Genomic DNA, 112,592 nt, shown 5'->3' on the forward strand with positions numbered 1-112,592 from the left:
CTCCGGCGGCGCCCACGGCGTGTGCGAGAAATGGCCGATCCTCAGGTCCGGGCGCAGTTCGCGCAGCATGCCCGGGACCAGCGTCAGGTGGTAGTCCTGGATCACCGCCGTGGCGCCTTCGGCCGCCTCCTGGGCCAGCGCCTCGGCGAAGGCCCGGTTGTACGTCTCGTAGGACTCCCACTGGCGGCGGAACTCCGCGTCGAAGACCGGCTCCAGCGGGGTCTGGTAGAGCATGTGGTGCACGAACCACAGCACGGAGTTGGCGACGCCGTTGTACGCGTCCGCGTGGACGTCCGCCGGGATGTCCAGCATGCGCACGCCGGGCTCGCCCGCGCCGCGGCGCACCGCCTCGCGGTCGCCGTCCGAGAGGGCCGAGCACACCCACAGCGCGTCCGCGTCGGAGCCGATCGCGGAGAGTCCGGAGACGAGGCCCCCGCCGCCGCGTTTCGCGTGCAGCGAGCCGTCCTCGCGTACTTCGTACGAGACCGGGCCGCGGTTGGACGCGACCAGCACCTGAGCAGCCTGCGTGGAAGCCATAAGCCTCAACCTAGCCCAGCCGGGAAACGCTCAAACGTACGGTGCGGCCGCGTGGCCGGTCGTATACGCCGGCCCTCACGCGACCTTCCGCGCGGCGTACTCCGCGATCTCCACCATGGGGGGCCGCTCCTCGGTGTCGACCGAGAACGTGCGCGGCTCGAAGCCCTCCTCGCCGCGCTCGAACTGGGTCAGGGCCGGGCGGATCAGGTGGCCGCGGGCCAGCCGGAGCTGGGCCGTGCGGTAGATCGCGGCGGACATCCGGCCCAGGGCCTGGCCGTCCTGGTGGCGGTGCCTGCGCACGCCGACGTCGACCTGCGCCAGCGCGTCGAGGCCCACCAGGTGCAGGGCGTCGACCAGCATGCCCAGCTCCACGCCGTAGCCGACGGGGAAGGGCAGCTGTTCGAGGAGGCCGCGGCGGGCCGCGTACTCGCCGCCGAGGGGCTGGACGAAGCCCGCGAGCTGGGGCCAGTGCATGTTGAGCAGGGGGCGGGCCATCAGTTCCGTGACCCGGCCGCCCTGGCCGGCCGCCGAGCCGAGCGGGCGGTCGTACATCGCCTTGACCAGGTCCACGTCCGGGTCCGTGAGCAGCGGGCCCACGATGCCCGAGACGAAGTCGGAGGAGAAGTCCTTCAGGTCGGCGTCGACGAAGCAGACGATGTCCCCGCGCGTGACCAGCAGCGAGCGCCACAGCACCTCGCCCTTGCCGGGGACGGCCGGGAGGCGGGGCAGGATCTCGTCGCGGTGCACCACCGTCGCGCCGGCGGCGGCCGCCACCTCGGAGGTGCGGTCGGTGGAGCCCGAGTCGACGACGACTATCTCGTCCACGAGGGGCACCTGGCGCATCAGGTCGTGGCGGACGACCGCGACGATGTCGCCGACCGTCTCCTCCTCGTTCAGGGCGGGCAGGACGACGCTGACCGACTGCCCCGTGGCGCGCTTCGCGGCCAGGAGCTGGTGCAGCGGGCGATCGTTCACAGACCAGGAGCGTGCAGTCAGCCAGCGCTCGACTTCTTCCAGCACGGTCGGTGGCTCCTCTGCGTTCTCTCGGCGAGGCGGTGTGATCCATCTCGCGGTTCGGACGACTATCTCAACTGTCCTGGCCGTCGGTTACAGTCTTGAACAACGCGGATGACCATCGCATGTCGGGGGTCCCGACCCGTCGGCCGCGTGATCAACAACCACATACAGCTCATCCAGAGGGGCAGAGGGAAACGGCCCGATGAAGCCCCGGCAACCCTCCAGCCGGTCTCGTAGATCATTGTCGATCGCTCCGCGAGGCTCCCGGCTAGGGAAGGTGCCAAATCCGTCTCACGGCGAAATGCGTCGTGAGGAAGATGAGGAGAAAGGGCCTCGCCTCACATGGCTGTGCAGACTGTTGCAAGCACCACGAATTCCGTCGACCTGGGCCCTGCCGCGGCGCTTTCCTGCCGGGAGTGCGGCCACCGCGTGCCCCTCGGCCCGGTCTTCGCGTGCGAGGAGTGTTTCGGCCCGCTGGAGATCGCCTACGACTTCTCGGCGTACGACACCGAGGAACTCCGCGCGCGCATCACGGCGGGGCCCGCGAACATCTGGCGCTACGCGCCGCTGCTGCCCGTCCCCGCCGATGTGGCGGACAAGCCGAACATCAACCCCGGCTGGACCAAGCTGGTCAAGGCCGACAACCTCGCCCGCGAGCTGGGCGTCGACGCCGGCAAGCTGTTCGTCAAGGACGACTCGGGCAACCCGACGCACTCCTTCAAGGACCGCGTCGTCGCGCAGGCCCTGGAGGCCGCCCGCGCCTTCGGCTTCACGACGCTGAGCTGCTCCTCCACCGGCAACCTCGCCGGTGCCGTCGGCGCCGCCGCCGCCCGCGCCGGCTTCCGCTCCTGCGTGTTCATCCCGCACGACCTGGAGCAGGGCAAGATCGTCATGGCCGCGGTCTACGGCGGCGAGCTCGTCGGCATCGAGGGCAACTACGACGACGTGAACCGCTTCTGCTCCGAGCTGATCGGCGACCCGGCCGGCGAGGGCTGGGGCTTCGTCAACGTCAACCTGCGGCCGTACTACGCGGAGGGTTCCAAGACCCTCGCCTACGAGATCTGCGAGCAGCTCGGGTGGGAGCTGCCCGACCAGCTCGTCGTGCCCATCGCCTCCGGCTCCCAGCTCACGAAGATCGACAAGGGTCTCAAGGAGCTGATCGAGCTCGGCCTCGTGGCGGACAAGCCGTACAAGATCTTCGGCGCGCAGGCCGAGGGCTGCTCGCCGGTGTCCGCCGCCTTCAAGGCCGGCCACGACGTCGTCCGCCCGCAGAAGCCGAACACCATCGCCAAGTCGCTGGCCATCGGCAACCCGGCCGACGGGCCCTACGTCCTCGACATCGCGCGGCGCACCGGCGGTGCCGTGGAGGACGTCACCGACGAGCAGGTCGTCGACGCGATCAAGCTGCTGGCGCGCACGGAGGGCATCTTCGCGGAGACCGCCGGTGGCGTGACCGTGGGTGTCACCCGCAAGCTGATCGAGAACGGCGTCCTGGACCCGACGCTGACGACCGTCGTGCTGAACACCGGCGACGGCCTCAAGACCCTCGACGCGGTGGCCGGCACCGGCCTCACCGCCACCATCCGCCCGAACCTGGACTCCTTCCGAGAGGCTGGCCTCGCATGAGCGTGACCGTTCGCATCCCCACCATCCTGCGCACCTACACCGGCGGGCAGGCCGAGGTCGCCGCCGAGGGCGCCACGCTCGGCGAGGTCATCGCCGACCTGGAGAAGAACCACACGGGCATCGCCGCCCGCGTCCTGGACGACCAGGGCAAGCTGCGCCGCTTCGTCAACGTGTACGTCAACGACGACGACGTCCGCTTCGAGCAGGGCCTGGACACCGCGACGCCCGACGGCGCCGGCGTCTCCATCATCCCGGCGGTCGCCGGCGGCTGCTGAGCCCCCGATCACCGACCGTTCGTCTGATTGCCCCCTCCGTGAGAGAAACGGAGGGGGCAATTCTGCATGGTTGAGCACGGTAGAGTTGGGGAACCGGATGCGATCCCTATGCCACGCGCATATGAGCCCCGGTTCCGCATGCGACGAGAAGTAGCCAAAGTGTGTGGCTGCTTTGCGACTTTCGCGCCTTTTGTGGGGCCCGACTTGCCCTGAATTCGGGCGAATTCTCACTACATTCCGGACCGTGTCCGTCCAGATTTCTCGTCCGATTGACCTGTTGCAGACGGCAGTTGGACAGATACATTCGGCCGCGGTCGACGCGTTCCGGCGCACACCCCCACCGTGGCGGGTGAGGTCTGACCCGGATCCGCGAAGTGTGGATCTGTGCAAGGGCCAGTAATAGGGGAGTTAGGCATGGCTCAGGGCACCGTCAAGTGGTTCAACGCGGAGAAGGGGTACGGCTTCATCGCGGTCGACGGTGGTGCGGATGTTTTCGTCCACTACAGCGCGATCCAGATGGACGGCTACCGCACCCTGGAAGAGGGCCAGCGGGTCGAGTTCGAGATCTCGCAGGGTCAGAAGGGCCCGCAGGCCGACATGGTCCGCGTCTCTGCCTGAACGCGCGCGACCACCGCACACCGGTCTTCACGCGAAGGGTCCGTACCTCCGGGTACGGGCCCTTCGTCGTGCCCGGAGACCCGGCGGGCGCCGTTCGCGCGCGGCTGAGCGCCCCTCGGATCAGGGGTAGGCGCTTGCACTCGGCAGGGGCGAGTGCTAATCATTGCGTTAGCACTCTGAAGGTGAGAGTGACAACGTAAGGACCGGGTCGGTGAGGCCCGCAGGCCGGGTGGGGAAGGAACCACGAGGCCGGCGAGCCGTCCGTCGCGGGCGCGGGCGCGGTCCGAAGTAATCACCCCCAGTCCTGGAGGGACCACTTCACATGGCCAAGATCATCGCGTTCGACGAGGAGGCGCGGCGCGGCCTCGAGCGCGGCATGAACCAGCTCGCGGACGCCGTCAAGGTGACGCTCGGCCCCAAGGGTCGCAACGTCGTCCTCGAGAAGAAGTGGGGCGCCCCCACGATCACCAACGATGGTGTGTCCATCGCCAAGGAGATCGAACTCGAGGACCCGTACGAGAAGATCGGCGCCGAGCTGGTCAAGGAAGTCGCCAAGAAGACGGACGACGTCGCCGGTGACGGTACGACCACCGCGACCGTCCTCGCCCAGGCCCTGGTCAAGGAAGGCCTGCGCAACGTCGCGGCCGGTGCCAACCCGATGGCCCTGAAGCGCGGTATCGAGAAGGCCGTCGAGGCCGTCTCCGCCGCCCTGCTGGAGCAGGCGAAGGACGTCGAGACCAAGGAGCAGATCGCCTCCACGGCCTCCATCTCCGCCGCCGACACCCAGATCGGCGAGCTCATCGCCGAGGCCATGGACAAGGTCGGCAAGGAAGGCGTCATCACCGTCGAGGAGTCCCAGACCTTCGGTCTGGAGCTGGAGCTCACCGAGGGTATGCGCTTCGACAAGGGCTACATCTCGGCGTACTTCGCCACCGACATGGAGCGTATGGAGGCCGTCCTCGACGACCCGTACATCCTGATCGCCAACTCGAAGATCAGCAACGTCAAGGACCTGCTGCCGCTCCTCGAGAAGGTCATGCAGTCCGGCAAGCCGCTGCTGATCATCGCCGAGGACGTCGAGGGCGAGGCCCTGTCGACCCTGGTCGTCAACAAGATCCGCGGCACCTTCAAGTCCGTCGCCGTCAAGGCCCCGGGCTTCGGCGACCGCCGCAAGGCCATGCTCGGCGACATCGCCATCCTCACGGGCGGCGAGGTCATCTCCGAGGAGGTCGGCCTCAAGCTGGAGAACGCCACCCTCGACCTGCTGGGCAAGGCCCGCAAGGTGGTCATCACCAAGGACGAGACCACCATCGTCGACGGTTCGGGCTCGGCCGACCAGGTCCAGGGCCGCGTGAACCAGATCCGCGCCGAGATCGAGAACAGCGACTCGGACTACGACCGCGAGAAGCTGCAGGAGCGCCTGGCGAAGCTCGCCGGCGGTGTCGCGGTCATCAAGGCCGGTGCCGCCACCGAGGTGGAGCTCAAGGAGCGCAAGCACCGCATCGAGGACGCCGTGCGCAACGCCAAGGCGGCCGTCGAGGAGGGCATCGTCGCCGGTGGTGGCGTGGCCCTGCTGCAGGCCTCCCAGGTCTTCGAGAAGCTGGAGCTCGAGGGTGACGAGGCGACCGGCGCCAACGCCGTGAAGCTCGCCCTGGAGGCCCCGCTGAAGCAGATCGCCGTCAACGGCGGTCTCGAGGGCGGCGTCGTCGTCGAGAAGGTGCGCAACCTGACCGTGGGTCACGGCCTGAACGCCGCGACCGGCGAGTACGTCGACATGATCGCCGAGGGCATCATCGACCCGGCGAAGGTGACGCGCTCCGCGCTGCAGAACGCCGCGTCGATCGCCGCGCTGTTCCTCACCACCGAGGCCGTCATCGCCGACAAGCCGGAGAAGGCCGCCGCGCCCGCCGGTGGCGGCATGCCGGGCGGTGACATGGACTTCTGATCCCTTCGAGGATCGGACCCGTCCGTCAGGACCGAGGGCGGCACTCCCCGCACAGGGGGGTGCCGCCCTCGGGCGTGTGCGGGATCACAGCGCCGAGCGGCCGCGCGGGTGGAATGCCGTGTCCCGTACGGCGGTTGAGGGCTGTGACGCACTTTTATGCGCGTGCACATACCAGCTGGTCAACCATTGTTCCCCGAGGAGCCCCCATGGCCGCCCCCGCCACCGAGACCGCCGCCTCCCGCGCGGCCGAGATCCTCTCCCGCCCGGTCGCCGTCAACGGCATGACCGTCCCGAACCGCATCGCCATGGCACCCATGACCCGCATGTTCTCCCCGGGCGGCGTGCCCGGCGAGGACGTCGCCTCGTACTACGGCCGCCGCGCCGCCGCCGGTGTCGGCCTCGTCGTCACCGAGGGCACCTACGTCGGCCACGAGTCCGCCGGGCAGAGCGACCGCGTCCCGCGGTTCCACGGCGAGGAGCAGCTCGCGGGCTGGGCGAAGGTCGCCGAGGCGGTGCACGCGGGCGGCGGCCGGATCGTGCCGCAGCTGTGGCACATCGGCATGGTCCGCGAGCAGGGCCAGCAGCCGTTCCCGGACGCCCCGCCCGTCGGCCCCTCGGGGCTGCGCATCGGCGCGGACGAGCCCACCGGCAAGGCGATGACGCGGGCCGACCTGGACGCCGTCATCGGCGCGTTCGCGCGGGCCGCAGCCGACGCCGAGCGCATCGGCTTCGACGGCGTCGAACTGCACGGCGCCCACGGCTACCTCATCGACCAGTTCCTGTGGGCGGGCACCAACCGCCGCACCGACGCGTACGGCGGCGACCCGGTGTCGCGTACGAGGTTCGCCGCGGAGATCGTGGCCGCCGTCCGCGAGGCCGTGTCGCCCGAGTTCCCGGTCCTGTTCCGCTACTCGCAGTGGAAGCAGGAGGCCTACGACGCCCGTCTCGCCGAGACGCCCGAGGAACTGGAGGCGATCCTCGCGCCGCTCGCCGCGGCCGGCGTCGACGCCTTCCACGCCTCCACGCGCCGCTACTGGGAGCCCGAGTTCGACGGCTCGGACCTCAACCTGGCCGGCTGGACGAAGAAGCTCACCGGCAAGCCCGCCATCACGGTCGGCTCGGTCGGCCTGAACGGCGACTTCATCAAGGCCTTCCAGGGCGAGGGCTCCGAGGTCGGCGCCCTCGACGACCTCCTCGACCGGCTGGAGCGCGACGAGTTCGACCTGGTGGCCGTCGGCCGCGCCCTGCTCCAGGACCCGCTGTGGGCCCGCAAGGTCCTCGACGGCCGCGTGGACGAGCTGGCGCCCTACGACCCGGCGGCGCTCAAGACGCTCAGCTGACGGGGCAGGCGCGCGGCCGGCCGGGCAGGTGTGCGCCGGCGGACTCGATTGGGTAAAGGTCGGCCTCGGCGGTCATGTCGCCCGCTCAACCTTTGCATAGGCTAAAGGTGGGGGGAGGGGCGTCCGGACGGCGGGCGCTCCTCCAGTGACGCGACGCCGCTGGAGCAGGACATGACCGACGAGAAGCCACCGCGGACGCTGACGGTGCTGTCCGGCATGCCGGTCGCGGTCATGGCCCTCGTCGCGGTCGTGGACGTCGTCGCCGGACCGGGCGTGGGCCTGCTGCCCCTTGTGTCGCTGGGGCCCGCCTTCGCCGGACTGGTCGGCGGCTGGCGCCGTACCGCGCTGATCGGCGCGGCGGCGCTGCTGCTGTGCGCCGGGCTCGCCCGCTACAACGGGCAGCTCGGCGAGAGCCGCGGCTTCGCCGCCCTCGGATCGGTCGCGGGCGTGACGGCCGCGGGCATCGTCGCGGCCGTGACGCGCTCCCGCCGGGAGGCCGAGCTGGCCGGCGTCCGCTCCATCGCGGAGGTTGCCCAGCGCGTCCTGCTGCGCCCCGTACCGCTGACCGCGGGCCCGCTCCAGGCGGCCGTCTCGTACACGTCGGCGGTCGCGGAGGCCCGCATCGGCGGCGATCTGTACGAGGTGGTCTCCTCGCCGCACGGCGTCCGCGTCATCGTCGGCGACGTCCAGGGCAAAGGGCTGGCCGCGGTCGAGACGGCCGCCGTGGTGCTGGGCGCCTTCCGGGAGGCCGCCCACGACGAGCCCGACCTGGTGGGCGTCGGCGAGCGCCTGGAGCGCAGCGTGGCCAGAGGGCTGGACGGCGAGAAGTTCGTCACCGCCGTCCTCGCCGAGATCGGCACCGACCACCAGGTCCTGCTGCTGAACTACGGCCACCCGGTCCCGATGCTCGTACGCCGCGACGGAAGTGCCGACTTCCCGCAACCGCCCGCCTACGCGCTGCCGCTCGGTCTCGGCGCCCACGGCGGCGGGAGCCCCGAGCCCTACCGGGTGGACTTCGCGCCCGGCGAGCAACTGCTGCTCTACACCGACGGCGTCACCGAGGCCCGCGACGAGAACGGCCGGTTCTACCCCCTCGTGGACCGCGCGCCCCTGCTGAAGGAGCCCGACGCGCACCGCGCGCTGGAGGCGCTGCGTGAAGATCTGATGCAGCATGCCGCGGGGCCGCCCCACGACGACGCCGCGATGCTGCTCCTGCGCTACCACGGCCATGCGGGAGGGCCCGGGGGAACAGCGGGGACGGAGGACGGCCGTGGGGAGGGATGACCGCGTGCACGGCGTGCGTGAGCGGGGATTCCGGCGCGGTACAACGGACGCATGCCGGAGCGTGAGATGCCCGATGACGGGGCCATGGACGATGTCGACGCGGTGACCCGTGCGGTCCTGACCGCCTCGCGGCTGCTGGTGGCGGTCTCGGCCCGGTCGCTCGCCGCCGTCGAGGAACGGGTGACCCTGCCGCAGTTCCGGATGCTCGTGGTGCTGTCCACGCGCGGCGCCACCAAGCTGGTCACCCTCGCCGAGCTGCTCCAGGTCGCCCCGTCCACCGCGATGCGCATGGTCGACCGGCTGATCGCGGCCGGGCTCGCCGACCGGCAGCCCAACCCCGACAACCGCCGCGAGACCCTGCTCCGGCTCACCGACGAGGGGCGGCGCACGGTCGAGGACGTCACCGCTCGGCGTCGCGCGGAGATCGCCGCCGTCGTGGAACGGCTCGCGCCGAAGCAGCGGGCCGCGCTCATCGGGGCGCTCACCGCCTTCAACGAGGCGGGCGGCGAACCCCTCGCGAGGGCCCTGGACGCCTCGGAACCGCATCCGCTGGGCTGGGTGGTCGACACCGGGACCGTCCGCGACGCCTGAGGACACGGGCACGCGCTCCTGTCCCGGAGCCGCCGTTGCCGGAACCCGGCAAGGTGGGCCGTGGGTGTATGTGCGGCCGCGGGTAGTGCCGATCGCGCCGCGGGCGGCCAGGATGCGGGACGGACGACGGCCGGACGGCCGTGGCACGAACGACCGAACGACGCCGGAGGTGAAGGATGCGCACACGCCGACCGCGCCCGCACCGGACCCCTCCCGGGCCGGGGCTGATGGCGCACCTGCGCTCCTCGGTGTGGGGCCCGGCGGAGTTCGTCGGCCTGCCGCCGTGGTGGCTCGTCGGCGAGGGGCTCCTGGCCGGACTGCTCGGGGCGGCGGCCGTCGTCGGCGCGGCGGTCGTGGGTGCCTGGTACGGCATCCCCGGACTCGCGAACGGCGAGGCGGGTCTGCTGTTCGCCGTCGCCCTCGCCGTCTACCTCGGCGCGGTGCGCGCCGGGACGGCGCTGGTCGGCACCGCCGCCGTCCTCGGCGTGTGCCTGGCGCTCCAGGCGCCGTCGGCCGCGGGCGGCCTGGTCCTAGAGCAGCGCGGGCGCGTGGCTCCCGTGGTCGTGACGTCGGTCGAGGGGGTGCCGGCGGCCGACCCGGGCCCCGGCGGCGGGCGTTACCTCTGCTCGGTGGCGCACCGGGACGGCGTGCCGCTGGAGGCCCGTATCCGGCGGGGCTGCGGCCGGGCCACCCGGCCCGGCGACACGCTCACCGTCGTCTACGACCCGAAGGGCTGGGTGCCGCCGCGCGGTGTGGTCGCGGGGAGCGGCATCGCGGATCCGGTGCGTGACCTGGGCGGCTGGGTCGTCGCCCTGGTCGGCGCCTGCGTGCTCGCCGTCGTCCGCTCCTACCGGCTGTCGGTGACCGGGCAGCCGCCCGAGGTATTGCATACAGTATCCAAAGCTGGCTAGTGTCTGCGCATGACGACATACGGCGACGACGCGACGGTGCGGCAGATCCTCACGGCCGCCGGAGACACCTGGGCCGTGGTGGGCCTGTCCGACAACCCCGAACGGGCCGCGTACCGCGTGGCCGAGAAACTGCGGCGCCTCGGCAAGAAGGTGGTGCCGGTGCATCCGAAGGCCGAGACGGTCCACGGCGAGCAGGGCTACGCCTCCCTCGCGGAGATCCCGTTCCCGGTGGACGTGGTGGACGTGTTCGTCAACTCCGCCCTCGCCGGAGCCGTCGCCGACCAGGCGGTCGCGATCGGCGCCAAGGCGGTCTGGTTCCAGCTGGACGTCATCGACGAGGCCGCCTACGACAGGACGCGCGAGGCCGGCCTGCTCATGGTGATGGACCGCTCCCCGGGACGGGAGATACCCCGGCTCGGCCTGGGCTGACGCCGGACCGGGCGGCGTGGGCCGTGTCCGTGGCCGTGTCCGTGTCCTACAGGTTCCCCATCGGTTCGGTGTCGACCCGCACCGGTGTGCCCCACACCCGCAGGACCTCGTAGTCGGTGAACTCGTGGACCAGCCGGTACGCCATCGCCGAGCGCGGCGCGCGCAGTTGGGCGGCGATGTACGCCTCGGCCTCGCGCCGGTCCCGGCGGGGCGTGCCGCACAGCTGCCACTCCCGCCCGTTCCACAGCTCCGGCAGCCAGCGCTGCTGGGGCTGCGGCCGGTCCCCGCGCACGCCGTAGCGGGACGGCGCGGGCTCCGCGGGCCGGGCCTGCGGGGCGCCGCCGCCGTACTCGGCCCGGCGGGCCGCCCTGCGCCGTGTCTCGCACAGCAGGCACAGGTCGGCGGCGGCCTTGTCGACGGGCCCGTTCGGGTGCTCGGGGCAGCGGGTGGTGGGCGCGCCGCCCGTGACGGTCTCGTCGAGCAGGTCCAGCGCCCGCCGCAGGTCGGCCTTGACCTCGTGCAGCTTGGCGTCGGGCGTGTCGGCGGTCAGCGCCTCGCCGTGCTCCCCGAGCAGTCGGAGGGCACGGCCCAGGGCGGTGAGCTGGGCGTGGTTCATGGCGGGTCGGCTACGTCCTCGGGCTGGCGGTCGTCTTCGTCGTCCGCGCGGTGGGCGCGGGACACCAGACTCCGCGCATCGGGCGCTTTTGTCGATCCGGTGCCGCCGCGCGGCCCCACGTCAGCGCGGTGCGCGTGCCAGGGCGGCCCGCAGCCGGCCGTCGGACTCCGCCAGCAGACGGGCCGCCGTCGCGGCGTCCGTGCCGGTGAGGATCGTCAGGATGGCGTTCTTCACCTCGCCGTCGGTGGCCGCGAGGGCCGCCTCGATCTCGTCGTCCGGGGCACCCGTCGCCAGCGCGACGATGCGGCGGGAGCGGGCGCGCAGCTTGTCGTTGGAGGCGCGGACGTCGACCATCAGGTTCCCGTACGTCTTGCCCAGCCGGATCATCGTGATCGTCGAGATCATGTTGAGGACCAGCTTCTGCGACGTGCCGGCCTTCAGCCGCGTGGAGCCGGTGATCAGCTCGGGGCCGACGACGATCTCGATGCCGTGCTCGGCGGCGGCCGCCAGCGCGCTGCCCGGGTTGCAGGACAGGCCGACGGTCAGGGCGCCCAGCGCGCGGGCGTGCTCCACGGCGCCGACGGCGTACGGGGTGCGGCCGGACGCGGAGACGCCGACCACCGTGTCGTCGGCGGTCAGGCCCACCCCGTCCAGGTCGGCCCGCGCGAGCTCCTTGGAGTCCTCCGCGCCCTCCACGGACGTCACCATGGCCTCGGGGCCGCCCGCGATCAGGCCGACGACCTGCGCCGGGTCGGTGTTGAAGGTCGGCGGGCACTCGGAGGCGTCGAGCACGCCCAGCCGGCCGGCGGTGCCCGCGCCCGCGTAGACCAGCCGGCCGCCCTTCGCCATCCGCTCGGCCACGGCGTCGATCGCGGCGGCGATCTGCGGCAGCCGGTCGGCGACCGCCCGGGGCACGGTGGCGTCCTCGCCGTTCATCAGCCGCGCGATGTCGAGGGTGGGCAACTGGTCGATGTCGGCCAGCTCCGGGCGGAACGCCTCGGTCGGCAGAGTCTCCAACTGGGCTCTGAGATCGTGGTTGTCGGACATGGAGGTCATGAGCGGCGGCTCTCTCGTGTCTCTTGGGCGTACGGCTGGCTGAGGGGACCTGCGTCGCGTCGCGCGGCAGGCGCCACTGTGCGGGGCGGGGGTCTAGCGCTGCGGCCCCCCGCGCGGACGGTGGCGGTGGGCCAGGGCCTCGTACGACGCCGACAGGGCGGGCGCCGCCGACTCGTACGTCCGCTGCGCCACCCCGACGAACAGGCAGTCCACCACGAGCAGCTGGCTGGTCCGGGACGACATGGCCGCCGGGCGCAGCTCGCTCTCCCGGGCCGTGGACGTGGTGAGGACGTGGTCCGCGTACTGGGTGACGGCGCCGTCGGGCCGGCCGGTGATCGCGATCGTCGTCGCGCCGTGCTCGAAGGCGACCCGCAGCGGCTCGATGACGTCGCTCGTCGAGCCGGAGTGCGTGATCGCGATGGCCACGTCGCCGGAGCGCAGCTGCACGGCGTTGGTGACGGCGAGGTGCGGGTCGCTGTGCGCGTGCGCGATCAGCCCTATCCGCAGGAGCTTCTGCGTGAGGTCCTGGGCGACCAGGCCGGAGGCGCCCACCCCGTACACGTCGGTGCGGCGGGCCGCGGCCAGGGCGGCGACGGCCGCGCCGAGCTGCACGGTGTCGAGACCGGCCGCCGTGTCGGCGAGGGTCTGCTGTTCGTCGTAGGCGAGTTTGGCGACGACGTCGGCGATCGGGTCGTCCACCGCGATGTCCGTCGTGATCGCCGGTGCCCTGCCGGACTGCTGCTGGGCGGCGAGTCCGGCGAGGGCCAGGCGCAGGTCGCGGTAGCCGGGGTAGCCGAGCAGGCGCGCGGTGCGGACGACCGTGGCCTCGCTGGTGCCGGTGAGCTGGGCGAGGCCGGTGACCGTGAGCGCGGCGCAGCCGGCCGGGTCGCTCGCGACGGCCTCCGCGACGCGCTGCATGGAGCGGGTCATCGACGGCGCGAGCGTGCGAACCTTGGCGGCGAGGGCGGCGGGCGCGGGAGGGTTGGCACCGGAACCGCCGGGGCCGCCGCGCTCCGTTGCGAAAATTTCCTTCACATGCTGGGTCACCACTGAAAGATATTTTCGGTTCGGCGGTCCGGTCAAGAGTGCGCACAATGGGTGCTATGAACCCCACCGGCGACCCCACCGGCAACCTCATCGGCCCTTTGGAGCAGGCGCTGCACGCCGCGCGCGCCCTGGTGCTCGCCGACCTGATCGCGCGTGAGGTCGCGGAGGCGGACGTGGTGTCGCTGGTCGAGGAGTCGGTGGCGCAGCGGCGCTGGTGGGTCGAGCAGTGGCCGGAGGGCTCCGCCTACCTGGCCGGGCTGGTCGCGCAGGACGTGCAGGACGCGCTGCTCGACCGGTACGGCCGCTGGCCGCTGTGCCCGGTGTGCGGCTCCGGCGACCCGCACGCCCTCGACGTCGAACCCGAGCTGGGCCCCGACCCGCACTGGGTGTGCCACAAGGCCGGCGTGAAGGTCGCCGCCGTGGGCGCGCTGGGCTCCGCGGCCGGCGGGGCGCCGTCCTCGTGACGGTCTACATCGACCCGCCGACCTGGCCCGGACACGGCCGGATGTGGTCCCACCTGGTCAGCGACGTGTCGTTCGACGAACTGCACGCCTTCGCCGAGCGGCTGGGCGTCCCGCGCCGCGCCTTCGAGCGGGACCACTACGACATCCCCTCGCACCGGTACGCGGACGCGGTGGCCGCGGGCGCGGTCGAGGTCAGCAGCCGGGACGTGGTGCGGCTGCTGACGGGAGCGGGGCTGCGCAGGCCGAAGGGGCGGGCCTGAGGACCTCGGGGCCGCCGAAGGCGCCTGAGGACGCGGGGCCCGGGAGGGCTCAGCCCCGCAGCTCGTACGTGACGTTCTCGTCGTCCTGCGCCACCCGCTGGAAGCCGGCGCGTTCCAGCACCCGCTGCGAGGGCTGGTTGCCGAGGGCCACGCGGGCGGTGACCACCCGCACCGCGTCCTGGGCGAGCGCCCACGCCGACAGGGTGCGCAGCGCCTCCGTGGCGTAGCCGTGGCCGCGCGCGGGCTCCACGAGGTCGTAGCCGACCTCGACGCGGCCCGACTCGTCCGGCACGCCGTGGAAGCCGAGGGCGCCGAGCGCCGCGTCGTCCTCGTGCCGCACCAGCGCGTACATGCCCCACTCCGGCCGGTGCGTGCCCGCCTCGTACTGCTTGCACACCACCAGCTCGGCCCCGGTCCGCGTGCCCTCGGCCGGGCTGCCGCCGAGCCAGTCGAAACCGCCGTCGCCTCCGGCGGCGAGGTCGGCGGCGGAGGCGGGCGTGACGCCCTCCAGGGCGAGCCGGTCGGCGGGCAGGACGAGGTTGTTGTACCAGCGCCACTCGGTGACCGGCTCCCGGCCGGGCAGGCCGGCGCGGCCGGTCGCCCACAGCAGGGTGCGCCAGGCGTCGGGCCCGGGCCGGACGTGCGGGAAGATCCGCCGGAGCACGAACTCGCTCAGCCCGGCGGGAGGTTCGTACGCCAGCCCCAGGCCCTGGGCGATGTCGTGCGTGTGCAGCAGCACCTCGGCGACGCCCATCGCGGCGAAGCCCTCGCGGTTCGCGCTGCGGAACGGGTACGGGTGGAAGCCGCGCGCCTTGCGCGGGGCGCTGCGCACGGCGGCGGCCAGCAGGGCGCCCGTGGTCTCCAGGACGTCCAGGAGGCCCGCGTTGTCGGTGCCCTCGTCCGGGGTGAGCGCGAAGGGCACGTACGCGTTCCGCGCGCGGCTCGCGAGCTGCCCGGCGTACGCGATCAGGTCGTCGGCGACGTGGACGACCGTGCGGTGGCAGTCCCACTCCAGTGGTCCGGCCGGTACGGCCGCCCAGTCCCGTTCCGTCTCCGTCCGCAGCAGCGCCACCGTGCTCGCGACGGCCTGCTCCACCTGTTCCCCGCCCGTGTCTCGCATGCCGGGCAGGCTACGGGCCGGCGTGCGTCAGGGCGACAGCATTTCCAGCTCGGCGGCGAGGTTGTAGCGCGCGGTCGCCTCCCACTTCTCCCGGCCGTGCGGGGTGTGGAACAGGCGGGGCAGGGCGAGGAGTTGGCGCAGGACCGCGGAGCGGCCCGCGCGGAAGGCGTCGTTCGGCACGAAGTGGTACTCCTCGCGGACGGCGGCCGTGTAGGCGGCGTACGCGGACGGCGGCGACGCCAGGACCGCCAGGTCGGCGTCGCACAGCACCTGTCCGTCGCGGTCGTCGTCCGCCGGGTCGTGATGGGTGGTCAGCCGGACCAGCCGGGCCACCTCGGCGGTCCTCGCGGCGGACACGCCGGCCTCGGGCAGGGCGCGCTCGGCGAGCCGGGCCGACCGTTCCTCGTTCTCGGAGCGGTCGGGCAGGTACACGGCGTCGTGGAACCACGCCGCGAGCCGCACCACGTCGGGGTCGTCGGCGTACGCCTCCAGCGTGTCGACGTGGTCCAGGACGGCGGTGAGGTGCGTGAGCGTGTGATAGCGGCGCTGCGGCTCCTGCCAGCGGCCGAGCAGGTTCTCGGCGTACGGCGCCGGGTCGGGGTACGGCGCCCGCTCCAGTCGTTCGGCGGGACCGCGGGCCCCTTCCAGGGCGCGGACGAAACGGTCGCGGAGGGCGTCGAGGTCGGCCATGGGGTCATTGTCCCGCTGTGACGCCGGGGTGATCCGCACGGCAGCCCCCAGGGGCTGCCGTTTGGATCAGCCTGGCTGCGAGGTGCCGCGCCTCTTGCCGACCCGAGCGGGGTCTGGTGCGTGCAGCTGCAAGGCGGAGGAGGGCGTCGACGCGGAGCGTCGGCAACCGACGACAACGCCGCAGATGTGCGTGCCAGACCCCGCGACGCCGGGGTGATCCAAACGACAGCCCCTAGCGTGGGTGGCATGACTTCTGCTGACGTGCACGACGTACGGGATCCGGAGCTGCCCGGGAGGCTTCTGGCCATCGAGCGCGACGCGTTGATCCCGCTGCTGCGGTCGCTGTCCGACGCGGACTTCGAGCTGGCCTGTGCCGCGTGTCCCGGCTGGAGCGTGCGGGACGTGCTGGCGCACTGCTCGGCCGCGCTGACGCGGGTGGTGGAGAGCCGGTTCGAGGCCGGCGTGTTCTCGCCGGAGTCCAACGACCGGGACGTCGCCGAGCGGGCTGACTGGACCAACGCCCAGGTCGTCGACGAGCTGGAGCGCGGCATGACCCGGGCCGGGGCGGCGATCGCCGAGGCGGGCGGCTCGCTCGACGGCGTCGCGCTGGGCGAGTGGGTGCACGCCGGTGACGTACGGGAGGCGCTCGGGGTGCCGGGGGCGTACGCCGGGGCGGGGCTGCCGTACGCGCTGGAGTTGCTGGCCCGGCTCACCCGGGAGCGGGGGCATCTCGCGCTCCACGCCGACCTGGACGACCGGGACGAGCCGCTGCTGCTGGGCGAGGTGAGCGGGGAGCGTCCGCCGGCCCGCTTCATCGGGGACGCCCCGACGCTGGTCCGGCTGTACGCGGGGCGGTCGGCGGACGGCGCCGCGTACGAACTGGCCGGGGCGGAGCCGGCGCGGCTGAACGTCTTCGGCGGGTGACCGGCGCGGGTGACCGGCGGGTGACGGCCGCTGCGGCACCGGGGGAGGCGATCCCGGGACGGGACCGGACGGCGTAGTCTTAGATTGGACTAGACCTCCTGTAGCCGCCCGACCGAATGGGGTGCCATGAGCAAGCGTGCAGTCCTGGAGGTGATCGCCCTCGACGTCGAGGACGCGGTCGCCGCCCAGGCCGGAGGCGCGGACCGCCTCGAGCTGATCACCGACATCGCGGCGGACGGGCTCACCCCGGCGACCGCGACCGTCGCCGCGATCCGCGCCGCCGTCGGCATCCCGCTGCGGGTGATGCTGCGGCTCGCGGACGGCTTCGCGGCGGGCGACGTAGAACGGCTCGTGGCGCTCGCCGGGGAACTGCGCGAGGCGGGGGCGGAGGAGTTCGTCCTCGGCTTCCTCTCCCCGGACGGCGACGTGGACCTGTCGGCGGTGGAGCGGCTCGCCGGGGCGCTGGGCGACTGCCGGTGGACGTTCCACCGGGCCATCGACCGCGCCGCCGACCGGGACGCGCTGCGCAAGCAGCTCGCGGATCTGCCGGGCCTCGACACGTACCTCACGGCGGGCTCGCCCGCCGGCGTCGACGACGGACTGCCCACGCTGCTCGCCGAGGCGGGGCGGCGCGGGGAGCCGGGGTACGAGCAGCAGCTCCTGGTGGGCGGCGGACTGCGGCTCGACCACGTGCCGGGCCTGCTGGCCGCGGGCATCGACGGCTTCCACATCGGCGGCGCGGCCCGCCCCGGCGGCTGGACCGGCCCGGTCTCGGCGGCCGCCGTGGCCGAGTGGCGCCGGGCCCTGGACGCGCCGCGACCGGCCACGCCGGCCGGGGTGTGAGCGGGCGCCGTCGAGTCCCGGGGGCGGCCCGGCCCGGGCGCGCGGCGCCCCGAGCGGAGCCCGACACGTCCCGCGGGCCCCGGCCGACCCGCCACGCGCCCCGCCCCGTCGCCCCGGGCCGAGCGTCACGCGCTCGCCGCCGGTCACCCGGGCCGAGCGTCACGCGCCTCGCCCGTCGCCCCGGGCCGAGCGTCACGCGCTCGCCGCCGGTCACCCGGGCCGAGCGTCACGCGCCTCGCCTGTCGCCCCGGGCCGAGCGCCACGCGCCCGCCCCTGGTCACCCGGGCTGAGCGCCACGCGCCCGCCGCCGGTCACCCGGGCCGGCGGGCGCCGGGGGTCGGTCCCGTCAGCCCAACTGCGGCGCCAACTGCGGTGGCAGCGGCGTCCGGTGGGTCACGATCAGGCCCGACACCGCCCGGGTCAGCGTCACGTACAGGCGGCGCAGGCCCGTGGGCTCGTCGGGTTCGCCCGTGACCACGGCCCGCGGCTCGTCCAGGACGACGTAGTCGTACTCCAGGCCCTTCGCCAGTGACGCCGGGACGAGGGTCAGGCGGACGTCCGGGGTCGTCTCCTCGCCCGGCGACAGGTACGGCACGCCCGCCGCGGTGAGGGCCGCGGCGAGGGCCGGGACGTGGGCGTCGGCGGCGATCAGGCCCGTCGAGCCCTCGTGCCGCAGCAACTCCTCGCAGGCGGCGACCGTCTCGGCCTCGTCCGTGATCGCGCGGATCTCGAAGAAGCCCGGGTTCTCACGGATCGACGCGACCGGCGCCAGGCCCGGCGCGATGTGCGGCAGCAGGCGGGAGGCGTACGCGATGACGTCCGTCGGGACGCGGAAACCCGCCGTCAGCTCCTCGACCACGGCGTCGTCCTTGCCCAGGTGCGTCAGCGCCTCCCGCCAACTCCGCGTCGCCCAGGGCGTGGTGCCCTGCGCGAGGTCGCCGAGGACCGTCGCCGAGCCGGTGGAGCAGCGGCGGCCGACCGCCCGGTACTGCATGGGCGACAGGTCCTGCGCCTCGTCCAGGACGACGTGCCCGAGGGAGTGCGTGCGCTGGATCAGGTCGGTCGCCTCGTCGATGAGGACCGCGTCCGCCGGCGACCACTTCGCGGACTTCACCGACCGCACCGGCCGCGCCCACAGGATCGCCTTCTGCTCCTCGGCCGTCAGGACGCCGTCCGCGTGCTCGGCGAGGAAGTCCGCGTCCGTCAGCAGCCGCAGCACGAGCTTCGCCGGGTCCACGGCCGGCCAGATGGCCTTCACGGCCGCCTTCACCGCGCTGTTCCGGGCCACCGCGTCCTGCACCCGGTCGTCCGGCGCCTCACCGGCCCGCTCCATCTGCACCAGCACGGCGTGCGCGATGCGCTGCGGCAGGGCGTCGCGGGCGGCGCCGTAGCGCATGTCACGGTCCAGCAACTGGCGTACCAGGCCCTCCAGTTCGTACGCGGGCACCCGCCAGCGGCGCGAACCGCGCACCACGACGACCGGCTCGCCGGGCATGCTCACGTGGGAGTACAGCGCCCGGCGCAGCACCCGCGCCATCCGCGCGTCGCCCTTGATCACCGCGGCGGTCGCGTCGTCCGTTCCGCGCACCTCCACATGGGCCACGAGGTCGTCCACGGTCGCCTGCTGCACCGTCAACTCGCCCAGTGCGGGCAGGACTTGCTCGATGTAGTGCAGGAAGGACCGGTTCGGCCCGATGACCAGGGTGCCGGTGCGGGCGAGCCGCTCGCGGTGCGCGTAGAGCAGATACGCCACCCGGTGCAGGCCGACGGCCGTCTTCCCGGTGCCGGGCCCGCCCTGCACGCAGACCGAGCCGGCGAGACCCGCGCGCACGATCTCGTCCTGCTCGGGCTGGATCGTCGCGACGATGTCCCGCATCGGACCGACACGCGGCCGCTCGATCTCCTGCTGGAGCAGCTTGCTGCTGGTGGCCGCCTCGGCCGGGTCCGACAGGTGCTCGTCCTCGTACGCCGTGAGGTCGCCGCCGGTGTACCCGAAGCGGCGGCGCAGCGCGATGTCCAGGGGGTCCTTCTTGGACGCCCGGTAGAACGGCTGCGACACCGGCGCACGCCAGTCGATGACCATCGGGTCGCCGTCGGCGTCGTGCACATGCCGCCGCCCGATGTAGAACCTCTCTCCCTCCGCCCCCTCGGCCCGCTCGGCGCCCGGTGCGTGCAGGTAGTCGAGGCGGCCGAAGAACAGCGGGGTGTCGCTGAGATCGGCCAGGGCCTTGATGCGTTCCTCGATCTGGCGCTCCAGGATCTGCGCGTTGACCCAGTTCGCGGTGACGTCGCGGATGTCGAGCGACTCGACGTCGGCACGCATGGCGCGCAGGGCGGCACGGGACGCGGCGAGGTGCGCGCGCTCGCGGGAGAGGGGATCGTCGTCGACGGGCGTGGACAAGGGGGTGCCTCCGGGAGACCTGCGGGATGACGTCGCTGCGGGCTGCGCGGCAGCCGGTGGGATGCCGGCCGGTTTCCGTCCGGGCGGCGGCGCTCCGCGAGGGGAGGCGGGCAAGAGCGGAGATTGTAGGTGAGCGGGGCGGGCCGGGGCGAATGGTTTTCCACCCCCTAGGGGACGCGGCCCCCGTCCACTCCGGGTCGGCGTCCCTCCCCGGGGGTACGGCGGGCCCCCGCAGGTTAGGTCCATGGGCCGATGCCCGTCCCCGCCGGCGGAATCCACCATGGAGACATGAGCGCAGCAACCGTCACCCAGTTTCCCGGAGCCCCCCGCACCTCCGGCGCCACGGCGCTGCGGGGCAGCCACCACCACCGCCTCGGCGACGCGCTGCGAGCCGTCAAGGTCTTCGCGGAGGCGGCCTTCGGCGTCGTGATCCTCGGCGAGTACGGCGAGGAGGCGGGCGTCCGCCGGAGATGAGCCACTAGGGTCGCCGGGTGGCCCGCCGATCACCCTCCGCGCCCGCCCGCCGATCGACCTCCGCGTCCGCCGTCCTCCTCCTGGCCGTCTCCGTCACCGCCTTCGCCGTCCTGTGCGTCGCCCAGCGGGCACCCATGGCCGATGTGCTCGTCTACCGGGCCGAGGGCCGGGCCGTCGCCCGCGGCGGGGACCTGTACGGCTTCACCGTCACCGAGTGGCGGCTGCCCGCCACCTATCCGCCGTTCGCGGCGCTGCTGTTCGTCCCCACCACCTGGCTTCCGGTCCCCGTCCTCAAGGCGGTCTTCCTCGCCGGGAACGTGCTCCTGACCGCCTGCCTGGTCCGGCTGTCCGCGCGCTTCGCGGGCCGGGCGCTGCCCCTCCCGGCACTGTGCGCCGCCACGGCCGTCGCCCTGTGGCTCGAACCCGTCTTCCAGACGGCCCTCTTCGGCCAGATCAACCTGGCCCTCGCCTGCCTCGTCCTGTGGGACCTCACCCGGCCCGGCGGCGCCCGCCTCAAGGGCGCGGCCATCGGCGTCGCGGCCGGCGTCAAGCTCACCCCGGCCGTCTTCGTCGCCTACCTGCTGCTGCGCCGCAGATACCGGGAGGCGGCCACGGCCACCGCCGCCTTCGCGGCGACGGTCGTCCTCGGCGCCCTCGTCCTGCCCGCCGCCGCCCTCGACTTCTGGACCCGCCGCCTCTACGAGACCGGCCGCGTCGGCAAGGCGTGGATCGTGGACAACCAGTCCCTCCAGGGACTGACCGCCCGCCTCCTGGCCGACCCGGCACCCGGCGCCGCCTGGGCCGTCCCGGCGCTGGCGGTCGCGGTCCTCGGCCTCTGGCTGGCCCACCGCGCCGGGGACGACCGCCGGGCCGTCCTCCTCACGGCGTTCACGGCCCTGCTGGTGTCCCCGATCAGCTGGTCCCACCACTGGGTGTGGTGCGTGCCGCTGGTGGCCGTCCTGTGGGCGGAGGGCCGCACCGCACTGGCCGCCGCCACCGCGGTCCTCTTCACGGCGCGCACGATGTGGCTGCTGCCGCACGAGGGCGACCTCGACCTGCGCCTGCCGTGGTGGCAGCAGCCCCTCGCCTCGCCGTACCCCCTGCTCGGCCTGGCCCTGCTCGCGCTGTGGGCCGCTCAGCTCCCCGCGAGGAGCTCGTCCGCGTCGACGATCCGGTACGCGTAGCCCTGCTCCGCCAGGAAGCGCTGCCGGTGGGCGGCGAAGTCCTGGTCGAGGGTGTCGCGGGCGACGACGGAGTAGAAGTGCGCCTGGTGCCCGTCCGCCTTCGGCCGCAGCACCCGCCCGAGCCGCTGCGCCTCCTCCTGGCGCGAGCCGAAGGTGCCCGACACCTGGATGGCGACCGTGGCCTCGGGCAGGTCGATGGAGAAATTGGCGACCTTGGACACCACCAGCACGGAGATCTCCCCCTGCCGGAACGCGTCGAACAGCTTCTCCCGCTGCGTGTTCGACGTCTCGCCCTTGATCACCGGCGCGTTCAAGTGCTCGCCCAGCTCGTCGAGTTGGTCGATGTACTGCCCGATGACGAGGATCTGCTGCCCGGCGAACCGCCGCACGATCGCCTCGGTCACCTTCCGCTTCGTGGCGGTCGTGGCGCAGAAGCGGTACTTCTCCTCGGCCTCGGCGGTCGCGTACGCGAGCCGCTCCGAGTCGGTCAGGTTGACCCGGACCTCGACGCAGTCGGCGGGCGCGATGTAGCCCTGCGCCTCGATCTCCTTCCACGGCGCGTCGAACCGCTTGGGGCCGATCAGCGAGAACACGTCCGACTCACGGCCGTCCTCCCGCACCAGCGTCGCCGTGAGCCCGAGGCGGCGCCGGGCCTGGAGATCGGCGGTGAACTTGAACACGGGCGCGGGCAGCAGGTGCACCTCGTCGTAGACGACGAGACCCCAGTCCCGCGAGTCGAACAGCTCCAGGTGCGGGTACACACCCTTCCGCTTGGTGGTCAGCACCTGGTACGTGGCGATGGTGACGGGCCGGATCTCCTTGCGGGTCCCGCTGTACTCGCCGATCTCGTCCTCGGTCAGCGACGTCCGCTTCACCAGCTCGTGCTTCCACTGCCGGGCGGACACCGTGTTCGTGACGAGGATCAGCGTCGTCGACCGGGCCTGCGCCATGGCACCGGCTCCGACCAGCGTCTTCCCGGCGCCGCAGGGCAGCACGACCACGCCGGAGCCGCCGTGCCAGAAGTTCTCCACGGCCTGCTTCTGGTACGGCCTGAGCGCCCAGCCGTTCTCGTCCAGGTCGATGGCGTGCGCCTCGCCGTCGACGTACCCGGCGAGGTCCTCGGCGGGCCAGCCCAGCTTCAGCAGCACCTGCTTGATCTGCCCGCGCTCCGAGGGATGCACGGCCACCGTGTCCGGGTCGATACGGGCCCCGACCAGCGGAGCGACCCGCTTGGACCGCAGCACTTCCTCCAGCACGGGCCGGTCGGTCGTGGTGAGCACCAGCCCGTGGGCGGGGTGCTTGGACAGGGTGAGCCGCCCGTACCGGTCCATGGTCTCGGCGATGTCGACCAGCAGCGCGTGCGGCACCGGGTACCGGCTGTACTGCACGAGCGCGTCCACGACCTGCTCGGCGTCGTGTCCGGCGGCGCGGGCGTTCCACAGACCGAGCGGCGTCAGCCGGTAGGTGTGGATGTGCTCCGGCGCCCGCTCCAGCTCGGCGAACGGCGCGATGGCGCGACGGCAGTCGTCGGCCTGCTCGTGATCGACCTCGAGGAGCAGGGTCTTGTCGGACTGGACGATGAGCGGACCATTCACGCGCGGCTGCCTTTCTGGATGCCCGGCACGGCCAAACGTCCAGTGTGCCCCACCACGGGGTGTTCCGGCTGTGGCGTACGCCCCAGCCCAGGCGCTACGAGTGGCCCAGCTCCGCGGTCGACTCGTCCTCGGTGACCGGCACCGAGCCGGAGTCGGGCGCGGGCCGCAGCGGGAACGGGTCCACGCGCGTCTCGTCGATGACCGGCGGCGCCGGCTGCGGGGGCTTCGGCATCACGGCGGCCTCCGAGTGCCCGCCGCAGCCGTAGGCGAGCGAGACGACCCGCCCGTCGGCCGGCGAGAACTCGTTGGCGCACACCCCGAAGGCCTGCCCCAGCGACCCGCCGACCCGCACCAGGAAACCGCAGCTCACACACGCGGCGGGGGCGGCCTGCGCCATGGGCGTCTTGGGCCCGAAGGCCTCCTCCCAGCGGTCGGCGGCGGTGTGCAGCCCGTACCGGGACAGCACCCGGGCGCGGCCCATGCCCAGCTCGTCGGCGATCGCGGAGATCGAACCGCGCGACGGCGGCACCAGCGTCACCGGGGGACCGCCCGCCACCTCGGCGTCCTCGGCCTCCACCAGCTCGGCCATCTCCTCCGAGACCACCGAACCGGCCACCGGCTCGTCCTCGCCGGTCCAGCCCGGCTCCAGACGCAGATCCTCGGCGTCGGTCGGCAGCAGGTCGCCCGGACCCATGTCGCCGGGCCTGAGCCGCTCGCTCCACGGCACCCACTCCGGCGCGAGCAGCGCGTCCGGGCCGGGCAGCAGCACCGCCTCGTCCACGGTGACGATCTTGGCGCGCGAGGCGCGGGCCACGGTCACGGCCCAGCGCCAGCCGCGGTACCCGAGCTCCATGCACTGGAAGAAGTGCGTGACGACCCGGTCCCCCTCGGAGACCAGCTCCACGTGCTCGCCGACCACACCGGGCGCGGCGGCCTCCTCGGCGGCGGCGCGGGCGAGGTCGACGGCCTCGGCGCACAGGCGGTCAGGGGTGCGGCTTCGCGTTGTCGCTGCGCTCACAGGTATCGCTTCTCTCCATACGCCGTCTCACGGGTGCGCCACACCGGCGGAGGGGCGGACGGAGCGGAACCCGGGGGCCGCGTCGACGTCCGCGTCCGATCGCGCTCGGGCGCGCCTACGTCATCCATTCTGAGGGATGGCCGTCAGGCGCGCGGCCGAGAACGTTCGCCACGGCGCGCTAGTGCCGCGACCGGCAAACCTTGCCGTCGCAGCACTAGGCACGCTACCTGTTCGCGTGCGCTCGGCATACACCGACGGGACGGTTAGCGGTCCACGCGTGACTTTCACCGGCGTTGCGAAGCCCCGCTCTCCGCGGGACGGGCGCCGCCCCGCGGCACGACGGCCCATGGGTGCCTCGCGACCCACGAGGCACCCATCCGCGCCGTATCCGCACTACCCCCCGCCATCTCGGGGCACTATGACGGGGTGGCAGTCAAGGGGACCAGTGGACTCAGTGGAACGGGCCGGTCACGCGGCCCGTTCCGCTCGATCGCCCGCGCGCTGCACCTCCCGGTCACCGGCCCCGCCCGCCAGATCCGCCGCGCCACCCACGCCCACGGCGCCGGCGAGTCCGGCCTCGGCAAGCTCATCGAACTGCACGGAGTGAACGGCGCGGGCGATGTCATGATCACCGTCGCCCTCGCCTCCACCGTCTTCTTCTCCGTCCCCACCGACGAGGCCCGCGGCCGCGTCGCCCTCTACCTCGGCATCACCATGGCGCCGTTCACCCTCCTCGCCCCGGTGATCGGCCCCCTCCTCGACCGCATCCCGCACGGCCGCCGCGCCGCCATGGCCGGGGCCATGCTCGCCCGCGCCCTCCTCGCCCTCGTCCTGTCGGGCGCCGTCGTCACCGGCAGCATCGAGCTCTACCCGGCCGCCCTCGGCGTGCTCGTCGCCTCCAAGGCGTACGGCGTCGTCAGAAGCGCCGTCGTCCCCCGCCTCCTGCCACCCCAGTTCTCGCTGGTCAAAGCCAACTCCCGGGTCACACTCGGCGGCCTCCTCGCCACCGGCATCGCCGCCCCCGTCGGAGCGGGCCTCCAGCAGATCGGCCCGCACTGGCCCCTCTACGGCGCGTTTGTGATCTTCATCGCGGGCACCGTCCTGTCGTTCACGCTGCCGCCCAAGGTCGACTCCGCGAAGGGCGAGGACACCGCGCTGCTCGCCGCCGACGAACGGCACCTGCACGGCCCGCACCTCAGGCCCGTCAAGCGGCCGGGCCTGCGCACGGTCGGCACGGCCGTCACCCACGCCCTCGCCGCCAACGCGGCCATCCGCTGCCAGTCCGGCTTCCTGATCTTCTTCCTCGCGTTCCTGCTGCGCGAGCACCCCATGACGGGCCAGAGCGCGGCCGTGTCCCTCGGGATAGTGGGCGTGGCCGCCGGCACCGGCAACGCCATCGGCACGGCGGTGGGCGCGTGGCTGCGCTCGCGCGCGCCCGAGGTCATCATCGTCACGGTCGTCGCCCTCGTGCTCGGCGCGGCCGTCACGGCGGCGATCTTCTTCGGCGCGGTCCTGGTCGCCTGCCTGGCCGCGATCGCCGGCTTCGCCCAGGCGCTGGCCAAGCTGTCGCTGGACGCGCTGATCCAGCGGGACGTGCCCGAACTGGTCCGCACGTCGGCCTTCGCGCGGTCCGAGACGCTGCTCCAGATGTCGTGGGTGCTGGGCGGCGCGATCGGCATCGCGCTGCCGCTGATCGGCACGCTGGGCCTGGCGGTCGGCGCGACGATCGTGGCGACGGGCTGGCTGACGACGGTCCGGGGCCTGCTGGCCTCGGCACGCCACGGCGGAGGAACCCGGGCACGCGTCGAATAGGGGCGGCGTACGGCGGCACACGAAGCGCCCCTTCCGCTCGGTGGCGGCGGCACCCGGCCGCACGTCCTCCTGCCCGCGAGCCCCACGTTCCGCGGCGCGCGAGCCCCACGTTCCGCGGCCCGGTGGCCCCATGTTCCGGCGGCGCGCCGGACCCTCGTGGGGAGACGGGTGGACATGCCAGATAGCCTTCGCCCATGACCACGTTGCAATCCGCTGTGCGACGCCGCCGCGCCGTCGCCGCCGCCGGCGCCGTATCCGCCGGACTGCTCGTCCTGTCGGCGTGTGACAAGCCGACCCCGCTGGCCACGGTGACCGTCGGCAGTTCGTCGGTCAGCGAGGAAGCCACCTGCGGTGGCGCGGGCGACGTCCTGAAGCCCGCCGACCTCACGAAGTGCCTGAAGGACTCGGGCGTCGAGTCGATCACCGTCGACCCGGACGAGACCGTCCGCTTCGGCGTCGACCCGGAGATCGCCGACAAGGGCTGGACCATCCTGATGAACGGCCAGCCGCTCACGGACTCCAGCACCAAGACGTACCGCACGATCCCGGGCAGCGTCTTCTTCAACGCCCAGTACGGCGCCCAGGGCGACTCGACCCTGGTCTCCATCAAGGAGGGCGAGAAGGAGGCCACCGGTCTGTGGTCCTTCAAGCTGAAGAAGGACTCCTGACCACGCCTGCCACCCCGCGTGTCCTGGTAGCCACCGCGGTCCCGACCGAACGGGACGCGGTGGCACAGGCATTCCCCGAGCGGGCCCCGACCGTCGTCGCCGTCGGCGTGGGCCCCGCCCGCGCCGCCGCCCGCACCGCCACCGCCCTCACCGCGGCGGCCCTGGAGGGCGCCCCCTACGACCTGGTCGTCAGCGCGGGCATCGCCGGCGGATTCGCGCCGCACGCGCCCGTCGGCGGCCTCGTCCTCGCCGACGAGATCACCGCGGCCGACCTGGGCGCGGACACCGCCGACGGCTTCCTGCCGGTCACGGACCTCGGCTTCGGCGTCGTCACCCACCGCCCGCCCGAGTCACTCGTCCGGGCCGCGGCGGCCGCGACCGGCGCCCGCACCGGCACGGTCCTCACGGTCTCCACCGTGACCGGCACCGCCGCCCGCGCGGCCGAACTCCGCGCCCGCCACCCCCGTGCCCTCGCCGAGGCGATGGAGGGCTTCGGTGTCGCCGAGGCCGCCGCCGCCCATGGCGTCCCCGTGCTGGAGTTGCGTGCCGTGTCCAACCCGGTCGGCCCGCGCGACCGCGCCGCCTGGCGCATCGGCGACGCCCTCGCCGCGCTCACCGAAGGCTTCGGGAAGCTCGCGCCCGTACTGGAGAGTTGGAACCCCCATGACCAGTGAGCCGTACACCGCCAGTGAGCCGTTCGCGACGAAGGGGCCGGACCCGGCCGGCGAGCCCCTGCGGATCGCGTACTCCCCCTGCCCGAACGACACGTTCGTCTTCGACGCGCTCGCCCACGGACGCGTCCCCGGCGCCCCCGCCGTCGACGTGACGTTCGCCGACATCGACATCACCAACGGCATGGCCGAGCGCGGCGAGTTCGACGTGCTGAAGGTGTCGTACGCGGTGCTGCCGTACGTCCTGGACCGGTACGCGCTGCTGCCGTGCGGGGGCGCGCTCGGCCGGGGCTGCGGCCCGCTGGTGCTGACGCGGGAGGCGGGCGCCGACCTCACCGGCCGGACGGTCGCCGTGCCCAGCGAGACGTCGACGGCCTACCTGCTGTTCCGGCTGTGGGCGGCGGACACCCTGCCGGGCGGCGTCGGCGAGATCGTCGTCATGCCGTTCCACGAGATCATGCCGGCCGTGCGGGACGGGAAGGCCGACGCGGGTCTCGTCATCCACGAGGCGCGCTTCACGTACCGGAACTACGGCCTGCACAAGCTCGCCGACATGGGCGAGCACTGGGAGCGGACCACCGGCCTGCCGATCCCGCTCGGCGCGATCATCGCCCGGCGCTCGCTCGGCGCGGACGCGCTGCGGCGGCTCGCCGACTCCGTCCGGGCGTCCGTGCGCGCGGCCTGGGACGACCCCGAGGCGTCCCGCCCGTACGTCATGGAACACGCGCAGGAGATGGACCCGGCCGTCGCCGACCAGCACATCGGGCTGTACGTCAACGAGTTCACCGCCGACCTCGGCGCGGACGGCTACGCGGCCGTGCGGGGGCTGCTCACACGTGCGGCGGCCGAGGGGCTGGTGCCGCCCCTCGGCCGTGACGCACTGCTGTTTCCGTAGGTCGCTGCTGTCTCCGCGGGTGTCGCGGGCCGGCCGGCCGCGCGCCTCGTCAGACGTCGAGCTGGTCGGCCACCGCGCGCAGCAGGCCGGCGATCTTCTTGCCGGACGCCTTGTCGGGGTAGCGGCCCTTCTCGAGCATCGGCGTGATGTTCTCCAGAAGGGTCGTCAGGTCCTGCACGATGGATGCCAGCTCGTCCGGCTTCTTGCGCTGCGCCGCCGCGACGGAAGGGGCCGGTTCCAGCAGGGTGAGGGACAGCGCCTGGTCACCGCGCTGTCCGGCGACCACGCCGAACTCCACGCGCTGGCCCGGCTTGAGCGTCTCGACTCCGGCGGGGAGGACCGAGGAATGCACGAAGACGTCGCCGCCGTCGTCGCGGGAGAGGAAGCCGAAGCCCTTCTCGCTGTTGAACCACTTGACCTTGCCGGTAGGCAAAGCACGCACCCCATCTCACCAGTCAGCCGAACCACTGTCGTCCCAGGTCAGGCTATCCAGCGCTCGCTCTTGCCTGCCGTTGTCCTGAAGCCTCCTCAGCTCTTTACCCTCCGTCAAGCCCGCCCACTCCAGTCGGCCAAACCTGGCCGATCGGCGGTGGACGTGCTCGCGAGGGGGGCGAGGCAGGCACGGCATATCTCAGCACATGTCAGGTGCCGTCCGGCAACTCGTTATGCCCGGGCCGCCGTTGGCCGTCACCGTCGGTCGTGGCGCCGGTCGTAGGCCGCCGGTCGTCGCGTCCGCCGAGGCGTCAGTCGTCGGCGAGTTCCGCGACGCCGGTGATCCGGTGCAGTGGATAGGTGCGCACCTCGTCCGCGGTGTGGTCGTACGCCGTCACGTAGCCGCCCTCCACGCGGATCGGCGCGACCACGCGCTGGCTGGCGGCGCCCTCGGCGTTGACGTAGCCGATCCACAGGGCGTCGCCGGTCAGGACGGCGGCCTGCATGGTGGCGAGGGTGTCGGCGGAGCTGGTGCGCGGCAGCTCGCCGCCCGTCGCCGGGGAGTCGCCGCCGGCCGGTTTGCGCGGGGTCGTCGCCGCGAGGTCACCGGCGCGTACGGCGCGCAGCGCGGCGGCCAGCAGCGTCTCGTCGGGCACCGGCGGGCCCTCCGGGACGGGCTCGGGCGCGGTGCGCGGCGGGGTGCGGTGCGCGTCGGCGCGGGTGATGAGCACGTCGCCCTCGGCCGACTCGGCGGCCGGCGCGAACCCCATCGCGCGCAGCCCTTCCAGCAGCGCCGCCGGGTCGGCCTGCGCGGCCAGCACGGTCGGCGCGAGGCGGCGCAGCCGCAGCCCGGCGGAGCGCTTGTCGGCGAGGATCTCGTTCAGCATCGCGTCGTCGTCGCAGCGCACGTACGCCGAGGCGGCGCCCACCCGCAGGTGCCCGTGCCGCCGGGCGACGTCGTCGATCAGATACGTCAGGGGCTGCGGGACGGGGGTGCGGGAGTGCTCGGCGAGGAAGGCGTGCAGGTCGGCGGCGGCCCGGCCGGCGTCCAGGGCGCGGCGCACGGAGGCGGGCGTGAACCGGTAGACCGTCGCCCCGCCCTTCGACTCCACGTCGGCGAGGACGTCCAGCATGTCGGCGAGCGGCTGCCGCAGCGGGCCGGGGGCCACGGCCGTCAGGTCGGCCTGGAGCAGTACGTGGTCCAGCGGCTCGGGCAGCAGCGGGGCCAGTACCCGGGCGGCGGCGGCGGACGCCACGGCCCGCTCCGCGGGGGACGGCGGGGCATGGGGCGCGGGGGAGTCACCGGCGGGCGGGGTCCGGTGATGGACGGGCAGCTTGTCCCCGGGACCGGCGGGTTCCCCGGCGGCGGGCTCCTTCGCGGCTGAGCCCGCCGCGCCCGCCGGGGCCCCGCCGAGGAGGGCCCGCCCGTGCGAGGACAGGGCGCCGCGGCCGGTGATGCCCAGGAGTTCGGCCTCGGTGAGGGTCCAGCGGGCGAGTCGGCTGCGCAGGTCGTCCTCGGACTGCGGGCCGCGCAGCGGGCGTTCCCAGCGCAGCCGGGCCAGCACCGAGTCCGCCGACGGCGCGGCGCCCTCCGGCAGCCCGGCCAGCAGCGTGAGCACCCGGTGCCGTACTTCGGGCGCCGCCGAGCGGTCCAGGCCGGGGCCGAGCGCCGACAGGGTGCGGTCCTTCGCGTCCCGCCCGCCGACCAGTCCCGGCGTCCGGGTCGCCGTCAGCCACGCCGTGGCGAGCCGCGTCCAGCGCTCGGCGGCGGGCAGCTCCCGCCACTCGTCGTAGGCCGGGGTCGCCGCGTACCGCTCGTCCGCCTCCCCGTCGGAGGCCAGCAGCCCGGCGGCGTAGGCGAGTTCCACCCAGAACGCGGCGACCGGCTCGGAGGCGTCGAGGGCGACGGCCGTCCGCTTCAGGTCGCGCACGCTCAGGCCGCCCGCGCGCAGCACCGCCGGACCGCCCTCGTCCCAGTCCTTCAGCAGTTCCGCCACCGTCGTCAGCGCGGTGTAGGCCTGCCCGGCGGCCGTCGCGTCCACAACCTGTGGACGGTGCGTCGCGTCGGCCGTCACGGGCGGCGGCACCGGCTCCGGGGTGCGGTGCGCCCGCCCGCCGCGCAGGTGCAGGGCGACCTCGCGCGGCAGGACGACCGTGCCGGGCGCCGTCGGCAGCAGCAGCCCGCGGTCCAGCAGTCGGCGCAGATGGGCCGCCGGGTCCGCGGTGACCTGGCCGTACGGCGGCCCCCACACGAGGCGTTCGAGGACGTCGAGGGAGTCGTCCGGCAGCTCGGCGAGCAGCGCCGCCATCCGCTCGCGGTCGGCGAACAGCGCGCTGAGCGAGGCCGCCGCGGACACCGAGTCGTGCGTGGAGGGCAGCCCGGCGGCGGTGACGATCTCCTGGATGCGGCCCGGCGACATGCCCGCCGTCGCCTCCCGCACGGTCGGCCCGAGCCCGGTCGGCGACGGGTGCTGGGGCGAGGGCGCCAGCAGCTCGCGGGCGGTGCGCACGAGCCGCAGCCGGTCGTCGCCGCCCCACACCAGGGCCTGTTCCCGCAGCACGCCGAGCGCCCGCGGCAGCGCGGCCACGACGGCCCGGTCGCGGTCCTCTCCGGGGTCGCCGGCCATGAGCCCGAGCAGGTCGTCGTAGGCCGCCGGGTCGGGTGCCACGGCCAGTGCCTCGGCCGTCTGGAGCGCGAACCGGTCCAGCCGCTCCAGGGCCCGCACCACGGACGCGCGCGTGCCCGCGCGGGTGGCGAGCTGCGTGATGTCCGTCGGGACGGGCGTGATCAGGTCGGGGCGGCTGCGCAGGAGGGCGGCCAGTGAGGCGTCGTCGCGGGCGCGGAGCGCTTCCGCGAGCGAACGCGGGGCCGTCGGCTTCTCCTCGGTGCTCATCCGGCCCACGGTAGCCGGTGCCGGTGCACGGCAGGTGGCCGTGACCGCCGTTCGGACCCGCGTCGTCCCGCCGGAAGGGCCCGAGGTTTCTTCCGGAAGTGGCCGTACCGGCGGACGGAGTTCGCGTACACGTGCGGCGCCCGCCCTGCGCTACGGTCGTCCACGGGAACGGCACCCACCCCGGAGGGGACTGCGTGGGAATCGAGAGCGACCAGGTCGTCTACGAGTATCTGAGCCGCGTCGGAGACGTGGCGCAGCAGCGGCAGTTGCCGTCCGCGACCCGCATGCGCCTGGTCGCCGAGCTGCGCAACGAGATCGACCGCCGGCGCGCGAAGACCACCGTCGACAGCCCCGCCGCCGTCCGCCGCATCCTGACCCGGCTCGGCAGCCCCGACGAGGTCGTCGCCGCCGCTGCCGGCACCGCGGGCGCCCCCGCGTCCGGCGCCGCCGCGCGGGAGACGGCCGCGGCCGTGCCCGTGCAGCGCGACCGCGAACGGGAGGACGGCGCCAGCCGGTCGAAGCGGCTGCGCCGGGTCGTACCGCGCCCCCGCCCCGCCGCACCGGCCGGACCCGAGCCCTCCGACGTGCCGTCCTCGCCGCACCGCGCGGGCGAGCACGAGCTGGGGGACAGCGCGACGCAGGCCGACTGGTGGCGGGTGGACAGCAGCCCGTGGGGACCGGGCGACGACGTCCCCGGATTCATCGGCGGCGTGGAGATCCCGGAGCTGCTGAAGCGGCCGCCGAAGGAGACGGACGAGGACAAGGACGGCGGCGGCAAGGACGGTACGGACGGCAAGGGCGACGCGGGGGCCGCGCCCGGCGTCGAGGAGGCCGACGAGCCCGCCCCCGACGAGGGCACTCGCCGCCGTCTCCCGCGCCTGCCCGCCGCCGGCTGGAGCAACCCGCTCCTGCTGCTCGCCGCCGCCCTGCTGGTCGCGGGCGCGGTCCTCGGCAACTGGTTCGCGCTGCTGCTGGGCTGGCTCCTGGCGTACGGCTCGCGCCGCCTCACCCCGGCCGAGACGAAGTGGGCGGTCATGGTGCTGCCCGGCCTCGCGGTGACGGCCGGCCTGGTGTGGCTGTGGGGCCGTACGGAGGGCCGCTGGGGCGAACCCGTCGCCGACGGCCGGATGGGCGACGCGGTCGCGGAGACCTGGCCGTGGGTGGTGCGGGGCGCGGCGGTGGCGTCGGCACTGTTCCTGGTGTGGCGCTCACAGCGGCGGCGGTGACGGCGGGCGCGGCTCGGGTCCGCTCCCCGGACGCCGCGGCGGCCCGTCGTACCCCCTTGTCACAATGGCCCGTGTGACTTCCTCCGCGCCGACTGTCGGCTTCGACCTGGACATGACCCTCATCGACTCCCGCCCCGGCATCCACGCCACCTACACGGCGCTGGCCGAGCGGACGGGGACGTACATCGACGCCGACCTCGCGGTGACCCGGCTCGGGCCGCCGCTGGCGGAGGAGCTGGCCCACTGGTTCCCGGCCGACGAGGTGGCGGCCGTGGCCGACGTGTACCGCGCGATGTACCCGACGACCGCCATCGCCGCGACGCCCGCCATGACGGGCGCCCGGGAGGCCATCGCGGCGGTGCGGGAGGCGGGCGGGCGCGCGATAGTCGTCACCGCCAAGTACGAGCCCAATGCCAAACTGCACCTCGCGCACCTCGGCATCGAGCCGGACGCGGTCGTGGGCGACCTGTGGGCGGAGCAGAAGGCGGAGGCCCTGCGCGAGTACGGCGCGGGGATCTACGTCGGCGACCACACCGGTGACGTGCGCGGGGCGCGCACCGCGGGCGCCCTGTCGGTGGCGGTGGCGACCGGCCCGTGCGACGCCGCCGAGCTGCGGGAGGCGGGCGCGGACGTGGTGCTGGCCGACCTCACCGAGTTCCCGGCCTGGCTGACGGCCCACCTGGGCGCGCGGGCCTGACCGCCGCCCCGGCCTGATCGGGGCCTTTTCGGGGGCCTGCCCGGGGGCTATTCGGAGGCGCGGGCCTGACGCCGGCCGGCCGCGACCGACCGCAGCACACCCGCCCCGGCCAGCAGGAAACCGACGCCCATGAGCATGCTCAGCAGGAACATGTACGTCGGGAAGGGCGTCGTGCCGAGGAACAGCGGGGCGACGGTGACGAGCGTGGCCACCGCGCCGACGACGAAGACGACGCCTCCGACCCGGACCAGCCGGTCTCCGGGGGCGGCGGAGTCCACGGGATTGTCGTTCGGGTTGTCGTTGCGCACCCCCTCAGGTTAGTTCGCCCGCGGTTCCGCCCGGGCACCCGGCCCCTCCGGAGCGCGGTACCTTCGTCGTCACGCCGATGAGGAGAGTGAACGTGAGCAAGTTCGTGCGGCCGGCAGCCGAGGGCGCGGACCCGTTCGGGACGGCACGTCTGCGGCGCGGGGTGCTGGACGCCTGGGCCACCAGCCCGGCCCGGTTCCGTGAGGACGCCAACGCCGAGGAGGACCTCGTCCTCGGCGGCTACCGGGACCGGCTCGTCGTCGAACTCGCCCAGAACGCCGCCGACGCCGCCGCCCGCGCGGGCCGCCCCGGCAGGCTGCGGCTCACCCTCCGCGACGGCGTCCTCGTCGCCGCCAACACCGGCGCCCCCCTGGACGCGGCCGGCGTCGAGTCGCTGTCCACGCTGCGCGCCTCCGCCAAGCGGGACACCCCGTCCGTCGGCCGCTTCGGTGTCGGCTTCGCCGCCGTCCTCGCCGTCACCGACGAGCCCGCCGTCGTCGGCCGGCACGGCGGCGTGCGCTGGTCCCTGGCCGAGGCCCGCGAACTGGCCTCCGGCACCGCGCGGCACAGCCCCGGCCTCGGCGACGAGATCCGCCGCCGCGACGGCCACGTCCCGCTGCTGCGGCTGCCGTTCGCCGCCGAGGGCAGCGCCCCCGACCCCTACGACACGGCCGTCATCCTGGCGCTGCGCGACGCCGCCGCGGCCGACCTCGCCGAGCGGCTCCTGCACGCCGTGGACGACGCCCTCCTGCTGGCCCTGCCCGGCCTGGAGGAGGTGGTGATCGAGACCCACGGGACGCGCACGCTGCGCCGCCGCACCGAGGACGGCCTCACCGTCGTGGAGGACTCCGGGTCCGGCACCACCCGCTGGCGCACCGCCACCGCGCACGGCCCGCTCACGCCCGACCTGCTCGCCGACCGGCCCGTCGAGGAGCGCCTGCGCCCCCACTGGTCGGTGACCTGGGCCGTCCCCGTCGACACCGACGGCGGGCCGGCCGCGCCCCGCACCAGCCCCGTCGTCCACGCCCCCACGCCCAGCGACGAGCCGCTCGGCGTGCCCGCCCTGCTCATCGCGTCGTTCCCGCTGGACTCCACCCGCCGGCACGCCGCACCCGGCCCGCTGACCGACTTCCTCGTGGAGCGCGCCGCCGACGCCTACGCCGACCTCCTCGCCGAGTGGCGGCCGGTCACCACCGGCGTCGTCGGCCTGGTGCCGGGACCGCTCGGCAAGGGCGAACTGGACGGCACGCTGCGCCGCGCGATCCTCCAGCGGCTGCCCCGCACGTCGTTCCTGCCGCCCGCGGTGCCGCCGGCGGACGACGACGCGGAGCTGCCCGAGTCGCTGCGGCCGAGGGACGCCGAGATCGTCGAGGGGGCGGGCGCGGACACCGTGCGCGTCCTCGCCGAGGTCCTGCCGACGCTGCTGCCCGCCGGTCTCGAACGGCGCGTGGAGCTGCGCACGCTGGGCGTGGCCCGGGTGCCGCTGACCGACGCCGTGGACCGGCTGGCCGGCCTGGAGAAGGAGCCCGGCTGGTGGCGGCGGCTGTACGACAGCCTCGCCGGTGTCGACCCCGACCGGCTGTCCGGGCTCCCCGTGCCGCTGGCCGGGGGTACCTCCCGGGCTTTCGGCTCTGGGGGAGGGCGCACCACCATCGGCCCCCGGCAGGTGCTGCTGCCCTCCCCGGACGCGGCCGGTCTCGACCCGGAGGTGCTGGCCCGGCTCGGCCTGAAGATCGCCCACCCGGACGCCGCGCACCCCCTGCTGGAGAAACTCGGCGCGCTGCCCGCGACGCCGCGCGCCGTGCTCACGACCCCCCAGGTACGGGCGGCCGTCGCCGCGTCCCTGGACGACGAGGGCGGCGCGAACTGGGAGGAGGACGCCCTCGACGCCGAGGAACTCGCCGACACCGTGCTGGCCCTCGTGCGCGACGCGGGCCTCGAAGCGGGCGACGAACCCTGGCTCGGCGCGCTCGCCCTGCCCGACGAGGACGGCGAACTCGCCCCCGCGGGTGAACTCGTCTTCCCCGGCGGCCCCTTCCATCAGGTGATGCGCGAGGGCGAACTGGCCTGCGTCGACGCCGAACTGGCCGAACGGTGGGGTCCCGAACCGCTGGCGGCCTGCGGCGTGCTGGTCGACTTCGCGCTCGTCCGCGCCACCGACGTCGTCCTCGACCCGGACGAACTGGAGCCCCGCGAGGGCGACTTCGCCGAACCGGACGACGCCGGTCTGCTGGACGCCGTCGACGTGTGGAGCGAGGACGTCCTCGACCGCTTCCCCGACAGCCCCGTCCCGCCCGTCGCCACCGAACTCGTCGCCGTGCGCGACCTGGACCTCGTCGACGACGACAAGTGGCCGCAGGCGCTCACCCTGCTCGCCCGCCCGCCGCTGCGCGACGCGATCACCCAGCCGGTCCGCGTCCTGCTCCCGGACGGCACCCATGAGGTCGTACGTTCCTACACCGCCTGGTGGCTGCGCGGGCACCCCGTCCTCGACGGCCGCCGCCCCGCCGGTCTGCGCGCGGCCGGCGGCGACCCGCTGCTGCGCGGCCTGTACGACGAGGCCGACGCCACCGGCTTCGAGGACGAGCAGGTGCTGCGGGCGCTCGGCGTACGCACGTCCGTGGCGGCCCTGCTGGACGAGCCCGGCGGCGCCGCCGAACTCCTCGACCGGCTCGCCGACCCCGACCGCGAGGTCACGGCCGCCCAACTGCACGCCCTGTACGGGGCGCTGGCCGCGCTGGACCCGGAGCAGGTGACGCTGCCGGAGGACCTGCGTGCCGTGGTCGACGGCCGGGTGGAGGTCGTGGACGCCGGTGAGGCGGTCGTCGTGGACTCGCCGGACCTGCTGCCGTTCACCGGGGGTGTGCCGCTGCTGCCGGTGCCGCCGGCGCGGGCGGCGGAGCTGGCCGAGCTGTTCCAGGTGCGGCGGCTGAGCGAGTCCGTCACCGGGCGGGTCACGTCCGAGGGCGCCGAGCACGACGTACCGGAGTCCGTGCGGGTGCTGCTCGGGCCGCGCACGCCGCGCACGTACGTCGAGCACGAGGAACTCGTCGTCGACGACGTCGAGTTGGACTGGCGCCTGACGACGGACGGTGTCCTGCACGCGGCCACCCTGGAGGGTGTCGCCGCCGGGCTCGCCTGGGCGGCGGGCCAGTGGCCGCGGCGTTTCGAGGTCGCGGCACTGCTGGAGGACCCGTCCCGCACGGAGGAGCTGGCGCGGGACCGCTGGTTCGACTGACGGGTGTCACGCCGTGGTGTCCGCGCCGGCACAGCTCCTTGTGAAGGTGCGGGCACATTTCCTTAACCTTCCGTACAACCATTCGCCCGCGTCGCGTATCTGATCCCACGAGCCAACAGGCTCCACCATCACTTCTTCCCCATGGGGATCGCATGCGCATTCGAGCCACTGTGGCCGCCGTCTCCGGCGCCCTGGCCCTTTCCGCCCTCCTGGTCCCGGCCGCGCAGGCCGACGCTTCGGGGGACGCGGACCTGAACAAGCCGAGCGCCGCCGACCGCTTCGGCGCCTCCGCGTCCAAGTCGGCGTTCAGCACCGCCGCCGAGGGCGAGCCCGTCGTCAACAAGGTGACGCTCAACGGCGGCCAGGGCTTCGCCGTCGGCACCACCTACGCGAAGACCTTCAAGGTCTCGATCACCGCGACCCACCCCGCGGGCATCGAGGACGCCTACGTCGACCTGTGGCACGGCACCGACCTCGACAACATCGACGGTCTGCTGGTCCAGAACGAGGAGTACGCGGCCTGCACGCCCACCACCGAGACCACGTCCACCTGCGAGCTGACGGTCACGGCCACGCCGGGCTACGACCTGTACATGAACTCCCTGGCCGGCACCTGGAAGGTGACGGTCGGCGTCCTGTCGGGCGACGGCAACATCTACTGGAACGACTACCACACGACCCACAAGGTCCAGCGCTACTCCAAGCTGACCGTCAACGCCTCCCCGGAGCCGGTGACCAAGGGCCGCACCATCACGGTCACGGGCAAGCTGTCCCGGGCCAACTGGGAGACCTTCGACTACCGCGGCTACACCAACCAGTACGTGAAGCTGCAGTTCCGCAAGAAGGACTCCAGCACGTACACCACGGTGAAGACCATCAAGTCGAACTCGACGGGCAACCTCAGCACCACGGTCACCGCCTCGACGGACGGCTACTTCCGCTACAACTTCGTGGGCACCACGACCACCCCGGCCGTCAAGGCCACCGGTGACTTCGTCGACGTGCGCTAACCACCCGCGCTAAGCCGGTACGCGGCGGTCCACCCACCTCCACGCGAGCTCCAGGGTGGCCGCCGCCACCGCCGCGATCCCGACCGCGATCCACGGCATCGTCACGCCGACCAGCTTCAGCGCGAAGAAGTCCTGGAGCCACGGTACGACCAGCACCAGCAGGAACCCGGCGCCCATCGCGGCGACCAGGGCCACCCGCCACCAGGTGTACGGCCGGGCGATGATCGCCAGCACCCAGATCGAGATCAGGAACAGCGTCAGGGTCGCCGCGCTCGTCTCCGCGTCCAGCGCCTGAGGGCCCGTGTAGTGCTCCCGGGCCACCAGGTACGTCACGAACGTCGCCAGCGCCGCGACCGCGCCGCCCGGGATCGCGTACCGCATCACCCGGCGCACGAAGTGCGGCCGCGCCCGCTCCTTGTTGGGCGCGAGCGCCAGGAAGAACGCCGGGACGCCGATCGTCAGCGTCGACAGCAGCGTCAGGTGCCGCGGCAGGAACGGGTACTCCACCTGCGAGACGACCACCATGATCGCCAGCAGCACCGAATACACGGTCTTCACCAGGAACAGCGTCGCCACGCGCGTGATGTTGCCGATCACCCGGCGGCCCTCCGCGACCACCGACGGCAGCGTGGCGAAGCTGTTGTTCAGCAGCACGATCTGCGCGACGGCCCGGGTCGCCTCGGAGCCCGACCCCATCGACACCCCGATGTCGGCGTCCTTCAGGGCCAGCACGTCGTTCACGCCGTCCCCGGTCATCGCCACGGTGTGCCCGCGCGACTGGAGGGCGCCCACCATGTCCCGCTTCTGCTGCGGCGTGACCCGCCCGAAGACCGTGGCGTCGTCCAGCGCCTCGCCCATCGCCCCGCGCTCAGCGGGCAGCCGCCGCGCGTCCACCACCTGTCCCGAGAGCCCCAGCTTGCCCGCGACCGCGCCCACCGACACCGCGTTGTCCCCGGAGATGACCTTCGCGCGGACGTTCTGCTCGGCGAAGTACCGCAGCGTGTCGGCGGCGTCGGGGCGCAGCCGCTGCTCCAGCACGACCAGCGCGGCCGGTTCGGCGCCCCGCGCGACCTCCGGGTCGTCCAGCTCGCGGGCGGCGCGGGCGAGCAGCAGCACGCGCAGGCCCTCCTCGTTCAGCCGCCCGGTCTCCGCGAGTGCCGGGTCGTCGTCCGGCAGCAGCACGTCCGGCGCGCCCAGCAGCCACGTGTCCGTCCGCCCGGTCCCGTCGGCGAGCGTGGCGCCGCTGTACTTGCGGGCGGAGGAGAACGGCAGCGCCCGGGTCGGGCGCCATCCGTCGGGCTCGGGGTAGGCGTCGGCGATCGCCTTCAGGGAGGCGTTCGGCCGCGGGTCGGACGCGCCGAGGGCGCCCAGCACCCGGCCCAGCGCCGCCTCGTCCGCGCCGTTCAGGGGGGTGAGGCCGGTGACGTCCATGCCGCCCTCGGTGAGCGTGCCCGTCTTGTCCAGGCAGACGGTGTCGACGCGGGCGAGCCCTTCGATGGCCGGCAACTCCTGCACCAGGCACTGTTTCCGGCCAAGCCGGATCACTCCGATGGCGAAGGCGACGGACGTCAGCAGCACGAGCCCTTCCGGCACCATCGGCACGATGCCGCCGACGGTGCGGGCCACGGAGTCCTTGAAGTCGTTGTCCTTGACGACGAGTTGGCTGATGATCAGGCCGATCGCGGTCGGCACCATCATCCACGTCACGTACTTGAGGATCGTGGAGATCCCGGAACGCAGCTCGGAGTGGACCAGCGTGAACCGGGAGGCCTCCTCGGCCAGTTGCGCCGCGTACGCCTCGCGCCCCACCTTCGTCGCCCGGAACGCTCCGCCGCCCGCGACGACGAAACTGCCCGACATCACCTCGTCCCCGGGCCGCTTCACCACCGGGTCCGCCTCGCCGGTCAGCAGCGACTCGTCGATCTCCAGGCTGTCGGTCTCGACGCACACCCCGTCCACGACGACCTTGTCGCCGGGCCCGATCTCGATGACGTCGTCCAGCACGATCTCGGACGTGCCGACCGCGACGGCCGCCCCGTCCCGGCGGACGGTGGGTCTGACCTCGCCGATCAGCGCGAGCGAGTCGAGGGTCTTCTTCGCCCGCCACTCCTGGACGATGCCGATGCCGGTGTTGGCGAGGATCACGAAGCCGAAGAGGCTGTCCTGGATCGGCGCGACGAACAGCATGATCACCCAGAGCACGCCGATGATCGCGTTGAACCGGGTGAAGACGTTGGCGCGGACGATGTCGACGGTGGACCGGCTGCTGCGCACCGGCACGTCGTTGACCTGCCCGCGCGCGACCCGCTCGGCGACCTCAGCAGTGGTCAGCCCCGCCGCCGGCGACGGTCCGGGAAGCTCGGAGCCGACTTCGGCGCCCGCGTCGAGATGCGTCATGCAGTCGACAGTACGTGCGCGCCTGCCGCTTCACTCGTCGGCCGACCGGAAGATCCGACCAGGGGACGACGGGCCTGCTACCGGGGTAGTAGCCGCTATTCGGCCGCCTCGGGTTCCGCGGTCTCCCGCTCCCGCGCCGCCCGCTTGATCGCCGCGTCGCGGCGCCGGACGTACCAGACGCCGATGAGGCCGAGGCCGCCGCCGGCCAGGCAGGTCCACACCCACCAGGTCAGCCCGCGGTCGTCGAACCAGCCGTAGAACGGCAGCTGCGCCAGGAAGAGGACGAACCAGATGATGGTGCCGCCGACGATGGTGGCGACCACGGGGCCCTCCAGGGGCTCCGGCGCCTCGTGTCTGGGAGTCCACTTCGCCATGCGGAACAGCTTACGAGGTGATCAGGTCTACGCGCGGAGATGGCGCATCCCGGAATGTATGTTCATACTGAAACCGTTTGTCTCTGACCATTTCTGTTCGTAGGAAACGCCAAAGCGGTTCGGGGGAAGTCCGCAGGCGATGAGGTTCCGCATGTCCACCTCGGCCCCCGCCAAGGTCCCCGCGCCCGAGCAGCCCTCCCGGCCGCCGCAGGGCGCCCTCGACCGCTACTTCAAGATCTCCGAGCGGGGCAGCACCCTGTCCCGCGAGGTCCGCGGCGGTTTCGCCACCTTCTTCGCGATGGCCTACATCATCGTGCTCAACCCGATCATCCTGGGCAGCGCGAAGGACATGTACGGCAACCAGCTGGACAACGGCCAGCTGGTCACGGCGACCGCGCTGACGGCGGCGTTCACCACGCTCCTCATGGGCGTCGTCGGCAACGTCCCCATCGCGCTCGCCGCCGGCCTCGGCGTGAACTCGGTCGTCGCGCTCCAGCTCGCGCCCCGGATGTCCTGGCCGGACGCCATGGGCATGGTCGTGCTGGCCGGCTTCGTGGTGATGCTGCTCGTCGCCACCGGCCTGCGCGAGCGCGTCATGAGCGCCGTGCCCTACGGGCTGCGCAAGGCCATCGCCATCGGCATCGGCCTGTTCATCATGCTGATCGGCCTGGTCGACTCCGGTTTCGTCACGCGCATGCCGGACGCCGCCCAGACCACCGTCCCGCTCCAGCTCGGCACCGGCGGCCACCTCACCGGCTGGCCCGTGCTCGTCTTCGTGCTCGGCGCGCTGCTCACGCTGGCGCTGATCACGCGCAGGGTGCCCGGCGCGATCCTCGTCTCGATCGTCGTCATGACGGTCGTCGCGGCGGTCGTCAACGCGGTCGCCGACGTGCCCTCCTGGGGCCTGACGACGCCCGAGTGGCCCGGCAACCCGGTCGCCACCCCCGACTTCGGGCTGGTCGGCGAGGTCAGCCTGTTCGGCGGCTTCGAGAAGGTCGGCGTGCTGACCGGCGTCCTGTTCGTCTTCACGGTCCTGCTGTCCTGCTTCTTCGACGCCATGGGCACGATCATGGGCGTCAGCGACGAGGCGAAGCTGACCGACGCCCAGGGCCAGATGCCCGGCATGAACAAGGTCCTGTTCGTGGACGGCATCGCCGTCGCCGCCGGCGGCGCCAGCTCCTCCTCGGCGACCACCTGCTTCGTGGAGTCCACGGCCGGTGTCGGCGAGGGCGCCCGCACCGGCTTCGCGAACGTCGTCACCGGTGCCCTGTTCGCCGTCGCGCTGTTCCTCACGCCCGTCGCCACGATGGTGCCCTCGCAGGCCGCCACCCCGGCGCTGCTCGCGGTCGGCTTCCTGATCCTGGCCGGCTCGGTCAAGGAGATCGACTGGGCCGACTACACGATCGCCGTCCCGGCGTTCGTGACGATGCTGATGATGCCGTTCACGTACTCGATCACCAACGGCATCGGCATGGGCTTCATCACCTTCGTGGTGCTGCGCCTGGCGGCCGGCCGGGGCCGGGAGGTCCCGGTGGCGATGTACGTGGTGGCCGCGGTGTTCGGCTTCCACTACCTGATGCCGGGGCTGGGCCTGACCTGACCGTAGAACCTCTCCGTCTCCTCGACGGCGGTCTGGAACCGCTCGTCGAAGTCGTCGCGAATGAGCGTCCGGACCACGTAGTCCTGGACGCTCATTCCTCTTTTCGCCGCATGGTCCCGGAGCCGTTCGAGCAGCTCCCCGTCTATCCGCAGGCTGAGCACGCTGGTCGCCATGTACACGAGGGTCACCGCAGCGGGCCGCCCGACCGCCGCTTTCCGGATATGACTCACTCATACGGGTGACGTAGGGGTTTCGGGGCCCCGGCGCTCGGGAACCTGGACGTGACCCCGGTGGTCTTTAGTCAGGGTAATGAGTTACGCTAACAAGATGCCGGACCTCACCCATGGCGACGACGCTGCCGCCGTGAACTCCCTGCGCTCCGCCGTGATGCGGCTGTCCCGTCGGCTCAAGCACCAGCGGGTCGACGAGTCCCTCAGCCCCACCGAGATGTCGGTGCTCGGCACACTGTCCACCTGCGGCAGTGCCACCCCGGGCGAACTCGCCCGCAAGGAACACGTCCAGCCGCCGTCGATGACCCGCATCGTCGCCCTGCTGGAGGCGAAGGGCCTGGTCCGCCTGGAGCCGCACCCCGAGGACCGCCGCCAGAAGGTCGTCACCCCGACCGAGCAGGCCACGGCGATGCTCGAGGAGAGCCGCCGCAAGCGGAACGCGTTCCTGGCCTCGCTGGTCGAGGGCCTGGACGAGGACGAGTGGGCGAAGATCCGCGCCGCCGCACCCGTGCTGGAGAAGCTCGCACACCTGTAAGCAGCGCCGAAGAGGAGGCGAACCCTGTTGAGTCCGGGACCCGGAGCACACTCCGCACCCGCACCGCACCCCCACGACAAGCAGCCCACCCCCACCCCCGGCGCCGGCCGCGGCAGGACCTCGATGTTCAGCTCGCTGCGGATCAGGAACTACCGCCTGTTCTTCGCCGGCCAGGTCGTCTCCAACACCGGCACCTGGATGCAGCGCATCGCCCAGGACTGGCTGGTGCTCAGCCTCACCGGCTCCTCCACGGCCGTCGGCGTGACCACGGCCCTGCAGTTCCTGCCGATGCTCCTCTTCGGCCTCTACGGCGGCGTCCTCGTCGACCGCCTGCCCAAGCGGCCCGCCCTGCTGGTCACCCAGTCCTCGATGGCCGTCACCGGCCTCGCCCTCGCCTTCCTCACCCTCGGCGGTCACGTCGAGGTGTGGCACGTGTACGTCGCCGCGTTCGCCGTCGGCCTCGCCACCGTCGTCGACAACCCCGCCCGCCAGTCCTTCGTCTCCGAGATGGTCGGCCCCGGCCAGCTGCAGAACGCGGTCAGCCTCAACTCGGCGAACTTCCAGTCCGCCCGCCTAATCGGCCCCGCCGTCGCGGGCGTCATGATCACCGGCGTCGGCACCGGCTGGGCGTTCCTCGCCAACGGCCTGTCCTTCCTCGCGCCCATCGCCGGACTGCTGCTGATGCGCGGCCGCGACCTGCACACCGTGGAACGCGCCCCGCGCGGCAAGGGCCAGCTCCGCGAGGGCCTGCGCTACGTCGCGGGCCGCCCCGACCTGATCTGGCCCATCGTCCTGGTCGGCTTCGTCGGCACGTTCGCCTTCAACTTCCCCGTCTACCTCTCCGCGTTCGCGGACGACGTCTTCGCGGCGGGCGCGGGCTCCTACAGCATGTTCAACACGCTGATGGCGGTCGGCTCGGTGGCGGGCGCGCTGCTCGCCGCGCGGCGCGGCACCGCGCGGCTGAGGGTGCTGACGGCGGCGGCCGCGGTGTTCGGCGCGACCGAGATCGTGGCGTCCGTGACGCCGCAGCTGTGGATGTTCGCGCTGCTGATGATCCCGCTGGGCCTGTTCGGCATGACGGTCAACGTCACCGCCAACACCACCATCCAGATGGCCACCGACCCGGCCATGAGGGGCCGCGTCATGTCGCTGTACATGATGGTGTTCCTCGGCGGCTCCCCGGTCGGCGCCCCGATCGTCGGCTGGATCACCGACACCTACGGCGCCCGGGTCGGCCTCGCGGCCGGCGGCGCGATCGCGGCCACGGCGGCGGCGGTCATCGCCCTGATCCTGGCCAGGGTGGGCGGCCTGCGCCTCTCGGTGGGCTGGCGCCGCGGCCATCCCGAGGTCCGGTTCGTCCCGCGGGAACGGCGGGAGGAAATGGCGCGGGTGGCGTGAGAGGGCGGGGCGGTCAGTCGCGTCCCGCTCAGTCGCGGGGGAACTCGTCGGTCTTGAGGGTGAGGCCGACGACCGTGTCCGTGAGGTCGAGGTCGGTGCCGAACACGACGGTCAGCTCACTGAGGTACTCGCCCTTCTTGGGCTGGGTGTAGACGTGGCAGCGCCCCTGATAGGGGTCGGCGACGAGATAGACGGGGACCTCGGCCTCCGCGTACGCGTCCTTCTTCGGCCCGTAGTCGTTGGCGGCGGTTCCCTGGGAGATGACCTCGGCGACGAACTCGACGTCCTGGTAACGCCAGTGGCCCCGTTCGTCCTTCTCGGCGTTGTCGGAGAGGAGGGTGAGGTCCGCCGAGAAGCCGTTGAGGTGCCCGGGGTAGTCGATGCGCACGTCGGACTTCAGGCGCTTGCGCGCGTACGCCGCCCTCAGTTGGTCGTACACGGCCGCGATGATCTCCCAGTGGGTGTCCCGCTGCGGCGTCATGAAGATGTTCCCCCCGACGATCTCGGTCTTGTAGCCCTCGGGGAAAGGCGACTCCTCCAGCCACCTGAACATCGTGTCGAGCGTCAGCTCGTCACCGCTGTCGGCCATCTCGATCTCGATCCTGTCGTCGAGGACGGTCATCGTGGCGCTCCTCCCCGGCTGCCCCACGGATCAGTGCAGCCGCGCGGTACAACGATACGCACGGTGACCAGGGCACGCCTGGAGTCGGACAGGTCCGCTGGGAGACTGGGCGCATGAGACTCTTCGCCGCCGTGCTGCCGCCCGACGACGTCACGCGGGAGCTCGCCGCCGAGGTGGACGCGCTGCGGGCGCTGCCCGGCGCGGACGGCCTGCGCTGGACCGGCCGCCCCGGCTGGCACCTCACGCTCGCCTTCTACGGCGAGGTCGAGGACGACGTCGTTCCGGACCTGTCGGCCAGGCTGGCGAAGGCGGCCCGGCGCACCGAGCCCTTTCCGCTGGCCCTGCGCGGCGGCGGGCAGTTCGGGCGCGGGCGCGCCCTGTGGGCCGGGGCGCGGGGCGACCTGGACGCCCTCCGCCTGCTGGCCGGCCGGGCCGAGGCGGCCGCGCGCAAGGCGGGGGTGCCGATGGGGGAGCACCGGCGGTACAAGGCCCACCTGACGGTGGCGCGGTCGAGGGCCGCCGTGGACGTCGAGCCGTACCTGGCGGCCCTGGACGGGTTCACGTCCCGGACGTGGACCGTGCGGGACCTCGCCCTGGTCCGCAGCAACTTGCCGAGGTCGGGCGTGCCCGGCGAACAGCCCCGGTACGAGGCGGTCGCCCGCTGGCCACTGGGCGCGGCCGGTTAGGCTCGGTGCCGTGGACCCGAAGACCCGCAACCGGATCATGGCCGGTGTGCTCGTGCTGATGTTCGTGGTGGTGGCCGTGGCGGCGGCGCTGGGACGGTAACCGACGCCACCGCCACGCACCGCGAACGGTCCGGCCGACCCGGCTGGGTCCTCCGGACCCGCCGGACCGTCCGGACTCGCCGGACCGTCGGACCGTCCGGACTCGCCGGACCGTCGGACCGTCCGGACTCGCCGGACCGTCCGGACCCGCCGGGCCGTCCGGACCCGCTGGACTTGCTGGACCGTCGGACCCGCCGGGCCGTCCAGGCCGGCCGGAACGTCTCACCCGGTCGGACCGGCTGGAGCGATTACCAGGCGAACGCCTCCGGGGACGGCCCCGGCCCCGGGAAGATCTCGTCCAGCCCGGCCAGCAGTTCCTCGGACAGTTCCAGGTCCACGGCCCGCAGCGCCGACTCCAGTTGTTCGGCGGTGCGCGGTCCGACGATCGGGCCCGTCACGCCCGGCCGGGTCAGCAGCCACGCCAGCGCGGCCTCGCCCGGTGCCACGCCGTGCTTGTCGAGCAGGTCCTCGTAGGCCTGGATCCGCGCCCGTGCGGCGGGGTCGGCGAGGGTCTCGGCGGCCCGGCCGGAGGCGCGCCGGGCGCCCTGGACCTCCTTCTTGAGCACGCCGCCGAGCAGCCCGCCGTGCAGCGGCGACCACGGGATCACGCCGAGGCCGTAGTCCTGCGCGGCCGGAATGACCTCCATCTCGGCGCGGCGCTCGGCGAGGTTGTAGAGGCACTGCTCGCTGACCAGCCCGATGGTGCCGCCGCGGCGGGCGGCGATCTCGTTGGCCTGGGCGATCTTGTAACCGGGGAAGTTCGACGAGCCGGCGTACAGCACCTTGCCCTGCTGCACCAGCACGTCGATGGCCTGCCAGATCTCCTCGAACGGGGTGTTCCGGTCGATGTGGTGGAACTGGTACAGGTCGATGTGGTCGGTCCCGAGCCGCTTGAGGCTGGCGTCGACGGCCCGCCGGATGTTCACGGCGGACAGCTTGTCGTGGTTGGGCCAGGCGGCGCCGTCGGCGCCCATGTTGCCGTACACCTTGGTGGCCAGGACCACCTTGTCGCGGCGCCCGCCGCCCTTGGCGAACCAGCTGCCGATGATGCTCTCCGTGCGGCCCTTGTTCTCGCCCCAGCCGTACACGTTGGCGGTGTCGAAGAAGTTGATGCCCGCGTCCAGCGCCGCGTCCATGATGGCGTGACTGTCGGCCTCGTCGGTCTGCGGGCCGAAGTTCATCGTGCCGAGGACGAGTCGGCTGACCTTGAGTCCGGTGCGTCCGAGCTGCGTGTACTCCATGGTCCACAAGCCAACGTCTTGGAGTGCGCTCAAGGCAAGGGAGTCGTGGCGTCAGTCGCGGGGGAACCGGCTGGTGTCGAGGGTGAGACCGAGGAGCGTCGGTCTCCACGACGGTCGTCGTGGCGCTCCTCCCCGGCTGCCGACGCATCCGTGCAGCCGCGCGGTACAACGATACGCACGGTGACGAGGATGCGGCCGGATTCCGTCAGGCCCCGGGGTGCTCGTAGGGCTCGCCCAGGTCCCAGCCCTGGTGCATCGCGTCCGCGAAGGCCGCCGCGATGCGGTGTTCGCCCCTCTCGTTGGGGTGCGTGCCGTCGTACGTGTCCGTGTGGATGTCGTACGCGGGGAAGGGGGACGCCAGCAGCAGAGGGGAGCGGGACTCGTCCAGGTCGGCCGCCGTCTTCGCGAGGAGTTCGTTGAAGCGGGCGACCTGCTCGGCGAACGGGGCGTCGTGCTCGGCCCGGATGTTCGGGATCACCGGCAGCAGCACCATCCGCACCCGCGGTTTCGCCGCACGCGCCTCGGCGATGAACCGGCGCGCGTTCTCGGCGGTCTGCTCGGCGTTCGTGTAGAAGCCGAGGTCGATCAGGCCCAGGGAGACCAGCAGGACGTCGGCCCGGCAGGTGCGGACCGCGTCCCCGATCAGCGGGGCCATGTGCAGCCAGCCCTCGCCCCAGCCGGCCAGGTGGGCGCGCGGGAAGTCCGGGTCGGCGTAGGCGTACGACGTCGGGGCGTCGGCGGTCTTGTCGTACAGCGTCTCGCGCGGTCCGACGAGCGTGAACGGGCCGCCGTACGTCGCGCACAGGTGCTGCCACAGCCGGTGGCGCCACGTGTGTTCGCCCGCGCTGCCGATCGTCATCGAGTCACCGACGGGCATGAACCTGAGCATCCGCTCATCATGGACGATGCCCGCGCCCCCGGTCGTCCGACGGGGGTGTGAGTCCGGCCACCCCGCGTGAACAGGCCCCGGGGATGGCAGTCTTGGGGCATGCGCCGACCGCTCGCCCTGCTCGCCGGGGCCCTCCTCGTGGGTGCCCTGGCCGTGCCCGCGTCGCCCGCCTCCGCCGCCGACGGCGACGACGGGTTCACCATCAAGGACCCGCGCATCACCGAGTCCAGCGGGCTCGCCGCCTCCCGGCAGCACCCCGGCGTCTTCTGGACGCACAACGACCAGGACGAGGGCGCCCACCTCTACGCCGTCGACGGCGCCACCGGCGAGACCGTCGCGACGATCACCCTGGCCGGGGTGGGCACGCCGCGCGACGTGGAGGCGATCGCCGTCGGACCGGACAACGAGCTGTGGGTCGGGGACGTCGGCGACAACGACGGCGTCGTCTGGCCGTACGTGTGGGTGTACCGGCTGCCCGAGCCGAAGACGCTGAAGGACCGGACCGTGCGGGCGACGCAGTACGTCGTGAAGTACGCCGACGGGCCCCGCGACGCCGAGTCGCTCGTCGTCCACCCGAAGACCGGCCGCGTCTACATCATCGACAAGCAGGAGGACGGCGGGCACCTGTACGCGGGCCCGGCCGAGCTCTCCGCCTCCGGCGACAACGTCTTCCGGCCCGTCGCCCCCGTCGACCTGTGGGCCACCGACGCCGCCCTCTCGCCCGACGGCCGGCACCTCGCCGTACGCGGCTACTTCGGCGGCATCTGGTACGACTGGAACGGCGGCGGGATCAAGCGGCGCGGGCGCCTGAGCGTGCCCCTCCAGGGGCAGGGCGAGTCCGTCACGTACACGGCCGACGGCACGAAGCTCCTGTTCGGCAGCGAGGGCGTCGAGAGCCCCGTGCAGTCCGAGGACGCGCCCGGCGGTGACGCCGGGTCACCGTCCGGCGAAGGCGGCTCCGGCGGCGGCGCGGACGCCGACGGTGACGGCATCGGTCTCGGCACCGGCGCCCTCGCCGCAGCCGCCGCCTGCGCCGCGATCTTCGTCCTGCGCCGCCTGTTCCGCCGGGGCTGAGCCCTCGCCTCCGGGGCGACCCCCGCCTCGGGGGCGACCCCCGCCTCGGAGGTGCCCCCCCGTCACGTCTCCCCGCGCTGCCGCTCGCTCACCAGGACCTCGAGGCCGTCCAGGATGCGGCGCAGGCCGAAGCCGAAGTGGTCGAAGGCGGGGCTGAAGGTGTCCTCCGAGAGGGAGGCCAGCACCGGGTAGCGGCCGGAGGCCATGACCTGCTCCAGCACCGGATGCTGCGCCTCCCAGAACTGCGCGTCCGTCAGCCCCGACCGGCGCTCCGCCTCCTCCTGGTGCACCTGCGTGCGCGCGGCCCCGACGACGTACCCGTCGATCATGATGATCACCGACAGCAGCTCCGGGTCGGACAGCCCCATCGGCTTGATGCGGGCGAGGACGCTCTCCATGCCGTCCAGCGCGCCCGGGCCGAGGACCGGACGGCACTGGTTGACGTGCAGCAGCCAGGGGTGCCGCCGGTAGAGCGCGAGCGTGGCGTGGGCCAGCGCCTCCAGGGCCGCGCGCCAGCCGCCGTCGCCGAGGGCGTCCGGCTCCTGGCTCGGGCGCTGGACCCGGTCGAGCATCAGGTCGAGCAGCTCGGCCTTGCCGGGGACGTAGCGGTACAGCGACATGGTGCCGGTGCCGAGTTCGGTCGCGACCCGCCGCATCGACACCGCGTCCAGCCCTTCCGCATCCGCGATCCGGACGGCCGCTTCCACGATCCGGTCGAGGGTGAGGGTCGGCCGGGGGCCGCGACTGGGGCGGCGGCCGGTGTCCCAGAGCAGTTCGAGGGTGCGCGCGATGTCCCCGCTGCCGCTGGTCCCGGTGCTGCCCGCGCCCTTGTTGCCGGTGCCGCCGGTTCCGCTCGTACCGCTCGTCATGGGGTTCAGCTTATGTCCACGCGACAAAACTGAGTACGGCGTACGCGCAATCGGGTACGGTGTACCCAGTTGGTGAGCGGCGGCAGCCGGAGCAGTGGGAGGGGCACATGATCGGACACGACGGAGTCGACGCCTACGCGGTGCGGGCCGAGGCGCTGGAGAAGCGCTACGGCGAGAAACGCGCCCTGGACGGCTTCGACCTGGCCGTCCGCAAGGGCACCGTGCACGGCCTGCTCGGGCCGAACGGCGCCGGCAAGACCACCGCCGTGCGCATCCTGTCCACGCTCGTCCGGCTGGACGGCGGGCGGGCGGAGGTCGCCGGGCTCGACGTGGCCCGGCAGCCGCGCGAGGTGCGGGCCCGCATCGGGCTCACCGGCCAGTACGCGGCCGTGGACGAGGTGCTGACCGGCCGGCAGAACCTGGAGATGTTCGGCAGGCTGTTCCACCTCGGCGGCCGGCGCGCCGCGCTGCGGGCCGTCGAACTGCTGGAGCAGTTCGACCTGACCGACGCCGCCGACAAGGGCGTCGGCGAGTACAGCGGCGGCATGCGGCGCCGGCTGGACCTCGCCGCGTCCATGATCCTCGCCCCGGCCGTCCTCTTCCTCGACGAGCCGACGACCGGCCTCGACCCGCGCAGCCGGGGCGAAGTATGGGAATCGGTCCGGGAGTTGGTGGCGGGCGGCACAACCGTCCTGCTCACGACGCAGTACCTGGAGGAGGCCGACCGGCTGGCCTCGCGCATCACCGTCATCGACCGCGGCCGGGCCATCGCCGACGACACCCCGGACGGGCTGAAGAACCTGGTCGGCGGCGACCGCATCGAGGTCGTCGTCGCCGAACGCTCCGAGATACCGCGCGTGGTGAAGGCCGTCGCCCGCGTCGCCGACGGCGAACCCGAGGCGGACGAGGGCGAGTTGAGGGTGCACGCCCCGGTGACCGACCGGGTGGCGGCCCTGACGGACGTGGCGCGCACCCTTCAGGACGAGGGTGTGCGCGTGGAGGACATCGGGCTGCGCAGGCCCAGCCTCGACGACGTGTTCCTGCGCCTGACCGGACACCGCACGGAGAAGGAGGCCACCGCGTGAGCGCCGTCGACCTGACCACCCCGGCCGGCCGCGGCCGTACGTACTGGCTGCTCGCCGACTGCTGGAACATCGTGCGCCGCGGCCTGACCCACTACCGGCGCCAGCCCGTCAACATCGCCTGGCAGCTCGGCTTCCCGATCCTGTCGGTCCTGCTGTACGGGTATGTCTTCGGCAGCGCCATGAAGGTGCCCGGCGGCGGGGACTACAAGGACTTCCTGATGCCGGGGATGTTCGTGATGACGATGGCGTTCGGCTTCATCAACACGGCGACGGTCGTCGTGTACGACTCGACCAAGGGCGTCATCGACCGGTTCCGCTCCATGCCGATGGCCTCGTCCGCGGTCGTCGCCGGGCGCGGGGTCACCGATCTCGTCGTCGCCTGCGCCGAGTTGGCCATCATGATGCTGACGGCGCTGGCGATGGGCTGGCGCCCGGACGGCGGCTGGGGCTTCCTCGCGGCCTTCGGGCTCCTGCTGTGGCTGCGGTTCGCGCTGATCTGGATCGGCGTGTGGCTGGGCCTCCTGGTCCCCAACCCGGAGGCGGCGGGCGGCCTGTTCGCGGTCGCCTTCCCGCTGACGATGATCTCCAGCATCTTCGTCGCGCCGCAGCTCATGCCCGACTGGCTGGGCAGCCTCGCCGCCTGGAACCCCATCTCCTCCACGGCAGCCGCGACCCGCGACCTCTTCGGCACGCCGGCGGCCGGCGGCGACACCTGGGTGGAACAGCACGCGCTGCTGATGGCGACGGTGTGGCCGGTGATCCTGACGGCGATCTTCCTCCCGCTGGCGGTCCGCCGCTTCCAGGGGCTGAGCCGCTGAGCCCTGCCTCGGAGAGGGGCCGGTCGGCCTGCCGTGCCCCTCTCGGTCTCTCCCGTCCCTCTTGTGGGTGATGGCGTCCCGGAGGATTTCGAAGTAGTTTCAAAGTCATGCCGAAGGACAGCGCCGCAGTGAACTTCTCCGAGCTGGTGAACAAGAACAGGCAGACGCTTGCCCGGCTCAAGGAATCGTCCCGGCTGCTGTTGCACCGCCGGGACGGAGAGGATCTGGTGCTCACCACGGCGGCACGGGCCGAGCAGGACCAGACAGTGGTGTCCGCGGCCAGCCGGATACTGGCGGCGATGGCCCGCCGTGAGCCAGGCAGCATGGAACTGCTCCTGGACATACTTCCGGACGCCTTTCCCTGGGTCCGCTTCCTGCCCGAGGCCGACGTCCACGCGTTCGCCGTCGAACTGGTCGACACCATGCGCGCCGCCGACTCCGTAGGCAACAACGCGTCCGTCGCCCAGATGCTCATCGCCTGGCAGCACACGGCAGAGGTCCACTCGGATCCCGAACTCCTGGCCGCGCTGACCCGGGACCACTCCGAGGACTACGGTCCGGTGCGGGATCCGCGGGACGCCGTATGAGTGCACGTCGCGGCGAACGCGTGGCGCCTCCGGCTCCGGAGGGACAATGGGAGGTCCGTTTCGCGGACGCGGCCTCCGCCAAGGGGTGGGACTGCCTCGCCCAGCAGGCACGTGAGAACACGTACCGCGCCTGGGTGACCATGCGCACGAACCCCCGACCCGCCGTGGAGACGCCTCGCCATCATCGGCTGAAGGGCAGCCTGGCGCATGGAGCCCACCGGGGACGGACGTGCGAGCAGTGGCAGATCGAAGTGACGGCCGGGGGGCGGGTCTGGTACCTCCTGGACACTGCCCGCAGCACCTGCTGGATCACGTTCGCGGGTACGGGGCATCCGCGCGCCACGGACCGGGGGTGACATTCACTCAGCAGCACCGACATGCTGGGGGCTCAACGTCGTCGACACTCACGGGGGTTTGTCGTCCATGGCGCCCAGGCCGGGCATCCGTACTGCAGAGCTGACGGAAGCCCGTATCGAGGATGCGGGCAACGTACTGGTCGCGCCTTCGGCGTTGTGGGGTGATGACCTGGTCAGGGACTTCTTCGGGGCTGTGATCACGCCGGAGGACCTGGCGTCCGGGTCGGTCGGCCTCGCGGAGAAGACCGTCTACCTGTGCGGCGACATGTCCGGGATCAGCGGCGGCCGACTGCGCGCCGCTGACCGGGTGTTCGTCGTCCGGGAGCCGGCGCACGGTTACCGCGGGGCCGCCGACGGGCCCTGGACCCTCGTCGACCGCGGCCGGGTCCCCGTCCGTGTCCACGGCCTCGGCGTGTACTACCGACGCTTCTTCGGCCCCGGCACCGACTACTTCGAACAGATCGGCACGGAGCACGAGTTCCAGTCCCTGACGGAGTCCACCAAGCCCGGAACGGCCCACCGCAGCGGCATCTATCTCACGCCCGTCACACGGGACGGCGACGACCTGCACTTCCGCCTGCTCCGCTGCTCCACGAACCTCTCGGGCCCGACCGAGAACTTCCGCCCGACCGACACGCGCATCGTTCAGGAGCTGAACCGCGAGGCCGACACCGTCTTCCGGGACCACGCCCCGCTCAATCACGTCCTCGCGCAGATCTACCACAACACCCGTGCCACGCCCGGGCGCAAGCAGTCCAAGGCCCGGATCTCGTCCCACGCCGACAAGACCAAGGACATGCCCGCCAACGGCATCATGGCCTTCTGCACCTTCTACGACGGGCTCGACAAACTGGAGCCCCTGGCCGGGGACGCCTTCGGCCACGGCAGGAAGGGCGTCAGCGGACTGACCAGGCTCCACTTCCGCCTCAAGGAACCGACGGCGCGACGGGAGGACGGGGCCGCGCTCCCGGCGCAATTCTCCCTGACGCTCTGTCCGGGCTCGGTCTTCTTCATGCCGCTGTCCACCAACCGCCTGTACACGCACGAAATCCGGCCCTCCATGCTGGACGCCGAGTTGCTCCCGACCCGCCTGGGATACGTGGTCCGCTGTTCGGGCACCGAAGCCGTCCACAGGAACGGCCATACGTTCCTCAAAACGGCACGAGGCCCGGTGAAGCTGGAGCCGCCGACCCCGGCCGGCATGGCCGAATTGCGCAGGCTGTACGCCGAGGAGAACAGAACGTCGTCCTTCATCGACTACGGCGACGCATTCCCCTTCAGCATGAACTCGGGAGATTACCTTGCCCCCCGCGCCTAGGATCCCGGACGAGGTCCTCTCGTACGTCTTGCCGGCCGAGGCCGAATCCGGGGTCGAGGAGAACCCCTTCGCGGAGCCGTCCGCGTCGACTGCCTGGGAAGACGTGGGGAAAGGCCGCCGAGGCGCCGTGCTGACCAAGGTCGACGCGGCGGGCGACGTGCCTCTCGTGCGTACCACCACGCGCTACGGCAGCCCGGCGCAGCGTTTCCGCCCGGTGCACGAACGGCTGGCGCGACGAGTCCAGGAGGCTGCGGGACTTCCGGTCGGCTTCAACAACGCCCTCATCGAGACCTACACGAACGCCTGCACCACCATGGGCAGCCACTCGGACCAGGCTCTTGACCTGGCCGACGGTTCGTTCGTCGCGGTCTTCTCCTGTTACCGGAACCCTGAAGCGGGCGGGGTACGGAAGCTGATATTCGAATCAAAGGAGCGTGGCGGCGAGGAATTCGAGATCCCCCTTACCCACAACAGTGTCGTCGCGTTCTCCGTCGACACGAATCGGCGCCTGCGACACAAGATCGTACTGCCGCCGTCCGAGCGGGCGGCGGACAACCCATGGCTGGGCGTGACCTTCCGGACCTCGAAGACCTTCGTCCGCTTCCGCGACGGACACGCATATCTCCCCCAGGGCGAGCGCCTCACGCCGGCCGACGACGAGCAGAGGCGCGAGTTCTACGGAATGCGGCGCCGCGAGAACAACGAAACGGACTTCGCCTATCCGCCGCTGACGTACACGATCAGCGAGAGCGATGCGCTGCCGCCGGTCTGACTTCTTGGCCGGGCGGCAGGGGGCAGGGGAGCGCTGGGCGTTCGCGGTTCGGGGAGCAGGTCACGAGGGCGAGGGAGAGGTAGGAGTTCAACCGCGGTGCGGCGCAGGCCGGTACACGAGTTCCTGAATGCGGCCGTCGAACAGGCGGTGCTCGATCAGCTCCATATCGAAGTCGTCCGCGCCCTCGAAGACCCGGTAGGTCCCCGTCCGGCCGCTGATCACCGGGAAGATCGACAGCTGGACCCGGTCGACCAGGCCGGCGGCCATCAGCGCCCGGTTCATCGACAGGCTGCCGTGCGAGCGCAGCGGCACGGGGGAGGTCTCCTTGAGCCGGGCGACGACGTCGACGGCGTCCCCGCTCTCGATCGTCGCGTCCGGCCAGTCGAGGGGGCCCGTGAGCGTGCTCGACACCACCGTGGTCGGCATGCCGCGCATCCGGGAGTTCACCGGGTCGATGTCGGCCTCCGGGATGGGACCCAGCAACTGCATGAACTGCCGGATGGTGTTGGCCCCCAGCACCATCCGCTGATCCTCGCCCAGCACGGCACGGCGGTTCTCCAGGAACTCCGGGCCCTGCTTCCCCCAGTAGCCGCCCCAGTCCCCGCCGGGCCCGTAGGAGCCGAAGCCGTCGACGGTGGCGAAGACGTCCCAGGTGTATGTCGCGGTCATGATGCGTTCCTCGCGTCCGATTGATTGGGCCTCGTCCATACGGACCGGACACCCGGGTAAAACTCATCGCGCTCCCGGGCATCATCCGGGTTCGAGAGGCGCCAGACGAAGGGGCCCGGCACCCGCACCGGTCACCGCGGACCTACTACGATCGTCCGCGTTGACGCCGGACGCGAGCGCGAAACTCATCCGGGGCATACTGCGGCGCTTGAAGGAAGACTCATCGTGACTGAGGTTGTCAGCCCCTTCTGGAAGTCCTCGTACTCCGGGGCGGAGAACGCCTGCGTCGAAGTCGCCGACACGGCCCCCGGCGGCCGAGCCGTTCGTGACAGCAAGCAGCAGGACGGCCCCCTCCTCACCGTCTCCGGCGACAGCTGGCAGGCCTTCCTCCAGCAGTTCGTCACGCGTTAGCGAGGCCGGGGCCGGCCCACTGTCGGACCTTACGACCGTGCGGGCCAGACCAGCGCCTGGGCGAGGATCACCCGCTCCCCGTTGAAGGTCGCGGCGGGGCCCCCGTGCAGTTCGTAGCCGAGGGCCAGCGCCTCGCTCACGCGGCGGCAGAACGTCACGTCGTCCGGGCCGGTCAGGACGCGGTAGACGGGCAACTCGTCGGGCGGTGTGCTCATGAGGAGAAGGGTCTCAGGCCCGGCGCCCCGCCTCGCATCGGCCCGCCGCCCTCCACCTCAGCCCGCGGCGGCCTCCGCGTTCGCCTCCGCCTCCGCCATCCACGCGTTCAGCTGCTCCACGGTGGCGTCGGGGTCGGCGACCAGCGCGCCGAGGTCGTCGCCCTCGACGACCGTGGTCGCCAGGGCGGGGCAGCGGCGGCAGCCGTCCACGCCGACCTGCGCCCACCACTTGCAGTGAGCGCGCAGATGGCACCGCGGCACGTTCCGGCTCTCGTCCGCCGGCGTCGCCGTCACCCGCTCCACCAGGGTGCAGTCGTTGCCCCTGCGGTGCAGGCAGTTGCTGACGCAGTGCGACGCGAAGCGCAGCACTCGGGTCGGCCGGACGTCCGCCGGGATCACCGGGAGGACGTCCCCGGCCGGCACGGGGTCGGCCAGGTACACCAGCTCCCCGCCCTGCCCGGAGCGCACGCCCAGGACCACCGACTCCGGTGCGTCGGCCCTGCCACTCGGACACCAAGTCGTGCTCGTCGTCCCGGAACGGTCCGCGGTGCTCATCTCTGCCTCCTCCTCGGCCCGTTGGACCGCTACTCGATCCGGCCGGCGCAGCTCGGCGTGCAGTCGGCGGCCAGGCGCTCCTGCTCGACGGCCGCGTCGAGGTGCGTCTGCAACTGCGCGGACGTGATCTGGAGGGGCTGGGACGACGACTGCGCGGACGCGGCGGCAGCTCCGCCGAGTACGAGCGCGGCGGCCGCGGCGGTGGCCGCGGCGGCCTTGGCGGCGGGGCGACCCGATTGCTTCATCATGAACCTCCTGGATGTGCCTGCGATATCAGGGCGTACAGGCACGCTAGGAGGCGCCGAAGGCCGTCATCGGCAGTTGGTGCGGCTGTTCGGGGGCAGTTCCGGCCGCCGTGGGCGTCCCGGAAGAGGGGGCGGCGAGATGACGAAGGGCCCCGCGGACGTGACTCCGCGGGGCCCTTCCTGCCGTACCGCTACGGCGGTTACAGCTTCTCGATCACATAGTCGACGCACTTCGTCAGCGCCTCGACGTCCGCCGGGTCGATCGCCGGGAACATCGCCACGCGCAGCTGGTTGCGGCCCAGCTTGCGGTAGGGCTCGGTGTCCACGATGCCGTTGGCCCGCAGGACCTTCGCGACCGCAGCCGCGTCGACCTCGTCCGTGAAGTCGATCGTGCCGATCACGGCGGAGCGCTTGGCCGGGTCCGTGACGAACGGGTTGGCGAACTTCACGTCCTCCGCCCAGCCGTACAGCGTCCGCGCCGACGTCGCCGTGCGGCGCACCGCCCAGTCCAGGCCGCCCTGGCCGTTGAGCCACTCCAGCTGCTGGTTCAGCAGGAAGAGGGTGGACAGGGCCGGGGTGTTGTACGTCTGGTTCTTGCGGGAGTTGTCGATCGCCGTGGGCAGCGAGAAGAACTCCGGGACGTGGCGGCCGGACGCGTGGATCCGCTCGGCGCGCTCGATCGCGGCCGGCGAGAACACGCCGATCCACAGGCCGCCGTCGGAGGCGAAGGACTTCTGCGGGGCGAAGTAGTAGACGTCCGTCTCCGCGATGTCCACCGGCAGGCCGCCCGCGCCCGACGTGGCGTCGACCAGCACGAGCGCGCCCTCGTCGGCGCCCGTCACGCGCTTGATCGGCATGGCGACACCGGTCGAGGTCTCGTTGTGGGTGAACGCGTACACGTCCACGCCCGCCTCGGCGACCGGCTCCGGGTGCGTGCCCGGGTCGGCGGAGATGACGTCCGGATCGGCCAGCCAGGGGGCCAGCTTGGCCGCCTTGGCGAACTTGGAGGAGAACTCGCCGAAGCTGAGGTGCTGCGACTTGTTCTCGATCAGGCCGTGCGTCGCGATGTCCCAGAACGCGGTGGACCCGCCGTTGCCGAGGATCACCTCGTAGCCGTCGGGGAGCTGGAACAGCTCGCGGATGCCCTCGCGGACCTGGCCGACCAGGTTTTTCACGGGCGCCTGGCGGTGAGAGGTGCCGAGGAGGGACGTACCGGTCGCGGCCAGGGCGTCCAGCGCCTCCGTCCGCACCTTGGAGGGACCCGCGCCGAAACGACCGTCCGCGGGCTTGATGTCAGAGGGAATCCGGATCTCAGCCACGCAGGCGAGCGTAGCCGTTTCGGGAAACCTGGGCGAAACCTCGTCCGTCGGGTGAGACGACAACCGGCCCGATGCCGCCCCGCCCGCTCGTCCGTGTCGCCCCGCCCGCGCGGCCATGTCGCACCCGCCCGCTCTCGCCTCACCCCCGTACGGGCTGTTTCCTGGACGCATGACGGAATTCGAGAGCGAGCTGCGCGGGGCCGTCCGGGGCGAGGTGGGGTTCGGGGTCACGGACCGGGCGCTGGTCACCATGGACGCGTCCAACTACCGGCGGGTCCCGCTGGGCGTCGTGGCGCCGCGCGACGCCGACGACGTGGCCGCCGTACTGGAGATCTGCCGCACGCGCGGCGTGCCGGTCGTCGCGCGCGGCGGCGGGACGTCCATCGCCGGGCAGGCCACCGGCACCGGCGTCGTCCTCGACTTCACCCGGCACATGAACCGGCTGCTGTCGCTGGACCCCGCCGCCCGCACGGCCGTCGTCCAGCCCGGACTCGTCCTCGACCGCCTCCAGGACGCCGCCGCCCCGCACGGCCTGCGCTTCGGACCCGACCCGTCCACCCACAGCCGCTGCACCCTCGGCGGCATGATCGGCAACAACTCGTGCGGCTCCCATTCCGTCGCCTGGGGGACCACGGCGGACAGCGTGCGCGAACTGTCGGTGCTCACCGCGCGCGGCGAGCGGCTGCGGCTCGGGCAGGACTGGGCCGGCGCGCCGGACGGGCTGCGGTCCCTGGTCGACGGCGAACTGGCCCGGCTGCGCACCGGCTTCCCGGACCTGCCGCGCCGCATCTCCGGCTACGCGCTCGACGCCCTGCTCCCCGAGAACGGCGCCGACGTCGCCCGCGCGTTCTGCGGCTCCGAGGGCACCCTCGGCATCCTGACGGAGGCGGTCGTACGGCTCGTCGAGGCGCCACGCGCGCGTGCGCTCGCCGTCCTCGGCTACGCCGACGAGAGCGCGGCGGCCGAGGCAGCCGCCGGGCTGCTGCCGTACGGGCCGCTCACCGTGGAGGGCATGGCCGCCGACCTCGTGCCGGAGCCGGCCGCGCTGCCCAGGGGCGGCGCCTGGCTGTTCGTCGAGACCGGCGGGGACACGGCCGACGAGGCACGCGCGCGTGCGGAGAGCGTCGTGCGGGCCGCCGACGTCCTGGACTCCCTGGTGGTGACCGACCCCGCCGGGCAGCGCGCCCTGTGGCGCGTCCGCGAGGACGCGTCCGGCACGGCGACCCGCATGCCGGACGGCACCGAGGCCTGGCCCGGCTGGGAGGACTGCGCGGTGCCGCCCGCCCGGCTCGGCGCCTACCTGCGGGAGTTCCGGGGCCTGCTGTCGGACCACGGCCTGCGCGGCACGCCGTACGGGCACTTCGGCGACGGCTGCATCCACGTCCGCATCGACTTCGACCTGCTGACCGCCCCGGGCGTCGCCCGCTTCCGGCGCTTCTCCGAGGAACTCGCCGACCTCGTCGTGGCCCACGGCGGCTCCCTGTCCGGCGAGCACGGCGACGGACAGGCCCGCGCCGAACTGCTGCCGCGGATGTACGGCGCCGACATGGTGACGCTGTTCGAGCGGGCCAAGGGCGTCTGGGACCCCGACGACCTGCTCAACCCCGGCGTGCTCGTCCGCCCCGCGCCGCTGGACGCCGGTCTGCGCTTCGCGGTCCTGCCCCGCGAGCCCGTCGACGTGACGTTCGGCTACCCCGCCGACGGCGGCGACTTCTCCGCGGCCGTACGCCGCTGCGTCGGCGTCGCCAAATGCCGTACGACGTCGGTGACCGGCGCCGCCGTCATGTGCCCGTCGTTCCGCGCGACCGGCGAGGAGGAGCACTCCACGCGCGGGCGTGCCCGGCTGCTGCACGAGATGCTCGCCGGCGACGTCGTCACCGACGGCTGGCGGTCGACGGAGGTGCGGGACGCGCTCGACCTGTGCCTGTCCTGCAAGGGCTGCCGCTCCGACTGCCCGGTCGGCGTCGACATGGCCACGTACAAGGCCGAGTTCCTGCACCACCACTACGCGGGCCGCCGTCGCTCCGCCGCCCACGTCACGATGGGCCGGCTGCCGCAGTGGCTGGGCCGGGTGTCCCGGCTGCGGGCGGCGGCGCTGCTGAACGCGCTCGCGTCCGTGCGCCCCCTCGCGGCCCTCGCGAAGCGGATCGGCGGGATCGACGGGAAGCGGGAGATCCCGCGGCTGGCCCGGCGGACGTTCCGGGCGTGGTGGCGCACCCGGCGGACCCCTGCCGACGGCACAGGACCGCTCGTCGTGCTGTGGCCGGACACCTTCACCGAGCACCTGTCGCCGTCCGTCGGCCGGGCGGCCGTACGGGTCCTGGAGGCGGCGGGGCTGCGCGTGGCGCTGCCGCCGACGTTGCGGCTGCCGAACGCGCCGGTGGGCGACGGCCGGACGAGGTTCCTCGACCCCTTGGCCGTGCTGCGCGGCCGGTCCCGGGTCTGCTGCGGACTGACGTACGTCTCCACGGGGCAGCTCGACCGGGCCCGCGAGGTGATGCGCCGGACGCTCGACCTGATGACGCCGGTGCTGGAGGCCGGCGTCCCCGTGGTCGTCCTCGAACCGAGCTGCGCGGCGACCCTGCGCACGGACCTGCCGGAGCTGCTCCACGACGACCCGCGCGCGGCACGCCTCGCCGCCGTCGTGGTCACCTTCGCCGAGGCGCTGGAGCGGCTGGCCCTCGAGTGGACCCCGCCGCGCGTCGACCGCCCGGTGGCCGGTCAGACCCACTGCCACCAGCACGCCGTACTGGGCGACGCCGCCGACCGCGGGCTGCGCGCCGCCGCGGGCCTCACCGGCGAGCTGTCGGGCGGCTGCTGCGGACTCGCCGGCAACTTCGGCTTCGAGAAGGGCCACTACGAGGTCTCGGTGGCCTGCGCGGAGGACCAGCTGCTCCCGGCGGTACGGGCGGCCCCGGCCGGGGCGGAGATCCTGGCCGACGGCTACTCGTGCCGCACGCAGCTGGAGCAGCTCGCCGGGGTGCGGGCGCGCCACCTGGCTGAGGTGCTGGCGGAGGCGCTGGACCGGGGGTCGGCGGATCAGCGATCGGCCACCACCGACTGAGTACAGGCACAAACTCCCTTCACGCACCTGACGCGGTTCATTACCCTGGCTGGAGTCGTACAGCCCGGCGCGCGGACCCCCGAGGCCGGTCCCCGCTCCCCGCACCACGTCCCTGGAGGACCCCCGTGACCACGCCCAGCGCAGCCACCCCCGCGACGGGCCAGGGGCAGGGGGACGCGCCGGGCGGCGGCCCGCTCGGGCGGGGCGCCCTCGGACCGGTCGGCCTGGTCCTCGGCGGGGTGATATCCGTGCAGTTCGGCGGCGCCCTCGCGGTGACCCTGATGCCGCGGGCCGGTGCCCTCGGCATCGTGACGGTGCGGCTCGTGGTGGCGGCGCTCGTGCTGCTGGTCGTCTGCCGGCCCCGGCTGCGGGGCCACTCCCGCGCCGACTGGGGCACGGTGGCCGTCTTCGGTCTGACCATGGGCGCGATGAACGCCCTCTTCTACCAGGCCCTCGACCGCATCCCGCTCGGCCCGGCGGTCACCCTGGAGGTCCTCGGCCCGCTCGCGCTCTCCGTGCTGGCCTCGCGCCGCGCGATCAACCTCGTGTGGGCCGGTCTCGCGCTGGCGGGCGTGTTCCTGCTCGGCGGCGGGGGATTCGACAGCCTCGATCCGGTCGGCGCCGCGTTCGCGCTGGGAGCCGGCGTGATGTGGGCGGCGTACATCGTCTTCAGCGCCCGTACCGGCCGCCGCTTCCCGCAGGCCGACGGGCTGGCGCTGGCCATGGCGGTCGCGGCGGTCATGGCCCTGCCGCTGGGCTTCGCCGAGTCCGGCACCAAGCTGCTGAACCCGACGACGCTGGCCCTCGGCGGCGCGGTCGCCCTGCTCTCCTCGGTCCTGCCCTACACCCTCGAACTGCTCGCCCTGCGCCGCCTGCCCGCCTCCGCGTTCGCCGTCCTGATGAGCCTGGAGCCGGCCGTCGCCGCGACGGCGGGCTTCCTGGTCCTCGGCCAGGTCCTCACGGCGACGGAGGCGGCGGCCATCGCCCTGGTCGTCGTGGCGAGCATGGGTGCGGTGCGCACGCAGGTGGGCGGCAGGAAGAAGATCGAGCAGCCGGTGTAGCCCCGGTCTCTTCGGTGGGCACCTCCCAGAAGTACGTACGAAAATCATGCAAGCATGCTTGATTGTTTACGGTGCCGGTGCCATGCTCCTCAGCGCACCGCCCCGCACAACGCACCGCACCGCCCCGCACACCGCCGTGCCCGAGGGAGCGCCGCCGTGGCTGATCCGACGCCCGTGATCGACGACCTGCGCGAGGAGACCGAGGAGCTGGACCGGCTCGTGGCCGGTCTGACGCCCGAGCAGTGGGCCCTCGCCACCCCCGCACCGCGCTGGAGCATCGCGCACCAGATCGCCCACCTCGCGTGGACCGACCGTTCGGCGCTGGCCGCCGCCACCGACGAGGAACGCTTCCGCGCGCTGGTCGAGGAGGCCCTCGCCGCACCGGACCGCTACGTCGACGACGGCGCCGAGGAAGGCGCCCGGCTGCCGCCCCCGCAACTGCTCCAGGCCTGGCGGGACGGGCGCGCCGCCCTGGAGAAGGCGCTGCGCGCCGCCCCGCCCGGCGCCCGCTTCCCCTGGTACGGCCCGCCCATGTCGGCCGCCTCGATGGCCACCGCCCGCCTCATGGAGACCTGGGCCCACGGCTTGGACGTGGCCGACGCGCTCGGCGTCGTCCGCGCCCCCACCGCCCGGCTGCGGCACATCGCGCGGATCGGCGTACGGGCGCGGGACTACGCCTTCCACGTGCACGGCCTCACCCCGCCCGCCGGCGAGTTCCGCGTCGAACTGACCGGACCGGCGGGCGAGCTGTGGGCGTACGGCCCGGACGACGCGCCGCAACGCGTCACCGGCCCCGCCCTCGACTTCTGCCTCCTCGTCACCCAGCGCGCGCACCGCGCCGACCTCGCCGTACGGGCCGAGGGCGCCGACGCCGACCGGTGGCTCGGCATCGCGCAGGCCTTCGCCGGCCCGGCCGGCGCCGGGCGCCCGGCGAAGGGAGGCGCCCGGTGACCGCCGCCCCGCCGCCCCTGCGCATCGGCAACGCCTCCGGCTTCTACGGCGACCGCTTCGACGCCGTGCGCGAGATGCTCACCGGCGGCGAACTGGACGTCCTGACCGGCGACTACCTGGCCGAACTGACCATGCTCATCCTGGCCCGGGACCGCCTCAAGGACCCGTCGGCCGGATACGCCTGCACCTTCCTGCGGCAGATGGAGGAGTGCCTCGGCCTCGCCCACGAGCGGGGCGTCCGCCTCGTCACCAACGCCGGCGGACTGAACCCCGCCGGACTCGCCGACGAACTGCGCACGCTGGCCGAGCGGACCGGCGTCCCCGTCCGCGTCGCGCACGTCGAGGGCGACGACCTCACCGCCGCCCACCCCGGCACCCTCGCCGCCCACGCCTACCTCGGCGGCTTCGGGATCGCCGCGTGCCTGGAGGCCGGCGCGGACGTCGTCGTCACCGGGCGGGTGACCGACGCGGCCCTCGTCAGCGGGCCGGCCGCCGCCCACTTCGGCTGGGCGCCGGACGACCACGACCGGCTCGCGGGCGCGGTCGTCGCCGGGCACGTCCTGGAGTGCGGGACGCAGGCCACCGGCGGCAACTACGCCTTCTTCACCGAGACCGACCGCGACCTGCGGCGGCCCGGATTCCCCCTCGCCGAGATCCACGACGACGGCAGCTGCGTCATCACCAAGCACCCCGGCACCGGCGGCCTCGTCGACGTCGGCACCGTCACCGCCCAACTGCTGTACGAGACGGGCGGCGCCCGGTACGCCGGACCCGACGTCACCGCCCGTCTCGACAGCGTCCGGCTCAGCCGGGAAGGGCCCGACCGGGTGCGCGTCGAGGGCGTGCGCGGCGAGGCACCGCCCCCGGCCCTCAAGGTCGGCCTCAACCGGCTCGGCGGCTTCCGCAACGAGGTCACCTTCGTCCTCACCGGTCTCGACATCGAGGCCAAGGCCGCGCTGGTGCGCGAGCAGGTGACCGACGCGCTCGCCAAGTCCCCGCCGCGCGAGGTGCGCTGGGACCTCGTGCGCACCGACCGGCCCGACGCGCCCACCGAGGAGACCGCGAGCGCGCTGCTGCGGCTCGTCGTCCGCGACCCCGACCAGGCCGTCGTGGGGCGGGCGTTGAGCGGCGCCGCCGTCGAACTCGCGCTGGCCAGTTACCCCGGCTTCCACGTGACCGCCCCGCCCGGGAAAGCGAGCCCGTACGGCGTCTTCGAGGCGGCCCACGTCGAGCACGGCGCCGTGCGGCACAGCGCCGTCCTGCCCGACGGCAGCCGGGCCGAGGTGCCGCCGCCTCCCGGCTTCCGTCCCCTTCAGGACGTGCCCGAGCCCGAGCCGCCCGCGCCGCTTCCCCCCGGACCCACCCGGCGGGCCCCGCTCGGGCTCGTCGCCGGGGCCCGCAGCGGCGACAAGGGCGGGGACGCCAACGTCGGCGTGTGGGTGCGCGACGACGACGCCTGGCGGTGGCTGGCGCACGAACTCACCGTCGAACGGTTCCGGGAGCTGCTCCCCGAGAGCCGCGAACTGCCCGTCGTACGGCACGTGTTGCCGAACCTCCGCGCCCTCAACTTCGTCGTCGGCGGCATCCTCGGCGCCGGCGTCGCCGCCCAGCACCGCTTCGACCCGCAGGCCAAGGCGCTCGGCGAATGGCTGCGCTCCCGCCACCTGGACATCCCGGAGGCCCTGTTGTGACCGTCCTGTCCTCGGCCCTGGACCCGGCCGCCCCCGAACACCGGGCGAACCGCGAGGCCATGCTCGCCAGGCTCGCCGAACTCGACGCCGAACACGCCAAGGCCCTCGCCGGCGGCGGCCCGAAATACGTCGAGCGGCACCGCGGACGCGGCAAACTCCTCGCCCGCGAGCGCATCGAGCTGCTGCTCGACCCCGACACGCCCTTCCTGGAGCTGTCGCCGCTGGCCGCCTGGGGCAGCGACTACACCGTGGGCGCCTCCCTCGTCACCGGCATCGGCGTCGTCGAGGGCGTCGAATGCCTCATCACCGCCAACGACCCGACCGTGCGCGGCGGCGCCAGCAACCCGTGGTCGCTGAAGAAGGCGCTGCGGGCCAACGACATCGCCCTCGCCAACCGGCTGCCCGTGATCAGCCTCGTCGAGTCCGGCGGCGCCGACCTGCCCTCGCAGAAGGAGATCTTCATCCCCGGCGGCGCCATCTTCCGCGACCTCACGCGGCTCTCGGCGGCCGGCATCCCCACTCTCGCCGTCGTCTTCGGCAACTCCACGGCCGGCGGCGCGTACGTCCCCGGCATGTCCGACCACGTCATCATGGTCAAGGAACGCGCCAAGGTGTTCCTCGGCGGGCCGCCCCTGGTCAAGATGGCCACCGGCGAGGAGAGCGACGACGAGTCCCTCGGCGGCGCCGAGATGCACGCCCGCACCTCCGGCCTCGCCGACCACTTCGCCGTGGACGAGCCGGACGCCCTGCGCCAGGCCCGCCGCGTCGTCGCCCGCCTCAACCACCGCAAGGCGTACGCCGATCCCGCCCCCGCCGAACCGCCCAAGTACGACCCGGAGGAACTCCTCGGCATCGTCCCCGGCGACCTGAAGGTGCCCTTCGACCCGCGCGAGGTGATCGCCCGGATCGTCGACGGCTCCGACTTCGACGAGTTCAAACCGCTCTACGGCACGAGCCTGACCACCGGCTGGGCCGCCCTGCACGGCTACCCCGTCGGCATCCTCGCCAACGCTCGAGGCGTCCTGTTCAGCGAGGAGTCGCAGAAGGCGGCCCAGTTCATCCAGCTCGCCAACCAGCGCGACATCCCCCTGCTGTTCCTGCACAACACCACCGGCTACATGGTCGGCAAGGAGTACGAACAGGGCGGCATCATCAAGCACGGCGCCATGATGATCAACGCCGTCAGCAACTCCCGCGTGCCCCACCTGTCCGTCCTCATGGGCGCCTCCTACGGCGCCGGCCACTACGGCATGTGCGGGCGCGCCTACGACCCGCGCTTCCTGTTCGCCTGGCCCAGCGCCAAGTCCGCCGTCATGGGCCCGCAGCAGCTCGCCGGTGTCCTGTCCATCGTCGCCCGCCAGTCGGCCGCCGCCAAGGGCCGCCCCTACGACGACGAGGCCGACGCGGCGCTGCGCGCCATGGTCGAGCAGCAGATCGAGTCCGAGTCCCTGCCGATGTTCCTGTCCGGGCGGCTGTACGACGACGGCGTCATCGACCCGCGCGACACCCGCACCGTCCTCGGCCTGTGCCTGTCCGCCATCCACACCGCCCCCTTCGAGGGCGCGCGGGGCGGCTTCGGCGTCTTCCGGATGTGAAGGGCCCACCAATGATCACTTCAGTCCTCGTCGCCAACCGCGGCGAAATCGCCTGCCGCGTCTTCCGCACCTGCCGCGAACTGGGCATCCGGACGGTCGCCGTGCACTCGGACGCCGACGAGAACGCCCTCCACGCGCGCGTGGCGGACACTTGCGTACGCCTGCCGGGCGCCGCACCGCAGGACACCTACCTGCGCGGCGACCTCGTCGTCCGGGCCGCCCTCGCGGCCGGAGCGGACGCCGTGCACCCCGGCTACGGCTTCCTCTCCGAGAACGCCGGCTTCGCACGCGCCGTACGGGACGCGGGCCTCGTGTGGATCGGACCGCCGCCCGAGGCGATCGAGGCGATGGCGTCCAAGACCCGCGCCAAGGAACTCATGGGCCTCAAACCGCTCACCGAGGTCACCGAGGCCGACCTGCCCGTCCTCGTCAAGGCCGCCGCGGGCGGCGGCGGACGCGGCATGCGGATCGTGCGGCACCTCGCCGACCTCGACACCGAACTCGCCGCCGCGCGCGAGGAGGCCGAAGCCGCCTTCGGCGACGGCGAGGTCTTCGTGGAGCCCTACGTCGAGGGCGGCCGGCACGTCGAGGTGCAGATCCTCGCCGACACCCACGGCACCGTGTGGCCACTCGGCACCCGCGACTGCTCCCTCCAGCGCCGCCACCAGAAGGTCGTCGAGGAGGCCCCCGCACCCGGACTCACCGAGCGCCTCACCGAAGAGCTGTACGGACTCGCCGTACGCGCCGCGCGCTCCGTCTCCTACGTGGGAGCCGGAACCGTCGAGTTCCTCGTCGCCGACGACCGGGCGCACTTCCTGGAGATGAACACCCGCCTCCAGGTCGAACACCCCGTCACCGAAGCGATCCACGGCCTCGACCTCGTCGCCGAGCAGATCCGCGTCGCCGAGGGCCACGCCCTGCCCGCCGAACCGCCACGCGCGCGTGGCCACGCCGTCGAGGCCCGCCTCTACGCCGAGGACCCCGCCGCGGGCTGGGCCCCGCAGACCGGCCGGCTGCACCGCCTCCACGTGCCCGGCGTCCGCCTGGACACCGGCTTCACCGACGGCGACGACATCGGCGTCCACTACGACCCGATGCTCGCCAAGGCCGTCGCCCACGCACCCACGCGCGCGGAGGCCATCCGCAGACTGGCGGGCGCCCTGGAGAACGCCGTGATCCACGGCCCGGTCACCAACCGCGACCTCCTCGTCCGCTCGCTGCGCCACGAGGAGTTCACCACCGGCCGCATGGACACCGGCTTCTACGACCGCCACCTCGCCGCCCTCACCGCGCCCGCGCCCGAACCGTACGCCCCGCTCGCCGCCGCCCTCGCCGACGCCCACGGCCGGTCCCGCTTCGGCGGCTGGCGCAACGTGCCCTCGCAGCCGCAGGTCAAGCGGTACGCCATGGCCGGCGAGGAACACGAGGTCCACTACCGGCACACCCGCGAGGGCCTGACCGCCGACGGCGTGCGCGTCGTCCACGCCGGCCCGGCCCTCGTCGTGCTGGAGATCGACGGAGTGCGCCGCAAGTTCGACGTCACCCGCCACGGCGACCAGGTGTACGTCAACACCACCGCCCTCACCGCCCTGCCCCGCTTCCCCGACCCCACCGCCCAGCACGCCCCCGGCTCCCTGCTGGCGCCCATGCCCGGCACGGTCGTCCGCGTCGCCGACGGACTCACGGTCGGATCGACGGTGACGGCCGGTGAACCGTTGCTGTGGCTCGAAGCGATGAAGATGCAGCACCGCATCTCGTCCCCGGCGACGGGAGTCCTCACCGACCTGCCGGTGTCCCCGGGCCAACAGGTGGAGATGGGGACGCTCCTGGCCGTGGTCGAGGAGACCGACCAAGGGGCGCGGGGAACTGCGCGGGCAACCACCACGTAGCCGCACCGATCGCGAACCGAAGGAGCCCCAATGACGACCCTCGTCGAAACCGAAGAGCACAAAGCCCTCCGCGCAGCCGTCGCCGCCCTCGGCACACGCTACGGCCGCGAGTACATGCTGAAAACCGTCGAAGCCGGGGCCCAGCCCACCGAACTCTGGCTGGAGGCCGCCAAACTCGGCTACCTCGGCGTCAACCTCCCGGAGGAACACGGCGGCGGAGGCGGCGGCATCGCCGAACTCTCCATCGTCCTCGAAGAACTCGGCGCCGCGGGCTGCCCCCTGCTCATGATGATCGTCTCCCCGGCGATCTGCGGCACCGTCATCTCCCGCTTCGGCACCGACGAGCAGAAGCGCACCTGGCTCCCGGCCCTCGCCGACGGCACCCGCACCATGGCCTTCGGCATCACCGAGCCCGACGCCGGCTCCAACAGCCACCGCATCACCACCACCGCCCGCCGGGACGGCGCCGACTGGCTGCTGACCGGCCGCAAGGTGTTCGTCTCCGGCGTCGACCACGCCGACGCCACCCTCATAGTCGGCCGCACCGAGGACGCCCGCACGGGCAACCTCAAGCCCTGCCTGTTCATCGTTCCGCGCGACGCCGAGGGCTTCCAGCGGCACCCCATCGACATGGAGATCCACGCCGCCGAGAAGCAGTTCGAGCTCGTCCTGGACGACGTGCGCCTGCCCGCCGACGCGCTCGTCGGCGACGAGGACGCCGGGCTGCTCCAGCTGTTCGCCGGACTGAACCCCGAGCGGATCATGACCGCCGCCTTCGCCATCGGCATGGGCCGCTACGCCCTGTCCCGCGCCGTCGAGTACGCGCGCGAGCGCACCGTGTGGAAGGCCCCCATCGGCGCCCACCAGGCCATCGCGCACCCTCTCGCCCAGGCCCACATCGAACTCGAACTGGCCCGCCTGATGATGCAGAAGGCGGCCCACCTGTACGACGCGGGCGACGACGTCGGCGCCGGCGAGGCCGCCAACATGGCGAAGTACGCGGCGGGGGAGGCCTGCGTGCGTGCCGTCGACCAGGCCGTGCACACCCTCGGCGGGAACGGCCTGACCCGCGAGTTCGGGCTCGCCTCGCTGATCACCGGCGCCCGCGTGGCCCGCATCGCACCGGTCAGCCGGGAAATGATCCTGAACTACGTCTCCCACCAGACCCTCGGCCTGCCCAAGTCGTACTGAGCCGGGCACGCCCCCACCCACCGGCAGGCGGACCGGCCCACCAGGGAGCCCCCATGACCCCCCTCGTCCACACCGCGCACGACCGCGGCATCACCACCCTCACCCTCGACTCGGCGCACAACCGCAACGCCCTGTCGGCCGCCCTCGTCGGCGAACTCGCCGAGGCGCTGCACGCGAGCGGCGCCGACGACGCCGTACGCGCCGTCGTCCTCACCCACACCGGCAACACCTTCAGCGCCGGCGCCGACCTGCGGGACCCGCCCGACCCCAAGGACCTCGTCGCGCTGCTCCGGCAGATCGTGGAGCTGCGCAAACCCGTCGTCGCCCGCGTCACCGGGCACGTCCGCGCCGGCGGCCTCGGCCTGCTCGCCGCCTGCGACATCTCCGCCGCCGCCACCGGGGCGAGCTTCGCCTTCACCGAAGTGCGCATCGGCGTCGCGCCCGCCGTGATCTCCCTGCCGCTCCTGCCCCGCACCGACCCGCGTGCCCTGGCCCGCTACTACCTCACCGGCGAGCGCTTCGACGCCGCGGAGGCCGCCCGCACCGGCCTGCTCACCGCGGCCGGGGACGACGTGGACGCCGTACTCGCGCCGGTCCTCGACGGCCTGCGCCGAGCGGCCCCCGAGGCCCTCGCCGCGACGAAGGGCATCCTCACGGCTAAGGTGCTGGAGACCTTCGACCGGGAGGCGGACGGCCTCACCGGGCTCTCCGCCCGGCTGTTCGGCACCGCCGACGCCCGCGAGGGAATGACGGCCTTCCTCGACCGACGGGATCCCGCATGGGTGCTGTGAGCACGGACGAACGCGTCCCCGGCGACCGCGTCCCCAAGCAGGACCGCAGCCGGGCCACCCGGCAGCGCCTCCTGGAGGCCGCCGTGGCCTGCCTCGCCGAGCACGGCTGGGCGGGCTCCACGGTCTCCGTCGTCGCCGAACGCGCGGGCGTCTCCCGGGGCGCCGCCCAGCACCACTTCCCGACCCGCGAGGACCTGTTCACCGCGGCCGTCGAGTACGTCGCCGAGGAACGCTCCGGAGCCCTGCGGGCCCTGTTCCCGCAGGGCACGGCCCAGGACCGCCGGGCCGTCGTCACCGCCCTCGTCGACCTCTACACCGGCCCCCTGTTCCGCGCCGCCCTCCACCTGTGGGTGGCCGCGTCCAACGAGGAACAGCTCGGCCCGCGCGTCGCCGAGCTGGAGGCCCGCGTCGGCCGCGAGACGCACCGGATAGCCGTGGAACTGCTCGGCGCCGACGAGTCCCGCCCCGGAGTCCGGGAGACCGTGCAGGGCCTGCTGGACATGGCCCGCGGCCTCGGCCTCGCCCATCTGCTCACCGACGACACCGCCCGCCGCGAACGCGTGGTCGCCCAGTGGGCGGCCCTGCTGGACGAGGCACTGGCCTGAGCCCGGCGCCCGGCGCGTTCAGGGACTGAGCCGCTCCACCCGCCAGCCGCCGCCCGGCTCCGCCACGTACCGCAGCCGGTCGTGCAGCCGGTTCTCGCGCCCCTGCCAGAACTCCACCGTGTCCGGGACCACCCGGAAACCGCCCCAGTGCGGCGGCACCGGCACCTGCTCGCCCTCCGGATAGCGCGCCGCCAGCTCCTCGTACGCCGCGTCCAGCTCCGCACGGTCGGCGATCACCGACGACTGGGTGCTGGCCCACGCCCCGAGCTGCGAGCCGTGCGGACGCGTACGGAAGTACGCCGCCGTCTCGTCGCGGCCGGTGCGCCGCGCCGGGCCCGTCACGACGACCTGCCGGGCCATCGGATGCCACGGGAACAGCAGGGACGCGTACGGGTTCGCGGCCAGGTCGCGGCCCTTGCGGGAGTCGTAGTTCGTGTAGAAGACGAAGCCCTGCTCGTCGAAGTGCTTCAGCAGCACCGTGCGGGAACTCGTCCGCCCCTCGGCGTCCGCCGTCGACACGACCATCGCGTTCGGTTCGAACAGCCCGCCCTCCGTCGCGGCCTGCTTGAACCAGCGCGCGAACTGCTCCACCGGCGACGCCGCCAGGCCGGACTCCAGGAGCCCTTCGGCCCGGTACTGCTTGCGCATCGACGCGAGGTCGAAGGGGACGGTGTGGGAGGAGTCTCGGTCGGTCACGCCGTCATCTTGCCGCATGCGAACGCCCCCTCAGAGCACATGTCCACACCCTGACCGTCCCTCGCCCGGCGCACGGTGGCCTGCGTCACTCACTGGCACTCAGTGCCGCTAGCTCTCCCCAAGGCTGGCACTCAGGGAATATCGTGCTGATTCCGATCCGGTTGGGTGACCGCCGACCGGACGGGGCATCACAGGGGTGACGTCCCGGACCGCGAGCCGTTACGGCCGTGGATCCACCGGACGGCGACCACTTCACCACTGCCTGACACACGGTCGTCCCACCCCCACAACACCATCCGTCGCCCACATCATGAGGAGCCGCCTGATGTCCGACTTCGTACCCGGGCTCGAAGGAGTCGTCGCGTTCGAGACGGAGATTGCCGAGCCGGACAAGGAGGGCGGCGCCCTGCGTTATCGGGGCGTCGACATCGAGGACCTCGTCGGCCACGTCTCCTTCGGCAACGTGTGGGGCCTGCTCGTCGACGGTGCCTTCAACCCCGGCCTGCCGCCCGCCGAGCCGTTCCCCATCCCCGTCCACTCCGGCGACATCCGCGTGGACGTCCAGTCCGCGCTCGCCATGCTCGCGCCGGTGTGGGGCCTCAAACCCCTCCTGGACATCGACGAGGCGCAGGCCCGCGAGGACCTCGCCCGCGCCGCCGTCATGGCCCTGTCCTACGTCGCCCAGTCCGCCCGCGGCCAGGGCCTGCCCATGGTCCCGCAGCGCGAGATCGACAAGGCCCAGTCCGTCGTCGAGCGCTTCATGATCCGCTGGCGGGGCGAGCCCGACCCCAAGCACGTCGCCGCGGTCGACGCCTACTGGACCAGCGCCGCCGAGCACGGCATGAACGCCTCCACCTTCACCGCCCGCGTCATCGCCTCCACCGGCGCCGACGTGGCCGCCGCGCTGTCCGGAGCCGTGGGCGCCATGTCCGGCCCGCTGCACGGCGGCGCCCCCTCGCGCGTCCTCGGCATGATCGAGGAGATCGAGCGCACCGGCGACGCGGAGGCCTACGTCAAGCAGGCCCTGGACCGGGGCGAGCGCCTGATGGGCTTCGGCCACCGCGTCTACCGCGCCGAGGACCCGCGCGCCCGCGTCCTGCGCCGCACGGCCCGCGAGCTGGGCGCCCCGCGCTTCGAGATCGCCGAGGCGCTGGAGAAGGCGGCGCTGAACGAACTGCACAACCGCCGCGCCGACCGGGTCCTCGCCACCAACGTGGAGTTCTGGGCGGCGATCGTCCTGGACTTCGCGGAGGTCCCGGCGCACATGTTCACGTCGATGTTCACCTGCGCCCGCACGGCCGGCTGGTCCGCGCACATCCTGGAGCAGAAGCGCACCGGCCGCCTGGTCCGCCCGTCCGCCCGCTACGTCGGCCCGGGCACCAGGGACCCGCGCGAGATCGAGGGCTACGCGGACATCGCCCGCTGACCGCCCCACCACACCACACAACGCAGCGACCCGCGGGCTGGGTTCCTCCAGGGAGGAGCCGGCCGGACGTACCGGCAGCCCGCGGGTCGGGTGACTGCGTTGGATTGGCCGGCTGCACGCGACATACACGCGCTGGTCCGGCGCCGAACGAGCGACGACGGACGCTAGCCCGCGGTCACCTCTTCCGTCCGGTATGCATACATCTGCCGAACCACCTCCTTTCCGAAGTGCAGCCACAGTAAGAAGCGGGCGTCCGTCCGTTCAAGTCCTTTTTTCGCGGACCGGGCGGACCGGGGCTCGGGCTGCGCTCGTGCCCGGACCCGGCTCGGCGCCTACTCCTGCGCGCCCTCCAGCGCCCCCGCCAGATCCAGGGCCGTGGCGATGCGGGTGGCGACGTCTTCGGCGTAGGCCGTGTCGGAGCGTTCGAAGGTGTGGCGGCCCGCCGTGCGCAGAAACGTCACGGCGCCGAGGGTGCGGCCGCGGCTGCGCAGTACCGCGCACAGGGCGTGGACCGTGTCCGCCGGCCACTGGCGGGCCAGTGCCCAGGCGCGGGCCTGGTCCGCCGGGATCGACCCGGCGCTCGCGCGCACCGAGCCCGACCGTGCCACGCACTGGAGCGCCGGATGCCCCGGTGCGTACCGGACGGGGAGTCCGGCGGCGCCGCCGAGGGCGCTCGGGCCGGGTGCGCCCGAGGGGGTCGCCACGACCCGTACGAGCCGCACCGGCTCGGTGGCGTCCTCGTCCGCCGGGTCGCCCAGGACGCGGTCCACGACGGCGTGGTCGGCGAATCCGGCCAGGGCGAAGTCCAGGTGGACGGTCGCCGCCTCGGCGGGGCTCTCGCACTCGGCGGCGGCCCGCGCGGCGCGGTGCAACTGGTTGGTGCGGAACCGCAGCAGCGACGCCTCCTGCGCGCCCTGCTTGGCCTCGGTCACGTCCTGGAACAGCCAGCCGACGCCGAGCGGCACCGGCTCCTCCGCGAGGGGCGACGCGAGCCGTACGAAGCCGCAGCGCCAGCAGCGCCGCTTCTCGCCCTCGGGTGTGCGCACGCCCACCCAGATCTCGGCGGGCGCGGGCGGCGCGCCCTCGGCGAGGACGTGGGTGAGCGCGCTCTCCAGTTCCTCGACGCCCTGGGCGAGCAGTTCACCGAGCGGGCGGCCCAGGACGGACGTACGGCCGATGCCCAGGGCGCGGGCCGCGTGGGCGTTGACGACGGCGGGCCGCAGGTCGGCGTCGACGAGGACCACGCCCCAGGACGCGTCCTCGAACAGGGCCTCACTGAGGGCGATCGAGCGCTCCAGGTCGATCTGTGCGTGGACCTCGCTGAAGGCGCAGTACAGCCCCGCGGGCTTGCCGTCCGGGCCGCGCACGGCCGCCGACTGGGTGCGCACCAGCACCCGGCCGCCGTCCTTGGTGAGCAGGGCGAACTCGTGGACCTGCCGGCCCGGCGCGTTCATGGCGGACATCAGGCGCGCCTGGACCTCCTCGGCGTCGGCGCTGCGCACCGCCCAGCCGGTCAGGCCCGGTCGGCCCACGGCCTCGGCGGCGGTCCAGCCGAGGATGCGCTCGGCCTCCCGGTTCCAGTGGGTGACGACGCCGTCGGCGTCGAAGGCGCACAGGGCCGCGTCCATGCCGTCGAGGAGCGCGGCGAGCAGGTCCGCGCCGTCCCGCTCGGGCTGCTCGGGCGGCTCGGACTCGTCGGGCCCCAGCTCGTCGGTGGTCCCACTACGCCGGGAAGCACTCACCTGGACCCCCTGCAGGCTGCGTCCGTTCGTACGGCGCGTCGGTTCGCATACTTGCAATCATTCAACTTGAACGTGACTCAGCGCACATCGGGTTCCGGCAAGATTGAGGGAATCGTTGTACGTCCGAAAGCCGACGTCGCGCGGCGTGCGCCGGGGGCGGGTGCCGGGTTGGCGGCGCTCGGGGTCAGCGCCGGTAGAAGATCCGGTCGCGGTACTGCTCCATCACGCGGCCGTTCCATTCGTGGCCGCCGTCGACGTTGCCCGAGCGGAGCAGGGGCGGCTCGATGCCGCGGTCGGCGAGGACGCCGGCCGCCGTGGCGACGACGGCCTGCATGAGGGCCGAGGTGACGACGGTGGAGGCCGGGGCGAAGGGGGCCGGGACCGTGTCGAGGGTGAGTTCCGCGTCGCCGACCGCGATCTTCGAGTCGAGGACGACGTCGCAGTGGTCCTTCAGGAACGTCCCCGACACGTGCCGCGACGTCGTCTGCGTGGCGTACGCGACGGAGGTCACGCCGATGACCTTCACGCCGAGCGCGCGGGCGTTCATCGCCATCTCCACCGGGAGGGCGTTGCGGCCCGACAGGGAGACGATCACCAGGGCGTCGCCCGCGCGGACCGGCGAGGTGTCCAGCACGGCGCTCGCGAGGCCGTCGACACGCTCCAGGGCGGAGCCGAGTGTGGCCGGCATGACGTCGACGCCGACGACGCCCGGGACGGCCAGCAGGTTCATGAGGGCGAGTCCGCCGGCCCGGTAGACGACGTCCTGGGCGGCGAGGGAGGAGTGACCGGCGCCGAAGGCGAACAGCCGTCCGCCGGAGGCCACGGTGTCGGCGAGGAGCGTGCCGGCGGCCTCGACGGCCTCGCCCTCCTCGTCGCGCACGCGCTCCAGCAGGCCGATCGCGGCGTCGAGGAACTGGCGTGCCGGCTTGCGGTCGCTCATGCGGGGCCCCTTCGGTGCGGCTGCGTCGCGGATCACGGTGCGGTCTGGACCAGTGCGGTGTCAATACGGCCACGCGCGGCCGGGGGCGGCGGTCACCGGCGTCCCGGTCGCGGGCCGGCGGCCCCCGCGTTTCGCGGGCGAGGCACGGTTGTCGGCGCCATGCGTCAGAATTGGGGTCAGGGCCAGCGCACACGCCGGAGCCGCCGAGCCTCCGGCAGATCTCAACCGAGGGGCACACATGTCCGGACTGATCGACACCACGGAGATGTATCTCCGCACCATCCTCGAGCTGGAGGAGGAAGGTGTGGTCCCCATGCGCGCCCGGATCGCCGAGCGGCTCGACCAGAGCGGTCCGACGGTGAGCCAGACGGTGGCGCGGATGGAGCGCGACGGCCTGGTGTCCGTCGCCAGCGACCGGCACCTGGAGCTCACGGACGAGGGCCGGCGGCTGGCCACGCGCGTGATGCGCAAGCACCGCCTCGCGGAGTGCCTGCTCGTCGACGTGATCGGTCTGGAGTGGGAGCAGGTCCACGCCGAGGCGTGCCGCTGGGAGCACGTGATGAGCGAGGCGGTCGAGCGGCGCGTGCTGGAGCTGCTGCGGCACCCGACCGAGTCGCCGTACGGCAACCCGATCCCGGGGCTGGAGGAGCTGGGCGAGAAGGACGGCGCCGACCCGTTCCTGGACGAGGGCATGGTGTCGCTCGCCGACCTCGACCCGGGGGTGGAGGGCAAGACGGTCGTCGTGCGCCGGATCGGCGAGCCGATCCAGACGGACGCGCAGCTGATGTACACGCTGCGCCGGGCGGGCGTGCAGCCCGGATCGGTGGTCAGCGTGACGGAGTCGGCGGGCGGGGTGCTCGTGGGCAGCGGCGGCGAGGCGGCCGAGCTGGAGGCGGACGTCGCGTCGCACGTGTTCGTCGCCAAGCGCTGAGGGGGGTCGGCGCGCGCCGAGGGGGCTTGGTGACTGTGCGTCAGGCGTTGGGCTGTCGCGATCTCGCCCCGCGGGAGATCGCGTAGCGGCCCAGTCCGTCGAAGCGCAGCGCTCCGGCGCCGCGCGTGCGACGCTGTCGCGTGAGCGTGGGACCTGACGGTGCGTCCGTCACGGTGCTGCCGTCCGGCCGGGAGGGGGCGGGGAGGATGTGCCGGCGAGATGAGCGAGACGCGGAGCACGTGTGCTCCGTGCGGTGCGGGGCGGGTGCCGAAGACGCGGAGGGCCCCGGCGCCGTGCGGCGCCGGGGCCTGTCCTCCCCTGTGCTGACCCGGAGCCCCGAGCTCCCAGGGTCATCCCCTTCGGACCGATTTCCCCGAGCGGCCCGCCTCCCGCTGAAGATCTCCCCGTGGCGGAGGCGATCATTCCTGGGCGGGTGTCACTCGAAGGTGGGGTGTTGCCCGCCGAAGCGACGTTTTCGAATGAGTATTCGATAATCTGCGATCGACAAGTCAAGCGCGAGCGGTCCACGCGGAGCTTGGGGGGTGCCAGAACCAATGGTGCGGCGCATCGACGTGACCGGGGCGGGCGGCGTCCGCCTCGCGGCCTGGGAGTTCGGGGATCCGCCCAAGACCGACCCGGCGAAGGACCCGGGGAAGGGCTGGGCGACGGACCCGGCGGACGGAACACCCGGGGCGGGGGAGGGCACGCCCGGCGTGCTGTTACTGCACGGGCTGATGGGACGCGCCTCGCACTGGGCGTCCACGGCCCGCTGGCTCTCCGGGCGGCACCGCGCGGTCGCCCTCGACCAGCGCGGCCACGGGCAGAGCGACAAGCCCCCGGACGCCGCCTTCACCAGGGAGGCGTACGTCGACGACGCCGAGGCCGCCCTCGAACAGCTCGGCCTCGGCCCCGCCGTCCTCATCGGGCACGCGATGGGCGCGCTGACCGCCTGGCAGCTCGCCGCGAAGCGCCCCGACCTGGTGCGCGGCGTGATCATCTGCGACATGCGGGCGTCCGCGCTCGGCGCCGCCTCGCAGCGGGAGTGGGCCGAGTGGTTCCGCGCCTGGCCGGTGCCGTTCGCCACGCTCGCGGACGTCCGCAAGTGGTTCGGCGAGGACGACCCCTGGGTGGAGCGGCCGAACCCGTCGCGCGGCGAGTTCTATGCCGAGGTGATGACCGAGTCCCCGGACGGCTGGCGGCCCGTCTTCGCACCGGAGCAGATGCTCAGGTCGCGCGAGACATGGGTCTACGACGCGCACTGGGAGGAGCTGGCCCAGGTCCGGTGCCCCGCCCTCGTCGTGCGCGGCCTCGACGGCGAGCTCGGCCGCGCCGAGGCGCAGGAGATGGTGCGGGTGCTGCCCCGGGGCCAGTACGCGGAGGTCGCCGAGGCCGGCCACCTCGTCCACTACGACCAGCCGGAGGCCTGGCGCGCGGCGATCGAACCGTTCCTGGACGCGTGTACGGGGGACTGAGGCGGTACGGGGCCCGCGCGAGCACGCCGGCGCGGCCGTGCATGACCGCGGGCGGCGTCACCCCTTGCTGACCGCCGTGAGGATCTCCGGCAGCCGGGCCGCCGTACGCGGTGCCGCGAGCCGCAGGCCGAGCAGCGTGAGCGCCGCCCCGTAGCCGGCGCCGGCCGGGAGCAGCAGCCAGGCGAAGCGGTCGCCGCCGTCGCTCACATTCAGCCAGATCGTCAGCGCGATGACCGGCGCGCACAGCAGGGCCGCCGCGATCATCCCGCCGAAGATGGAGATCCAGGCGAGCCCGGTCTGCCCCGGGGCGACGTTCTTGTGGCCCTCCTGCGGGATGGAGTACGGGAAGCGCGCGGACGCCCAGGCACCGGTCGCCAGCATCGCGCCGAGCAGCGCGAAGGACAGGCCGAGCGCCTCCGGCAGCCGGGGCCAGTCGCCGAGCATCGCCGTCGTGACGACCGTGACGAGGGTGGCGTACGGGAGGGTGATCACCAGCAGGGCCAGGGCGCGGGCGCGCAGTTCGACGTACGCGTCGCGGGGGGACGAGATCGTCATGGCGACCATCCAGAACGCGGAGGTGTCCTGGCCGAACTGGTTGTACATCTGGATGCCGAGCATGCCGGCGGCGAAGCACGCGAAGTACACCGAGCCGGTGCCCTGCCACGCGTTGAACACCGGCACGATCACGCCGATGGCCAGGGACGTCACCCAGGCCGCCTTGGTCTTCGGGTCGCGCCACACGTAGCGCAGACTGCGCTCCATGACGGTGCCCGTGCGGCCGGGCGGCAGCAGCCGGGCGTGCCCGCCCGACGCGCGTTCCCGCGCGGCCGTGTCCGCGGCGGCGAGCGTGGAGCCGTCGGGCGAGGTCATCAGCCGGGTCAGGTGCCGCGTCCAGACGGCGACGAGGGCCACCAGCGCCGCGGCGGTCAGGGCGAGTTGGGCGGCGGCGCGGCCGTAGGAGCCCTCGCCGGCCGCGTGCACGGCGGCGATCGCCGAGGCGGGCGGCACCCACTGGAGCACGTCGGCCGCCGGGTCGAGCTGCGCGAGGCCCGACGAACCGAGGCGCTGCGCCCCGAAGTTGACCAGTTGCGCGCCGACGGCGATGAGGAGGCCGCTGAGCACCGCGAGGTCGCGGCCCTTGCGGCTGGTCAGCAGCCGTACGTTGGCCGCGGCCACGGCGCGCGCCAGCGCCACGCACACCAGCAGCCCGAGGACGACGGCGACGACGCCGACGGCGAAGGCCGCACCGCCGTGCGCGACCGCGATGACGGAACCGGCCAGCAGGCACAGCGTGAACAGTGGCCCGATACCGACCAGCGACGCCGCGAGCAGTGCCCGCACCAGCGGCCGGGGCCGCAGCGGCAGCATGACGAGGCGGGTCGGGTCGAGGGTCTCGTCGCCGCTGGGGAAGAACAGCGGCATCACCGCCCAGCCGAGGCCCAGCACGGCCGCCACCGGCACGACCAGGGACTCCACGTGCGCGTGGCCGCGCAGCGCGATCAGGCCGATCAGCTGGAGCGCGGCGAACAGCAGGGCGATCACGGCGGACGCGACGTACGCGGCGCGCCGACCGCCGGACTGCCGCAGCCCGTTGCGCAGCAGCGACAGCTTCAGCCGGACGACGGTGGTGGTGACGTCGCTCATCGGGCCCCGCCGCCCAGCCAGTCCAGGTCCGTGCCCGCGTCGCGGCTGTGGGCGCCGACGAGTTCGAGGAACGCCCGCTGCAGCGAGGGCGCGTCGCCGCGCACCTCGGCGAGCGGGCCGTGGGCGCGGATCCGTCCGGCCGCCATGACGGCGACCCAGTCGCACAGCGACTCGACGAGTTCCATCACGTGGGAGGAGAAGACGACGGTGGCGCCGGAGGCGGTGTAGCGCTCCAGGACGCCGCGGATGGTCTGCGCGGACACCGGGTCGACGCCCTCGAACGGCTCGTCCAGGAACAGCACTTCGGGGTTGTGCAGCAGGGCCGCGGCCAGCCCGATCTTCTTGCGCATGCCGGTCGAGTAGTCGACGACGAGCTTGTGCTGCGCGCCGGCCAGGTCGAGGACGTCGAGGAGCTGGGTGGCGCGCTTGTCGACCTCGGCGCCGGGCAGCCCGCGCAACCGGCCCGAGTACGCGAGCAGTTCGCGCCCGGACAACCGCTCGAACAGCCGCAGGCCCTCGGGCAGCACCCCGATCCTGGCCTTCACCTCGACGGGGTCGCGCCACACGTCGTGCCCGACGACCTCGACGGCGCCCTGATCGGGGCGCAGCAGCCCGGTCACCATCGACAGGGTGGTGGTCTTCCCCGCCCCGTTCGGCCCGACGAGCCCGATGAACTTGCCCGCGGGCAGCTCCAGATCGATCCCGGCCACGGCGACCTGCTGCCCGAACCGCTTCCAGAGCCCTTGCACACGAACGGCATACGTCATACGGGAACCCTACGGCGCCCCGCACACCCCGCGGCGGCACGGCCGCCCGAGCCCACCCCACGGCGCGATCGACGCGGAGGACGCCGGGCGGCGTGGGCCGGCGGCGGAGGCCAGCGGGGCAGGTCAGCGGTCGCGGCCGCAGGCGTAGGCCAGGGCCGGGATCAGTTCCTCCGCGTCCGGGAGCCACCGGTTCGCGGGCGTCGGCCGGCGTACCCACTGCACCGCCCCGCGTCCGCCGAACCGCGTGGGCGGCGCGGCCACGTACGCCCCCTCGCCGAGCACCCGCAGGTCCAGCGACGCCGGTGACCAGCCCAGCCCGCGCAGCAGCCCCGGCAGCTTCGCCGCCGCGCCCGGCAGCACGAAGAACTCCGTACGCCGGTCCGGTGTCAGCGTCACGGGCCCCAGCGTCGACTCCATCCGCTCCAGGCGCGCCAGAGCCAGGAAACCGGCCGTCTCCGGCACGGAGATCGCGTCGAACGTCCGTCCCGTCGGCAGCAGGACCGACGCCGTCGGCCGCTGCTGCCACAGGCGCCGCGCGACGGTCGCGCTGCCCGTCGCCTCCGTCGCCCAGTCGTCGCGCGCCGGATGTGCGCCGGGCGCGGGGCAGGCGGCGTCGCCGCACGAGCAGCGGTGCGCCCCGCCGACGGCCTCCAGCCAGGTGCCGGGGACCACGTCCCAGTGACGTTCCTCGGCGTAGCGCGCGGCGGTCTCCAGCAGCGTCTCACCGCGTTGCACCGGAATCTGCCCGGTGGGCTGTCCTGTGGACTGTCCGGTGGGCTGCCCGGGGGCCTGCCCCGGGGTGTGCCCGGAGGTCCGCGCGGCGGTCTGAACGGCTTCGGTGCCCGGGATCGTCTCTTCCACGCCCCACTCAACTCCCGCGCCCACCTGGAGTTACGGCCGTGTCCAGGTCGTGTCCCGGCCAAGTCGTGCGCGGCTCGTGCGGGATCGCGCGGGACCGTGCGCGGGACAGGGGCGTCGACTCCGTAGCCGGGGCGCACGGGTGCACGGGTGGGGGCGCGCGGGGGGATCCGGTGCGGCGGCTGGGTAGCCACGTCGGGGAACCGGCCGCCGCCCACGGGGGCGGTCGTGTCCGGCAAATCCTCGTAAGCCTCGCATTTTCGCCAACTGGGCGGGGCATTGATCTTCACGGCCGGATCTTTTCGCCGGGACGTGAGGGGGTCCGGTCGCGGAAGACACGTCAACTCGGTGCGTGGGCAGGCACCGCAGCCTCAGGGGGTACGCCATGGCCGCAAGGCCTCTCGTCGCGCGACAGCCGAACGAACGGCTGCAGGCGCTCATTCAGGAAGCGGGTTGCTCGAACGCCGGGCTGGCCCGCCGGGTCAATCTGTGCGGCGCCGAGCACGGACTCGATCTGCGCTACGACAAGACGTCGGTGGCGCGCTGGCTGCGCGGCCAGCAACCGCGGGGCCGGGCACCGGCGATCATCGCGGAGGCGCTCGGACGCAAACTCGGCCGTACGGTCACGATCGACGAGATCGGCATGGCCAACGGCAAGAACCTCGCGTCGGGCGTCGGTCTCCAGTTCTCGCCGACGGTACTGGGGGCCATCGAGCAGGTCTGCGAGCTGTGGCGCAGCGACGTGGGCCGCCGGGACTTCCTGTCCGGCTCGTCCGTCGCCGCGTCCGCCCTCGTCGAGCCCAGCCGCGACTGGCTGATCACCGCGCCCGACGGCCAGGTGGCCCGCTCGGCGGGGCCGCGCGTCGGCCAGTCCGACGTCTCCGCCGTGCGCGCGATGACGCAGGCGCTGGTGGAACTCGACCACCAGTACGGCAGCGGACACGTGCGCCCGGTCCTCGTGCACTACCTCAACAGCGTCGTCTCGGGGCTGCTGGCGGGGTCGTACCGGGAGGCCGTGGGCCGTGACCTGTTCGGCGCGGTGGCCCGACTCACCGAACTCGCCGGGTACATGGCCGTCGACACCGGCCAACCGGGCCTCGCCCAGCGGTACTACATCCAGGCGCTGCGTCTCGCGCAGGCGGCGGGGGACCGCGGATACGGCGGCTACGTGCTCGCCGCGTCGATGAGCCACCTGGCGGCGCAGCTCGGAAACCCCAGGGAGATCGCCCAGTTGGCGCGCGCCGCGCAGGAAGGCGCCCGGGGGCGGGTGACGCCGCGCGCGGAGGCCATGTTCCTCGCGGCGGAGGCCCGGGGCCACGCGCTGATGGGCGACGCGCGGGCGGCGCAGACCTCCGCCGGGCGCGCGGTGACCGCGCTGGAGGCGGCCGACCCGTCCTCCGGCGACGACCCGGCGTGGATCGCGCACTTCGACGAGGCGTATCTCGCCGACGAGTTGGCGCACTGCCACCGCGACCTCGGACAGGCGGAGGAGGCGGCCCGGTGCGCGGAGGAGTCGCTGGCCGGGCACCCGGAGTCCCGCGCGCGCCGGCGCGCGATCGGCTACGTCCTGCTGGCCACCGCGCAGGTGCAGCAACGTGAAATCGAGCAGGCCTGCGCGACCGGCCTGCGCGCCGTCCAACTGCTGGAGACGCTGCGCTCCGACCGGGGCGCCGAATACCTGGAGGACTTCCAGCAGCGACTCGAGCCGTACCGGGACGAACCGGTGGTCAGGGAGTTCGGAGCGCGCCTCGACCTGCAGACGGCGGCGTGACGGCGCGCACGGTGCGGTGAAAGCTCGGCGGCCTCCACGTGAAGGGGAGGAGAACGACTGGGCGTGGCGCGGGAGGTGACATCAACAGCGTCGCGCGGCCCGGGTTTGTTACCGCGCTCACAGGGAAGGAGGCGACGTCCTGTGCTGCGTGGCAAGGGGCTCCGGGGACCCGGTAGCGTGAGCCGACGATTCCGAAGGTCCCCCAATCGTAGGAGTCCCGGTGACGCAGAGTGGACAGGGCGAGGAGCCCTCGGCGCGCCCCGCGCGCGAAGGCATCGTGCTGCCCTCCGACGGTGGCGAGCCGCTGCTGCCGGGCATGCCGGGCACGGCCGGCAGCGGCCGGCCCGGCGGGCCCGCGCCCGCCCCGCCGCCCACCACGACTCCGGCCGGCGGCCAGGCCTGGGGCACCCCGTGGGGCCCCGACCAGCAGCAGACCCCGCCGGCCGATCAGGGCTGGACGCCGCCCGCGCAGGCCTGGGGCACACCTGAGGGCGCGCCGCAGCAGCACGCCGCCTGGGGCACGCCCGGTCCCGACGCCGGGGCGCCCCAGGCGCACAACGGCACGCAGGCGGCCTACGGCGCGGCCCCCCAGCCCCACCCGGGCACCGGCCACGACGCCCACCACCACGGCTCCCACGGCGCCGCTCCGCTGCCGCCCGCTGACGGCACGTACGGCCACCAGGGCGCCGCGCCTCTGCCTCCCGCCGGCCAGGCCGGTGGCCCGGGTCACGCTCTCCCGCCGTCCGCCGACGGCACGTACGGCCAGCAGGGCGGTGGGCACCTGCCTCCCGCCGGCCAGAGCGGTGGCCCGGGGCACGCCCTGCCGCCGTCCGCCGACGGCACGTACGGCCACCAAGGCGCCGCGCCCCTGCCGCCCGCCCACCAGGCAGGCGCGGCCCACGCTCCGAGCGGCCCCGGCGCCCCGCTGCCGTCCGCCGAGGACGGCGCGACGCAGTACCTGCCGCCGGTGCCCGGCGCCCCCGCGCCCGGTGCGCACACCGACCAGGCCACGCAGTACCTGCCGCCGGTCGCCGCGCAGGCGGCCGACGAGGGCGCGACGCAGTACATACCCCCGGTCGGGCCCGGCGCCCTGCCGCCCGAGATGCCGGCCGGCGCGCGCGCCGAGTCCCCGGCCGAGTCCACGCAGTTCCTCGGCCGCGCCCCGCAGGGCGCCGCCCACCAGCAGCAGGGGCACCAGCAGCAGGGCCACCAGCAGCACGGTGCGGGCGGCCCCCTGCCGCCGGCCTCCGGGCCCGACGCCGAGGCCACCCAGTTCATCACCCCGGTCACCGACGGGCCGGGCGAGCGGCAGCCGCCCGCCGAGTTCGACAACCTCTTCCGCAGCGAGCCGGCCGGCCCGGCGGGCGCCACGCAGCAGATGCCCCGCTTCGAGCAGCCCGGCCCCCCGCACGCCGCGGCGCAGGCCGCCCACGCCCCGCAGGGCCCGGGCGGCGGTGGCCGGCACGGCGCCGTGTACGACGGTGACGGCGGCCGGGGAGGCCGCGGCGGGCGCAGCGGCTCGCGCGTGCCGCTGATCGCGGCGGTCGGCGTGGCCATCGCCGTCGTCGGCATCGGCGCCGGCGCGCTCCTCGCGGGGGGCGGCGGCGAGGAGAAGGCCGACGAGAAGCAGCCGGTGTCCGCGACGTCGCCGGTCGGCGAGGAGTCGCCCTCGCCGTCCACCGACCCGGCCGAGCCCCAGGCCGTCGAGCTGGACAAGCTGCTGGCCGACAGCGGCGACAGCCGGACCTCGGTGATCAACGCCGTCAACGACGTGAAGTCCTGCCGGAACCTCGCCGGGGCCGCCAAGGACCTGCGGGACGCGGCCAAGCAGCGCACCGAGCTGGTCACGCGGCTGTCCGGGCTGACCGTCGACAAGCTGCCGAACCACGCCGCGCTGACGTCCTCGCTGACCAAGGCGTGGCAGGCGTCCGCGTCGGCCGACAACCACTACGCGGCCTGGGCCGACCAGGTCGCCGCCAAGAAGGGCAAGTGCAAGAAGGGACAGGCGTTCACCACCGGCCAGACGGCGGCGGGCAACCGGGAGAGCGGCGTCGCCACGCAGCAGAAGGCCAAGGCGTCCGAGCTGTGGAACGCGATCGCCAAGGAGTACGGACTGACCGAGCGCCGGCCCACCCAGCTGTGACGGCGGGGGCGCGCGGGCTCACAGATCCGCGTCCCGCAGCGTCTCCGTCACGTCCACGAAGCCCTTCCGCGCCGCCACCAGCCGGCCCTCCCGCACCACCTGGAGGGTCACGTTCGTGTTGACCAGGCGCGGAAAGCCCACCGAAGCGAGCTGGTCCTGGAACTTCCACTGGAGCGTCGGCGTGAGCCCGCCCGTGCCGACCTCGAGACCGTCGTCGAGGACGTCCCGCACGGAGTCGGCGGTCACCTCGCCCTCGCCGAGCGCCTCGACGGCCTTGCGGAACACGGTGTAGGCGATCCACGTGGTCTGCACGCCGGCGTCCGCCGCGTCGATGCGGTTGTCGCCGAAGGCCGTCTCCTGGATGACCTTCTTCATCGGGTCCCACAGCGGGTCGCTCGCCACCGGGTACCAGCCGGTGATGTACGAGCCCTCGTAGGGGCCCGACGCCCCGCCGGTGGCGTTGATCGAGGTCTGGTCGACGCTGCCCAGGACGGTCGCCGTCCGCACCTCCGGGTAGGTGTCGCGGGCGCGGCGGAAGGAGTCCATGAAGGTGTTGGTGCGGTCCCCGAGCGCGGGCACCACGCAGCCGGTCGTCGTCGCGTCCGCGGTCGCCCGCCGCAGCGCCAGCCCGGACTGGCCGTCGTACTCGGTGGCGTCCTCCTCGGCCAGCTGGTCGCTCGCCGCCGGGTGGCCGCCCGCCTTCAGGCCCGAGTCGAGCAGCTCGGGCAGCTGGTCGCCGGCGATCGTGTTCGGCCGGACCAGGGTGACGGGCCCGCAGCTCGACGCGAGGGCGTTGCCGAGGCCGGCCAGCAGCGTGGGCTGGCCGCCGTTGACCGGGTAGGACAGCGGGCTCGTGAACTCGTTGGTCGTGATCCCGTAGCCGCCGATGTACGGGATGCCGGCGCCTTCCAGGGGAGGCAGGAAGGCGTCGGAGTGCTGGCTGTAGGAGCCGACGACCGCGACGACGTCCTCCTTGACCGCGCGGCGGGCGCACTTCGCCGCTCCGACGCTGTCGTTGTGGTCGTTGCAGACCAGCACGCGCAGCTCGCGGCCGTTGATGCCGCCGTGGGCGTTGGCCCAGCGCGCGTACGCCTGGGCGAAGGCCGGCATGCCGGGTTTGTTGGTCGCGCCGGTGTCCATCGGCGCCCAGGTCATGACGGTGATCGGGTCGTCCCCGGAACCCCCCGTGGTACCGGGGACGACCCCGCAGCCGGCGGCGAGCGTGGCGCACGCCGCCAGGGCGACGGTGGTGAGGGCGGTCGATGTGACGCGTCGGGTCAGGAGGCGGGAGAGGAATGTGCTGCGGGGGTGGCGCCTACCGGTCATGTGCCCGCACGATTCCCTCACACGGCTAACCGGGGAGTGACCTTCGGTCAACGCCTGGTGACGTCGGGGTGAATTGCGGGGGCCGGTGAGGCGCCCGCGGGCGGGAACGTACGATCGGTGACCGTGCAAGGTTCGGAGAACTCTTCCCGTCGCGGCCGTCGCTCCTCCACCATGGGCGGCATGCCACTGAACGACATGCCGTGGTGGCGCTGGCGCAGCAATGTGCGCTCCGCGCTGCACATGCTCTCCGACCCCGTCTTCCAGCGCGACGTCTGGCTCGCCGGCGCGGCCGGCTACGGCGACGTCACCGACGCCGTCTACCGCCTGGTCGAGGACACCTGGCTGGACCACTGGTCGGCCGAGAAGTACGTGGGCACGATCTTCCGCGACTCGCAGGAGGCCGCCCTCGTCGACACCGCCGTCCTGCGCGTGCTGCGGATCATGCACCAGGTCGGCCCGGACGCCCCCGTGCAGACCTACCTGGAGCACGAGGCCTGGCCGGAGGCGGTGCGGGCGGCCCGCGACGCGCACGTGAGGCTGGCCACGAGCGACGGCGAGGACCCGGACACGCCGCCGCGCAGCCTCGAGGTGCTGAGCATCCTGACCCGGTCCGCGTAGCGGGACGCCACCCCGGCAAAGGGCCCGGATATGGGACCCTGTGCGGCATGAACGAGCAGTCCACCCGAGCCGCGGCCCCGGCCGACCAGTACGTCCTGACGCTGTCCTGCCCCGACAAGCAGGGCATCGTGCACGCCGTGTCGAGCTACCTGTTCATGACCGGCTGCAACATCGAGGACAGCCAGCAGTTCGGCGACCACGACACGGGACTGTTCTTCATGCGCGTCCACTTCTCGGCGGAGCCGCCCGTCACCGTGGACAAGCTGCGGGCCAGCTTCGCCGCCATCGGCGACGCGTTCCAGATGGACTGGCAGATCCACCGCGCCGACGAGCGGATGCGCATCGTCCTCATGGTCAGCAAGTTCGGGCACTGCCTGAACGACCTGCTGTTCCGCGCCCGGATCGGCGCGCTGCCGGTGGACATCGCGGCCGTGGTGTCCAACCACACAGACTTCGCCGAACTCGTGAAGTCGTACGACATTCCCTTCCACCACGTTCCGGTGACGAAGGACACGAAGCCTCAGGCCGAGGCGCGTCTGCTGGAGATCGTGCGCGAGGAGGGCGTCGAACTGGTCGTCCTCGCCCGGTACATGCAGGTGCTGTCGGACGACCTGTGCAAGCGGCTCAGCGGGCGGATCATCAACATCCACCACTCGTTCCTGCCGAGCTTCAAGGGCGCCAAGCCGTACCACCAGGCGCACGCCCGCGGCGTGAAGCTGATCGGGGCGACCGCGCACTACGTGACCGCCGACCTCGACGAGGGCCCGATCATCGAGCAGGAGGTCGAGCGGGTCGGCCACGACGTCACCCCGGACCAGCTCGTCGCGATCGGCCGGGACGTGGAGTGCCAGGCGCTGGCGCGCGCGGTGAAGTGGCACGCGGAGCGCCGCATCCTGCTGAACGGCCGACGGACGGTCGTCTTCGCCTGACCGTGCCGGTCGTCACATGCGGCTCAGGGACGCGGCCGCGAACAGCACGTCCCTGATCGCCTGCTTGTCGCCGACCTGACCGGCCGCCGCCTCCTCCGGGGAGACGTGGCCCGCGGCCAGGCGGCAGAACTCCACGCCGTCCAGCGCGATGTGCGCCACCTCGTGCTCGGCGGAGCCCACCGCGGCGGGGGAGTCCAGCGGGATCAGCCACTCGCCGCCGCCGGAGCCCTCGATCTCCAGCCGCAGGCTGCGGCCCGGCTCGCCCGCCGCGACCAGGTGCCGGTGACCGGCCGGGGCGCCCCGGCCGTCCCGGCGGCGGCCCGCCAGGGCCTCGGGCAGCAGCCGCGCCGCCAGGTCGATCATCCGGTTCAGATGCCGCGCCGACGGCGGTTCGTAGGGGTAGTCCACCGCGTCCGCGATGTCCTCCGCGTGCACCCAGCACTCGAAGGCCCGGTCCAGCATCGCGTCGTGCAGCGGCAGCCGGAAGTCGCCGTACGACACCGGCATCCGGCCCGCGCCGCTCCCGGTGAACGACACCGTCCGCACCAGGTCGTGGCTCTGCTCGCGCCACTGCGCCCGCACCCCGCGGGTCGGCGGAAGGTGCAGCGACCTCCAGTACGCCTCCGTGCGCGCCGCCGGCGTCCCGCCCTCGGCGGCGATGTCGCCGAGCGGGTCGGCCAGACCGAGCGCCACCGCGACCAGGCCGTCGACCGTCATCAGGTGCGCGATGACCCCGGCGACCGTCGTGCGCCGGTCCGTCTCCTCCTCGTCCGCGAACCAGCGCAGCCGCACGGGCGCGTGCCACTCGGCGTCGCCGAAGTCCTGGAGCAGCGCGTCCAGCCGGGCGGTCTCGGCGTCGTACGCCGTCGCCCACTCCGGCACCGGGATGCGCGGCGGGCGCCGCTCCAGGCAGGCCTCCAGGACGCGGGTGCGCAGCGCGGGGTCGAGGTCGAGGCTCTCGGGCCGCTGGAGCAGGCCGACGGCGTCCCGCAGCCGGACGGCCTCCTCGGCGCAGCTGCCGCACTCGCCGAGGTGCTCCTCGACGCCGGCCGCCTCCTCGGCCGAGCAGGCGGCCAGCGCCCACGCGCCCAGCAGTGACTTCAGCACCCGGTGCTCCAGGGCGAGCGGGGCGGGCCGGGCCAGGTCGCCGAGGTCCTCCAGGGCGGGCAGCGGCCGTCCGCCGTCCTCGACGGAGGCACGCGGCAGAGGTATGCGGGGCCGGCCGGGCCCGCGCTCGCCGCCGCCCTCGGGGCCGCCGTTCCGCGGCCCGCCCGGGCCGCCCGCGTCGCCGGACCCCCGGGACGCGCCCGCCCCGCCGTCACCGCGCGGGCCGCCAGGGGCGCCCTCGCCCCCGGCGCCGTCCGCACCGTCACGTCCCTCCGCACGGCCGCTCCCCGCCGCGGCGCCCGGTGCGCCGCCCCCGGGTTCACGGCGCTGTCCGGGCGTCACGGCGTCCGCGTCCGGCCGGAGACCAGTGCCCGGATTCCCCGGACTTCCTGAAATGTCGCGATTGCCCTGATTTTCCCGCTCGTTGAGGCTCGCGCCGTCTTCGCCGGATCCCCTGTGTCCCCGCTCACCCCCGTGCTCGTCGTACGCCTCGGACCGGTCCGCTCCGCTCACGCGGCACCCCCGTATCCGGGCGGTGCTTCCGGCGCCCCGGCGTCGCGCGCGGTGGACAGCAGTTGGAGTCCGAGGCGGAGCCGGCGGCGCGCCTCGTCCTCGGTGACGCCGAGGTCGGCGGCGGTCTGGCGGTAGTCACGGCGCTGGAAGTGCGCCAACTCCAGGGCGGCGCGCAGCGGCACGGGCATGGACTGCACGATGTAGTCGGCGCGGGCCGCGACGGAGGCGTGGCGCACCTTGCGCTCCAGTTCCTCCGGGCTGCCGGCGCCGCCGCGCGCGAGGGCGGCGGTCTCGGTGTCGCGCAGCCGCTGCACGGCGAGCCGGTGGGTCAGCGCCGCGACCCAGCTGCGCAGGGGGCCCTGCCTCGGGTCGTAGGTGTCGGGGTGCTCCCAGACGTGGGTGAAGACCTCGCGGGTGATGCCGTCGGCGGCGCGCTCGTCGCCGAGTACCCGGTGGGCGAGGCCGTGCACGAGGGAGGCGAACCGGTCGTAGAGCTCGCCGAGGGCCGCCGCCTCGCCGCGTGCGAGCCGCTGCTGCATCTTGCGGTCCCAGCGGAGCGGCGCTTCCTTCTTCGCCATGCGGCCCCTCCCCGCTGCTCGGCTCCGGTTTCTGCGGTCCTTTCGGTGTCCGGCGTACGCCCCACCGTCTCCTCGAATGTAGTCGGCACGTCTGACAACGCATGCCCCTTTGCGTCAATGTGTGCCCTCGGACGATCCGCAGGTGATAAGGGGCGAGAACCACCGGGGGCGGGCGCCGTCCGGTGCGCCTACCCGGCACCCGCCCGCTCGGACCCGATCGAACAGGATCGAAGCCGACTTGAACAAGCCTCTTTCGATCGGTATCGGTTTCTGCCCCGGTGTTTCAGGGAACGGCCGCTGGGCAGCCGCGCTGCAAGGAAGCGTAAGAATTGCTTCCGTTTGGTCCGGCGAGCGAAGGGCATGGTGGTGGCGTTCAAAGTGACCGGTGCCGAGCACGGCGAGTGGGCCGTGCTCCGGGTGTCGGGCGAGCTGGACCTGGTGACATCGCCGGTGCTGCGTCAGGGCATTCACGACGCGGTGGCCGACGGCCGGCACAGTCTCGTCCTCGACCTCTCCGAGGTCTGGTTCTGCGATTCCAGCGGCGTCGGCGTCCTCATCGCCGCGCGCCGGCTCATACGTTCCTGCCGGGGCAGTCTGCGGCTGGTCCTGCCGGCCCGCGGGGCCGCCGACGGCTCGCACGTCAACCGGGTCATGGGCGCGCTCGGCGTCCGCCGGCTGTTCGACGTGTACCCCGACGCCGATGCGGCCGTCGCCCCGGACGCGGGCCCGCTCTCGGCATAACGCGCAACATCGTTGTACCGGAATTTCCCCGGTCTTGGTACAAGCGTCGTTTTCCCGCTCCGGCGCGGTCCGTGCCGTCGTACGCTCCCAGCGAAGACGCCCACCCACCCGACGTAAGGCGGCCCGAGAAGACATGGTCAGCAGCGAGTACGAGCGCAGGATCGCCGCCCGCTTCGCCACCTTCGACCAGGACGGCAACGGCTACATCGACCGCGCGGACTTCAACGCGGCGGCCAAGGCGCTGCTCACGGAATTCGCGGTCGCTGCCCGCTCCGACCGGGGCCAGGCGCTGTACATCGGCGCCGAGGCGTTCTGGCAGGGCATGGCCGGCATCGCCGACCGGGACGGCGACCAGCGCATCACCCGCGAGGAGTTCGTGACCAGCGCGGTCAAGCGCCTGCGCGACAACCCGGACCGGTTCGCCGAGATCGCCCGCCCCTTCCTGCACGCCGCCCTCGCCGTGGCGGACACCGACGGCGACGGCCGGGCCACCGTCGACGCCACCGCGCGCGTGCTCGGCTGCCTCGGGGCGAGCGAGGACGTCGCGACCCGGGCGGCGGCGGCCCTGGACACGGACGCCGACGGCCGGATCGGCGAGGACGAGATCGTGTCCGCCTTCGCCCGCTACTTCACCGTCCCGGAATAGTCCGCCCGCACAACCGGGCGATCACGGAGCGTCGATACCGGGTTGTGTCCTGGGTGTGACTCGTCACGGCCCGGAGTCGGCGGTCCGCTCCGGTACCTTGTGGTGGATGCGAGTGGTCCTGAGCGCGCACCCGGCCGCAGGCGGGCGTCGCACAGTATGCCGCACGGGTACTCCTTCGCGCTGGAATATGCCCGAAGCGCTTGTTGACGTGACTGTACGTCAACCATGCTGTGCCACAAGGGATTCACGTTCCGTGACCCCTGTCGTCCCGGCCGCTGTCCCGGCCATGCAGAAGATGGCTGTGATCGTGGCCCTCGTGAGGCGCGAGCCCAAGTGTCCGCCGGTTCGGATGGTGTGAGCGGTGCAGGTGCTTCAAGTGCAGCTGGAGGTCCGGCCCGACCCCGCGGAGGTGGCGCGAGCCCGGAAGTGGGCCCGCTCACGCCTCGCCGGCTCGGGGATACAGGCCGACGAGCCGATCGCCGAGACCCTGATCCTGCTGGTCTCCGAGCTGGTCACCAACGCCGTCGTGCACACCGGCTGTCCGGCGGTGCTGCGGCTGTCCCTGCCGGGCGCCGCGGTGGACGGCGCGACCGTCCGCCTGGAGGTCGCCGACCGCAGCAGCCGCGCCCCCGTGCCCCGTTGCCCGGACGGTGACGCGACCGGCGGCCGGGGCCTCGCCCTCGTCGACGGCCTCGCCGACCGCTGGGGATGGCAGCGAGAGGGCGGCGGCAAGCGCATCTGGTGCGAACTCGACCGCTGTGAACGGCCCTCCGGCGCCGCGGCCTGCGCGGGCGGAGTCGTCGCGTACGGCGGCGGCGCGGCGTACGACGGGCTCGCGTACGAAGCGGTGTAGCGGTCCGAGGTGCAGGGGCGCACGTCGGACGCGAGGCGTGTGCGGGCCGTCAAGTGGTGCGCCGGGGTTGTGCTTCTGTGCGCGTCCGCCGCAAAAGGTGCGTAAGTAATAAATGCCTGACCAGGTGTTGACGCCTCTTGTCCGTTTGATCACGCTTGTGGCAGCGACTTGCCGTGAGGGGACGGCGAGGGTCTTGGTGACGGAGGCCCTCGGCGAGTGCGGGTCGTGACACGGCGTCGGTCTCCTCGGGGCCACGGGAGGCCGGGCGGGGGACGCCGGGTCGGGTGGCGGCGGGCGAAGCCGTGCTCGGGGCGGGCAAGCGCCACGCCGCCGGCCGACCGAACGCGAGGACGGACGCGAGGGCGAGCACGGACGCTCCGCCGGACTTCCGTCCACAACCTGTGGACAACTTTTCGCGAGCGCCTCGCCCGTGCCCCGCTCCCGCCCGTCCCGCGTTCCCGCCTACACCCTGCTCCCGCCGCCCACCCGGAACGTCCTGCGGTACGCGGTCGGCGTGACGCCCAGCGCCGCCTGGAGATGCTGGCGCATCGACTGGGCCGTGCCGAAGCCCGCCTCGCGGGCCACCTGGTCCACCGACAGATCCGTGGACTCCAGCAACTGCCGGGCCCGCTCCACCCGTTGCTGCGCGAGCCACTGCCCGGGACTCACCCCGACCTCCTCGCGGAACCGGCGCGTGAACGTGCGGACGGACATGCTCTCCCGGGCGGCCATGTCCCGCAGCTGGATCGGCTCGTGCAGCCGCCCGAGCGCCCAGGCCCGCGCCCCCGTCGTCGTCGCCTGCTGCGGATCGGGCACCGGCCGCTCGATGTACTGCGCCTGCCCGCCGTCCCGGTGCGGCGGCACGACCGTACGGCGCGCGATCTCGTTGGCGACCGCCGCGCCGTGGTCGCGGCGCACCATGTGCAGGCACAGGTCGATGCCGGCGGCGACCCCCGCCGAGGTCAGGACGTCGCCGTCGTCGACGAACAGCCCGCCCGGGTCGACCTCGACGCGCGGGAAGAGCCGCTGGAGGCGCTCCGCGTCCGCCCAGTGCGTGGTCGCCGGGCGGCCGTCCAGGTAACCGGCGGCGGCCAGGACGTAGACGCCGGTGCAGATGGAGGCCAGGCGGGTGCCGGGCCGGACCCGGGCGAGCGCGGCGGCCAGCTCGTCGGTCAGCACGCCTTCGTCGTAGACCGGGCCGAGCTCGTACGACGCGGGGACGATCACCGTGTCCGCCGTGGCCAGCGCCTCCGGGCCGTGCGCCACGTGGACCGAGAAGTCGGCGTCCGTCTCGACCGGGCCGGGCGGCCGGACCGAGCAGGTCACGACCTCGTACAGATGCCGGCCGTGGGCGTCCTTCGGGCGGCCGAAGATGCGGTGCGGGATGCCCAGCTCGAAGGGGAGCAGCCCGTCGAGGGCGAGGACGACGACGCGGTGCGGCCGGAAGGGCGGCGCGGGGGTGCTGCCCGGGTCCCAGGTCATGGCCCGATCCTAACGAATGCTGTCCTTCGGGCCACTCGATCGCGGGACCCGCCGACCGGAGGCTCTATGGCGTGACCGAGACAACCGCTGCCGCCACCGCCGCCGAGGACGCCGGACCCGGCCGGCGCCGCCCCCGCGTCCACCGCGCCTGGTTCGTCGCCGCCGTCACCTTCGTGACGATCATCGGCGCCGCCGCCTTCCGCTCCGTGCCGGGGCTGCTCTTCGACCCGCTGCACGAGGAGTTCGACTGGTCGCGCGGCACGATCGGCGCGGCGGTCTCCGTCAACCTCGCCCTCTACGGCCTGACCGCGCCCTTCGCGGCGGCGCTGATGGACCGCTTCGGCATCCGGCGCGTGGTCGCCGTCGCCCTCACCGTGATCGCCCTCGGCTCGGGCCTGACCGTGTGGATGACCGAGGCCTGGCAGCTCATCCTCTGCTGGGGCCTGCTGGTCGGCCTCGGCTCCGGCTCCATGGCGCTGGCCTTCGCGGCCACGGTCACCAACCGCTGGTTCACCGAGCGGCGCGGCCTGGTCACCGGCATCCTCACCGCCGCCTCCGCGTCCGGGCAGCTGATCTTCCTGCCCCTGCTGTCCTGGATCGTCGACCGGTACGCATGGCGCCCGGCCGCCGTCACGGTCTCGCTCGCCGCCCTCGTCGTCGTCCCGTTCGTCTGGCTCCTGCTGCGCGACCACCCGGCCGACGTGGGCCTCAAGCCGTACGGCGCCAAGGAGTTCGTGCCGAAGCCCGCCCCCGTGCCCGGTGCCGCCCGGCGCGCCGTCACCGTGCTGCTGTCCGCCGTGCGCACCGGCCCGTTCTGGCTGCTGGCCGGGTCCTTCGCGATCTGCGGGGCGTCCACCAACGGCCTGATCCAGACCCACTTCGTGCCCGCCGCGCACGACCACGGCATGCCCATCACGGCCGCCGCCTCCCTGCTCGCCGTGATCGGCGTCTTCGACGTCGTCGGCACCGTGGCCTCCGGCTGGCTCACCGACCGCTTCGAACCGCGCCGCCTGCTCGCCGTGTACTACGCCCTGCGCGGCGTCTCCCTGCTGTTCCTGCCGATGCTGCTGGCGCCGAGCGTGCACCCGCCGATGATCTTCTTCATCGTCTTCTACGGCCTCGACTGGGTCGCCACCGTCCCGCCCACCCTCGCGCTGTGCCGTGAGCAGTACGGCGAGGACAGCGCGATCGTGTTCGGCTGGGTCCTCGCCTCCCACCAGGTCGGCGCCGCGCTGGTCGCCTTCCTCGGCGGCGCCGCCCGCGACGCCTTCGGCTCCTACGACGTGGTCTGGTACGCGTCCGGCGCCCTGTGCGCGGCGGCGGCGCTCATGGCGCTGGTGATCCGCCGCCGCCCGGCACCGGCCCTCGCCTGAACGAGGGTGCCGGTCAGCCCGGCAGCCGGGCCACACAAGCGCCGCCGTCCCGGGCCACGGCACTCGCGATGCGCACCGCGTCGCGGGCCAGCTCGCGGAGCATGCCGCTGATGGGGTTCGTGAAGCCGGTGAAGTACAGGCCGGGCGCCCGCTCCGGGCAGCGGGCGCCCCGGACGACGGGTCTGCCGCGCCCGTCGAGCACACCCAGGTGCCCGACGACGCCCTCCAGGCCGCGGACGTATCCGGTGGCCGCTATCACCGCGTCCGGCGCGAGGCGGCTGCCGTCGGCCAGGACCACCTCGCCGTCCTCGAAACGCTCGACGGCGGCCACGACCTGCACCGTGCCGCCGCGCACCGCGTCGACGAAGCCGACGTCCTGGACCGGGATGGCGCCCTCGTGGACACGGGAGTACAGACCGGTGTCCGGGCGGGGCAGGCCCTGCGCGGACAGGTCGGGCACGCTCAGCCTCGCCAGCGGCCGGGCCATCCGGTCGACGAGCGCCGTCGGCAGCCGGCGGCACAGCACGCCCGTGTACTGCGCGGCCCAGCCGGCCGTCGACCGCCGCACGATGTGCGGCACGGTACGGATCGCCACCCGCACGCTCGCGGCCCCGCCCTCCGCGAGGTCGACGGCTATCTCGGTGCCGGTGTTGCCCGCGCCGACGACGAGCACGTCGCGTCCGGCGTAGGGCTTCGCGTTCCGGTACTCGCGCGCGTGCAGCAACTCGCCTCCGTACGTGTCCCGGCCCGGCCAGGCCGGGACACGCGGCGTGTGGTTGTGGCCGGTCGCCACGACGACCGCGGCGCCCGTCAGCTCCCGGCCGCCGGTGGCGTGCAGCAGCCAGCCGGTGCCGTCGGGGGTGCGCTCTATCCGGGACACCTCGACGCCGGTGACGACCTCCAGGCGGTGGTGCTCGGCGTACTTCTCCAGGTAGCGCACCAGGTCGTCCCGGGAGACCCAGCGGCCGAAGCGGCGGGGGATCGGCAGCCCGGGCAGGCCGGACAGCCGGCGGGTGGTGTGCAGCCGCAGGCGGTCGTAGTGACCCCGCCAGGACGCGCCGACGCGGTCCGACTTCTCCAGGACGACGGCGCGGATGCCCCGCGCGCGCAGGGCGTACGCGACGGAGAGTCCGCCGGGGCCGCCGCCGACGACGTAGACGGGGCGTGGGTTGTTGGGGGGTGGTGTGAAGTCGGCCATGGGCGGGAGTATCCACCACTAGGGGGAACGGGGGTGCGAGGGCCTCCGGCTCGCCCGCCTTGCCGGGGACCGGCGTCGAGGTGCGGGGGCCGCCCGGCCTACGGCCACAGCAACCGCGTCGTCCACGTGCCGCCCGTGCGCCGGTACTGCACGCGGACGTGCCGTCTGCCCGCCTCGCCCTGGAAGAACTCCGCCTCGTCCGGGACCAGGCGGTACAGGGTCCACGTCGGGGCCACCGCGTCCGGTTCGCTCGTTGCCCTGTCCCAGGCCGCGCGCGACGCCCGCTCCAGGTCCTCCGGGGAGCCCAGCACCTCGCTCTGCCGGCCGGTCAGGGCGGCGGCCAGCGCGCCCGTCGAGCGGGCGCGCAGATCGGCCCGGGACTCCTCGGCCGTTGCGGCGGCGACCGGTCCGCGCAGGCGCACCTGCCGCCCCAGGACCGGCCAGTAGAAGGAGAGCGCGGCGTACGGACGCGCCGCCAGCTGCCGTCCCTTGCGGCTCGTGGCGTGCGTGGCGAACGACCAGCCGCCGGGATCCGCACCGTGCAGCATCACCACCCGTACGTCGGGCAGGCCCGCCTCGTCCGACGTCGCGAGGGACATGGTGTGCGGCTCCGGCTGCCCGGCCGACACCACCTCCGCGAACCACCGTGTGAACAGGGCGAGCGGCTCGCCGGGCAGGCGGTCCGGGTCGAAGACCGGCAGCTCGGTCACCTCGGGGTCCCAGACCCGCAAGGACCTCAGCAGCTCGTGCAGATCCGTTTCCATGCCCCGATTGTCACGCGCGCCCGGGTCACGCGCGCGCCCGCCCGGACAACGCAACAGGCGGCGGTCCACTCGGGTGAACCACCGCCCGTATGACAGACAGGACTTGGGACGAGGCCGCGCGCACCGGCGGCTTGGGGGGAGGCTACTTCGTCGGCTTCTTTCCCGTGATGCCCAGATGCACCAACAGCGCCAGATTCGGCTTGAGTTCAGCCTGCTTGACGCCCCACGTCTGGAAGCCCTTCTGGTGCGAGGCCGCGGCCGCGAGCATCGCGACCAGCGCACCGGCGACGGCCGCCGGGTTCACGTCCTTGTCGACCTTGCCCTTGGACTGCAACTCGGCGACGGAGTCCGCCAGGGAGCTGTTCACCGAGTTCAGGATCTTCATGCGGAGCTTGTAGAAACGCTTGTCGCCCTCGGCCGCCCCGAGATCGACAACCCGCAGGATCGCATCGTTTCTGCGCCAGAAGTCGAGGAAGCCGTCGACCAGTTCCTGCGCCGTCTGCCAGCCGGCCTTGCCCACCCAGGAGCGGCCCGCGACGAGCTCCGCCAAGTCGGCGCTCTCGGCGGCCATTTGCTCGGCGATCTCGAGGACGGCGCCCTCGACGTCCGGGAAGTACTGGTAGAAGGTCGCGGGCGACGTGCCCGCCTTGCGGGCGACATCTATGACTTTGACGTCGCGGTACGGGGAGGAGCTGAGCATCTCGCTGAGGCAGTCGAGCAGCTTCTGCCGGGTCGCCTGCCCACGTCGACCGGCCACGCGGCCGTCGACGGTACGCACTTGTCCTGTCATGCCGTCAGCTTACCGAGGGGGGATGGGAGCGCGATTCGGCCGACTGCAAATGGGGTGCGCGGGGGTCCGGAGGCTGGTGTGCCTGGTCTGCGCGTTGCGTGAGCGGCCGTTACGTTGGCGACATGGCCGAAAACAGGGCATCCGCGTACGGGGAGGGCGTCCCCTGCTGGGTCGACGCGCAGCTCTCCGACATCGAGGCGGGCAAGCGGTTCTACGGTGGGCTTTTCGGGTGGACGTTCCGGGCGGCACCCGGCGCCGCCGTCTGGGCCCTGCGGGAGGACGAGCCCGTCGCCGCGCTCGTCCCCAAGACGGACGGCCGGATGCCCACCGTCTGGACGGTGTACTTCGCGACGCCGGACGCCGAGGCGTTCGTCAGGCGGGTCCGGGCGGCCGGCGGACAGCTGGTGACCGCGCCGACGCGGATCGCGGACCTGGGCGCGTTCGCCCTGGTCACGGACGCGGAGGGCGCCGTCTTCGGCCTGTGGGAGGCCGACGGCCACGAGGGCTTCGGGCGGCGGCACGGGCCGGGCGGCTTCGCCTGGGCCGAGCTGTACACGCGGGACACCGCCGCCGCCAACGCCTTCTACGGCGACCTCTTCCACGAGGCGCTGTTCGGGCCGGACGCCGACCCCGACTTCGGCCGCGCCCCGGTCTCCGACGTCTTCCCCGCCGAGATGCCGCCGCACTTCCTCGTCCACTTCGGGGTCGAGGACTGCGACGAGGCCCTCGACACCGTGCGCCGGCTCGGCGGCCGGGTGCAGGCGACGCCGTTCGACACTTCGTACGGCAGGGTCGCGGTCGTCACCGACGACCAGGGTGCGTCGTTCGCCCTACTACAACGCTGAAGCGGCCGCCGCAACGCCGAAGCCGCCGCCCGAAGGGATACTCGAAGGGACTTTCGAGATCACCGTGGGGTTTGTCCCAGGACACCCCGATCCGCCCCCGGGTTCGCAACCAGCGCTCCGGCCAGGAAGAATCGGGGTGCGTGCCGCCACGGCGGTGCGGTGGTGAGACGCTGCACTGGGCCGCGGACATATGGCGTACATATGGCGGTGACGCGGCTCGTACGGGGAGGTGGCAGGCAAGTGGTGGAGCAGCTGACGCAGCACGATCCACGGCGGATCGGGCCGTTCGAGGTGCTGGGACGGCTCGGTGCCGGCGGAATGGGGCTGGTCTATCTCGCGCGCTCGGCGTCCGGCCGGCGCGTGGCGATCAAGACGGTCCGCACGGAGCTCGCCGAGGACCAGCTGTTCCGCGTCCGCTTCACGCGCGAGGTCGAGGCCGCGCGGGCGGTCTCCGGGTTCTACACGGCCGCCGTCGTGGACGCCGACCCGCGCGCCGCCGTGCCCTGGCTGGCCACCGCGTACGTCCCCGCGCCCTCCCTCGAGGAGATAGTGAATCAGTGCGGGCCGCTCCCGGCCCAGGCGGTGCGCTGGCTCGCGGCCGGGGTCGCGGAGGCGCTGCAGTCCATCCACGGGGCGGGCCTGGTGCACCGCGACCTGAAGCCGTCGAACGTCCTCGTCGTCGAGGACGGCCCCCGGGTGATCGACTTCGGCATCGCGTCCGGCGTCTCCAACACCCGCCTGACCATGACGAACGTCGCCGTCGGCACGCCCGCCTACATGTCGCCCGAGCAGGCCAAGGACTCCCGCAGCGTCACCGGCGCGAGCGACGTGTTCTCGCTCGGCTCCACGCTCGTCTTCGCCGCGACGGGACACGCGCCGTTCCACGGGGCCAACCCCGTCGAGACGGTGTTCATGCTGCTCAGAGAGGGCCCCGACCTCGAAGGCCTGCCCGACGAGCTGCGCCCGCTCATCGAGTCCTGCATGCAGATGGAGGCCTCGGCGCGGCCGACCCCGGCCGACCTCCAGGCCCAGCTCGCCCCGCACCTGTTCGGTTCCGGCTCCGACGACAGCGGCACGGCCTCGGCGTGGCTGCCGGAACTCGCGGTCAGCCTCATCGAGGCCCGCCGCAACGGCCGCCCGCCGGCCAAGCCGAACCAGGGCGCGGGCCGCGGCACCGGAGGCCGGCCGCCCGTGCCGCCGCCGCCCCCGCACGACCCCGTCGTACCGCCGCGGCCGCCCGTGCCCGTGGGCGCGCCCGACACCGGGCCCGTCCGGCTGGCCGGCGCCCAGGTGCCGATCGGGCCGGGGCCGCGCGTCGCCGACGTGCGGGCCGCCGCCGTCAAGGCGCCGCCGCCGGAGTCCGCGCTCGCCGCGTCCTGGTCGAAGGCCCACCACGGCGTGAACGGCGCCGACCCCGCCCTGTCCGCCACCGCCGCGCCCCCGGCCCCGCCGACCCCGCCCGACCAGCCCGGCGGCTGGCGCCCGTGGCGGTTCCGGATGTCCAACGACGTGTGGGGCACCCCGGCCGTCGCCGACGACCTCGTCTACGTCACGTCCTTCGAGGTCCACGCCCTGGACGTGGCCACCGGCCGGCGCAGATTCAAGACGCGCGACGTGGCCTGGTCGATGGCGGTCGCGGACGGCAGGGTGCACGCCTCGGACGGGCCGACCCTGTTCGCCCTGGACGCCCGCGAGGGCACCGACCTGTGGCGGTTCCAGACGGACGCCTGGGTGTACTCCCTCAAGGCCGACCGCGGCACCGTCGTCACCGGCACCCGGGGCGGCGGCGTCCAGGCCTGGGAGGCCTCGAACGGCCAGAAGCTCTGGGAGATCACCGGCGCCCAGACCGACTTCGAGTCCCCGGAGGCCGGCCCGGCCGTCCACGAGGGCACGGTGTACGTCTGGCAGGACGCCCGGCTGCGCGCCCTGGACGCCCGCACCGGCGACGAGCGCTGGTCGTACCCCATCGGCGACGCCGCGTCCTGCGGCGGCGTACCGGTCCGGCTGACGCAGGCCCCGGACGGCTACGTGTACGTCTCCGCCGGCACCCGCGTCCTCGCCCTGGACGTCGCCACCGGCCACGTCCGCTGGCACTTCGAGGCGCCCGCGGTCTTCCTGTCCCCGCCCGCCTTCGTGCCCGGCCCCGCGGTCACCGGCGGCGGCATCTACCTCGCGGACTACCTCGGCACCGTGTACGCCCTCGACGCCACCGACGGCCGCGACCGCTGGCGCATCGCGACCGAGGCCCGCTCCTCGGTGGAACCGGTGCTGGTGGCCGCGGGCCACGTCCACGTCGGCAGCGGCAAGGGCCTCTACACGCTCGACGCCGTCACCGGCACCCCCAAGTGGCGCTTCCAGGCGGGCGGCGACATCGTCGGCGCGCCCGCGGTCGCCGAGGGCCGCATCCACTTCGGCTCCACCGACCACCTCCTCTACACCCTGAAGGCCGACGACGGCCGGCTGCGCTGGAAACTCGCGACCGGCGGGGAGATCACCGGCTCGCCGGTGGTGCGGGACGGCGTGGTGTACGCGTGCAGCAAGGACCGCTGCGTGTACGCGCTGGACGCGGAGAAGGGGACGGGAACGGCGCGCACGGCGTAAAAGTTCCGCGCCTTATTTCACGGGTTTGTCACCGCCCGCCGCGCGCGGCCTGGCGCGCCCATTTCCCCTGTTAGCGTGACGTGGCCATGCCGGGGGAGGCCACCACTGACGCGCGCCCCCGTCCGCTCCAACAGGCAATCACCACACGGGGGTTGAACAGATGAAGCTTCGTCATGTCCGCACGGCCGCGATCGCCGTCGGCGTCGTCATCGCCCTGACCGGCGCCCGCGGTTCCGGCGGGGGCGGCTGCAGCAGCTCCGACTCCAGCAGCTCGTCGTCCTCCAGCTCGGGCGGCTCCGGTGCGCACGACGACGACTACGACGTCGACGTCCCCGACGTCGACGCGGGCACCACCACCTCGGGCGGCTCCAGCAGCGGCTCCGGCTCCGTCTCCGGCGGCTCCGGACCGTCCTCGGCCGCGAGCGACCTGGACATCGACAACTGCCGCTACGACGAGTCCCGCGGCCTGGTCGCCACGGTCACCGCGACGAACTCCAGCAGCACCATGACGTACACCTACGCCTTCACGGTCACCTTCAAGGACTCCGGCGGCACCGTCCTGAAGGCCACGACGGACAAGATCTCGTACGTCCCGGCCTCGGAGACCCGGACCCACGACGTGGCGGCGCCCTACGTCCCGGGCACCCCGGACGCGACGAACGGCGGCACGTGCGTGATCACGAACGCGACGAAGACGGTGTCGTAGCGGGCACGTCGGCCGCGGGGCCGCCGCAGGGCCCCGCATGGATCAGCCGCGGCAGCTCCCCCTGAGGGCTGCCGCGGCTGAGGTCTGCGCGCGTGGAGGCTTACGCCCCCTCGGAACCCGCGTGGTTCTCCATCGTCTTGAGGACGTCCTCCTCGACGCTGCCCGCGTGGTTCTCGAGCGGCTTGATGGTCTCGCTCTCCGTGACGCTTCCGGCGTGGTTCTCGAGCGGCTTGACCGTCGTACCGTCGCCCGTCGTGGCCGGCTTGTTCGAAGCGTCGCTCATGTCGGCACTCCCCTGTCGAACGTAGTGGATCAATGAAGCCTGCCCGGCGACTCCCCCGAGGGCCGCCGGGCAGGCACTTCCAGCCGGCACACCATAGTCGTGCCGCCAGGTGCTGGGCCGTCTGCCCCCCGACGCGACGGGCCAGCACTCAGCAGCATGGTGGGTGGCGATAAACATTCGATGAACGCCGCACCGAGCGGCTGTCAGGCCGCCTCGGCGGGCCGCAGCAGCGACCTCACCGACTCGGCTTCGGCCGCACCGGACGCCTCATGGATGTTCAGTGCCTCGCACCAGCACGCCCTGGCCCTGTCCGTCTGGCCGAGCTGGTCCAGGGCACGCCCCAGTGTCGTCAGGACGTTGGCGCGCATCCAGTCGCCCCCGATGACGCGCAGCGCCAGGGCCTGCTCGGCGTGCTGCGCGGCCAGCGACGGGTTGCCACCCGCCAAGTGGGCCTCGGAAATACGGAAGTTCGCGGTGCCCTCCCACAGCCGCTGGCGGTTCTCCCGGAACAGCTGGAGCGCTTCGTGCAGTTGGGCCAGCGCCTCCTCGCACTGGTTCGCCGCGCTCAGGGCGATCCCGAGGGCGAGACGTCCGTTGGCGAGGCGGAGCGTCAGGCCGAGCTGGTCGTAGATGGCGACCCCTTGGCGCGCCAGTTCCACGGCGCTCTTCGTCCTGTTCAGCTTGACGTGGATGCGGGAGAGATTGCACAGGGCGCTCGCCTCCCCCGGCAGATTGCCGTCGGCCCGATAGTTGGCGATGGCCTCCCGCAGGTGCTTCTCCCCGTCCGCGTGACGACCCTGGTAGAAGGCGATGATGCCCCGGTCGTTGGGCGCCCAGCAGCACGGCGCAAGGTCCCCGGCGGCCTGCGCGAGACGGATGGCGTCGCGTGCCTCCTCGTCCGCCTGCGTGAAGCGGTCGGAGACGAGGAGGGCGTTGGTCAGGGCCGTCCGGGCCCGTCCCTCCGCGCGGTTGTCCCCGGCCGCGCGTGCGATGTCGCGCAGCGCCACGGCCGTGGCCTCGTACTGATGGGCGTTGGCGCCCGACTCCGCGAGGTCCTTCGAGACCCACAGCAGGTCGACGGCGCTCCTGAGCATCCCGTTCTCGGCACTCTGACGGACGCAGGCCAGCAGGCAGTTGGCCTCGGTGTACAGCCAGTCGATCGCCGCCTTCGAGGTGTCGAACCTCAGGCCGGGGTGCCGCGTGGGCTCGATGTGGTGCACGAGGCGGTCGCCGGGCCGCTCGATCGCGTACACGCCCGCCGCCGTCGCCAGGTAGAAGTCGAGCAACCGCGACATCGCCGCGTCCCGCTCGCTCGGGGGTTCCTCGTCGCGTTCCGCGCAGGCGCGGGCGTAGAGGCGGACCAGGTCGTGGAAGCGGTAGCGGCCCGGGGCCGCCGACTCCAGCAGGGACGTGTCGACCAGCGATTCCAGCAGGTCCTCCGTGTCCTCGGCCGGCAGGTCGAGGACCGCCGCTGCCGCCGCCACGGAGATGTCGGGGCCGTCGGCCAGGCCGAGGAGGCGGAAGGCGCGGGCCTGGGCCGGCTCCAGCTGGCCGTAGCCGAGTTCGAAGGTGGCCTTCACGGCCAGGTCGCCGGCCTGGAGCTCGTCGAGGCGGCGGCGTTCGTCGGCGAGCTTCGCGGCCAGCACCGATACCGTCCAGGTGCGGCGGGCCGCGAGGCGGGACGCCGCGATGCGGATGGCGAGGGGGAGGAAGCCGCAGGCCGCGACGACGTCCAGGGCGGCCTCCCGCTCCGACGCCACCCTCTCCTCGCCCACGATCTTCGTGAACAGCGCCAGCGCCTCGTCCGGCGACATCACGTCCAGGTCGACGAGGTGGGCGCCCGCCAGGTCGACCATGCGGACCCGGGAGGTGACGAGGGCGGCGCAGCCCTCGGTGCCGGGCAGCAGGGGCCGGACCTGGGCCGCGTCACGGGCGTTGTCCAGGAGGACCAGCACGCGGCGGCCGTCGAGGACCGAGCGGTACAGCGCGGCGCGCTCCTCCAGCGAGTCCGGGACGGCCGAGTCGGCCGTGCCGAGGGCGCGGAGGAAGGAGCCGAGGACGGTCTCCGGCTCGGCCGCCCGCGAACTCGTGCCCTGGAGGTCGACGTACAACTGGCCGTCGGGGAACGCCGCGCGGGCCTGGTGGGCGACGTGCACGGCCAGGGTCGTCTTGCCGACGCCGCCGATGCCGGCGAGGGCGGACACCGCCATCACGCGGCCGTCCGCCGACGCCAGGACGTCACCCAGCTCCGTCACGAAGGACGCCCGGCCCGTGAAGTCCGGGACGGTCGCGGGCAGTTGCGCGGGCCGCACCGGGGCCGTCGGCGGTTCCGCGACCGCCGCGGACGGCTCGGCCAGGCCCGGGTCCGCCCGGAGGATGCGCTGCTGGAGGTCCTGGAGTCCCGGACGCGGGTCCACACCGAGCTCGTCGGCCAGCAGGCGGCGCGTGTCCGCGTAGACGGCCAGCGCCTCCGCCTGCCGCCCGCTGCGGTACAGCGCCAGCATCAGCAGCTCCCGCAGCCGTTCGCGCAGCGGGTGGGCCGCCGTGAGGGCCGTCAGCTCGGATACGGCCTCGGCGTGGCAACCCTGCTCCAGGTCCATGTCCAGGCGGGACTCCACCAGTTGGAGTCGCCACTCCTCAAGGCGCACCCGCTGCGTCTCCGCGTACGGGCCCGGCACGCCCGCCAGGGTCTCGCCGTCCCACAGGGCCAGGGCCCGCCCCAGCACCTCACGCGCGTGACACAGGTCCCCGGCGCTGCGCGCCTTCTCCGCCTCGGCCGCGAGGTCCTGCGCCACCGCCAGGTCCAGCGTCCCGTCCCGCAGCCCGCGCACCGCGTACCCGCCGGACTCGCTGGCCAGCAGCCCGGCGCCCAGCACCTTGCGCAGCCGGGACGCGTACGTCCGTACCGCCGCCAGTGCCTGCGACGGCGGTTCCTCGCCCCACAGGGCGTCGATCAGCTCCCCGGCGGTCGCGGTGCGGCCCTCGCGCAGCAACAGCGCGGCCAGCAGGGCGCGTTGCATCGGGGAGCCGGTGCTCAGCGGCTCCTCGCCGCGCCAGGCGCGCACCGGGCCGAGCACACCGAAGCGCAGCGCCGTCGGCTCCTCCGAGCCGGTACGCCTCTGCTCCGGCACTCGCGGTACACCCATCGCCGTCCCCCTCGCCCTGCTGAGCAACGCTGTCAGTTTGCCTTGTTCATGCCGACCACGTCAGCTTCGCGAGATACCGATCACAGCCTGTGGTATCGGGTGACACAAGGCCCACACACTCTCTCCGCAGTCGCGGTAGGGTCGGCGCGTGACTGCCGGGTCGGCCATGGGCCACGCACGAGTGAGGCGCCCGGCCCCGGCGTGAGCCCGGGGCGCGCCAGAGCGCCGCCTTCCCTTTCCCTTCCCCCACTGTCCACCGACGGGCGAAGTGAAAAGGAAAAGGAGACCCGCCCACCCATGTCGCACGACGCACAGCACGCCCCCGTCATACGGCTCGACCACACCGCGGTGTACGCCCGCGACCGCCAACTCTCCGCCGAATTCCTCGCCGCGGTCCTCGGCCTGGAGGTCGGCGCCCCCTTCGGGCCGTTCCTGCCGGTCGACCTCGGCAACGGCGTCACGCTCGACTACTACGAGAAGCGCGACGAGCCGATCCAGGGCCAGCACTACGCGTTCCTCGTCCCGGAGGAGGGCTTCGACGCGATGATCGCCCGGCTCGACGCGCTCGGCGTCACCTACTACGCGGACCCCGCCCACACCGAACCGGGCCGCGTCAACCGGCTGTTCGGCGGACGCGGCGCCTACTTCGACGACCCGTCCGGACACAACATGGAGATCATGACCCGTCCCTACGCCAGACCCTGACGGCGCCCCCTTCGACCTGGTCAGGCCGAACGTATGCTCAAAGGATGACGACTTCCGCGACCTCCGGAACCGGACCCACCGAGAACTCCCTGCGTCGCGCCCTCAAGCGAGCCCGGGACGGTGTCGCCCTCGACGTGTCGGAGGCGGCGGTGCTGCTCCAGGCGCGGGGGGAGCACCTCGTCGACCTCGCCGCGTCCGCCGCCCGGGTGCGGGACGCGGGCCTGGAGGCGGCCGGCCGGCCCGGCGTCATCACGTACTCGAAGAGCGTCTTCGTCCCGCTGACGCGGTTGTGCCGCGACAAGTGCCACTACTGCACGTTCGTCACCGTGCCCGGCAAGCTGCGCCGCGCCGGGCACGGGATGTTCATGTCGCCGGACGAGGTCCTGGACATCGCCCGCAAGGGCGCCGCCCTCGGCTGCAAGGAAGCCCTCATCACCCTCGGCGACAAGCCGGAGGACCGCTGGCCGGAGGCGCGCGAGTGGCTCGACGCGCACGGCTACGACGACACCATCGCCTACGTCCGCGCCGTCTCCATTCGCGTCCTGGAGGAGACGGGGCTGCTGCCCCACCTCAACCCGGGCGTCCTGAGCTGGACCGACTTCCAGCGGCTCAAGCCCGTCGCGCCCAGCATGGGCATGATGCTGGAGACCACCGCGACCCGCCTGTGGTCCCAGCCGGGCGGCCCGCACTTCGGCTCCCCGGACAAGGAACCCGCCGTGCGGTTGCGGGTTCTGGAGGACGCCGGGCGTTCGTCGGTGCCGTTCACCAGCGGCCTCCTCATCGGCATCGGCGAGACGTACGAGGAGCGCGCCGAGTCGCTGTTCGCGCTGCGGAGGGTCGCCCGCGCCCACCACGGCATCCAGGAACTGATCATCCAGAACTTCCGCGCCAAGCCGGACACCGCGATGCGCGGCATGCCCGACGCGGAACTGGACGAACTGGTCGCCACCGTCGCCGTCGCCCGGCACATCATGGGCCCGGCCGCCTGCCTCCAGGCCCCGCCGAACCTGGTCGACGCCGAGTACGAGCGGCTCATCGGCGCCGGCATCGACGACTGGGGCGGCGTCTCCCCGCTGACCATCGACCACGTCAACCCCGAGCGGCCCTGGCCGCAGATCGAGGAACTCGCCGCCCGCTCCGCCGCCGCCGGCTTCGCGCTCCGTGAACGGCTCTGCGTCTACCCGGAGTTCGTGCGGCGCGGGGAGCCCTGGCTCGACCCCCGGCTGCGCCCGCACGTCGCCGCGCTCGCCGACCCGGACACCGGCCTGGCCCGCGAGGACGCCGTGGTCGAGGGCCGCCCGTGGCAGGAGCCCGACGAGGCCTTCACCGCCACCGGCCGCACCGACCTGCACACCGCCATCGACACCGAGGGCCGCACCGGCGACCGGCGCGCCGACTTCGACGAGGTGTACGGCGACTGGGACGCCCTGCGCGAGGCCGCCGCCCCCGGCATGGCCCCCGAGCGCATCGACACCGACGTCCGGGCCGCCCTCGCCACGGCCGCCGACGACCCGACCCGGCTGACCGACGCCGAGGCCCTCGCCCTGCTGCACGCCGACGGGCCCGCCCTGGACGCGCTGTGCGGGATCGCCGACGACGTGCGCAGGGCGGCCGTCGGCGACGACGTGACGTACATCGTCACGCGGAACATCAACTTCACCAACGTCTGCTACACCGGCTGCCGCTTCTGCGCCTTCGCCCAGCGCCGCACCGACGCCGACGCCTACACCCTCTCCCTCACGCAGGTCGCGGACCGGGCCCAGCAGGCCTGGGACGTCGGCGCCGTCGAGGTCTGCATGCAGGGCGGCATTCACCCCGACCTGCCGGGCACCGCGTACTTCGACATCGCGCGGGCCGTGAAGGAGCGCGTGCCGGGCATGCACGTGCACGCCTTCTCGCCGATGGAGGTCGTCAACGGCGCCTCCCGCACCGGCCTTTCGATCCGGGAGTGGCTCACGGCCGCCAAGGAGGCCGGCCTCGACTCGATCCCCGGCACGGCCGCCGAGATCCTCGACGACGAGGTCCGCTGGATCCTCACCAAGGGCAAGCTGCCCACGGCCACCTGGATCGACGTCGTCACCACCGCGCACGAACTGGGCATCCGGTCGTCGTCGACCATGATGTACGGCCACGTCGACCAGCCCCGCCACTGGCTCGGCCACCTGCGCACCCTCGCCCGCGTCCAGCAGCGGACCGGCGGCTTCACCGAGTTCGTGACCCTGCCGTTCATCCACACCAACGCGCCCGTCTACCTCGCGGGCATCGCCCGCCCCGGTCCGACGGTCCGTGACAACCGCGCGGTGACCGCGATGGCGCGCCTGCTGCTGCACCCGTACATCCCCAACATCCAGACCAGCTGGGTCAAGCTCGGCAGCGACGGCGCGGCCGAGATGCTCCGCTCCGGCGCCAACGACCTCGGCGGCACCCTCATGGAGGAGACGATCTCCCGCATGGCGGGCTCCTCCTACGGCTCCTACAAGTCGGTCCGCGACCTCGTCGCCGTCGCGGAGGCCGCCGGCCGCCCGGCCAGGCCCCGTACGACGCTGTACGGGGAGGTCCCCGAGGAACGCACGCGCGCGGCGGCCGCCTCGGACGGACACCTCCCGCAGCTGCTGCCCGTGCTGGACTGAAGCCTTCCGCAGCCGCTGCCGGTCCTGGGCCGAGGTCCCGGGCGCGGACCGGCGGCCGGGACCCTCGCAGTACGATGATCGGGCCCTGACATACGGGGTTCCGTAGCTGAGGAGATGCGTGCCCGTGCCTGCCCGACTGCCCTCGTGGGCCTGGGTCAGCGGCCTGACCGTGGGGGCGGTCGCGGCGGTGACCGTCCTGGCCGTACAGGCGGACCGGGGCCCGCACCCCGCGCCCACGGCCGCCCGGCCGAGCGCGTCGCCGTCGGCGAGCGCCCGGCCAGGACCCGAGGAGACCGAGCCCGTGCGGGTGCCGGACGGCTCCGGCACCGGACGCCGCATCGTCTACTCGCTCGGGCAGGACCGGGTCTGGCTGGTCGACGCGAGCGAGGCGACCCGGCGCACCTTCACGGTGTGGCCGGGCACGGTCAGCCCCGACCCGGGCACGTACACCGTCACGACCCGGCGGGAGGCCACGACCGGCTCCGACGGCGTCAACGTCGAGAACATCGTGTACTTCGCCGCCAAGTCCGGGCTGTCGATCGCGTTCTCCAACGCGGTCGACGGCTCCTCGCCGCCGCCCGCCGAGGGCACCGACACGGGCGGCATCCGGCTGCGCACGGCGGACGGCGCGGCGCTGTGGAAGTTCGGCACGTCCGGCACGACGGTCGCGGTCGTCGAGTAGCGGGGCCGCGCCGGACAGCGGAGCCGCTCGTCAGGCGGCGGGGCCCTGCCCGGTCCGTTCCCCCGACGGCAGGTGGACGAGGGCCAGCACGATCCCGCTGAGCAGGAAGACGCGCGTCGCCGCGTCCAGCCCGTTCCAGTCCTCCGACTGCCACATCGCGAACCACTCGCCGCCGATCGCGATGAACCCGGCGCCGAACAGCAGCATGACCATCAGCAGCCCGTAGGTCGTCACGCGCCGGGCGCGCGCGTGGTCGCGCCGCAGCCACAGCCAGGTCCCGGCGATCAGCACGAGCGCGGCGACCGCCTCCCACACGATGATCGCCACGTAGGCGGCGTCCTGGATCCAGGTCGTGGTGATCGCCCGCCACATCAGGTCCTCGTCCTTGAACGTGGTGTCCATCGCGAGGACGTGCCGGACGAACTGCTGGTTGGTGCCGAAGTCGGTGATGTTCCCGACGGCGACGAGCGTCATGTAGAGGGCGACGGTGGCGGTGAGCAGCGTGACGGCGAGCGCGAGAGCGCGTGAGGTGGCCATGGGAGCTTTCTTCCCAACGACGCACATAAACGATGCATCACGACCAGTGAGCCACATCAGGCATACCGAATCCGGCCCTGAACCGATCGTTCGCGATCGAATACAGTGCTGAGCGGTCGTACGTCCGACGGTGCCCCGAGAGGTCAAGGTGGGTGCGACAGCCGGCGCCGTCTGGGGCCGTACCGAGCAGCAGGACTTCCGCAGCAGGGTGCGCGGAACCCTGCTCGGCGTGGCCGTCGGCGATGCGCTCGGCGCCCCCGTCGACACACTGGACCTGGACGCGATCCGGGCGGCGCACGGCGCCGAGGGCGTCCTCGGACCGGCCCCCGCCTACGGCAGACGCGGCGCCGTCACCCACCTCACCCAGCTGACCCTGTTCTCCACGGACGGCCTGATCCGCGCCCAGGTGCGCCGGGACACCGGCGCCTGGCACCCGCCGACCGATCTGCACCGCGCGTATCTGCGCTGGGCGGCGACCCAGCGCGACTGGGGTCCCGACCTGCGCCGCAAGGACGACGGCTGGCTGGCCCGCGAGGAGTGGCTGTACGCCCGCCGCGACCCGTCCCGCGCCCTGCTGCTCGGACTCGGCGACGAGACCATGGGCACACTCGACGCGCCGAAGAACCCCGGTGAGACCGGCCCGGAGGCCGCCGCGCGCTCCGCGCCGTTCGGCCTGCTCGTCGGCTGGGAGCCCCAGCTGGTGGTGCAGCTCGCCGTGGAGTGCGCGGCGCAGACCCACGGCCACCCGGCGGGCTTCCTGGCGGCGGGCGCGTACGCCGTGATCGTGCACGGGCTGGCCCGGGGCGAGAGCCTGGACGGCGCGGTGCAGCGGGCGCTGGCGCTGCTCGCCGCGCGGCCGGGCCACCAGCCGGTGTCGGACGCGCTGCAGCGCGCGCTGGGCGCGGTGCGGCAGGGCATGCCGACGCCGGCCCGGGTCGCGGAGCTGACCGGCGAGGGCACGGCGCAGGGCCTGGTGGCCGTCGCCGTGTACTGCGCGCTCGTCGCGGAGGACGTACGGCACGGGCTGTGCCTGGCCGTGAACCAGGACGGGCCGTCGGCCGCGGCGGGCGCCCTGACCGGCGGCCTGCTGGGTGCGCTGCACGGCGAGACGGCCCTGCCGCCGGCCTGGCTGGCCGAGCTGGAGGGCCGTCCCACGATCCTGGAACTCGCCGACGACTTCGCGATGGAGATGACGCAGGGTCCGGCCCTGCACGGCCCGGCGGGTTCGTCGCCCGCCTGGCTGGCGCGCTACCCGCGGGGTGCCTGACCGGACCCGGCGAACGCTGCGGGTCAGTCCTTCACGGCGGTCGGCCGGACGTCGTCCGGGCCGGTCGCCGGGGCCGGGACCGCGGCGGCGGCGCCGTCCACGTCGGTGTTGACCTGCTCGATGATGAGGTCCCGCTCGGGGGTGTCCTCCGGCTTGAGCCGGCCGATCACGATGTAGAGGACGAGCGAGACGGCCAGCGGGATCGACACCTGGTACTGGAGCGGCACCCCGCCCTCGACCTGCCAGTTGATCGGGTAGTTGACCAGCCAGAAGGCGAACAGTCCGGCTCCCCAGCTGGTCATCGCGGCCGTCGGGCCCGACGTGCGGAACTGGCGCAGCAGACCCAGCATCATCGGGATCGCGATCGGGCCCATCAGACCGGCGACCCACTTGATGACGACCGTGATGATGTCCTTGAACGTCGGCGAGTTGACCTGCGTCGCGACCGCCATGGACAGGGCGAGGAACGCCACCGTCGTCACGCGCGCCGCGATCAGGCCCGAACGCTCGCTCCAGGCCCGCGCCTTCGCCGACAGCACCGGCGCCACGTCCCGCGTGAACACGGC

At 73.3% G+C, this 112,592-nt stretch carries 103 protein-coding genes and 1 riboswitch (2 of these 104 only partly in view); of the genes, 61 read left to right on the top strand and 42 right to left on the bottom strand.

Annotation, left to right across the window (positions count from 1 at the left end):
- On the bottom strand, positions 1-537 hold the 5' end (the start) of the coding sequence (locus ACZ7D7_RS14195; RefSeq protein WP_470824432.1) for an alpha,alpha-trehalose-phosphate synthase (UDP-forming). It extends 864 nt beyond the left edge of the window; 537 of the gene's 1,401 nt are visible here — the first part of the coding sequence; it begins with the start codon at positions 535-537; the stop codon falls past the left edge of the window.
- A gap of 75 nt (positions 538-612) precedes the next feature.
- Positions 613-1,557, bottom strand: a complete 945-nt coding sequence (locus ACZ7D7_RS14200) for a glucosyl-3-phosphoglycerate synthase (protein WP_470824433.1) — start codon at positions 1,555-1,557, stop codon at positions 613-615.
- A 166-nt stretch (positions 1,558-1,723) separates the two neighbouring features.
- Positions 1,724-1,878: riboswitch (SAM riboswitch) on the top strand.
- 18 nt (positions 1,879-1,896) lie between these two features.
- Between ACZ7D7_RS14200 and thrC the strand changes: the two genes are divergently transcribed.
- From thrC to ACZ7D7_RS14245, 9 genes are all read left to right on the top strand, one after another.
- A complete protein-coding gene (gene thrC / locus ACZ7D7_RS14205; protein WP_470824434.1) occupies positions 1,897-3,180 on the top strand; it encodes a threonine synthase in 1,284 nt (427 codons plus the stop codon).
- A complete protein-coding gene (locus tag ACZ7D7_RS14210) occupies positions 3,177-3,455 on the top strand; it encodes a ubiquitin-like small modifier protein 1 (protein ID WP_470824435.1) in 279 nt (92 codons plus the stop codon). The genes thrC and ACZ7D7_RS14210 overlap by 4 nt, the downstream gene beginning before the upstream one ends.
- A gap of 414 nt (positions 3,456-3,869) precedes the next feature.
- The gene (locus ACZ7D7_RS14215) at positions 3,870-4,073 is read left to right on the top strand and encodes a cold-shock protein (protein WP_010035953.1); all 204 of its coding nucleotides are present in this window, start codon (positions 3,870-3,872) and stop codon (positions 4,071-4,073) included.
- A gap of 322 nt (positions 4,074-4,395) precedes the next feature.
- Positions 4,396-6,018, top strand: a complete 1,623-nt coding sequence (gene groL / locus ACZ7D7_RS14220; RefSeq protein ID WP_470824437.1) for a chaperonin GroEL — start codon at positions 4,396-4,398, stop codon at positions 6,016-6,018.
- Positions 6,019-6,224: 206 nt separating this feature from the next.
- Complete coding sequence (locus ACZ7D7_RS14225) at positions 6,225-7,358, top strand: NADH:flavin oxidoreductase (protein ID WP_470824439.1); 1,134 nt, start codon at positions 6,225-6,227, stop codon at positions 7,356-7,358.
- A gap of 171 nt (positions 7,359-7,529) precedes the next feature.
- Complete coding sequence (locus ACZ7D7_RS14230; RefSeq protein WP_470824440.1) at positions 7,530-8,642, top strand: PP2C family protein-serine/threonine phosphatase; 1,113 nt, start codon at positions 7,530-7,532, stop codon at positions 8,640-8,642.
- A gap of 51 nt (positions 8,643-8,693) precedes the next feature.
- Positions 8,694-9,233 carry a MarR family winged helix-turn-helix transcriptional regulator gene (locus ACZ7D7_RS14235; RefSeq protein ID WP_470824441.1) on the top strand — a complete coding sequence of 180 codons (540 nt, stop codon included), beginning with the start codon at positions 8,694-8,696 and terminating at the stop codon, positions 9,231-9,233.
- Positions 9,234-9,409: 176 nt separating this feature from the next.
- A complete protein-coding gene (locus ACZ7D7_RS14240; RefSeq protein ID WP_470824442.1) occupies positions 9,410-10,144 on the top strand; it encodes a hypothetical protein in 735 nt (244 codons plus the stop codon).
- A 9-nt stretch (positions 10,145-10,153) separates the two neighbouring features.
- On the top strand, positions 10,154-10,573 hold the full coding sequence (locus ACZ7D7_RS14245) for a CoA-binding protein (RefSeq protein WP_470824443.1): 420 nt from the start codon (positions 10,154-10,156) through the stop codon (positions 10,571-10,573).
- A gap of 46 nt (positions 10,574-10,619) precedes the next feature.
- Here the strand turns inward: ACZ7D7_RS14245 and ACZ7D7_RS14250 are convergent, their stop codons facing one another.
- The 3 genes from ACZ7D7_RS14250 to ACZ7D7_RS14260 all read right to left on the bottom strand — a co-directional run bounded on the left by ACZ7D7_RS14250 (position 10,620) and on the right by ACZ7D7_RS14260 (position 13,292).
- Positions 10,620-11,189: a hypothetical protein gene (locus ACZ7D7_RS14250; protein ID WP_470824445.1), complete on the bottom strand. Its 570-nt coding sequence runs from the start codon at positions 11,187-11,189 to the stop codon at positions 10,620-10,622.
- Positions 11,190-11,309: 120 nt separating this feature from the next.
- Positions 11,310-12,245, bottom strand: coding sequence for an N-acetylmuramic acid 6-phosphate etherase (gene murQ / locus ACZ7D7_RS14255; protein WP_470824446.1), 936 nt, complete (start codon positions 12,243-12,245; stop codon positions 11,310-11,312).
- 93 nt (positions 12,246-12,338) lie between these two features.
- On the bottom strand, positions 12,339-13,292 hold the full coding sequence (locus tag ACZ7D7_RS14260) for a MurR/RpiR family transcriptional regulator (RefSeq protein WP_470824447.1): 954 nt from the start codon (positions 13,290-13,292) through the stop codon (positions 12,339-12,341).
- 56 nt (positions 13,293-13,348) lie between these two features.
- On the opposite strand from ACZ7D7_RS14260, the gene ACZ7D7_RS14265 reads away from it, so the two are divergent.
- Positions 13,349-13,756 (top strand): hypothetical protein, encoded by a 408-nt coding sequence (locus ACZ7D7_RS14265; protein WP_470824448.1) that lies wholly within the window; start codon positions 13,349-13,351, stop codon positions 13,754-13,756.
- A complete protein-coding gene (locus tag ACZ7D7_RS14270; RefSeq protein ID WP_470824449.1) occupies positions 13,753-14,016 on the top strand; it encodes a DUF4031 domain-containing protein in 264 nt (87 codons plus the stop codon). The genes ACZ7D7_RS14265 and ACZ7D7_RS14270 overlap by 4 nt, the downstream gene beginning before the upstream one ends.
- Positions 14,017-14,065: 49 nt before the next feature.
- Here the strand turns inward: ACZ7D7_RS14270 and ACZ7D7_RS14275 are convergent, their stop codons facing one another.
- Positions 14,066-15,136 carry a GNAT family N-acetyltransferase gene (locus ACZ7D7_RS14275; protein WP_470824450.1) on the bottom strand — a complete coding sequence of 357 codons (1,071 nt, stop codon included), beginning with the start codon at positions 15,134-15,136 and terminating at the stop codon, positions 14,066-14,068.
- Between the two features lie 27 nt (positions 15,137-15,163).
- On the bottom strand, positions 15,164-15,826 hold the full coding sequence (locus ACZ7D7_RS14280; RefSeq protein ID WP_470824451.1) for an HD domain-containing protein: 663 nt from the start codon (positions 15,824-15,826) through the stop codon (positions 15,164-15,166).
- A gap of 246 nt (positions 15,827-16,072) precedes the next feature.
- Here ACZ7D7_RS14280 and ACZ7D7_RS14285 point away from each other — a divergent pair, with 246 nt between their 5' ends.
- Together ACZ7D7_RS14285 and ACZ7D7_RS14290 are read left to right on the top strand one after the other, a co-directional pair.
- Entirely contained in the window at positions 16,073-16,750 is a 678-nt protein-coding gene (locus ACZ7D7_RS14285; RefSeq protein WP_470824452.1) for a maleylpyruvate isomerase family mycothiol-dependent enzyme, read from the top strand.
- Positions 16,751-16,876: 126 nt separating this feature from the next.
- Entirely contained in the window at positions 16,877-17,593 is a 717-nt protein-coding gene (locus ACZ7D7_RS14290; RefSeq protein ID WP_470824454.1) for a copper homeostasis protein CutC, read from the top strand.
- 346 nt (positions 17,594-17,939) lie between these two features.
- On the opposite strand, the gene ACZ7D7_RS14295 is transcribed toward ACZ7D7_RS14290, so the two are convergent.
- Entirely contained in the window at positions 17,940-19,994 is a 2,055-nt protein-coding gene (locus tag ACZ7D7_RS14295; protein ID WP_470824455.1) for a HelD family protein, read from the bottom strand.
- A 288-nt stretch (positions 19,995-20,282) separates the two neighbouring features.
- Between ACZ7D7_RS14295 and ACZ7D7_RS14300 the strand changes: the two genes are divergently transcribed.
- Together ACZ7D7_RS14300 and ACZ7D7_RS14305 are read left to right on the top strand one after the other, a co-directional pair.
- Complete coding sequence (locus ACZ7D7_RS14300; protein WP_470824456.1) at positions 20,283-20,468, top strand: hypothetical protein; 186 nt, start codon at positions 20,283-20,285, stop codon at positions 20,466-20,468.
- A gap of 17 nt (positions 20,469-20,485) precedes the next feature.
- The gene (locus ACZ7D7_RS14305) at positions 20,486-21,652 is read left to right on the top strand and encodes a glycosyltransferase 87 family protein (protein ID WP_470824457.1); all 1,167 of its coding nucleotides are present in this window, start codon (positions 20,486-20,488) and stop codon (positions 21,650-21,652) included.
- Here the strand turns inward: ACZ7D7_RS14305 and ACZ7D7_RS14310 are convergent.
- Together ACZ7D7_RS14310 and ACZ7D7_RS14315 are read right to left on the bottom strand one after the other, a co-directional pair.
- Positions 21,604-23,247 (bottom strand): DNA repair helicase XPB, encoded by a 1,644-nt coding sequence (locus ACZ7D7_RS14310; protein WP_470824459.1) that lies wholly within the window; start codon positions 23,245-23,247, stop codon positions 21,604-21,606. The two genes, ACZ7D7_RS14305 and ACZ7D7_RS14310, sit on opposite strands and share 49 nt — an antisense overlap.
- Positions 23,248-23,341: 94 nt before the next feature.
- Positions 23,342-24,265: a DUF3027 domain-containing protein gene (locus ACZ7D7_RS14315; protein ID WP_470824460.1), complete on the bottom strand. Its 924-nt coding sequence runs from the start codon at positions 24,263-24,265 to the stop codon at positions 23,342-23,344.
- A 426-nt stretch (positions 24,266-24,691) separates the two neighbouring features.
- On the opposite strand from ACZ7D7_RS14315, the gene ACZ7D7_RS14320 reads away from it, so the two are divergent.
- From ACZ7D7_RS14320 to ACZ7D7_RS14335, 4 genes are all read left to right on the top strand, one after another.
- The gene (locus ACZ7D7_RS14320; protein WP_470824461.1) at positions 24,692-26,077 is read left to right on the top strand and encodes an MFS transporter; all 1,386 of its coding nucleotides are present in this window, start codon (positions 24,692-24,694) and stop codon (positions 26,075-26,077) included.
- Between the two features lie 194 nt (positions 26,078-26,271).
- The gene (locus tag ACZ7D7_RS14325) at positions 26,272-26,745 is read left to right on the top strand and encodes a DUF2771 domain-containing protein (RefSeq protein WP_470824462.1); all 474 of its coding nucleotides are present in this window, start codon (positions 26,272-26,274) and stop codon (positions 26,743-26,745) included.
- Positions 26,715-27,419 (top strand): futalosine hydrolase, encoded by a 705-nt coding sequence (locus tag ACZ7D7_RS14330; protein WP_470824463.1) that lies wholly within the window; start codon positions 26,715-26,717, stop codon positions 27,417-27,419. Before ACZ7D7_RS14325 ends, ACZ7D7_RS14330 begins: the two co-directional genes overlap by 31 nt.
- Entirely contained in the window at positions 27,409-28,311 is a 903-nt protein-coding gene (locus ACZ7D7_RS14335) for a 1,4-dihydroxy-6-naphthoate synthase (RefSeq protein ID WP_470824464.1), read from the top strand. Before ACZ7D7_RS14330 ends, ACZ7D7_RS14335 begins: the two co-directional genes overlap by 11 nt.
- Before the next feature lie 49 nt (positions 28,312-28,360).
- On the opposite strand, the gene ACZ7D7_RS14340 is transcribed toward ACZ7D7_RS14335, so the two are convergent.
- Positions 28,361-28,744, bottom strand: coding sequence for a cold-shock protein (locus tag ACZ7D7_RS14340; protein WP_358654323.1), 384 nt, complete (start codon positions 28,742-28,744; stop codon positions 28,361-28,363).
- Positions 28,745-29,054: 310 nt separating this feature from the next.
- The gene (locus tag ACZ7D7_RS14345) at positions 29,055-31,637 is read right to left on the bottom strand and encodes a helicase-associated domain-containing protein (RefSeq protein ID WP_470824465.1); all 2,583 of its coding nucleotides are present in this window, start codon (positions 31,635-31,637) and stop codon (positions 29,055-29,057) included.
- 194 nt (positions 31,638-31,831) lie between these two features.
- Between ACZ7D7_RS14345 and ACZ7D7_RS14350 the strand changes: the two genes are divergently transcribed.
- Together ACZ7D7_RS14350 and ACZ7D7_RS14355 are read left to right on the top strand one after the other, a co-directional pair.
- Complete coding sequence (locus ACZ7D7_RS14350; protein WP_470824467.1) at positions 31,832-32,863, top strand: hypothetical protein; 1,032 nt, start codon at positions 31,832-31,834, stop codon at positions 32,861-32,863.
- Positions 32,864-32,927: 64 nt separating this feature from the next.
- On the top strand, positions 32,928-33,560 hold the full coding sequence (locus ACZ7D7_RS14355; RefSeq protein ID WP_470824469.1) for an HAD family hydrolase: 633 nt from the start codon (positions 32,928-32,930) through the stop codon (positions 33,558-33,560).
- A gap of 47 nt (positions 33,561-33,607) precedes the next feature.
- On the opposite strand, the gene ACZ7D7_RS14360 is transcribed toward ACZ7D7_RS14355, so the two are convergent.
- Positions 33,608-33,868: a hypothetical protein gene (locus tag ACZ7D7_RS14360; RefSeq protein WP_470824470.1), complete on the bottom strand. Its 261-nt coding sequence runs from the start codon at positions 33,866-33,868 to the stop codon at positions 33,608-33,610.
- Between the two features lie 92 nt (positions 33,869-33,960).
- On the opposite strand from ACZ7D7_RS14360, the gene ACZ7D7_RS14365 reads away from it, so the two are divergent.
- Positions 33,961-37,104, top strand: a complete 3,144-nt coding sequence (locus ACZ7D7_RS14365; RefSeq protein WP_470824471.1) for a sacsin N-terminal ATP-binding-like domain-containing protein — start codon at positions 33,961-33,963, stop codon at positions 37,102-37,104.
- Between the two features lie 152 nt (positions 37,105-37,256).
- Positions 37,257-38,114 (top strand): DUF5707 domain-containing protein, encoded by an 858-nt coding sequence (locus tag ACZ7D7_RS14370; protein ID WP_470824472.1) that lies wholly within the window; start codon positions 37,257-37,259, stop codon positions 38,112-38,114.
- 9 nt (positions 38,115-38,123) lie between these two features.
- Here ACZ7D7_RS14370 and ACZ7D7_RS14375 read toward each other — a convergent pair whose 3' ends face one another.
- On the bottom strand, positions 38,124-40,511 hold the full coding sequence (locus ACZ7D7_RS14375; protein ID WP_470824474.1) for an HAD-IC family P-type ATPase: 2,388 nt from the start codon (positions 40,509-40,511) through the stop codon (positions 38,124-38,126).
- A 95-nt stretch (positions 40,512-40,606) separates the two neighbouring features.
- Positions 40,607-40,885, bottom strand: a complete 279-nt coding sequence (locus tag ACZ7D7_RS14380; protein ID WP_470824475.1) for a DUF2530 domain-containing protein — start codon at positions 40,883-40,885, stop codon at positions 40,607-40,609.
- Between the two features lie 151 nt (positions 40,886-41,036).
- On the opposite strand from ACZ7D7_RS14380, the gene ACZ7D7_RS14385 reads away from it, so the two are divergent.
- A complete protein-coding gene (locus tag ACZ7D7_RS14385) occupies positions 41,037-42,485 on the top strand; it encodes an NCS2 family permease (RefSeq protein ID WP_470824476.1) in 1,449 nt (482 codons plus the stop codon).
- Here the strand turns inward: ACZ7D7_RS14385 and ACZ7D7_RS14390 are convergent.
- The gene (locus tag ACZ7D7_RS14390) at positions 42,455-42,658 is read right to left on the bottom strand and encodes a ribbon-helix-helix protein, CopG family (protein ID WP_470824477.1); all 204 of its coding nucleotides are present in this window, start codon (positions 42,656-42,658) and stop codon (positions 42,455-42,457) included. The two genes, ACZ7D7_RS14385 and ACZ7D7_RS14390, sit on opposite strands and share 31 nt — an antisense overlap.
- 154 nt (positions 42,659-42,812) lie before the next feature.
- Between ACZ7D7_RS14390 and ACZ7D7_RS14395 the strand changes: the two genes are divergently transcribed.
- Together ACZ7D7_RS14395 and ACZ7D7_RS14400 are read left to right on the top strand one after the other, a co-directional pair.
- Positions 42,813-43,250, top strand: coding sequence for a MarR family winged helix-turn-helix transcriptional regulator (locus ACZ7D7_RS14395; protein WP_470824826.1), 438 nt, complete (start codon positions 42,813-42,815; stop codon positions 43,248-43,250).
- A 27-nt stretch (positions 43,251-43,277) separates the two neighbouring features.
- The gene (locus ACZ7D7_RS14400; RefSeq protein ID WP_470824478.1) at positions 43,278-44,648 is read left to right on the top strand and encodes an MFS transporter; all 1,371 of its coding nucleotides are present in this window, start codon (positions 43,278-43,280) and stop codon (positions 44,646-44,648) included.
- Between the two features lie 28 nt (positions 44,649-44,676).
- Here ACZ7D7_RS14400 and ACZ7D7_RS14405 read toward each other — a convergent pair whose 3' ends face one another.
- Positions 44,677-45,270, bottom strand: a complete 594-nt coding sequence (locus ACZ7D7_RS14405; RefSeq protein ID WP_470824479.1) for a Uma2 family endonuclease — start codon at positions 45,268-45,270, stop codon at positions 44,677-44,679.
- Between the two features lie 113 nt (positions 45,271-45,383).
- On the opposite strand from ACZ7D7_RS14405, the gene thpR reads away from it, so the two are divergent.
- Positions 45,384-45,956, top strand: a complete 573-nt coding sequence (thpR, locus tag ACZ7D7_RS14410) for an RNA 2',3'-cyclic phosphodiesterase (protein ID WP_470824481.1) — start codon at positions 45,384-45,386, stop codon at positions 45,954-45,956.
- Between the two features lie 347 nt (positions 45,957-46,303).
- Here thpR and ACZ7D7_RS14415 read toward each other — a convergent pair whose 3' ends face one another.
- Together ACZ7D7_RS14415 and ACZ7D7_RS14420 are read right to left on the bottom strand one after the other, a co-directional pair.
- The gene (locus ACZ7D7_RS14415; protein ID WP_470824482.1) at positions 46,304-47,296 is read right to left on the bottom strand and encodes an aldo/keto reductase; all 993 of its coding nucleotides are present in this window, start codon (positions 47,294-47,296) and stop codon (positions 46,304-46,306) included.
- 205 nt (positions 47,297-47,501) lie between these two features.
- The gene (locus ACZ7D7_RS14420; protein ID WP_470824483.1) at positions 47,502-48,185 is read right to left on the bottom strand and encodes an SGNH/GDSL hydrolase family protein; all 684 of its coding nucleotides are present in this window, start codon (positions 48,183-48,185) and stop codon (positions 47,502-47,504) included.
- Between the two features lie 99 nt (positions 48,186-48,284).
- On the opposite strand from ACZ7D7_RS14420, the gene ACZ7D7_RS14425 reads away from it, so the two are divergent.
- Positions 48,285-49,259 (top strand): WD40 repeat domain-containing protein, encoded by a 975-nt coding sequence (locus ACZ7D7_RS14425; protein WP_470824484.1) that lies wholly within the window; start codon positions 48,285-48,287, stop codon positions 49,257-49,259.
- A gap of 62 nt (positions 49,260-49,321) precedes the next feature.
- Here the strand turns inward: ACZ7D7_RS14425 and ACZ7D7_RS14430 are convergent, their stop codons facing one another.
- Positions 49,322-50,128 carry a TetR/AcrR family transcriptional regulator gene (locus tag ACZ7D7_RS14430; protein WP_470824485.1) on the bottom strand — a complete coding sequence of 269 codons (807 nt, stop codon included), beginning with the start codon at positions 50,126-50,128 and terminating at the stop codon, positions 49,322-49,324.
- Positions 50,129-50,235: 107 nt separating this feature from the next.
- On the opposite strand from ACZ7D7_RS14430, the gene ACZ7D7_RS14435 reads away from it, so the two are divergent.
- From ACZ7D7_RS14435 to ACZ7D7_RS14455, 5 genes are all read left to right on the top strand, one after another.
- On the top strand, positions 50,236-51,213 hold the full coding sequence (locus ACZ7D7_RS14435; RefSeq protein WP_470824487.1) for an ATP-binding cassette domain-containing protein: 978 nt from the start codon (positions 50,236-50,238) through the stop codon (positions 51,211-51,213).
- Positions 51,210-52,031, top strand: coding sequence for an ABC transporter permease (locus ACZ7D7_RS14440; protein WP_470824489.1), 822 nt, complete (start codon positions 51,210-51,212; stop codon positions 52,029-52,031). The genes ACZ7D7_RS14435 and ACZ7D7_RS14440 overlap by 4 nt, the downstream gene beginning before the upstream one ends.
- Before the next feature lie 107 nt (positions 52,032-52,138).
- Positions 52,139-52,618: a hypothetical protein gene (locus ACZ7D7_RS14445; RefSeq protein WP_470824490.1), complete on the top strand. Its 480-nt coding sequence runs from the start codon at positions 52,139-52,141 to the stop codon at positions 52,616-52,618.
- Between the two features lie 423 nt (positions 52,619-53,041).
- Positions 53,042-54,292 carry a hypothetical protein gene (locus tag ACZ7D7_RS14450; RefSeq protein ID WP_470824491.1) on the top strand — a complete coding sequence of 417 codons (1,251 nt, stop codon included), beginning with the start codon at positions 53,042-53,044 and terminating at the stop codon, positions 54,290-54,292.
- Entirely contained in the window at positions 54,276-55,064 is a 789-nt protein-coding gene (locus ACZ7D7_RS14455) for an alpha-ketoglutarate-dependent dioxygenase AlkB (protein ID WP_470824493.1), read from the top strand. The genes ACZ7D7_RS14450 and ACZ7D7_RS14455 overlap by 17 nt, the downstream gene beginning before the upstream one ends.
- Positions 55,065-55,151: 87 nt before the next feature.
- Here the strand turns inward: ACZ7D7_RS14455 and ACZ7D7_RS14460 are convergent, their stop codons facing one another.
- Positions 55,152-55,733, bottom strand: coding sequence for a dihydrofolate reductase family protein (locus tag ACZ7D7_RS14460; protein ID WP_470824494.1), 582 nt, complete (start codon positions 55,731-55,733; stop codon positions 55,152-55,154).
- Positions 55,734-55,958: 225 nt separating this feature from the next.
- Here ACZ7D7_RS14460 and ACZ7D7_RS14465 point away from each other — a divergent pair, with 225 nt between their 5' ends.
- The gene (locus ACZ7D7_RS14465) at positions 55,959-56,144 is read left to right on the top strand and encodes a DUF397 domain-containing protein (protein WP_470824496.1); all 186 of its coding nucleotides are present in this window, start codon (positions 55,959-55,961) and stop codon (positions 56,142-56,144) included.
- A 29-nt stretch (positions 56,145-56,173) separates the two neighbouring features.
- On the opposite strand, the gene ACZ7D7_RS14470 is transcribed toward ACZ7D7_RS14465, so the two are convergent.
- From ACZ7D7_RS14470 to serC, 4 genes are all read right to left on the bottom strand, one after another.
- A complete protein-coding gene (locus tag ACZ7D7_RS14470; RefSeq protein WP_470824497.1) occupies positions 56,174-56,359 on the bottom strand; it encodes a DUF1737 domain-containing protein in 186 nt (61 codons plus the stop codon).
- A 57-nt stretch (positions 56,360-56,416) separates the two neighbouring features.
- A complete protein-coding gene (locus ACZ7D7_RS14475) occupies positions 56,417-56,914 on the bottom strand; it encodes a hypothetical protein (RefSeq protein ID WP_470824499.1) in 498 nt (165 codons plus the stop codon).
- 29 nt (positions 56,915-56,943) lie between these two features.
- The gene (locus tag ACZ7D7_RS14480) at positions 56,944-57,162 is read right to left on the bottom strand and encodes a hypothetical protein (RefSeq protein WP_470824500.1); all 219 of its coding nucleotides are present in this window, start codon (positions 57,160-57,162) and stop codon (positions 56,944-56,946) included.
- Between the two features lie 197 nt (positions 57,163-57,359).
- Entirely contained in the window at positions 57,360-58,478 is a 1,119-nt protein-coding gene (gene serC, locus ACZ7D7_RS14485; RefSeq protein WP_470824501.1) for a phosphoserine transaminase, read from the bottom strand.
- Between the two features lie 169 nt (positions 58,479-58,647).
- Here serC and ACZ7D7_RS14490 point away from each other — a divergent pair, with 169 nt between their 5' ends.
- The 9 genes from ACZ7D7_RS14490 to ACZ7D7_RS14530 all read left to right on the top strand — a co-directional run bounded on the left by ACZ7D7_RS14490 (position 58,648) and on the right by ACZ7D7_RS14530 (position 71,316).
- Positions 58,648-61,542 (top strand): FAD-binding and (Fe-S)-binding domain-containing protein, encoded by a 2,895-nt coding sequence (locus tag ACZ7D7_RS14490; RefSeq protein WP_470824502.1) that lies wholly within the window; start codon positions 58,648-58,650, stop codon positions 61,540-61,542.
- A gap of 125 nt (positions 61,543-61,667) precedes the next feature.
- Complete coding sequence (locus tag ACZ7D7_RS14495) at positions 61,668-62,603, top strand: EamA family transporter (RefSeq protein WP_470824503.1); 936 nt, start codon at positions 61,668-61,670, stop codon at positions 62,601-62,603.
- Positions 62,604-62,759: 156 nt separating this feature from the next.
- The gene (locus ACZ7D7_RS14500; protein ID WP_470824505.1) at positions 62,760-63,554 is read left to right on the top strand and encodes a TIGR03084 family metal-binding protein; all 795 of its coding nucleotides are present in this window, start codon (positions 62,760-62,762) and stop codon (positions 63,552-63,554) included.
- On the top strand, positions 63,551-65,245 hold the full coding sequence (locus ACZ7D7_RS14505; protein ID WP_470824507.1) for an acyclic terpene utilization AtuA family protein: 1,695 nt from the start codon (positions 63,551-63,553) through the stop codon (positions 65,243-65,245). Before ACZ7D7_RS14500 ends, ACZ7D7_RS14505 begins: the two co-directional genes overlap by 4 nt.
- A complete protein-coding gene (locus ACZ7D7_RS14510; RefSeq protein ID WP_470824508.1) occupies positions 65,242-66,840 on the top strand; it encodes an acyl-CoA carboxylase subunit beta in 1,599 nt (532 codons plus the stop codon). The genes ACZ7D7_RS14505 and ACZ7D7_RS14510 overlap by 4 nt, the downstream gene beginning before the upstream one ends.
- A gap of 11 nt (positions 66,841-66,851) precedes the next feature.
- Positions 66,852-68,729: an acetyl/propionyl/methylcrotonyl-CoA carboxylase subunit alpha gene (locus ACZ7D7_RS14515; protein WP_470824509.1), complete on the top strand. Its 1,878-nt coding sequence runs from the start codon at positions 66,852-66,854 to the stop codon at positions 68,727-68,729.
- Positions 68,730-68,759: 30 nt separating this feature from the next.
- Positions 68,760-69,920: an acyl-CoA dehydrogenase family protein gene (locus ACZ7D7_RS14520; protein ID WP_470824510.1), complete on the top strand. Its 1,161-nt coding sequence runs from the start codon at positions 68,760-68,762 to the stop codon at positions 69,918-69,920.
- Between the two features lie 53 nt (positions 69,921-69,973).
- Complete coding sequence (locus tag ACZ7D7_RS14525) at positions 69,974-70,711, top strand: enoyl-CoA hydratase family protein (protein WP_470824511.1); 738 nt, start codon at positions 69,974-69,976, stop codon at positions 70,709-70,711.
- Positions 70,699-71,316 (top strand): TetR/AcrR family transcriptional regulator, encoded by a 618-nt coding sequence (locus tag ACZ7D7_RS14530; RefSeq protein WP_470824512.1) that lies wholly within the window; start codon positions 70,699-70,701, stop codon positions 71,314-71,316. The genes ACZ7D7_RS14525 and ACZ7D7_RS14530 overlap by 13 nt, the downstream gene beginning before the upstream one ends.
- Before the next feature lie 18 nt (positions 71,317-71,334).
- On the opposite strand, the gene pdxH is transcribed toward ACZ7D7_RS14530, so the two are convergent.
- Positions 71,335-72,030 carry a pyridoxamine 5'-phosphate oxidase gene (pdxH, locus tag ACZ7D7_RS14535; RefSeq protein ID WP_470824513.1) on the bottom strand — a complete coding sequence of 232 codons (696 nt, stop codon included), beginning with the start codon at positions 72,028-72,030 and terminating at the stop codon, positions 71,335-71,337.
- Positions 72,031-72,337: 307 nt separating this feature from the next.
- On the opposite strand from pdxH, the gene ACZ7D7_RS14540 reads away from it, so the two are divergent.
- Entirely contained in the window at positions 72,338-73,438 is a 1,101-nt protein-coding gene (locus ACZ7D7_RS14540; RefSeq protein WP_470824514.1) for a citrate synthase 2, read from the top strand.
- Positions 73,439-73,770: 332 nt separating this feature from the next.
- On the opposite strand, the gene ACZ7D7_RS14545 is transcribed toward ACZ7D7_RS14540, so the two are convergent.
- Complete coding sequence (locus ACZ7D7_RS14545; RefSeq protein ID WP_470824516.1) at positions 73,771-75,180, bottom strand: PAS domain-containing protein; 1,410 nt, start codon at positions 75,178-75,180, stop codon at positions 73,771-73,773.
- A 184-nt stretch (positions 75,181-75,364) separates the two neighbouring features.
- Entirely contained in the window at positions 75,365-76,120 is a 756-nt protein-coding gene (locus ACZ7D7_RS14550; protein WP_470824517.1) for an SIS domain-containing protein, read from the bottom strand.
- A 238-nt stretch (positions 76,121-76,358) separates the two neighbouring features.
- Between ACZ7D7_RS14550 and ACZ7D7_RS14555 the strand changes: the two genes are divergently transcribed.
- Together ACZ7D7_RS14555 and ACZ7D7_RS14560 are read left to right on the top strand one after the other, a co-directional pair.
- Positions 76,359-77,051 carry a metal-dependent transcriptional regulator gene (locus ACZ7D7_RS14555; protein WP_004000347.1) on the top strand — a complete coding sequence of 231 codons (693 nt, stop codon included), beginning with the start codon at positions 76,359-76,361 and terminating at the stop codon, positions 77,049-77,051.
- A 554-nt stretch (positions 77,052-77,605) separates the two neighbouring features.
- Complete coding sequence (locus tag ACZ7D7_RS14560; protein ID WP_470824828.1) at positions 77,606-78,523, top strand: alpha/beta fold hydrolase; 918 nt, start codon at positions 77,606-77,608, stop codon at positions 78,521-78,523.
- A 57-nt stretch (positions 78,524-78,580) separates the two neighbouring features.
- On the opposite strand, the gene ACZ7D7_RS14565 is transcribed toward ACZ7D7_RS14560, so the two are convergent.
- The 3 genes from ACZ7D7_RS14565 to ACZ7D7_RS14575 form a co-directional block, all read right to left on the bottom strand.
- Positions 78,581-80,167: a transporter gene (locus tag ACZ7D7_RS14565; RefSeq protein WP_470824518.1), complete on the bottom strand. Its 1,587-nt coding sequence runs from the start codon at positions 80,165-80,167 to the stop codon at positions 78,581-78,583.
- Positions 80,164-80,934, bottom strand: a complete 771-nt coding sequence (locus tag ACZ7D7_RS14570) for an ABC transporter ATP-binding protein (RefSeq protein ID WP_470824519.1) — start codon at positions 80,932-80,934, stop codon at positions 80,164-80,166. Before ACZ7D7_RS14570 ends, ACZ7D7_RS14565 begins: the two co-directional genes overlap by 4 nt.
- Before the next feature lie 123 nt (positions 80,935-81,057).
- Complete coding sequence (locus ACZ7D7_RS14575; protein ID WP_470824521.1) at positions 81,058-81,795, bottom strand: bifunctional DNA primase/polymerase; 738 nt, start codon at positions 81,793-81,795, stop codon at positions 81,058-81,060.
- A gap of 382 nt (positions 81,796-82,177) precedes the next feature.
- Between ACZ7D7_RS14575 and ACZ7D7_RS14580 the strand changes: the two genes are divergently transcribed.
- Both ACZ7D7_RS14580 and ACZ7D7_RS14585 read left to right on the top strand, forming a co-directional pair.
- Complete coding sequence (locus tag ACZ7D7_RS14580; RefSeq protein ID WP_470824522.1) at positions 82,178-83,563, top strand: transcriptional regulator; 1,386 nt, start codon at positions 82,178-82,180, stop codon at positions 83,561-83,563.
- 220 nt (positions 83,564-83,783) lie between these two features.
- Positions 83,784-85,706: a hypothetical protein gene (locus ACZ7D7_RS14585; protein ID WP_470824524.1), complete on the top strand. Its 1,923-nt coding sequence runs from the start codon at positions 83,784-83,786 to the stop codon at positions 85,704-85,706.
- Positions 85,707-85,724: 18 nt separating this feature from the next.
- Here the strand turns inward: ACZ7D7_RS14585 and ACZ7D7_RS14590 are convergent, their stop codons facing one another.
- Positions 85,725-87,032, bottom strand: coding sequence for an ABC transporter substrate-binding protein (locus ACZ7D7_RS14590; RefSeq protein WP_470824526.1), 1,308 nt, complete (start codon positions 87,030-87,032; stop codon positions 85,725-85,727).
- A 117-nt stretch (positions 87,033-87,149) separates the two neighbouring features.
- On the opposite strand from ACZ7D7_RS14590, the gene ACZ7D7_RS14595 reads away from it, so the two are divergent.
- Complete coding sequence (locus ACZ7D7_RS14595; protein WP_470824527.1) at positions 87,150-87,650, top strand: SCO4402 family protein; 501 nt, start codon at positions 87,150-87,152, stop codon at positions 87,648-87,650.
- A 47-nt stretch (positions 87,651-87,697) separates the two neighbouring features.
- Entirely contained in the window at positions 87,698-88,579 is an 882-nt protein-coding gene (purU, locus tag ACZ7D7_RS14600; protein WP_470824528.1) for a formyltetrahydrofolate deformylase, read from the top strand.
- A gap of 12 nt (positions 88,580-88,591) precedes the next feature.
- Here purU and ACZ7D7_RS14605 read toward each other — a convergent pair whose 3' ends face one another.
- Together ACZ7D7_RS14605 and ACZ7D7_RS14610 are read right to left on the bottom strand one after the other, a co-directional pair.
- On the bottom strand, positions 88,592-90,028 hold the full coding sequence (locus tag ACZ7D7_RS14605; protein ID WP_470824529.1) for a maleylpyruvate isomerase N-terminal domain-containing protein: 1,437 nt from the start codon (positions 90,026-90,028) through the stop codon (positions 88,592-88,594).
- Positions 90,029-90,195: 167 nt separating this feature from the next.
- Positions 90,196-90,777 carry a sigma-70 family RNA polymerase sigma factor gene (locus ACZ7D7_RS14610; protein WP_470824530.1) on the bottom strand — a complete coding sequence of 194 codons (582 nt, stop codon included), beginning with the start codon at positions 90,775-90,777 and terminating at the stop codon, positions 90,196-90,198.
- A 360-nt stretch (positions 90,778-91,137) separates the two neighbouring features.
- Between ACZ7D7_RS14610 and ACZ7D7_RS14615 the strand changes: the two genes are divergently transcribed.
- The 3 genes from ACZ7D7_RS14615 to ACZ7D7_RS14625 all read left to right on the top strand — a co-directional run bounded on the left by ACZ7D7_RS14615 (position 91,138) and on the right by ACZ7D7_RS14625 (position 93,017).
- Positions 91,138-91,518 (top strand): STAS domain-containing protein, encoded by a 381-nt coding sequence (locus tag ACZ7D7_RS14615; RefSeq protein ID WP_470824829.1) that lies wholly within the window; start codon positions 91,138-91,140, stop codon positions 91,516-91,518.
- 133 nt (positions 91,519-91,651) lie between these two features.
- Entirely contained in the window at positions 91,652-92,164 is a 513-nt protein-coding gene (locus tag ACZ7D7_RS14620; RefSeq protein ID WP_470824531.1) for an EF-hand domain-containing protein, read from the top strand.
- 376 nt (positions 92,165-92,540) lie between these two features.
- The gene (locus ACZ7D7_RS14625; protein ID WP_470824830.1) at positions 92,541-93,017 is read left to right on the top strand and encodes an ATP-binding protein; all 477 of its coding nucleotides are present in this window, start codon (positions 92,541-92,543) and stop codon (positions 93,015-93,017) included.
- Positions 93,018-93,479: 462 nt separating this feature from the next.
- Here the strand turns inward: ACZ7D7_RS14625 and ACZ7D7_RS14630 are convergent, their stop codons facing one another.
- Entirely contained in the window at positions 93,480-94,499 is a 1,020-nt protein-coding gene (locus tag ACZ7D7_RS14630; protein ID WP_470824533.1) for a GlxA family transcriptional regulator, read from the bottom strand.
- A 71-nt stretch (positions 94,500-94,570) separates the two neighbouring features.
- Between ACZ7D7_RS14630 and ACZ7D7_RS14635 the strand changes: the two genes are divergently transcribed.
- Positions 94,571-95,872, top strand: coding sequence for an MFS transporter (locus tag ACZ7D7_RS14635; RefSeq protein ID WP_470824534.1), 1,302 nt, complete (start codon positions 94,571-94,573; stop codon positions 95,870-95,872).
- Positions 95,873-95,885: 13 nt separating this feature from the next.
- Here ACZ7D7_RS14635 and ACZ7D7_RS14640 read toward each other — a convergent pair whose 3' ends face one another.
- The 3 genes from ACZ7D7_RS14640 to ACZ7D7_RS14650 form a co-directional block, all read right to left on the bottom strand.
- Positions 95,886-97,070, bottom strand: coding sequence for a flavin-containing monooxygenase (locus ACZ7D7_RS14640; protein WP_470824536.1), 1,185 nt, complete (start codon positions 97,068-97,070; stop codon positions 95,886-95,888).
- A 98-nt stretch (positions 97,071-97,168) separates the two neighbouring features.
- Complete coding sequence (locus ACZ7D7_RS14645; protein ID WP_470824537.1) at positions 97,169-97,834, bottom strand: pyridoxine/pyridoxamine 5'-phosphate oxidase; 666 nt, start codon at positions 97,832-97,834, stop codon at positions 97,169-97,171.
- Between the two features lie 142 nt (positions 97,835-97,976).
- Complete coding sequence (locus tag ACZ7D7_RS14650; protein WP_470824831.1) at positions 97,977-98,612, bottom strand: TetR family transcriptional regulator; 636 nt, start codon at positions 98,610-98,612, stop codon at positions 97,977-97,979.
- A gap of 134 nt (positions 98,613-98,746) precedes the next feature.
- Between ACZ7D7_RS14650 and kbpA the strand changes: the two genes are divergently transcribed.
- The 3 genes from kbpA (at position 98,747) to ACZ7D7_RS14665 (ending at position 102,776) form a co-directional block, all read left to right on the top strand.
- A complete protein-coding gene (kbpA, locus tag ACZ7D7_RS14655; protein WP_470824539.1) occupies positions 98,747-99,469 on the top strand; it encodes an AfsK-binding protein KbpA in 723 nt (240 codons plus the stop codon).
- A 240-nt stretch (positions 99,470-99,709) separates the two neighbouring features.
- Positions 99,710-102,070, top strand: a complete 2,361-nt coding sequence (locus ACZ7D7_RS14660; RefSeq protein ID WP_470824541.1) for an outer membrane protein assembly factor BamB family protein — start codon at positions 99,710-99,712, stop codon at positions 102,068-102,070.
- 160 nt (positions 102,071-102,230) lie between these two features.
- Positions 102,231-102,776 (top strand): hypothetical protein, encoded by a 546-nt coding sequence (locus ACZ7D7_RS14665; RefSeq protein WP_470824543.1) that lies wholly within the window; start codon positions 102,231-102,233, stop codon positions 102,774-102,776.
- A 100-nt stretch (positions 102,777-102,876) separates the two neighbouring features.
- Here ACZ7D7_RS14665 and ACZ7D7_RS14670 read toward each other — a convergent pair whose 3' ends face one another.
- Both ACZ7D7_RS14670 and afsR read right to left on the bottom strand, forming a co-directional pair.
- Entirely contained in the window at positions 102,877-103,059 is a 183-nt protein-coding gene (locus ACZ7D7_RS14670; RefSeq protein WP_470824545.1) for a hypothetical protein, read from the bottom strand.
- Between the two features lie 203 nt (positions 103,060-103,262).
- Positions 103,263-106,205: an SARP-family global regulator AfsR gene (afsR, locus tag ACZ7D7_RS14675; protein WP_470824546.1), complete on the bottom strand. Its 2,943-nt coding sequence runs from the start codon at positions 106,203-106,205 to the stop codon at positions 103,263-103,265.
- A gap of 297 nt (positions 106,206-106,502) precedes the next feature.
- On the opposite strand from afsR, the gene ACZ7D7_RS14680 reads away from it, so the two are divergent.
- The 3 genes from ACZ7D7_RS14680 to ACZ7D7_RS14690 all read left to right on the top strand — a co-directional run bounded on the left by ACZ7D7_RS14680 (position 106,503) and on the right by ACZ7D7_RS14690 (position 110,222).
- On the top strand, positions 106,503-106,910 hold the full coding sequence (locus ACZ7D7_RS14680) for a VOC family protein (protein ID WP_470824547.1): 408 nt from the start codon (positions 106,503-106,505) through the stop codon (positions 106,908-106,910).
- 44 nt (positions 106,911-106,954) lie between these two features.
- Complete coding sequence (locus ACZ7D7_RS14685) at positions 106,955-109,540, top strand: bifunctional FO biosynthesis protein CofGH (RefSeq protein WP_470824548.1); 2,586 nt, start codon at positions 106,955-106,957, stop codon at positions 109,538-109,540.
- Positions 109,541-109,658: 118 nt separating this feature from the next.
- Complete coding sequence (locus ACZ7D7_RS14690) at positions 109,659-110,222, top strand: hypothetical protein (protein WP_470824549.1); 564 nt, start codon at positions 109,659-109,661, stop codon at positions 110,220-110,222.
- A gap of 30 nt (positions 110,223-110,252) precedes the next feature.
- Here the strand turns inward: ACZ7D7_RS14690 and ACZ7D7_RS14695 are convergent, their stop codons facing one another.
- On the bottom strand, positions 110,253-110,759 hold the full coding sequence (locus ACZ7D7_RS14695; protein ID WP_470824551.1) for a DUF2165 domain-containing protein: 507 nt from the start codon (positions 110,757-110,759) through the stop codon (positions 110,253-110,255).
- 148 nt (positions 110,760-110,907) lie between these two features.
- On the opposite strand from ACZ7D7_RS14695, the gene ACZ7D7_RS14700 reads away from it, so the two are divergent.
- Entirely contained in the window at positions 110,908-112,026 is a 1,119-nt protein-coding gene (locus ACZ7D7_RS14700) for an ADP-ribosylglycohydrolase family protein (RefSeq protein WP_470824552.1), read from the top strand.
- A gap of 23 nt (positions 112,027-112,049) precedes the next feature.
- Here the strand turns inward: ACZ7D7_RS14700 and ACZ7D7_RS14705 are convergent, their stop codons facing one another.
- Positions 112,050-112,592: the 3' portion of a sodium:solute symporter family protein gene (locus tag ACZ7D7_RS14705; protein ID WP_470824554.1), read on the bottom strand. The gene runs 1,026 nt beyond the window's last position; the window shows 543 of its 1,569 coding nt (coding positions 1,027-1,569); its start codon lies beyond the right edge, outside the window — the gene reads right to left on this strand; the stop codon is at positions 112,050-112,052.

This window comes from Streptomyces sp. NPDC037054 (assembly GCF_055606745.1).

Coding starts and splice junctions, on each gene's coding strand:
- ACZ7D7_RS14530 (WP_470824512.1), top strand. CDS start 70,699: ATGGGTGCTGTGAGCACGGACGAACGCGTCCCCGGCGACCGCGTCCCC.
- ACZ7D7_RS14555 (WP_004000347.1), top strand. CDS start 76,359: ATGTCCGGACTGATCGACACCACGGAGATGTATCTCCGCACCATCCTC.
- ACZ7D7_RS14375 (WP_470824474.1), bottom strand. CDS start 40,511: ATGACGCATCTCGACGCGGGCGCCGAAGTCGGCTCCGAGCTTCCCGGA.
- ACZ7D7_RS14525 (WP_470824511.1), top strand. CDS start 69,974: ATGACCCCCCTCGTCCACACCGCGCACGACCGCGGCATCACCACCCTC.
- ACZ7D7_RS14610 (WP_470824530.1), bottom strand. CDS start 90,777: ATGGCGAAGAAGGAAGCGCCGCTCCGCTGGGACCGCAAGATGCAGCAG.
- ACZ7D7_RS14435 (WP_470824487.1), top strand. CDS start 50,236: ATGATCGGACACGACGGAGTCGACGCCTACGCGGTGCGGGCCGAGGCG.
- ACZ7D7_RS14460 (WP_470824494.1), bottom strand. CDS start 55,733: ATGACCGCGACATACACCTGGGACGTCTTCGCCACCGTCGACGGCTTC.
- ACZ7D7_RS14665 (WP_470824543.1), top strand. CDS start 102,231: ATGAAGCTTCGTCATGTCCGCACGGCCGCGATCGCCGTCGGCGTCGTC.
- ACZ7D7_RS14395 (WP_470824826.1), top strand. CDS start 42,813: ATGCCGGACCTCACCCATGGCGACGACGCTGCCGCCGTGAACTCCCTG.
- ACZ7D7_RS14620 (WP_470824531.1), top strand. CDS start 91,652: ATGGTCAGCAGCGAGTACGAGCGCAGGATCGCCGCCCGCTTCGCCACC.
- murQ (WP_470824446.1), bottom strand. CDS start 12,245: ATGACCTCCATGTCCGACAACCACGATCTCAGAGCCCAGTTGGAGACT.
- thpR (WP_470824481.1), top strand. CDS start 45,384: ATGAGACTCTTCGCCGCCGTGCTGCCGCCCGACGACGTCACGCGGGAG.
- ACZ7D7_RS14570 (WP_470824519.1), bottom strand. CDS start 80,934: ATGACGTATGCCGTTCGTGTGCAAGGGCTCTGGAAGCGGTTCGGGCAG.
- ACZ7D7_RS14560 (WP_470824828.1), top strand. CDS start 77,606: ATGGTGCGGCGCATCGACGTGACCGGGGCGGGCGGCGTCCGCCTCGCG.
- ACZ7D7_RS14325 (WP_470824462.1), top strand. CDS start 26,272: ATGACCACGTTGCAATCCGCTGTGCGACGCCGCCGCGCCGTCGCCGCC.
- ACZ7D7_RS14265 (WP_470824448.1), top strand. CDS start 13,349: ATGAACCCCACCGGCGACCCCACCGGCAACCTCATCGGCCCTTTGGAG.
- ACZ7D7_RS14640 (WP_470824536.1), bottom strand. CDS start 97,070: ATGGCCGACTTCACACCACCCCCCAACAACCCACGCCCCGTCTACGTC.
- ACZ7D7_RS14540 (WP_470824514.1), top strand. CDS start 72,338: ATGTCCGACTTCGTACCCGGGCTCGAAGGAGTCGTCGCGTTCGAGACG.
- ACZ7D7_RS14275 (WP_470824450.1), bottom strand. CDS start 15,136: ATGCGAGACACGGGCGGGGAACAGGTGGAGCAGGCCGTCGCGAGCACG.
- ACZ7D7_RS14240 (WP_470824442.1), top strand. CDS start 9,410: ATGCGCACACGCCGACCGCGCCCGCACCGGACCCCTCCCGGGCCGGGG.
- ACZ7D7_RS14550 (WP_470824517.1), bottom strand. CDS start 76,120: ATGAGCGACCGCAAGCCGGCACGCCAGTTCCTCGACGCCGCGATCGGC.
- ACZ7D7_RS14210 (WP_470824435.1), top strand. CDS start 3,177: ATGAGCGTGACCGTTCGCATCCCCACCATCCTGCGCACCTACACCGGC.
- ACZ7D7_RS14565 (WP_470824518.1), bottom strand. CDS start 80,167: ATGAGCGACGTCACCACCACCGTCGTCCGGCTGAAGCTGTCGCTGCTG.
- ACZ7D7_RS14580 (WP_470824522.1), top strand. CDS start 82,178: ATGGCCGCAAGGCCTCTCGTCGCGCGACAGCCGAACGAACGGCTGCAG.
- ACZ7D7_RS14385 (WP_470824476.1), top strand. CDS start 41,037: ATGTCCACCTCGGCCCCCGCCAAGGTCCCCGCGCCCGAGCAGCCCTCC.
- ACZ7D7_RS14695 (WP_470824551.1), bottom strand. CDS start 110,759: ATGGCCACCTCACGCGCTCTCGCGCTCGCCGTCACGCTGCTCACCGCC.
- ACZ7D7_RS14235 (WP_470824441.1), top strand. CDS start 8,694: ATGCCGGAGCGTGAGATGCCCGATGACGGGGCCATGGACGATGTCGAC.
- ACZ7D7_RS14420 (WP_470824483.1), bottom strand. CDS start 48,185: ATGCTCAGGTTCATGCCCGTCGGTGACTCGATGACGATCGGCAGCGCG.
- purU (WP_470824528.1), top strand. CDS start 87,698: ATGAACGAGCAGTCCACCCGAGCCGCGGCCCCGGCCGACCAGTACGTC.
- pdxH (WP_470824513.1), bottom strand. CDS start 72,030: ATGCGGCAAGATGACGGCGTGACCGACCGAGACTCCTCCCACACCGTC.
- ACZ7D7_RS14515 (WP_470824509.1), top strand. CDS start 66,852: ATGATCACTTCAGTCCTCGTCGCCAACCGCGGCGAAATCGCCTGCCGC.
- ACZ7D7_RS14645 (WP_470824537.1), bottom strand. CDS start 97,834: ATGGAAACGGATCTGCACGAGCTGCTGAGGTCCTTGCGGGTCTGGGAC.
- ACZ7D7_RS14430 (WP_470824485.1), bottom strand. CDS start 50,128: ATGACGAGCGGTACGAGCGGAACCGGCGGCACCGGCAACAAGGGCGCG.
- ACZ7D7_RS14615 (WP_470824829.1), top strand. CDS start 91,138: ATGGTGGTGGCGTTCAAAGTGACCGGTGCCGAGCACGGCGAGTGGGCC.
- ACZ7D7_RS14670 (WP_470824545.1), bottom strand. CDS start 103,059: ATGAGCGACGCTTCGAACAAGCCGGCCACGACGGGCGACGGTACGACG.
- ACZ7D7_RS14685 (WP_470824548.1), top strand. CDS start 106,955: ATGACGACTTCCGCGACCTCCGGAACCGGACCCACCGAGAACTCCCTG.
- ACZ7D7_RS14630 (WP_470824533.1), bottom strand. CDS start 94,499: ATGACCTGGGACCCGGGCAGCACCCCCGCGCCGCCCTTCCGGCCGCAC.
- ACZ7D7_RS14490 (WP_470824502.1), top strand. CDS start 58,648: ATGACGGAATTCGAGAGCGAGCTGCGCGGGGCCGTCCGGGGCGAGGTG.
- ACZ7D7_RS14445 (WP_470824490.1), top strand. CDS start 52,139: ATGCCGAAGGACAGCGCCGCAGTGAACTTCTCCGAGCTGGTGAACAAG.
- ACZ7D7_RS14345 (WP_470824465.1), bottom strand. CDS start 31,637: ATGAGCACCGAGGAGAAGCCGACGGCCCCGCGTTCGCTCGCGGAAGCG.
- ACZ7D7_RS14480 (WP_470824500.1), bottom strand. CDS start 57,162: ATGATGAAGCAATCGGGTCGCCCCGCCGCCAAGGCCGCCGCGGCCACC.
- ACZ7D7_RS14380 (WP_470824475.1), bottom strand. CDS start 40,885: ATGGCGAAGTGGACTCCCAGACACGAGGCGCCGGAGCCCCTGGAGGGC.
- ACZ7D7_RS14230 (WP_470824440.1), top strand. CDS start 7,530: ATGACCGACGAGAAGCCACCGCGGACGCTGACGGTGCTGTCCGGCATG.
- ACZ7D7_RS14450 (WP_470824491.1), top strand. CDS start 53,042: ATGGCGCCCAGGCCGGGCATCCGTACTGCAGAGCTGACGGAAGCCCGT.
- ACZ7D7_RS14470 (WP_470824497.1), bottom strand. CDS start 56,359: ATGAGCACACCGCCCGACGAGTTGCCCGTCTACCGCGTCCTGACCGGC.
- ACZ7D7_RS14520 (WP_470824510.1), top strand. CDS start 68,760: ATGACGACCCTCGTCGAAACCGAAGAGCACAAAGCCCTCCGCGCAGCC.
- groL (WP_470824437.1), top strand. CDS start 4,396: ATGGCCAAGATCATCGCGTTCGACGAGGAGGCGCGGCGCGGCCTCGAG.
- ACZ7D7_RS14680 (WP_470824547.1), top strand. CDS start 106,503: ATGTCGCACGACGCACAGCACGCCCCCGTCATACGGCTCGACCACACC.
- ACZ7D7_RS14285 (WP_470824452.1), top strand. CDS start 16,073: ATGACTTCTGCTGACGTGCACGACGTACGGGATCCGGAGCTGCCCGGG.
- thrC (WP_470824434.1), top strand. CDS start 1,897: ATGGCTGTGCAGACTGTTGCAAGCACCACGAATTCCGTCGACCTGGGC.
- ACZ7D7_RS14390 (WP_470824477.1), bottom strand. CDS start 42,658: ATGGCGACCAGCGTGCTCAGCCTGCGGATAGACGGGGAGCTGCTCGAA.
- afsR (WP_470824546.1), bottom strand. CDS start 106,205: ATGGGTGTACCGCGAGTGCCGGAGCAGAGGCGTACCGGCTCGGAGGAG.
- ACZ7D7_RS14250 (WP_470824445.1), bottom strand. CDS start 11,189: ATGAACCACGCCCAGCTCACCGCCCTGGGCCGTGCCCTCCGACTGCTC.
- ACZ7D7_RS14290 (WP_470824454.1), top strand. CDS start 16,877: ATGAGCAAGCGTGCAGTCCTGGAGGTGATCGCCCTCGACGTCGAGGAC.
- ACZ7D7_RS14215 (WP_010035953.1), top strand. CDS start 3,870: ATGGCTCAGGGCACCGTCAAGTGGTTCAACGCGGAGAAGGGGTACGGC.
- ACZ7D7_RS14475 (WP_470824499.1), bottom strand. CDS start 56,914: ATGAGCACCGCGGACCGTTCCGGGACGACGAGCACGACTTGGTGTCCG.
- ACZ7D7_RS14280 (WP_470824451.1), bottom strand. CDS start 15,826: ATGGCCGACCTCGACGCCCTCCGCGACCGTTTCGTCCGCGCCCTGGAA.
- ACZ7D7_RS14355 (WP_470824469.1), top strand. CDS start 32,928: ATGGCCCGTGTGACTTCCTCCGCGCCGACTGTCGGCTTCGACCTGGAC.
- ACZ7D7_RS14415 (WP_470824482.1), bottom strand. CDS start 47,296: ATGGAGTACACGCAGCTCGGACGCACCGGACTCAAGGTCAGCCGACTC.
- ACZ7D7_RS14425 (WP_470824484.1), top strand. CDS start 48,285: ATGCGCCGACCGCTCGCCCTGCTCGCCGGGGCCCTCCTCGTGGGTGCC.
- ACZ7D7_RS14335 (WP_470824464.1), top strand. CDS start 27,409: ATGACCAGTGAGCCGTACACCGCCAGTGAGCCGTTCGCGACGAAGGGG.
- ACZ7D7_RS14590 (WP_470824526.1), bottom strand. CDS start 87,032: ATGACCGGTAGGCGCCACCCCCGCAGCACATTCCTCTCCCGCCTCCTG.
- kbpA (WP_470824539.1), top strand. CDS start 98,747: ATGGCCGAAAACAGGGCATCCGCGTACGGGGAGGGCGTCCCCTGCTGG.
- ACZ7D7_RS14300 (WP_470824456.1), top strand. CDS start 20,283: ATGAGCGCAGCAACCGTCACCCAGTTTCCCGGAGCCCCCCGCACCTCC.
- ACZ7D7_RS14405 (WP_470824479.1), bottom strand. CDS start 45,270: ATGACCGTCCTCGACGACAGGATCGAGATCGAGATGGCCGACAGCGGT.
- ACZ7D7_RS14370 (WP_470824472.1), top strand. CDS start 37,257: ATGCGCATTCGAGCCACTGTGGCCGCCGTCTCCGGCGCCCTGGCCCTT.
- ACZ7D7_RS14225 (WP_470824439.1), top strand. CDS start 6,225: ATGGCCGCCCCCGCCACCGAGACCGCCGCCTCCCGCGCGGCCGAGATC.
- ACZ7D7_RS14245 (WP_470824443.1), top strand. CDS start 10,154: ATGACGACATACGGCGACGACGCGACGGTGCGGCAGATCCTCACGGCC.